This window comes from Mesorhizobium sp. M0954, from assembly GCF_040319155.1.
GTDB lineage: Bacteria > Pseudomonadota > Alphaproteobacteria > Rhizobiales > Rhizobiaceae > Mesorhizobium.
This window is the reverse complement of record NZ_JAMYNR010000002.1, coordinates 111,951-225,293: the sequence shown is the minus strand read 5'-3', so window position 1 is coordinate 225,293 and position 113,343 is coordinate 111,951. Positions and strand designations below refer to the sequence as shown.

General features: G+C 62.3%; 112 protein-coding genes, 3 pseudogenes and 1 riboswitch (2 of these 116 running past the window's edge). Of the genes and pseudogenes, 57 read left to right on the top strand and 58 right to left on the bottom strand.

All coding sequences use genetic code 11. The annotated features are described in order from the left end of the window. The 4 genes from NKH93_RS04250 to NKH93_RS04235 form a co-directional block, all read left to right on the top strand. Window positions 1-269, top strand: partial view of a CBS domain-containing protein gene (locus tag NKH93_RS04250; protein ID WP_352969280.1) — the 3' portion only. 169 nt of this gene lie to the left of the window's left edge; the window shows 269 of its 438 coding nt (coding positions 170-438); the start codon falls outside the window, past its left edge; the stop codon is at window positions 267-269. A 127-nt stretch (window positions 270-396) separates the two neighbouring features. Next, window positions 397-1,131, top strand: a complete 735-nt coding sequence (locus tag NKH93_RS04245) for a sensor histidine kinase (RefSeq protein ID WP_352684629.1) — start codon at window positions 397-399, stop codon at window positions 1,129-1,131. A gap of 54 nt (window positions 1,132-1,185) precedes the next feature. After that, window positions 1,186-1,467, top strand: a complete 282-nt coding sequence (locus tag NKH93_RS04240) for a GNAT family N-acetyltransferase (RefSeq protein WP_352969278.1) — start codon at window positions 1,186-1,188, stop codon at window positions 1,465-1,467. Window positions 1,468-1,509: 42 nt separating this feature from the next. Continuing rightward, window positions 1,510-1,941 carry a DUF1810 domain-containing protein gene (locus NKH93_RS04235; RefSeq protein ID WP_352771633.1) on the top strand — a complete coding sequence of 144 codons (432 nt, stop codon included), beginning with the start codon at window positions 1,510-1,512 and terminating at the stop codon, window positions 1,939-1,941. Window positions 1,942-2,008: 67 nt separating this feature from the next. On the opposite strand, the pseudogene NKH93_RS04230 reads toward NKH93_RS04235, so the two are convergent. From NKH93_RS04230 to petA, 4 genes and pseudogenes are all read right to left on the bottom strand, one after another. After that, window positions 2,009-2,921, bottom strand: a pseudogene (locus NKH93_RS04230) (pirin family protein). 26 nt (window positions 2,922-2,947) lie between these two features. Continuing rightward, complete coding sequence (locus NKH93_RS04225; protein ID WP_352969276.1) at window positions 2,948-4,465, bottom strand: mechanosensitive ion channel family protein; 1,518 nt, start codon at window positions 4,463-4,465, stop codon at window positions 2,948-2,950. Further along, the gene (locus tag NKH93_RS04220) at window positions 4,462-5,784 is read right to left on the bottom strand and encodes a cytochrome b (protein ID WP_352684636.1); all 1,323 of its coding nucleotides are present in this window, start codon (window positions 5,782-5,784) and stop codon (window positions 4,462-4,464) included. The genes NKH93_RS04225 and NKH93_RS04220 overlap by 4 nt, the downstream gene beginning before the upstream one ends. Window positions 5,785-5,800: 16 nt before the next feature. Beyond that, entirely contained in the window at window positions 5,801-6,382 is a 582-nt protein-coding gene (gene petA, locus NKH93_RS04215; RefSeq protein WP_502896428.1) for a ubiquinol-cytochrome c reductase iron-sulfur subunit, read from the bottom strand. A gap of 360 nt (window positions 6,383-6,742) precedes the next feature. Between petA and NKH93_RS04210 the strand changes: the two genes are divergently transcribed. Then, a complete protein-coding gene (locus NKH93_RS04210; protein WP_352502539.1) occupies window positions 6,743-7,327 on the top strand; it encodes a glutathione binding-like protein in 585 nt (194 codons plus the stop codon). 345 nt (window positions 7,328-7,672) lie between these two features. After that, window positions 7,673-8,728 (top strand): alpha/beta fold hydrolase, encoded by a 1,056-nt coding sequence (locus NKH93_RS04205; protein WP_352969273.1) that lies wholly within the window; start codon window positions 7,673-7,675, stop codon window positions 8,726-8,728. A 77-nt stretch (window positions 8,729-8,805) separates the two neighbouring features. Here the strand turns inward: NKH93_RS04205 and guaD are convergent, their stop codons facing one another. From guaD to add, 8 genes are all read right to left on the bottom strand, one after another. After that, complete coding sequence (gene guaD / locus NKH93_RS04200) at window positions 8,806-10,164, bottom strand: guanine deaminase (RefSeq protein WP_352969271.1); 1,359 nt, start codon at window positions 10,162-10,164, stop codon at window positions 8,806-8,808. A 100-nt stretch (window positions 10,165-10,264) separates the two neighbouring features. Further along, window positions 10,265-11,128, bottom strand: coding sequence for an aromatic ring-hydroxylating dioxygenase subunit alpha (locus NKH93_RS04195; RefSeq protein ID WP_352969269.1), 864 nt, complete (start codon window positions 11,126-11,128; stop codon window positions 10,265-10,267). Window positions 11,129-11,151: 23 nt separating this feature from the next. Further along, complete coding sequence (locus NKH93_RS04190; RefSeq protein ID WP_352449823.1) at window positions 11,152-12,552, bottom strand: 8-oxoguanine deaminase; 1,401 nt, start codon at window positions 12,550-12,552, stop codon at window positions 11,152-11,154. Window positions 12,553-12,559: 7 nt separating this feature from the next. After that, a complete protein-coding gene (locus NKH93_RS04185; RefSeq protein ID WP_023674225.1) occupies window positions 12,560-13,495 on the bottom strand; it encodes an ABC transporter permease in 936 nt (311 codons plus the stop codon). Between the two features lie 10 nt (window positions 13,496-13,505). Beyond that, window positions 13,506-14,558, bottom strand: coding sequence for an ABC transporter permease (locus tag NKH93_RS04180; RefSeq protein WP_502896425.1), 1,053 nt, complete (start codon window positions 14,556-14,558; stop codon window positions 13,506-13,508). A 2-nt stretch (window positions 14,559-14,560) separates the two neighbouring features. Further along, a complete protein-coding gene (locus tag NKH93_RS04175) occupies window positions 14,561-16,165 on the bottom strand; it encodes an ABC transporter ATP-binding protein (RefSeq protein ID WP_352969451.1) in 1,605 nt (534 codons plus the stop codon). Between the two features lie 115 nt (window positions 16,166-16,280). Further along, on the bottom strand, window positions 16,281-17,402 hold the full coding sequence (locus tag NKH93_RS04170; protein ID WP_352540084.1) for a BMP family ABC transporter substrate-binding protein: 1,122 nt from the start codon (window positions 17,400-17,402) through the stop codon (window positions 16,281-16,283). A gap of 27 nt (window positions 17,403-17,429) precedes the next feature. Next, the gene (gene add / locus NKH93_RS04165) at window positions 17,430-18,470 is read right to left on the bottom strand and encodes an adenosine deaminase (protein WP_352684648.1); all 1,041 of its coding nucleotides are present in this window, start codon (window positions 18,468-18,470) and stop codon (window positions 17,430-17,432) included. 299 nt (window positions 18,471-18,769) lie between these two features. Between add and NKH93_RS04160 the strand changes: the two genes are divergently transcribed. The 21 genes from NKH93_RS04160 (at window position 18,770) to NKH93_RS04060 (ending at window position 41,439) form a co-directional block, all read left to right on the top strand. Continuing rightward, entirely contained in the window at window positions 18,770-18,997 is a 228-nt protein-coding gene (locus NKH93_RS04160; protein ID WP_352502545.1) for a hypothetical protein, read from the top strand. 23 nt (window positions 18,998-19,020) lie between these two features. Continuing rightward, window positions 19,021-19,716: a Rieske 2Fe-2S domain-containing protein gene (locus tag NKH93_RS04155; protein ID WP_352969267.1), complete on the top strand. Its 696-nt coding sequence runs from the start codon at window positions 19,021-19,023 to the stop codon at window positions 19,714-19,716. Next, on the top strand, window positions 19,713-20,348 hold the full coding sequence (locus NKH93_RS04150) for a glutathione S-transferase family protein (protein ID WP_352502547.1): 636 nt from the start codon (window positions 19,713-19,715) through the stop codon (window positions 20,346-20,348). The genes NKH93_RS04155 and NKH93_RS04150 overlap by 4 nt, the downstream gene beginning before the upstream one ends. Window positions 20,349-20,384: 36 nt before the next feature. After that, a complete protein-coding gene (locus NKH93_RS04145) occupies window positions 20,385-22,187 on the top strand; it encodes an adenine deaminase (RefSeq protein WP_352969265.1) in 1,803 nt (600 codons plus the stop codon). Beyond that, complete coding sequence (locus tag NKH93_RS04140; RefSeq protein WP_352470590.1) at window positions 22,188-23,108, top strand: LysR family transcriptional regulator; 921 nt, start codon at window positions 22,188-22,190, stop codon at window positions 23,106-23,108. A gap of 90 nt (window positions 23,109-23,198) precedes the next feature. Next, window positions 23,199-23,699, top strand: coding sequence for a thiamine pyrophosphate-binding protein (locus tag NKH93_RS04135; protein WP_352612499.1), 501 nt, complete (start codon window positions 23,199-23,201; stop codon window positions 23,697-23,699). Further along, window positions 23,696-24,304, top strand: a complete 609-nt coding sequence (locus tag NKH93_RS04130; protein ID WP_352969263.1) for a thiamine pyrophosphate-dependent enzyme — start codon at window positions 23,696-23,698, stop codon at window positions 24,302-24,304. Before NKH93_RS04135 ends, NKH93_RS04130 begins: the two co-directional genes overlap by 4 nt. Window positions 24,305-24,311: 7 nt before the next feature. Then, a complete protein-coding gene (locus tag NKH93_RS04125; RefSeq protein WP_352969261.1) occupies window positions 24,312-25,880 on the top strand; it encodes a GMC family oxidoreductase in 1,569 nt (522 codons plus the stop codon). A 39-nt stretch (window positions 25,881-25,919) separates the two neighbouring features. Further along, the gene (locus tag NKH93_RS04120) at window positions 25,920-27,293 is read left to right on the top strand and encodes an amidohydrolase family protein (protein WP_352969259.1); all 1,374 of its coding nucleotides are present in this window, start codon (window positions 25,920-25,922) and stop codon (window positions 27,291-27,293) included. 13 nt (window positions 27,294-27,306) lie between these two features. After that, window positions 27,307-28,173 (top strand): aromatic ring-hydroxylating dioxygenase subunit alpha, encoded by an 867-nt coding sequence (locus NKH93_RS04115; protein ID WP_352470585.1) that lies wholly within the window; start codon window positions 27,307-27,309, stop codon window positions 28,171-28,173. Next, window positions 28,170-31,316 carry a molybdopterin cofactor-binding domain-containing protein gene (locus NKH93_RS04110; protein ID WP_352969256.1) on the top strand — a complete coding sequence of 1,049 codons (3,147 nt, stop codon included), beginning with the start codon at window positions 28,170-28,172 and terminating at the stop codon, window positions 31,314-31,316. The genes NKH93_RS04115 and NKH93_RS04110 overlap by 4 nt, the downstream gene beginning before the upstream one ends. Beyond that, window positions 31,313-31,801: a (2Fe-2S)-binding protein gene (locus NKH93_RS04105; RefSeq protein WP_352612510.1), complete on the top strand. Its 489-nt coding sequence runs from the start codon at window positions 31,313-31,315 to the stop codon at window positions 31,799-31,801. The genes NKH93_RS04110 and NKH93_RS04105 overlap by 4 nt, the downstream gene beginning before the upstream one ends. After that, a complete protein-coding gene (locus tag NKH93_RS04100) occupies window positions 31,798-33,303 on the top strand; it encodes an aldehyde dehydrogenase family protein (RefSeq protein WP_352969254.1) in 1,506 nt (501 codons plus the stop codon). Before NKH93_RS04105 ends, NKH93_RS04100 begins: the two co-directional genes overlap by 4 nt. Before the next feature lie 208 nt (window positions 33,304-33,511). Continuing rightward, window positions 33,512-34,684 carry a galactonate dehydratase gene (gene dgoD, locus NKH93_RS04095; protein WP_352470581.1) on the top strand — a complete coding sequence of 391 codons (1,173 nt, stop codon included), beginning with the start codon at window positions 33,512-33,514 and terminating at the stop codon, window positions 34,682-34,684. A gap of 5 nt (window positions 34,685-34,689) precedes the next feature. Continuing rightward, on the top strand, window positions 34,690-35,466 hold the full coding sequence (locus tag NKH93_RS04090; RefSeq protein ID WP_352470580.1) for an SDR family oxidoreductase: 777 nt from the start codon (window positions 34,690-34,692) through the stop codon (window positions 35,464-35,466). A gap of 30 nt (window positions 35,467-35,496) precedes the next feature. Further along, window positions 35,497-36,480, top strand: coding sequence for a substrate-binding domain-containing protein (locus tag NKH93_RS04085; RefSeq protein ID WP_352612514.1), 984 nt, complete (start codon window positions 35,497-35,499; stop codon window positions 36,478-36,480). Window positions 36,481-36,568: 88 nt separating this feature from the next. Then, a complete protein-coding gene (locus NKH93_RS04080; protein ID WP_352969251.1) occupies window positions 36,569-38,089 on the top strand; it encodes a sugar ABC transporter ATP-binding protein in 1,521 nt (506 codons plus the stop codon). Next, entirely contained in the window at window positions 38,086-39,087 is a 1,002-nt protein-coding gene (locus tag NKH93_RS04075) for an ABC transporter permease (RefSeq protein WP_352470577.1), read from the top strand. Before NKH93_RS04080 ends, NKH93_RS04075 begins: the two co-directional genes overlap by 4 nt. 2 nt (window positions 39,088-39,089) lie before the next feature. Beyond that, on the top strand, window positions 39,090-39,890 hold the full coding sequence (locus NKH93_RS04070) for a FadR/GntR family transcriptional regulator (protein WP_352684659.1): 801 nt from the start codon (window positions 39,090-39,092) through the stop codon (window positions 39,888-39,890). Between the two features lie 5 nt (window positions 39,891-39,895). Then, window positions 39,896-40,771, top strand: coding sequence for an aldose 1-epimerase (locus NKH93_RS04065; RefSeq protein WP_352969249.1), 876 nt, complete (start codon window positions 39,896-39,898; stop codon window positions 40,769-40,771). Window positions 40,772-40,974: 203 nt separating this feature from the next. Then, window positions 40,975-41,439 carry a cupin domain-containing protein gene (locus tag NKH93_RS04060; protein WP_352819856.1) on the top strand — a complete coding sequence of 155 codons (465 nt, stop codon included), beginning with the start codon at window positions 40,975-40,977 and terminating at the stop codon, window positions 41,437-41,439. A gap of 65 nt (window positions 41,440-41,504) precedes the next feature. On the opposite strand, the gene NKH93_RS04055 is transcribed toward NKH93_RS04060, so the two are convergent. From NKH93_RS04055 to NKH93_RS04030, 6 genes are all read right to left on the bottom strand, one after another. Then, a complete protein-coding gene (locus NKH93_RS04055; RefSeq protein ID WP_352470573.1) occupies window positions 41,505-42,008 on the bottom strand; it encodes a sarcosine oxidase subunit gamma in 504 nt (167 codons plus the stop codon). Continuing rightward, on the bottom strand, window positions 42,001-44,955 hold the full coding sequence (locus NKH93_RS04050) for a sarcosine oxidase subunit alpha family protein (protein ID WP_352969247.1): 2,955 nt from the start codon (window positions 44,953-44,955) through the stop codon (window positions 42,001-42,003). Before NKH93_RS04050 ends, NKH93_RS04055 begins: the two co-directional genes overlap by 8 nt. Beyond that, window positions 44,952-45,233 (bottom strand): sarcosine oxidase subunit delta, encoded by a 282-nt coding sequence (locus NKH93_RS04045; RefSeq protein ID WP_352470571.1) that lies wholly within the window; start codon window positions 45,231-45,233, stop codon window positions 44,952-44,954. Before NKH93_RS04045 ends, NKH93_RS04050 begins: the two co-directional genes overlap by 4 nt. A 13-nt stretch (window positions 45,234-45,246) precedes the next feature. After that, window positions 45,247-46,503 (bottom strand): sarcosine oxidase subunit beta family protein, encoded by a 1,257-nt coding sequence (locus NKH93_RS04040; protein ID WP_352470570.1) that lies wholly within the window; start codon window positions 46,501-46,503, stop codon window positions 45,247-45,249. A gap of 10 nt (window positions 46,504-46,513) precedes the next feature. Then, window positions 46,514-47,662: a M24 family metallopeptidase gene (locus NKH93_RS04035; RefSeq protein WP_352969244.1), complete on the bottom strand. Its 1,149-nt coding sequence runs from the start codon at window positions 47,660-47,662 to the stop codon at window positions 46,514-46,516. Window positions 47,663-47,736: 74 nt separating this feature from the next. Next, window positions 47,737-48,927 carry a M24 family metallopeptidase gene (locus tag NKH93_RS04030; protein ID WP_352969242.1) on the bottom strand — a complete coding sequence of 397 codons (1,191 nt, stop codon included), beginning with the start codon at window positions 48,925-48,927 and terminating at the stop codon, window positions 47,737-47,739. 242 nt (window positions 48,928-49,169) lie between these two features. Between NKH93_RS04030 and ehuB the strand changes: the two genes are divergently transcribed. From ehuB to NKH93_RS04005, 5 genes are read left to right on the top strand one after another with little or no spacing between them, the layout of a single operon-like run. Further along, window positions 49,170-50,039, top strand: coding sequence for an ectoine/hydroxyectoine ABC transporter substrate-binding protein EhuB (gene ehuB, locus NKH93_RS04025; protein WP_352470567.1), 870 nt, complete (start codon window positions 49,170-49,172; stop codon window positions 50,037-50,039). A 54-nt stretch (window positions 50,040-50,093) separates the two neighbouring features. Beyond that, entirely contained in the window at window positions 50,094-50,822 is a 729-nt protein-coding gene (ehuC, locus tag NKH93_RS04020; RefSeq protein ID WP_352819842.1) for an ectoine/hydroxyectoine ABC transporter permease subunit EhuC, read from the top strand. After that, on the top strand, window positions 50,819-51,478 hold the full coding sequence (ehuD, locus tag NKH93_RS04015) for an ectoine/hydroxyectoine ABC transporter permease subunit EhuD (protein ID WP_023674259.1): 660 nt from the start codon (window positions 50,819-50,821) through the stop codon (window positions 51,476-51,478). The genes ehuC and ehuD overlap by 4 nt, the downstream gene beginning before the upstream one ends. Continuing rightward, entirely contained in the window at window positions 51,475-52,254 is a 780-nt protein-coding gene (ehuA, locus tag NKH93_RS04010) for an ectoine/hydroxyectoine ABC transporter ATP-binding protein EhuA (protein WP_023717024.1), read from the top strand. The genes ehuD and ehuA overlap by 4 nt, the downstream gene beginning before the upstream one ends. Continuing rightward, entirely contained in the window at window positions 52,251-52,982 is a 732-nt protein-coding gene (locus NKH93_RS04005) for a GntR family transcriptional regulator (protein WP_352768591.1), read from the top strand. Before ehuA ends, NKH93_RS04005 begins: the two co-directional genes overlap by 4 nt. A 146-nt stretch (window positions 52,983-53,128) precedes the next feature. Here the strand turns inward: NKH93_RS04005 and NKH93_RS04000 are convergent, their stop codons facing one another. Further along, window positions 53,129-53,560, bottom strand: coding sequence for a VOC family protein (locus NKH93_RS04000; protein WP_352969240.1), 432 nt, complete (start codon window positions 53,558-53,560; stop codon window positions 53,129-53,131). Window positions 53,561-53,652: 92 nt separating this feature from the next. Beyond that, complete coding sequence (locus NKH93_RS03995; RefSeq protein WP_352969238.1) at window positions 53,653-54,324, bottom strand: helix-turn-helix domain-containing protein; 672 nt, start codon at window positions 54,322-54,324, stop codon at window positions 53,653-53,655. A 383-nt stretch (window positions 54,325-54,707) separates the two neighbouring features. On the opposite strand from NKH93_RS03995, the gene NKH93_RS03990 reads away from it, so the two are divergent. Both NKH93_RS03990 and NKH93_RS03985 read left to right on the top strand, forming a co-directional pair. Beyond that, window positions 54,708-55,073, top strand: coding sequence for a VOC family protein (locus NKH93_RS03990; RefSeq protein WP_352470699.1), 366 nt, complete (start codon window positions 54,708-54,710; stop codon window positions 55,071-55,073). Further along, window positions 55,070-55,435 carry a DoxX family protein gene (locus tag NKH93_RS03985; protein WP_352470562.1) on the top strand — a complete coding sequence of 122 codons (366 nt, stop codon included), beginning with the start codon at window positions 55,070-55,072 and terminating at the stop codon, window positions 55,433-55,435. Before NKH93_RS03990 ends, NKH93_RS03985 begins: the two co-directional genes overlap by 4 nt. Before the next feature lie 379 nt (window positions 55,436-55,814). Here NKH93_RS03985 and NKH93_RS03980 read toward each other — a convergent pair whose 3' ends face one another. Both NKH93_RS03980 and NKH93_RS03975 read right to left on the bottom strand, forming a co-directional pair. After that, entirely contained in the window at window positions 55,815-56,207 is a 393-nt protein-coding gene (locus NKH93_RS03980; protein WP_352684671.1) for a GFA family protein, read from the bottom strand. A 155-nt stretch (window positions 56,208-56,362) separates the two neighbouring features. Further along, complete coding sequence (locus tag NKH93_RS03975) at window positions 56,363-57,211, bottom strand: beta-keto acid cleavage family enzyme (protein WP_352969236.1); 849 nt, start codon at window positions 57,209-57,211, stop codon at window positions 56,363-56,365. Between the two features lie 96 nt (window positions 57,212-57,307). Between NKH93_RS03975 and NKH93_RS03970 the strand changes: the two genes are divergently transcribed. The 10 genes from NKH93_RS03970 (at window position 57,308) to NKH93_RS03925 (ending at window position 69,306) form a co-directional block, all read left to right on the top strand. Next, complete coding sequence (locus NKH93_RS03970; protein ID WP_352969235.1) at window positions 57,308-58,213, top strand: MurR/RpiR family transcriptional regulator; 906 nt, start codon at window positions 57,308-57,310, stop codon at window positions 58,211-58,213. Next, window positions 58,210-59,541, top strand: a complete 1,332-nt coding sequence (locus NKH93_RS03965; RefSeq protein ID WP_352969233.1) for an aspartate aminotransferase family protein — start codon at window positions 58,210-58,212, stop codon at window positions 59,539-59,541. Before NKH93_RS03970 ends, NKH93_RS03965 begins: the two co-directional genes overlap by 4 nt. A 94-nt stretch (window positions 59,542-59,635) precedes the next feature. Continuing rightward, on the top strand, window positions 59,636-60,589 hold the full coding sequence (locus NKH93_RS03960; RefSeq protein ID WP_023674270.1) for a TAXI family TRAP transporter solute-binding subunit: 954 nt from the start codon (window positions 59,636-59,638) through the stop codon (window positions 60,587-60,589). Between the two features lie 56 nt (window positions 60,590-60,645). Continuing rightward, on the top strand, window positions 60,646-63,246 hold the full coding sequence (locus NKH93_RS03955) for a TRAP transporter permease (RefSeq protein WP_352969231.1): 2,601 nt from the start codon (window positions 60,646-60,648) through the stop codon (window positions 63,244-63,246). An 88-nt stretch (window positions 63,247-63,334) separates the two neighbouring features. Next, window positions 63,335-64,240, top strand: coding sequence for a DMT family transporter (locus tag NKH93_RS03950; RefSeq protein WP_352969229.1), 906 nt, complete (start codon window positions 63,335-63,337; stop codon window positions 64,238-64,240). A 147-nt stretch (window positions 64,241-64,387) separates the two neighbouring features. After that, entirely contained in the window at window positions 64,388-65,107 is a 720-nt protein-coding gene (locus NKH93_RS03945; protein WP_352969227.1) for a FadR/GntR family transcriptional regulator, read from the top strand. Window positions 65,108-65,158: 51 nt separating this feature from the next. Next, window positions 65,159-66,133 carry a sialic acid TRAP transporter substrate-binding protein SiaP gene (locus NKH93_RS03940; RefSeq protein ID WP_502893778.1) on the top strand — a complete coding sequence of 325 codons (975 nt, stop codon included), beginning with the start codon at window positions 65,159-65,161 and terminating at the stop codon, window positions 66,131-66,133. Window positions 66,134-66,277: 144 nt separating this feature from the next. After that, a complete protein-coding gene (locus tag NKH93_RS03935) occupies window positions 66,278-66,850 on the top strand; it encodes a TRAP transporter small permease (RefSeq protein ID WP_352455843.1) in 573 nt (190 codons plus the stop codon). A 3-nt stretch (window positions 66,851-66,853) separates the two neighbouring features. Further along, on the top strand, window positions 66,854-68,260 hold the full coding sequence (locus NKH93_RS03930) for a TRAP transporter large permease (protein ID WP_352455844.1): 1,407 nt from the start codon (window positions 66,854-66,856) through the stop codon (window positions 68,258-68,260). Then, window positions 68,257-69,306: an L-idonate 5-dehydrogenase gene (locus NKH93_RS03925; RefSeq protein ID WP_352819824.1), complete on the top strand. Its 1,050-nt coding sequence runs from the start codon at window positions 68,257-68,259 to the stop codon at window positions 69,304-69,306. The genes NKH93_RS03930 and NKH93_RS03925 overlap by 4 nt, the downstream gene beginning before the upstream one ends. Window positions 69,307-69,494: 188 nt before the next feature. On the opposite strand, the gene NKH93_RS03920 is transcribed toward NKH93_RS03925, so the two are convergent. From NKH93_RS03920 to NKH93_RS03865, 12 genes are all read right to left on the bottom strand, one after another. After that, a complete protein-coding gene (locus NKH93_RS03920) occupies window positions 69,495-69,803 on the bottom strand; it encodes a type II toxin-antitoxin system RelE/ParE family toxin (RefSeq protein ID WP_352819822.1) in 309 nt (102 codons plus the stop codon). Beyond that, the gene (locus tag NKH93_RS03915; RefSeq protein WP_352452153.1) at window positions 69,800-70,060 is read right to left on the bottom strand and encodes a CopG family ribbon-helix-helix protein; all 261 of its coding nucleotides are present in this window, start codon (window positions 70,058-70,060) and stop codon (window positions 69,800-69,802) included. The genes NKH93_RS03920 and NKH93_RS03915 overlap by 4 nt, the downstream gene beginning before the upstream one ends. Window positions 70,061-70,513: 453 nt before the next feature. Next, on the bottom strand, window positions 70,514-72,256 hold the full coding sequence (locus tag NKH93_RS03910; protein WP_352819820.1) for a relaxase/mobilization nuclease domain-containing protein: 1,743 nt from the start codon (window positions 72,254-72,256) through the stop codon (window positions 70,514-70,516). Next, a complete protein-coding gene (locus NKH93_RS03905; RefSeq protein ID WP_352819818.1) occupies window positions 72,253-72,504 on the bottom strand; it encodes a hypothetical protein in 252 nt (83 codons plus the stop codon). The genes NKH93_RS03910 and NKH93_RS03905 overlap by 4 nt, the downstream gene beginning before the upstream one ends. Continuing rightward, on the bottom strand, window positions 72,501-73,523 hold the full coding sequence (locus NKH93_RS03900) for a lytic transglycosylase domain-containing protein (RefSeq protein WP_352819816.1): 1,023 nt from the start codon (window positions 73,521-73,523) through the stop codon (window positions 72,501-72,503). The genes NKH93_RS03905 and NKH93_RS03900 overlap by 4 nt, the downstream gene beginning before the upstream one ends. A gap of 4 nt (window positions 73,524-73,527) precedes the next feature. Next, window positions 73,528-73,854, bottom strand: coding sequence for a DUF736 domain-containing protein (locus NKH93_RS03895; protein WP_352768557.1), 327 nt, complete (start codon window positions 73,852-73,854; stop codon window positions 73,528-73,530). After that, the gene (locus NKH93_RS03890) at window positions 73,823-74,458 is read right to left on the bottom strand and encodes a S26 family signal peptidase (protein WP_352819814.1); all 636 of its coding nucleotides are present in this window, start codon (window positions 74,456-74,458) and stop codon (window positions 73,823-73,825) included. Before NKH93_RS03890 ends, NKH93_RS03895 begins: the two co-directional genes overlap by 32 nt. Continuing rightward, the gene (locus tag NKH93_RS03885; protein ID WP_352969224.1) at window positions 74,455-74,886 is read right to left on the bottom strand and encodes a replication initiator protein A; all 432 of its coding nucleotides are present in this window, start codon (window positions 74,884-74,886) and stop codon (window positions 74,455-74,457) included. The genes NKH93_RS03890 and NKH93_RS03885 overlap by 4 nt, the downstream gene beginning before the upstream one ends. A gap of 17 nt (window positions 74,887-74,903) precedes the next feature. Beyond that, window positions 74,904-75,194, bottom strand: a complete 291-nt coding sequence (locus NKH93_RS03880) for a helix-turn-helix transcriptional regulator (RefSeq protein ID WP_023674287.1) — start codon at window positions 75,192-75,194, stop codon at window positions 74,904-74,906. 125 nt (window positions 75,195-75,319) lie between these two features. Next, window positions 75,320-75,844: a DUF2285 domain-containing protein gene (locus tag NKH93_RS03875; RefSeq protein ID WP_352470697.1), complete on the bottom strand. Its 525-nt coding sequence runs from the start codon at window positions 75,842-75,844 to the stop codon at window positions 75,320-75,322. Between the two features lie 46 nt (window positions 75,845-75,890). Beyond that, a complete protein-coding gene (locus tag NKH93_RS03870; RefSeq protein ID WP_352452199.1) occupies window positions 75,891-76,076 on the bottom strand; it encodes a transcriptional regulator domain-containing protein in 186 nt (61 codons plus the stop codon). A gap of 168 nt (window positions 76,077-76,244) precedes the next feature. Continuing rightward, window positions 76,245-76,523, bottom strand: coding sequence for a DNA -binding domain-containing protein (locus tag NKH93_RS03865; protein ID WP_352612552.1), 279 nt, complete (start codon window positions 76,521-76,523; stop codon window positions 76,245-76,247). Between the two features lie 122 nt (window positions 76,524-76,645). Between NKH93_RS03865 and NKH93_RS03860 the strand changes: the two genes are divergently transcribed. Next, window positions 76,646-76,861, top strand: coding sequence for a helix-turn-helix domain-containing protein (locus tag NKH93_RS03860; RefSeq protein WP_023674290.1), 216 nt, complete (start codon window positions 76,646-76,648; stop codon window positions 76,859-76,861). A 193-nt stretch (window positions 76,862-77,054) separates the two neighbouring features. On the opposite strand, the gene NKH93_RS03855 is transcribed toward NKH93_RS03860, so the two are convergent. The 4 genes from NKH93_RS03855 to NKH93_RS03840 all read right to left on the bottom strand — a co-directional run bounded on the left by NKH93_RS03855 (window position 77,055) and on the right by NKH93_RS03840 (window position 80,838). Beyond that, window positions 77,055-77,384 carry a DUF736 domain-containing protein gene (locus NKH93_RS03855; protein ID WP_352502581.1) on the bottom strand — a complete coding sequence of 110 codons (330 nt, stop codon included), beginning with the start codon at window positions 77,382-77,384 and terminating at the stop codon, window positions 77,055-77,057. An 848-nt stretch (window positions 77,385-78,232) separates the two neighbouring features. Further along, complete coding sequence (locus NKH93_RS03850; protein ID WP_352502582.1) at window positions 78,233-79,168, bottom strand: SLOG family protein; 936 nt, start codon at window positions 79,166-79,168, stop codon at window positions 78,233-78,235. A 312-nt stretch (window positions 79,169-79,480) separates the two neighbouring features. Then, window positions 79,481-80,527, bottom strand: coding sequence for a DUF7146 domain-containing protein (locus NKH93_RS03845; protein WP_352969448.1), 1,047 nt, complete (start codon window positions 80,525-80,527; stop codon window positions 79,481-79,483). Beyond that, complete coding sequence (locus NKH93_RS03840; RefSeq protein WP_352470542.1) at window positions 80,527-80,838, bottom strand: hypothetical protein; 312 nt, start codon at window positions 80,836-80,838, stop codon at window positions 80,527-80,529. The genes NKH93_RS03845 and NKH93_RS03840 overlap by 1 nt, the downstream gene beginning before the upstream one ends. 763 nt (window positions 80,839-81,601) lie before the next feature. Between NKH93_RS03840 and NKH93_RS03835 the strand changes: the two genes are divergently transcribed. Further along, window positions 81,602-82,015, top strand: a complete 414-nt coding sequence (locus NKH93_RS03835; RefSeq protein WP_352470541.1) for an excisionase — start codon at window positions 81,602-81,604, stop codon at window positions 82,013-82,015. A gap of 8 nt (window positions 82,016-82,023) precedes the next feature. Further along, a complete protein-coding gene (locus NKH93_RS03830) occupies window positions 82,024-83,064 on the top strand; it encodes a tyrosine-type recombinase/integrase (RefSeq protein WP_352470540.1) in 1,041 nt (346 codons plus the stop codon). 548 nt (window positions 83,065-83,612) lie between these two features. Here the strand turns inward: NKH93_RS03830 and NKH93_RS03825 are convergent. From NKH93_RS03825 to NKH93_RS03760, 14 genes and pseudogenes are all read right to left on the bottom strand, one after another. Further along, window positions 83,613-84,680, bottom strand: a complete 1,068-nt coding sequence (locus tag NKH93_RS03825) for an ABC transporter ATP-binding protein (protein ID WP_352470539.1) — start codon at window positions 84,678-84,680, stop codon at window positions 83,613-83,615. Then, a complete protein-coding gene (locus tag NKH93_RS03820; RefSeq protein ID WP_352969220.1) occupies window positions 84,680-85,468 on the bottom strand; it encodes an ABC transporter permease in 789 nt (262 codons plus the stop codon). Before NKH93_RS03820 ends, NKH93_RS03825 begins: the two co-directional genes overlap by 1 nt. Next, a complete protein-coding gene (locus NKH93_RS03815) occupies window positions 85,468-86,337 on the bottom strand; it encodes an ABC transporter permease (RefSeq protein WP_352969218.1) in 870 nt (289 codons plus the stop codon). Before NKH93_RS03815 ends, NKH93_RS03820 begins: the two co-directional genes overlap by 1 nt. A 68-nt stretch (window positions 86,338-86,405) precedes the next feature. Next, window positions 86,406-87,467, bottom strand: coding sequence for an ABC transporter substrate-binding protein (locus tag NKH93_RS03810; protein ID WP_352635147.1), 1,062 nt, complete (start codon window positions 87,465-87,467; stop codon window positions 86,406-86,408). Between the two features lie 39 nt (window positions 87,468-87,506). Then, window positions 87,507-88,493 (bottom strand): PfkB family carbohydrate kinase, encoded by a 987-nt coding sequence (locus tag NKH93_RS03805; protein WP_352768533.1) that lies wholly within the window; start codon window positions 88,491-88,493, stop codon window positions 87,507-87,509. Then, window positions 88,490-89,524 (bottom strand): ADP-ribosylglycohydrolase family protein, encoded by a 1,035-nt coding sequence (locus NKH93_RS03800; RefSeq protein WP_352502587.1) that lies wholly within the window; start codon window positions 89,522-89,524, stop codon window positions 88,490-88,492. Before NKH93_RS03800 ends, NKH93_RS03805 begins: the two co-directional genes overlap by 4 nt. 27 nt (window positions 89,525-89,551) lie before the next feature. Further along, a complete protein-coding gene (locus tag NKH93_RS03795; RefSeq protein ID WP_352470533.1) occupies window positions 89,552-90,277 on the bottom strand; it encodes a GntR family transcriptional regulator in 726 nt (241 codons plus the stop codon). A gap of 412 nt (window positions 90,278-90,689) precedes the next feature. Next, complete coding sequence (locus NKH93_RS03790) at window positions 90,690-91,463, bottom strand: hydroxymethylpyrimidine/phosphomethylpyrimidine kinase (RefSeq protein ID WP_352768908.1); 774 nt, start codon at window positions 91,461-91,463, stop codon at window positions 90,690-90,692. After that, complete coding sequence (locus tag NKH93_RS03785; protein WP_352819794.1) at window positions 91,454-92,059, bottom strand: thiamine phosphate synthase; 606 nt, start codon at window positions 92,057-92,059, stop codon at window positions 91,454-91,456. The genes NKH93_RS03790 and NKH93_RS03785 overlap by 10 nt, the downstream gene beginning before the upstream one ends. Continuing rightward, window positions 92,056-92,828 (bottom strand): annotated as a pseudogene (locus NKH93_RS03780) (thiazole synthase). Before NKH93_RS03780 ends, NKH93_RS03785 begins: the two are co-directional and overlap by 4 nt. A 1-nt stretch (window position 92,829) precedes the next feature. Beyond that, window positions 92,830-93,027, bottom strand: a complete 198-nt coding sequence (gene thiS, locus NKH93_RS03775; RefSeq protein ID WP_023679205.1) for a sulfur carrier protein ThiS — start codon at window positions 93,025-93,027, stop codon at window positions 92,830-92,832. Next, entirely contained in the window at window positions 92,996-93,997 is a 1,002-nt protein-coding gene (thiO, locus tag NKH93_RS03770; RefSeq protein WP_352969216.1) for a glycine oxidase ThiO, read from the bottom strand. Before thiO ends, thiS begins: the two co-directional genes overlap by 32 nt. Continuing rightward, window positions 93,994-95,829 (bottom strand): phosphomethylpyrimidine synthase ThiC, encoded by a 1,836-nt coding sequence (gene thiC / locus NKH93_RS03765; RefSeq protein WP_352819789.1) that lies wholly within the window; start codon window positions 95,827-95,829, stop codon window positions 93,994-93,996. The genes thiO and thiC overlap by 4 nt, the downstream gene beginning before the upstream one ends. Window positions 95,830-95,933: 104 nt before the next feature. Next, window positions 95,934-96,050, bottom strand: a riboswitch (TPP riboswitch). 181 nt (window positions 96,051-96,231) lie between these two features. Beyond that, window positions 96,232-97,776 (bottom strand): Fic family protein, encoded by a 1,545-nt coding sequence (locus tag NKH93_RS03760; protein ID WP_352969214.1) that lies wholly within the window; start codon window positions 97,774-97,776, stop codon window positions 96,232-96,234. A gap of 1,132 nt (window positions 97,777-98,908) precedes the next feature. On the opposite strand from NKH93_RS03760, the gene NKH93_RS03755 reads away from it, so the two are divergent. From NKH93_RS03755 to NKH93_RS03740, 4 genes are all read left to right on the top strand, one after another. Beyond that, on the top strand, window positions 98,909-99,364 hold the full coding sequence (locus tag NKH93_RS03755; RefSeq protein ID WP_352470526.1) for a YybH family protein: 456 nt from the start codon (window positions 98,909-98,911) through the stop codon (window positions 99,362-99,364). 525 nt (window positions 99,365-99,889) lie between these two features. After that, window positions 99,890-101,887 (top strand): conjugal transfer protein TraG, encoded by a 1,998-nt coding sequence (locus NKH93_RS03750; RefSeq protein WP_352969211.1) that lies wholly within the window; start codon window positions 99,890-99,892, stop codon window positions 101,885-101,887. Next, entirely contained in the window at window positions 101,871-102,326 is a 456-nt protein-coding gene (locus tag NKH93_RS03745; RefSeq protein WP_352768515.1) for a CopG family transcriptional regulator, read from the top strand. Before NKH93_RS03750 ends, NKH93_RS03745 begins: the two co-directional genes overlap by 17 nt. A 383-nt stretch (window positions 102,327-102,709) precedes the next feature. Continuing rightward, window positions 102,710-102,880, top strand: coding sequence for a hypothetical protein (locus tag NKH93_RS03740; RefSeq protein ID WP_352969209.1), 171 nt, complete (start codon window positions 102,710-102,712; stop codon window positions 102,878-102,880). A 1,190-nt stretch (window positions 102,881-104,070) separates the two neighbouring features. Here the strand turns inward: NKH93_RS03740 and NKH93_RS03735 are convergent. After that, window positions 104,071-104,964 (bottom strand): hypothetical protein, encoded by an 894-nt coding sequence (locus tag NKH93_RS03735; RefSeq protein WP_352969207.1) that lies wholly within the window; start codon window positions 104,962-104,964, stop codon window positions 104,071-104,073. A gap of 656 nt (window positions 104,965-105,620) precedes the next feature. Here NKH93_RS03735 and NKH93_RS03730 point away from each other — a divergent pair. Beyond that, window positions 105,621-105,746: a hypothetical protein gene (locus NKH93_RS03730; RefSeq protein WP_352969205.1), complete on the top strand. Its 126-nt coding sequence runs from the start codon at window positions 105,621-105,623 to the stop codon at window positions 105,744-105,746. A gap of 235 nt (window positions 105,747-105,981) precedes the next feature. Here the strand turns inward: NKH93_RS03730 and NKH93_RS03725 are convergent, their stop codons facing one another. The 3 genes from NKH93_RS03725 to NKH93_RS03715 all read right to left on the bottom strand — a co-directional run bounded on the left by NKH93_RS03725 (window position 105,982) and on the right by NKH93_RS03715 (window position 107,234). Further along, the gene (locus NKH93_RS03725) at window positions 105,982-106,191 is read right to left on the bottom strand and encodes a DUF3072 domain-containing protein (RefSeq protein ID WP_352969203.1); all 210 of its coding nucleotides are present in this window, start codon (window positions 106,189-106,191) and stop codon (window positions 105,982-105,984) included. 425 nt (window positions 106,192-106,616) lie between these two features. Further along, window positions 106,617-106,865 carry a helix-turn-helix domain-containing protein gene (locus tag NKH93_RS03720; protein WP_352969201.1) on the bottom strand — a complete coding sequence of 83 codons (249 nt, stop codon included), beginning with the start codon at window positions 106,863-106,865 and terminating at the stop codon, window positions 106,617-106,619. A gap of 6 nt (window positions 106,866-106,871) precedes the next feature. Next, entirely contained in the window at window positions 106,872-107,234 is a 363-nt protein-coding gene (locus NKH93_RS03715; protein WP_352969199.1) for a cyclic nucleotide-binding domain-containing protein, read from the bottom strand. A 639-nt stretch (window positions 107,235-107,873) separates the two neighbouring features. Here NKH93_RS03715 and NKH93_RS03710 point away from each other — a divergent pair. Then, window positions 107,874-108,166: pseudogene (locus NKH93_RS03710) on the top strand (GSU2403 family nucleotidyltransferase fold protein). A gap of 227 nt (window positions 108,167-108,393) precedes the next feature. Here NKH93_RS03710 and NKH93_RS03705 read toward each other — a convergent pair. Further along, window positions 108,394-108,780: a type II toxin-antitoxin system VapC family toxin gene (locus tag NKH93_RS03705; RefSeq protein ID WP_352969197.1), complete on the bottom strand. Its 387-nt coding sequence runs from the start codon at window positions 108,778-108,780 to the stop codon at window positions 108,394-108,396. Further along, window positions 108,780-109,037, bottom strand: coding sequence for a type II toxin-antitoxin system VapB family antitoxin (locus NKH93_RS03700; protein ID WP_352871031.1), 258 nt, complete (start codon window positions 109,035-109,037; stop codon window positions 108,780-108,782). The genes NKH93_RS03705 and NKH93_RS03700 overlap by 1 nt, the downstream gene beginning before the upstream one ends. Window positions 109,038-109,554: 517 nt before the next feature. On the opposite strand from NKH93_RS03700, the gene trbB reads away from it, so the two are divergent. From trbB to trbE, 4 genes are all read left to right on the top strand, one after another. Next, the gene (trbB, locus tag NKH93_RS03695; protein WP_352969195.1) at window positions 109,555-110,565 is read left to right on the top strand and encodes a P-type conjugative transfer ATPase TrbB; all 1,011 of its coding nucleotides are present in this window, start codon (window positions 109,555-109,557) and stop codon (window positions 110,563-110,565) included. A 74-nt stretch (window positions 110,566-110,639) separates the two neighbouring features. Then, window positions 110,640-110,903, top strand: coding sequence for a TrbC/VirB2 family type IV secretion system protein (locus NKH93_RS03690; protein ID WP_352612738.1), 264 nt, complete (start codon window positions 110,640-110,642; stop codon window positions 110,901-110,903). Beyond that, window positions 110,903-111,166, top strand: coding sequence for a VirB3 family type IV secretion system protein (locus NKH93_RS03685; RefSeq protein ID WP_352772995.1), 264 nt, complete (start codon window positions 110,903-110,905; stop codon window positions 111,164-111,166). Before NKH93_RS03690 ends, NKH93_RS03685 begins: the two co-directional genes overlap by 1 nt. Window positions 111,167-111,177: 11 nt before the next feature. Then, on the top strand, window positions 111,178-113,343 hold the 5' portion of the coding sequence (gene trbE / locus NKH93_RS03680; RefSeq protein ID WP_352969193.1) for a conjugal transfer protein TrbE. The gene runs 342 nt beyond the window's last position; only the first 2,166 of its 2,508 coding nucleotides appear in the window; the start codon lies at window positions 111,178-111,180; the stop codon falls past the right edge of the window.

Sequence of the window (113,343 nt, the reverse complement as noted above, 5' to 3'; positions counted from 1 at the left end):
TCCGCCATCTGGCGAATTCAGGGCCAACAGAAGCGCCGATTGCGGCATTGATGAGCCGGTCCATCGTGTCCTGTGGTCCCGATGATGATCTTCATTCAGTCTGGCAGACCATGGCCGCGCAAGGCCTGCAGAATGTGCCGGTGCTCGGGGCCGACTCGAAACCGCTAGGCGTCCTCGATATCCGTGATGCGATGAAGGCGCTCTTCAAACAAGAGGAACTGCAGGAACGGCTGCTTGCCAACTACATCAGCGGGACCGGCTATCAATAGAGCATCGTCTCGCGATTGAATATACGGAAGTATGTATCGGCGTCTTCTTAGATATAATGGAAAATAAAAGCCATAAATTATAGCGTGTTGAAGCCAATAGGTGCCGACTTAGCCAGCGGGGAACGAAATGTTTCGTCCGGACATAAAAGAAGATGTCTTCGACGGCCCGCCCGATGGCCCTGGAAGTGGTATGTCCGTGCAAATGTCGACGGCCGGCATCGTCCATGACCTGGGCAATCTCATTCAGGTCGCCTCGTCGGCGTTGAACCACCTGGCCCGCGATCCGAGCATCCAAGCGGCTCCGGCGCTCGGGCCTGTAATAGCCGGCGCCAAAACGGCTTTGGAGCGGGCTGGTGGCCTTGTCCGGCAAACCATCAGCCTGGCCCGAGAGAGCCACGTGGAAATCGAATACACAAACGTAGGTGCTTGCCTGGCTGAGATCGAAACCCTCGTACGGAGCGCCTTGGATGCCAATTTCGGTCTTGAGCTTCGGGTTGGGTCCGACCTGCCTTTGGTGAGATGCGATCGCTTTGGATTGCAAAATGCGGTTCTGAATCTTCTGTTCAACGCGCGCGATGCAATGCCTGACGGCGGTTTCATCTCGATCGATGCCGGCTTGGCCTCTGAAAACTCTGCCGCCGGTCAGGTAGACATCCGCGTCGCGGACAACGGTATCGGGATGACCAGCGAGACGATGGTCTGCGCCTTCGATCCGTTCTTCACCACCAAAAGCGAAGGCCTCGGCGGCGTCGGTTTGCCGATGGTGAAGCACTTTGCGGAGCAATCAGGCGGAAGCATCGATATTCAGAGCACACTTGGGGCAGGCACGACCGTCACTCTGCGGTTGCCTGCGATGCGATAGCGGCCCGCCAATCTGCCTCCGGTGACAAACGTGACATACAATCGAGAGATAAAGATGGATGCACAAGTCGTCGAAAACGTCCAACAGCACCGTTTCGAGCTGCCGATCGCCGGCGATATGTTTGCGGCGGCCTATTATCGGCTCGAGGGCAGGAAGGTTGCGCTGATACACACCGAAGTCCCGTCGGAATTTTCCGGACAAGGGATCGCGTCGCAATTGGCCCAAGGAACCTTCGAACTGCTCCGCAAGACCGGCCGTAAAGCGATCTTGAAATGTCCCTTCATGAGCCGCTTTTTCGCCAAGCACCCGGACTATGCAGATGTCGTCGGCGGCTAGTCATGGGCACGAATGTCGAGGGTTTCCCAAGGATCTATCCAAATGCCTGACGAGTATGATTTGCAGAGATTCGTCAGCGCACAGGATCCGGTCTACGACGACGCGCTGGCCATTCTACGTCGAGGGATGATGTGCACTCCCTACATGGAGTTCATCTTCCCAAGGTTGGCCACAAGGCGAAGTGGTACAGCGCCTGAGCCATATGCAATCACATCGCTCGACGAAGCCAGCGCCTATCTCTCGTTTCCGATCCTCGGAGGCCGTTATCGGGAATGCGTTGGCACCCTGCACCGGCTCTCCGGCCTAAGCGCTCGCGCTGTCTTCGGTGACGTTGATGCGAAGAAGTTGCACGCGTCCCTCACGCTGTTTTCCGAAGCAAGCAACGACGAGTTCCTGCTCGAGACAATCTTCGACGTCTGGTTCGACGGTTTGCTCGATGAGGAAACGATGAACGATCTCTACTTGATATCGTAGTGGTCTGCCTGCGCCACCCGGCGTAAAGCTGTCGCGGCGCTGAGGTCACCATCCGCTGCCTTATCCCTCACACGCTGCCATCTGGCAGAGGCATGAGCTCGTGCTCTCCCGGCACGCCGGGGAAGCGGCGTTCGCGCCAATCCGCCTTTGCCTGCTCGATCCGTTCGGCTGAAGAGGAGACGAAGTTCCAAAAGATATGACGTGGCTCGGCCAGGGGCTCACCTCCTATCAGCATCAGTCTCGCCGCATGGAAGGCAGGCGCCTGGAGCACAATCTCAGCGCCGGGCGCCAGAGCTACTAATTCGGCCTCATGAAACGTACCGAGCTGGCCGACAATTCCAACCTCACCGGCGACGATGTAGATCGCACGCTCACCGTGTTCGGGTTTAACCTGGTAGCGCGCGCCGCTCGTGAGCACAATTTCGGCATAGACCATGTCGGAGAACGTCCTTACCGGCGAGACCAACCCGTCGGACGCGCCGGCGATCAACGCAAACTCGACGCCGTCGGCACAGATCCTCTGTATTTCGGGAGCGCCAAAATGTGCGACGTCGGCGGCAATTTCTTCATAGCGGGAGGGGAGGGCGATCCAAGCCTGAGCGCCGAAGAGATTGCTTGCCGACGCCCGGACTTCCGGTGGCGTGCGCTCGGAATGGACGATGCCCGACCCGGCCGTCATCCAGTTGACCTCGCCAGGACGGATGGTCTGCACTTTACCCAAATTGTCGCGATGGACGATCTCGCCATCGATCAGGTAGGTCACGGCCGCAACGCCGATATGCGGATGCGGTCCCATATCGAAACCGTGACCTGCGTCGAATATAGCGGGGCCGAAATGGTCGAACAGGATGAAGGGCCCGATCATCAGGCGATCCGAGGACCGGCAATACGCGCCTTATCTTCAGTCCGTCCGCAAAATCACGGATAGCTGGCTGGATGAGTGTATCGATGCCTGTGATACCGCTTTGGCGGACGGTCATGGATCTCTGTCCTTCTGCATGCCTTGTCAGCCAGGTGCTCGAACGCGCTTGAACGGAGCGGCTCGAAAGACTGTCTGAATGGCTTTGAGGAGCGCGAATTTGGAGCTCGCGTGGTGCTGTCCGGCGATGCCGCTTTCATTAAAAGCCGACACCCTCATCGACAGGATCGCGGCAAGATCTTCGGCCATTTCGGGCCTGTCGTGCAGCAGAGGCGCAAAGCTTTCCTGGTCTATGTCGTAAACCGTGACAGGGGTCATTGCCCGCAAACTCGACATCTCGCCAATACCGGCGAGCAAGCCGGTCTCGCCGAAGAAATCGCCAGGTGCAAGCCGGGAGATCTCCTGCAGTTGATCATCGTCCTCGCCAATTTGCCGGACGATGACGCCCGTCCGAACGATCATGAGCGACGGCAGCATCTCTCCCTGTCGTGCGATGATTTCGCCCTTATGGTAGGTGCGAACCGAGGCCGCTTTGGCGAGCGAACCCTGCTCGGTATCCGTTAGCGCCGAGAATACCGGTATGGAATTGATGAGTTCGATCGGGGTGAAGCCTTGGGAGGCCGCCGTCTCGTGGCCCGGCCGGTTGGTCATGGCAATCGAGCCCGAAAATGGCTCCGCCAGCAGCATGCCGGTCGACTTTGAATGGCGATAAATGAGATCGAAGATTTCGTTCCGAGCGGCACTTCGCTGGTCGATACTTGCGACGCGAAAAAACAACTCGATCTCGATAGCTGCGGCATCCAGGCTTCTGATGGTGACCGAAGGCGAAGGGTCCTGGAGGATCGAATTGCAGCTCAGCAAGACAGTGCGCATGAGGTCTACGATGATCGCTGGCGTCTTCGTTGGCGCCACCTTGACGGTTACGGCAAGTCCATGGCTCTCGTCCGGACCGCTTAGATTTGTTACCCCGATCTTGGCGAGAAGGCTGTTTGGCAGCGCCACGACATTGTGTGTCGGGGTCAGAAGTTGGGTCGACCGCCAATTGGTCTCGACAACGCGGCCTTCGGTTCCGTCGCCCAGAATGATCCAGTCTCCAAGCGCGTAAGGGCGGCCGAGGTTAAGCGCGATCGCCGAAAATACGTCACCAAGCGTATTCTGGAGCGCCAGTCCCAGGATGACGGCAAACACGCCCGACGTGGCAATGAGCGTTCCGACCGGCACTGCAAAGACAAACGCCAGGATCGACAGGAACATTCCAGCGTAGACGACACCGACCACGACGTCCTGCAGGAGACGTGCCTCGCGCGGCTGTCGCTCGAAGACGAGATAGATACGGACAAATCCGATCAGCGCCCAGGCAAGGTGAACCCACCAGAGCAGCTTGACCGAGCCGATGAGGATCGCTCCTCCGGTTGTCTCGTTGTCCCGTGCGGCTTCGTACGGCACGACGCGCAGGTGGAGAACCATGGCCGACATCACGACGAAAAAGGCGAGTTGGACGACCAGCTTCGCATTGGCGAAGCGTCTGGGGATGAGAGACCAAACGACGATCCCGGCGAGGCCGAGCAATACGATGTAGACCAGAGGAGAGTTCCACCAGTTCATGAACGATCACCGCGATGCCCGGTCCAACGTTTGGTCTCCGGCCCGGCGATCGGGCCTCTGGCGCTGGCCTTGTCTTTTTCGAGAACTGCTTCGGTGATCGAATTCGGCAGCCGTCGCGGCTTTTCGATCAGCCCGAGCACCGGCATGGCGATGATGAAGAACGCAAAATAGTAAAGCGTCGCCAGTTGGGACATGACGACGTATGCGCCTTCCGCCGGCCGGGAGCCGAGCCAGCCGAGAAAGAGGGCATTGGCAACGAACAGCCAGAAGAGCACCCTGTACCAGGGCCGATAGACCGCCGAGCGCACCTTCGAGGTGTCGAGCCACGGCACCAGGAACAGCACGGCGATCGAGCCGAACATCGCGAGCACGCCGCCGAGCTTGGAATCGATAGGCCCGATATTGAAGGTGATGGCCCGCAGGATCGCGTAAAACGGCAGGAAGTACCATTCCGGCACGATGTGGGCCGGCGTCTTCAGCGGATTGGCGATGCTGTTGTTGTCGGGATGGCCGAGGTAGTTCGGCAGGTAGAAGACGAAATAGGCGAAGAAGAACAGGAACACGAGGATGCCGAAGGCATCTTTGACGGTGGCATAGGGCGTGAAGTCCACGACATCGGTTTTCGATTTGACCTCGATGCCGGTCGGATTGTTCTGGCCGACGACGTGAAGCGCCCAGATATGCAAGGTCACCACGCCCACAAGCACAAATGGCAGCAGGTAATGCAGCGCAAAGAAGCGGTTCAGCGTCGGATTGTCGACCGCGAAGCCGCCGAGCAAAAGCTGCTGGATCCAGTCGCCGACCAACGGGATGGCGGTGAAGAAGCCGGTGATGACAGTAGCGCCCCAGAAGCTCATCTGGCCCCAGGGCAGCACGTAGCCCATGAAGGCCGTCGCCATCATCAGCAGGAGGTTGGTGCAACCGAGCACCCACAGCAGCTCACGCGGCGCCTTGTACGAACCATAGTAGAGCCCGCGGCAGATGTGGAGGTAGACGGCAATGAAGAAGAACGACGCGCCGTTGGAATGGAGATAGCGCAGCAGCCAGCCCGAATTCACGTCGCGCATAATCTGCTCGACCGAGTTGAAGGCCAACCCCGTATCAGGGGCGTAATGCATCGCCAGCACGATGCCGGTCAGGATCTGTGAAACCAGCATGATCGTGAGAATGCCGCCGAACGTATAGGCATAGTTCAGGTTGCGCGGGACGGGATAGACGATGAAGCTGTCATAGACCAGCCGCGGCAGCGGCAGGCGGGCGTCGAACCAACGTTCGATTCTGGTTTTGGGCGTATAGGTCGAGTGTTTGCCGCCGCTCATCGAAATGCCCCCTGCCTCAGCCGATACGGATCTTGGTGTCGGAAACGAATTGGAACACCGGCACCGCCATGTTCTCGGGTGCCGGCCCCTTCCGGACGCGGCCGGCGGTGTCGTATTGCGAACCATGGCAGGGGCAGAACCAGCCGTCGAAATCGCCTTCCTGGCCATGCGGGATGCAGCCGAGATGGGTGCAGACCTGGATCATCACCACCCAGGCTTCCTTGCCCGGCATAGTTCGATTGGCGGCGGTTGCCGGCGCATCGGCCGGCAGGTTGGCGTTGCGGGCAATTGGATCTTTGAGTTCGGCGAGACTGACTGCCTGGCCGTCCTTCCTCTCTTTTTCGGTGCGGTTGCGCACGACAACCGGCTTGCCGTGCCAGTCGACGATCAGCGACGTTCCCGGCGTCAGCGAGGAGACGTCGACCTCGATCGCGGCGGGCGCCTCGACGCGCAATGTGTGCTCGGCTGTGGAGGTTTCGGAAAGGTCGGCCATGATGGCGACTCCTATTGTCGGAAGCTGCGTCATCGCGTTGGTGGCAATCGAGCAAAAGTCAGACCACGGCTTTCGCGTTTCCAGTCTGCTCGTGCCGCGCGGAATATGCCGGCCGTGGCCGGGTGTGAGCCATCGTGCCAACGGCACGTGCGTCCAATACTTTCGTTTAGGATTTCCTGAGCGAAGGACTGGCCGGGCTGGCGATGATGCCATCATGGAAGGTTCTGGATTCCTCCAGATAACCGTTGGCCGCTGAGCTGGCATACGTCCCGGCATTGCGCACGGCGATCCCGAACTTCAGTCCGACCATACCTCGGCATAGGCACGTCTAGCTGTCGGTGTCGTAGTCGTCGTCTCCGCCAAGTGCGAGTTTCTGGAGCGGTTGTCTCGCGTGGCGCGGGGCAGGTTTTCCGCTCGGCGACGACCAATTGCGGGATTCAATCGGGTTCAGAAAAGGGAAAAGCGGTGAAACTCTACTACAGCCCTCTCGCCTGCAGCCTGGCGGACCACATCGCTCTGGAAGAGGCCGGTGTTTCCTTCGAGCGCGAAAGTGTGAACCTCAAGACCAAACGGACAGGCTCCGGGGATGATTTCACTACCGTCACGCGCAAGGGCTATGTTCCAGCCCTCGTGCTGGATAGCGGCGAAACGCTGACGGAAAATATCGCCGTCCTCGACTGGATTGCGTCGCAATACCCGCCACTGGCAGTGGCGGGGCCGTTGGGCCGTACCCGCCTTCTCGAAGCGCTGACCTACGTCTCAACTGAAATACACCGAAGCTTCAAGCCGATGTGGCACCAAAGCAGCGATGCCGAAAAGGCCAGGGCGAGCGCGACGATTACGAGCCAACTCGAGTTCTTCGCTGACGGGCTCGAGACCGACTATCTGTTCGGCGACAAACCCAGCGTCGCGGATTTTTATCTTTTCGTGATGCTGCTTTGGGCGGCCCGCTTCCACGTCCCTGTTCCCGCGCCTTTGCAAGCCCTTCGCGTCCGAATGGCTGCCCGACCGGCCGTGCGCATCGCAATGGATCGTGAGGGCCTCGTCTGAAGCCGAGGGCGACTTCGAGCATAAGACCAGATGCAACATGTCCTCTCGCCCAAACAGAAGATCAGGAGTCATTCTCATGCTGCCGTTCCTGCGGATGCTACATCTACATCCAGCCGCTTCCAAGCGCGGGGACGGCCTAAGTCTCGAATTTCTGAGGAGGGAAATCGAGGAAACGCTTGACCTGACCGGCATTCAATCAGAGTTCGCCGCACTGCCTCCTGGCCGAGTGTTACAGTGGTTGGTCCGCCGCCCGCAGTCACCATCGAAATAGGCAACATTTCCTGTCGGCCGATGCGGCGGCCGGTCTAGTTGTTCCCGCTTGTTGGTCATCATAGAGGCTTCATCATGAATGCGAGTAAGGCTCCCGACACGGTCGATCATCGCCGCCGGCGCATTGTCGGTGCGACAGCAATGACGTTCGCCGCCACCGAACTCGGCTTGAGCGCGCCGGCAGCCACTTGGATGGTCGAGGCGAGGGCGTCCGCGACGCAAGCCAGGCCGGAATCATTCGGCTCGCTCAGACAGGTCAATGCCGGAAAACTGAGCGTCGGATATGCGGAGCTGGGGCCTGCCGAAGGTGCTCCAGTGATCCTGCTTCATGGCTGGCCCTATGACATTCACACCTACACCGACGCCGCTCCTCTGCTTGCCGCAAAGGGGTACCGCATGATTGTGCCCTACCTGCGCGGCTACGGCACCACACGATTCTTGTCGGACGAGACGATGCGCAATGGCCAGCAGTCGGCGCTCGCCGCGGATACGATCGCCCTGATGGATGCGCTGGGGATCGAAAAGGCCACGATCGCCGGCTGCGACTGGGGCGCCCGAACGGCCAATGTCGTTGCCGCGCTCTGGCCTGAGCGTTGCAAGGCGATCGTCTCGGTGAGCGGCTATCTCATCGGAAATCAGCGCGTCGGCATGGTGCCGCTGGCACCGGAGGCGGAGCTTCAATGGTGGTATCAGTATTACTTCGCCACGGATCGCGGCCGCGCCGGCTACGAGAAATACACGGGCGATTTCGCCAAACTCATCTGGCAACTCGCTTCGCCGCGGTGGAATTTCGACGATGACATCTTCCAGCGCAGCGCCGCAGCACTGGACAACCCGGATCACGTCAGCATCGTCATTCACAATTACCGCTGGAGGCTCGGCCTGGCACAGGGCGAGCCGGAATATGACCTTCTGGAAAACCGGCTGGCCGAAGCTCCCGTGATCACAGTGCCGACCATTACCCTTGAGGGTGATGCCAATGGCGCACCCCATCCCGACAGCAGTTCCTACGCCAAGAAATTCTCGGGCAGATACACGCACCGGATCATCACCGGCGGTATCGGCCACAACTTGCCTCAAGAAGCCCCGCAAGCCTTTGCCCAGGCTGTCATCGACGTCGGCGAATACTGATCAAAATCCATGACGTGCCCCGACCGTAAGGAATAAAACGGGAAGAGTCCTGGTTCTCGGCACAGCCTCCGGTCCGCTTAGGCGAGAACAGCTCTCCCGCCGACCCAGACTGACGCGATGTTGGCCCTGGAAGCGGAGTAGACGATCTTCTGAAGGATGCCGTCGCCGTCGTCGAGTTCGTCCCACAGGTGAATTGTGCCTCTGGGCGCGGCGGTGTCGACCAGGATCGCATCGAAATGGTAGCCAGGCGAGAATCGCAAGCCGAGTGCCGCGCCACCGCCTGCCGTCGCCAGGTGGAAGGACTCGCGAAAGTCGACGCGTGCTGTTCCGGCCGTGCCGCGCGTCTCGGCCGCTAGCGCCGGGTCGGTGCCGGTTTCCAGCATGCGCGACGACATGACCGTCGCGCGCATCGCATCGAACATCGAGGCGCTCGGTCCCCCGGAAATGTCGGTGCCGAGCCCGACCTTGACACCCTTCTCGAGGGCCGCCCTCAACGGGAACACGGCGCCTGCGAAGTAGGCGTTGGAGACGGCGCAGTGCGCCACGGCCGCCTTGCGCACGCGGATCGTCTCCATGTCGGCAAGCGTAATGAAATTGGCGTGCGCGAGCACGCTGCCGGCGCGCAGCAGGCCAAAGCGATCAAGGCTAGACGTGTCGCTGATCCCGTGGCGCTGCAGCACGTAGCCATGCGCCCAGTCGCTCTCCGAGCAATGCGTCTGCACATGGCAGCCGCATTCCTGCGCAAGCGTGCCGAGCCCTTTGAGGGCGGCGTCGGTACAGGAGGGGATGAAGCGCGGCGTAATGACCGGCTTTACCCGTCCCGTGGCATTGTCCGGATGCCCATGCACGTAGTCGATCAGAGCGCGCGTGCCATCGATGGCCGCGTCCGCCGAGGTATCGCGATAGTAGGCCGGGCACTCGTCGGGATTGTCCATCGCCACTTTGCCGACCAGCGCACGTTGCCCCCGTTCGAGGCAAATGTCGACGAGCAGCCTTGTCGCGTCGTGGTGGATGGTTGCGAAGTAGAGCGCTGTGGTCGTGCCATTAGCGATCAGGTCGTCGACCAGCAGGCCGTAGCTGCGCCGCGCGAAGGCGAGATCGGCGTAGCGCGCCTCCAGGGGAAACGTGTGTTTGTGGAGCCAGGCCTCGAGCGGCACGTCCAGCGCCCTGCCGAGCTGCGGATATTGCGGCGCGTGCACGTGAAGATCGACGAAGCCGGGCAGCAGATAACTCTGCGCCGGCAAGGTCGCCAGCGAACCGGTCCGGCGCGCGGCCTCCAGCGCCTCGTCATAGCCGGCATCATGCGGATGCAGCACCGAGGCGATGATGCCTGATTGATCGACTGCGATCAGGGCATGGCGCAACTCTTCCACGAGCCCGCGCTCCGGCGCGTGAAAGCCGCTGGCCAGAAGCGTCTTGCCGCTCAGGTCGCTCACCTGTCCTCCGCCGAAGAACCGCTACGCACTGCCGTCGCGAAGCGCCAGAGCGCGATTGCCCGTCCGTCGATGCCGATGACAATATCGGAAGGGCTGCCGCTCATGCGGCTTGCGCCGTCGTGCCGTAGGTGATGCCCTTCTCCTTCAGCCAGCGGCGATAGGCGATCGACGAGCCGTCGGCCCGCGTCGGGATTTCCGCGCGCGGCTCGAGCGGCAACAGAAGTGGCCGCTGGTTCTCCAGGATGATGCGGTCCTGCAGGAAGATGAGCTGCTGGAACTGCACAAGTTCGGTCGTGGTCGATACGTCGTCGATCAGGAACATGACGGGGTGCGCGCGGCAGCGGTCCGGATCGAGGGGCTGCACGAACAAACAGATCACGTCCCACCGGGTAGCCGAGTTGGGGCAGGTCTTGTAGAGCATCACCGCGAAAGGATTGGCGACCCGGTACATGTATTGGGTCATGATGCCACCGGTCGCCGAGAGTGCTGCCTGCGGCTGGAAGAATTCGCAGTTGGTCGCCCACACCTCATCCACGTCGCGGCGGATTTCGGTTGTGTAATGCCGCACTTCCGTGTGCGGCTCGGCGCCCAATATGCCGGTATGGACGAAGGGGAAATGCGCCATGTCGAGGAAATTCTCGACGATGCGCAGGGCGGACGCCTTTACCGCGATCGCTCCGCAAACGACAGGCCGGCGGTCGTCCTCATAGGCCTCCGGGATCGACAGCACATCGCCGGCCGGCATGCCGAGCGTGATCCATAGATAGCCGTAGCGTTCCCTGGCCGGGACTTGGCTGCCGTCGCCGGCACGCGACACATTGACCGCGCCTGCCGTATCGCGGGCTACCAACAGATCGATGCCCAGAAGCCGGTTCGGCATCGTGCCGACCGGAATCTCGTTCAGCGCGTCAATGCAATACCATTGGTCGAGGGCCGCCTGCTCCGCAGCTCGCCTAATGGTCATTGTTGCGTCCTTCCTGTGCTATCTCACTGCCGATAGATGCGGTCCATCACGGCCCGGTGGTCGGCCATCGCCGCCTCGACATCGAAAGAGGCGAAGTCGCCTCTCGCGACAATCTGCCGGCCGTTGATGTAGGAATAGTCGACCTTGAAGGGTCCGCAAAGCACCAGCGCGGCGAGCGGGTCGCGCTCGGTGCCGGAAAGGCCGAGTTGGCTGCGTTTGACCGCGATGAAGTCGGCGCACATGCCGGGCGCGAGATGGCCGATGTCATTGCGGCCGAGCAGGGCAGCGCCGCCGCGCGTCGCCATTTCGAGGGCCTCGCGCGCGGACAGCGCCGTCGGCGTGCCGCCGAAACCGCCGCGGCCGCCGGGCTTTTCGGAGAGGTAGTGGTGCGGCGCGACACGCTGAAGCATCAGCGCCAGCCGCGCTTCCATGAACAGGTTCGACGTGTCGTTCGAGGCCGAGCCGTCGACGCCAAGGCCGACCTTCACGCCCTTGTCGAGCATCTCTCGGATCTTCGCGATGCCCTGGCCGCAGCGCATGTTAGCCGACGGGCAATGGGCGACCCCGGTGCCGGTTTCGGCGAAGCGGTCGATCTCGTCGCTGGTCATGAAAATCGAGTGGGCGAACCAGACGTCGTCACCGAGCCAGCCGACGGATTCGGCGAACTCGACCGGCCGTTTGCCATAGATTTCGAGGCAGTACTTCTCCTCGAAAAGCTCTTCGGCAAGGTGCGAATGCAGGTTCACGCCCTTGTGGCTGCGCGCCAGTGATGCCGCATCGCGCATCAACTCCGGAGTCACCGAGAACGGCGAGCAAGGAGCCAGGATGATTCGGCTCATTGAATGCCGCGACGCGTCGTGATAGCCGCCGATCAGCCGTTCGGCATCCTTCAGGATATCCTCTTCCTTTTCGACGCAGCGATCCGGCGGCAAGCCGCCCTGGCTTTCGCCGCGCGACATGGCTCCACGCGCAGCGTGGAAACGCAGACCGATATCGCGGGCCGCACCGATCGTCGCGTCGAGCGTGCAGTTGTTGGGCAAGATGTAGAGGTGATCGGAGCTGGTCGTGCAGCCCGAATGGATAAGCTCGGCCATCGCTACGCGCGCCGAGACACCTATCGCATCGTCGTCGAGCTCGGCCCAGATCGGATAGAGCGTCTTCAGCCAGACAAGCAGCTCGTCGTTCTGAGCCATCACGCGGGTGAGGTTCTGGTACATATGATGATGCGTGTTCACCATGCCCGGCATGACGACATGGCCCGATAGGTCGAGCACCTCGTCGGCACTGGAGGCACTGAGTTCCGCGGTGGTGCCGACCGCTTCGATGACGTTGTCGTCGATCAACAAGGCGCCGTCGGAAATCTCGCGGCGCGTACCATCGAAGGTGGCGAGCAGATCGATGTTCTTGACAAGCAGGCGGGGCATGACGGTCTCAACGCATGTCGCGGAAATAGGGTTCGCCGAGAGCAGCCGGCGCGGCCATTACCCGGCGCATGCGCTGCCAGGCAAGCACCGGCACGATGATCAGGGCGATCGTGCCGAGATAGGGCAGCATCGACAGGATCGGCGCCGCGATCGGCCAGTTGCGTGCTTGGCCGACGAAGCCGAGCGAGGTGATGAGACCGAACAGCAGAGCGGCCAGCACGGCGTTGAGGGGCCGGTAGCCTGCGAAGATGACGAGAGAGACGGCAATCCAGCCGCGGCCGGCCACGACGCCTTCCGACCAGGAGGGAACGAAGGCAAGCGTGAGGTAAGCGCCGGCGCCGGCCGCCAGCGCCGAGCCCGCGGCGACATACCAGAAGCGGATGCTTTGCACCGAAATACCGGCGGCGTCGGCTGCCGCGGGGTTTTCGCCCACCGCGCGCATGTTCAGCCCGTGGCGCGTGCGGAACATGATGTAGTGCAGCACAACCGGCAGGACGATGTAGATCAGGTAGACAAGGATGTTCTGCGTGAAGATCGCGCGACCGAGCAGCGGGATGTCGCTAAGATAGGGAATAGCGATCGGCGCGAAGGTCGCCGGCGCCGGCATGCCGGAATAGGCGCGACCGATCGTTGCGGCCATGCCGGTGCCCATCAGCGTCAGCGCCAGGCCGCACAACACCTGGTTCGCTTTAACGACGACGGTGCCAAGAGCGAAGACGCAGCCAACGAGGAAACCGACGGCAAGCGCAAGGACGAAGCCGAGCATAGGGTGCGGCGTGGCGACGACGACCGCGATGCCAGTGATTGCACCGAGCGCCATAAGCCCTTCGACCCCGAGATTGACGACGCCGGCGCGCTCGGAGAGCGTCTCGCCCAGCGCCGCCAGCGCCAGCACGCCGCCGGCGAGAATGGAGGTCTGTATCAGTCCAGCGATCATGTCCATGGGTGTTTCCTCAGCTCGCGACCGGTTCGGTCCGCGTGATGCGGTAGTGAGCGAGTTCGTTGCCGATCGCCGTGAAGAACAGGATCAGTCCGGTGATGGCGAGCACGGCCGATACGGTGATGCCTTGCGTCTGCAGGATGATGCCCGAATTCAGGATGACGCCCATCAAAGCCGCGCCTGCGAGCACGCCAAGTGAGGAACCGCGCGCCAGCACCGCGACCATGATGCCGAGATAGCCGAAATTGTTGGAGATGCCGCCCTGCAGGCGATGCACCGTGCCAGCTACTTCCAGCATACCGGCGATGCCGGCGATCGCTCCCGACATCAGCAGGACGACGATCAGGCGGCGGCGGAACGGCATGCCCGCATAAAGCGCTGCGCTTGGATTCGACCCAGCGATCCTTACCTCGTAGCCCCAGCGCGTGTAGTTGAGCAGTCCTGCGATGACAAAGGTGAGCAGGATCGCCAGCGGGAAACCGTAGTGTACGATACCCCAGAATTCAGGCACATCATGCGGCAGACGTGCGGTGGTCGCGAGCGCATGGCCGCTCGGGTCGAGCCATGGGCCGGTGGCGACGTAATAAACCATCAGCGTCGCCACGAAATTCAGAAGCAGGGTGGTGATGAGTTCGCTGACATCGGCGTAGGCGCGCGCCAGCGTCGGCACCAGTATCCAGAGCAGCCCGCCGAGCGCGCCAGCGGTGAACATAACAGGCAGGATCAGCCAGGTCGGGCCGGGAATGAACAGCGCGACCGCCGTGGCGCTGAAGGCGCCGGCATAGAATTGGCCCTCCGCGCCGATGTTCCAGGCGCCGATTCTCAGCGCTACCCAGACCGACAGGCCGGTCAGGATCAGGGGAGTGACCAGAAGTCCGACGTCTTCCAGCCCGAAGCTCGAGCCAAAAGTCGAGCTGAGCACCTCCCAGGCGAGTTCGACGGGAGCATTGCCGCGAGCGGCCAGAACCAGGCCGGCGACCCCCAGCGCCAGCACGATCGCCAGGGCACGTGCCGCAAAGGCAACGGAGGGCTGCGCGGATGGAACGCGCTGGAGCTTGATCGCCAAGGTCAGTGCTTCCCGGCAGCGGCCTGGGCGCCAGCACTGGACCGCATCTGCCCGCCCATCATCAGGCCGATTTCCTCGATGTCGGTGGAGGCAGTCTCCACCGCGCCCATGATCCTGCCATGGAACATCACGGCGATGCGATCCGACAGGTTGAACAGCTCTTCCAGCTCCTCGGAAATGAAGAGCACACCGACGCCGGCATCGCGCAATTCGACGAGATAGTGCATCATCGTGTTGATCGCTCCGACATCGAGGCCACGGCTCGGATAGGCGGCGATCAGAACCCTGCTTGCGATGCGCATCTCGCGGCGTGCGACGAGGCGCTGCTGATTACCGCCGGAAAGGTTGCGCATGGGCATGCCGAAATTGGGCACCGCAACGGATGCCGCTTCGGCGATCGTGCGCGCAAGAGCAGCCGCTAGGCGCGGTCGGAACGCGAAGCCCTTTGAAACAGGCGCCGACGCATATTCGCGGATTATGGCGTTGTCGGTGATTGAAAGCGCCGGCGCCAGGCCGCTGTGCAGCCGGTCTTCGGGAATGTGGCCGACGCCGAACTTCGCGTAATCGACCGCGCCGGCGGTCGTGACGCCCTTTCCGCCGAGCAGTATCTGGCCCGAGTGGATCGGCCGCAAGCCGGTGACGACCTGGGTCAGCTCCTTCTGGCCGTTGCCGGCCACACCGGCGATGCCGAGAATCTCGCCGGCATGGATGTCGAGCGAAACCTCGTCGAGAAGGATGCCGCCCACGTCGTCACGCGCGACGACGGATTTGAGGCTGAGCACCGGCTCGGCGGAGATGCCGGCCGCGCCTGGCTGCCTGGCACGCAGATTGCTGAGCACGATCTCACGGCCAACCATCAGGCGCGCCAGCATCTTCTCGCCGCAGTCCGCGGTATTTTCGGTGGCCACCTTGCGGCCGCCGCGCAGCACGGTGATGCGGTCTGATATTTCCAGGACCTCGTCGAGCTTGTGGCTGATGAAGATCACCGCATTGCCCCGGGACACGAACTGCTTGAGCGCCTTGAAGAGCTCGCGCGCTTCCGCCGGAGTAAGCACTGCAGTCGGCTCGTCGAGGATCAGAACACGGGCATTGCGCGCGAGCACGCGTAGGATTTCCACGCGCTGCTGCTCGCCGGTCGAAAGATCGGCGACGCGCGCGGATGGCCGTACCGCGAGGTTCAGCTTCTCGGCCAGTGCGGCAGTCCGCGCCTCGAGCACCGACGAGCCAATACGCTTGGGCGTTTCGGACCAGCCGAGATGAATATTCTCGGCGACCGTGAAGGCGGTCACCAGCTTGAAATGCTGGTGGACCATGCCAATACCGGCGGAGATTGCATCGACGGGAGATGCGAAACGCTTGGCATAGCCGTCGACGACGATCTCACCGGCATCCGGCTGATAGATGCCGGTGAGGATGTTCATCAAGGTCGATTTGCCGGCGCCATTCTCGCCGAGCAAGGCGTGGATCTCCCCCGGCATCACGTCCAGGTCGACGTCCTGGTTGGCAACGACGCCGGGGAAATATTTGCTGATGCCCTTGAGCAGCACGAGCGGCGGCGCGCCGGAGCCAGGCTCGTAACGTCCCGGGGAGGTGGACGGCACCTCCATGCCGCCGTAGCGGTGCTCGCTCGAAGCATGATGAACTGGAACAAAATCATTCATCCCGCTTAGCTCTTTGCCTTCTGCCGCATAGTCTATCCGAAAACTCTGCAATCTTTCAGGATTACGCTTGGAGGCCGCTGACGCCTTCGATCGACCAATCCCAGTTGTAGAGTTCCTCTTCGGTCATGCGATGGCCGGCAGCCACCTTGACGTTGCCCTTGGTGTCCTTGATCTCGCCCTCGAACGGGCTCCAGCCGCCGAGAATCTTGTCGCGCACGGCATCGGCCTGCTTTGCGACTTCGGTGGGCACCGTCTCGCCCCAGGCATCGCGGTCGATACCGCCGCCCATCGGCAGGATGGTCTGCGATGGCGTCCACTTGCCTTCGAGGCGCAGGCGCACCTGGTCGACATAGAATTTCTTGAAGTCGATTGCGATCGAGGAGACGTAGGCCTTCGGCCCGTAGCGGCGGATGTCGGTATTCCACATCACGGCCTTCGCGCCGCGCTGCTCGGCCACCTGCAGATAGCCTGCTTCGTCCATGATGCCGAACAGAAGGTCGGCGCCGTTGTCGATGAGCGCGGTGCCGGCCTGGGTGGCAGCCTGCGGATCGAACCACGAGTTGATGACGATGGTCTGCATCGTGGCGTTGGGATTGACCGAACGGGCGCCCATCAGGAAGGCATTGGTGCCGGAAAAGACCGACGGAACAGGGAAGGAGGCGACGTAGCCGAGCTTGCCGCTCTTGCTCATCAGGCCCGCGGCGACACCGGTGACGTAGGTCGGGTACCAGTGGGCGAGATAGTAGGTCGAGAGATTTTCGAGCGGGTTGCGGCCATCGCATTCATAGAAGGCGACGTCCGGCGAACGCTTGGCCACGTCGTAGAGGAAGTCGCCATAGTTGGAGGTGGCAAACACCATGTTGGCACCTTCCGAGACGAACTGGCGGAAGGTGCGGGTCGCGTCGGCCGAATAGGGGATGCTTTCGACGAACAGCGTCTTCAGCTTCGGGAACGCTTCCTGCACGGCCTTCATGCCCTGGTCGTGGCTCCAGGTCCAGCCTTCATCGGTCACCGGACCGGTGTGGCCGAAGGCGATGACCGCGTTTTCCTCGGCGACGGCGGCGAGCGGCGTCTGTGCATTGGCGGGCGTGATAAGGCCGGATTTCGGCAGGAGCAGCGAGGCGCCGGCCGCGGCGCCCATGTTGAGGAAGCCTCGGCGGGAGAGATTGCGCAGGTCGATCATGCTTCGGTCCTTTGTTCCGTGTCGTGTTCAGTTCGGGAGAGACAGTTCGGTTTCCATGAGGCGGTCGATTTCTGCCGACCAGTCGGCCGACCATGCCTGCTTGATGTCGTCATCGAGCCATGCTGCGGACAGGCCAGCCAGCGCGATCCGCTTCAGTGCCGACGGCCCGAGCGCAAAATTTTCGGCGATCAGCGCGTATTCGCGGTCGAGCGTCGTGGCGAACATGGGCGGATCGTCGGAGTGGATCGTCACGGTAAGCCCGGCCTCGATCATGCGGCGGATCGCGTGGTCGGGCGCGGCGAGGTCACGCCAGACGGTGGTGGCCAGCGTCGTGCTCGGACAGCAGGTGAAGACGATGCCCATCTCCTTGCACTGCTCCATCAGCGCCGGATCGTCGACGACATGGTAGCCGTGGTCGACCCGTCTCAGGCCGAGGACGTCGACGGTATCGCGGACATAGTCCGCCGGGCCATCCTCGCCCGCATGGTTGGTGACATTGAGCCCGGCAGCCCGCGCTCGCTCGACGATGCGCGCAAACATCGGCGGCGGGTTCGGGCGTTCGTCGTAATCGAAGCCGATGCCGATCACCTCAGCCGGGCGCTCGGCCAGAACCATGTCCAGGAAGCGCTCGCCACCTGCCGCGCCGAGCGGCTTCGCATGCGCCGGTATCAGCTTTGCCATAAGCCCATAGCGCTCCTTTGCGCGGTGAAAGCCGTCGAGGATGCCTTCGAGCATAGTCGAATAGGCCACGCCATGAGCCAGATGCGCATGCGGGCTGAAGAACAGTTCGACGTAGCGCGCACCGGCTTTAGCGCAGCGCTCCAGTGCCTCGAAGGTGATGCGAGAGAAATCGTCCGCAGTCCGGATCGAGGCGCAAACCAGATCGTAAATCTTCAGGAAATCCAGCAGGTTGCCGTAGCTGTAGAGCTCCGATGTCAGTCTGCCGTCCGGCAGCGGCACCGCGTTCAGCGCCGCCAGCTCGGCGAATGTCTCCGCGGATACGGCGCCCTCGAGGTGCAAGTGCAACTCGACCTTCGGCATGAGCTGAATGAAACTTGACAACGACATCGACGCTCACTCGCCCGGATCGGCAACCCCAAAGCCGTACCTGGTTTTCTTGGGCGACGGACGGCTGCCGAGTTGTTCGATAATCGCGGCTTTTTCCAACTGTCCGATCACCTGATACGCAACAGATGTCAGGGAAACGGGGCTTGCACAAGCCAAAAAATGATGCCTAACTAGACACATTCTAAAACTGCTTAAAAAATGTGCAGGCCGGGAGAAATATAGGCATGAAGCACCTACGGGAAGCGCAGAACCCTGCGCCTCCGCCTCAAACAACGCGCCTGCGCTTCATCGGCCGACTGGTGTCGTCGAGCTTTGGCGAGTTCGCCGACAGGCGTGCCGCTCGGCTCAATCTCGATCTGCTGGTGCACGAAGCCGCGGACGATTTTTTTGTCGTCCAGGTTTCGGGCCAGCCCGATCTCATCGATGCCTTCGAGATGGCATGTAGCTTGGGGCCAATCGACTGTCTGGTGATGGACTGCGAACGGGCCGAAATTTGGGAATATTCCAGAGGGAAAGACGCAGAATGACGATACGGGCTGGATGGCACCCAGTGGCGCTGTCGGGATCGATCGAGCCGGGCAGTTCGGCCGGAATCCGCCTTGGCGGAAACGAGCTGGTGGTGTGGCGCGACAACAGTGGCGCAGCGCATGTGTGGGAGGATCGCTGCCCGCATCGCGGTATGAAGCTGAGCTTCGGTTTTGTCCGCGGCGATCATATTGCCTGTCTTTATCACGGCTGGCAGTACGATGCGGCCGGCCAATGCCGATACATTCCGGCCCACCCCGATCTCAGGGTGCCGGCGTCCATTACCGTGTCTGCCCACAGATCGGCCGAGGCGGCTGGGATAGTCTGGACGGCACTGGATCCGGCAGCAGCATTACCCGAACTGCCTGCCTTGCCAGAGGAGGTGGTGCCGGTCCGCAGCCTGTATCTCGACAGTCCCGCCGCAATGGTGATCGATGTCGTGGGGGCCATGCCGCCCAGGCCCTTCTCCCGCGGATCCGGGCTCGCTGATCTGAAGGCGCTGAGCGGGATGCTGTTCAGCCTGACGGTCGGCGAAGACACGTTGCTTCTTGGCCTGCAGGAACTGACCGACAAACGATCGGCCCTGCACGTCGTGATTGACGGACCGGCAGCCAAGTATGCCGGCAAGGGGCAGAAGCATTTCTTCGCTTGGACGAGCGAGCTGCGTCATCATCTCGAGACCGGGCGTACCGGCGCGACCTCGACGACGCGGGCTGCATGATGGCGAGGATCACGCTCTACAACTACGAGCTGGACGAAAACTGCTACAAGGTGCGGCTGGCGCTTTCCATGCTCGGCCTGGAATGGCAGACCGTTGCAGTCGATGCATTTCCGGGGGCGGAGCAGAAGACGCCGCCATTCCTGGCCATGAACCCGGCGGGCAGCCTGCCCATTCTCCGCGACGACGAGGTGACGATGTTCGGCGCCGAGTCCATCATCGTCCATCTGGCGCGCAGCCACGATTCAACGGGTGCATGGCTGCCGGCGGATGGTTCGGATTTCGCCAAGGTGATGCAGTGGCTTTTCTTCGCGGCCGGCGATCTCGGCGTTGCCAGCGCCGCGCGCCGCCATGCCATGTTCGGCGCCGGCGGCGACGAGGCTGCGCTGCGGGCCGGTGCCGCGCACGCACTCCGCGCCATGGACGACCATATGACCGCGCGGGGTTTCGAGAAGAAAGAATGGTTCGCTGCGGACCGCCCGACCATCGCCGACATCGCGCTTTTTCCGGCGTTTGCGCTGAGCCGCGATTTCGGCGTCGATCATGACGAGTATCCGGCGCTGCGCCGCTGGGTGCGTCGCTTCCGCGCGGTTCCCGGCTTCACGACCATGCCGGGCATCCCCGATTACCATTGACGCCCAACATTCGACGAGAACGAGGCAAGCAACAGAATGACCTCTCTCACGCGCTTTTCCGTCCAGCCGCTCTCGTCCATGACCCGGCGGCTGGCCGGCGTCGCTTCCGGGCGAGCCGATCCCGATCTGGTCATTGCCGGCGCACGCGTGTTGTCGACCTATTCGGAGCGCGTGCTTCCAGGCCGCGAGATCTGGTTGTCGGGAGGGCGGATCGCCGCTGTGAAGCCGGCCGGCACTTATGAGGGTGGCAGCGCCAGGATATATGACGCCAGGGGCGGCATCGTCGCCCCCGGCCTGGTCGATCCGCACATCCACATCGAATCCTCGATGGTGACGGCCTGCGCCTATGCCGAGGCGGCGCTGCTCAACGGCACCACGACCCTCTTCTGCGACAGCCACGAGATCGGCAACGTCATGGACGTTGCTGGCATCGAGGCGATGCTGGAGGACGCGCGCCTGGCGCCGTTGTCCATTTTCCTGACGGTTCCGAGCACCGTCCCGGCAACTTCGCCGTTGCTGGAAACGGCCGGTGGCGACCTGACAACCGAGAAGATCGGCGCATTGTTCGACAAATGGCCGGAAGCCGTGGCGCTAGGCGAGAAGATGGATTTCGTGCCAGTGGCTATGGGCGATGAACGCAGCCATGCCATCCTCGCTGCGGCGCTGAGACGCGGCCGCCCGGTGTCGGGACACGTCTATGGACGCGAATTCGTGTCGGCCTATGCGGCCTCCGGCGTCACCGATACCCATGAGGCGATCGACCGCGAGATCGCCGACGACATGCTCGAAGCCGGCATCTGGCTGTTCCTGCGTGGCGGCCCGCCGACGACACCGTGGCACAGCCTGCCCGCAGCGATCAAGACGATTACGGAACTCGGAGCCTCGCATAAGCGCATCGCGGTCTGCACCGACGACCGCGATGCTGACGACCTGATGCTCTTCGGCCTGGACTGGGTGACGCGCGAGGCGATGAAGGCCGGCATGACGCCGGAGCAGGCCTGGTCGATGGGCTCGCTGCATGGCGCGACGCGCTTTGCAATGGAAGGCGAAATCGGAGGCCTCGGTGGTGGCCGCCGTGCCGACCTGGTGCTGCTCGACGACGGCTTCGATCCGGTCAGCACGTGGTATGGCGGCGAACTCGTCGTCGATGACGGCAGGATCACGCCGCTGCTCGACCAGGCCCTCTCGACCCGCTACCGCTATCCGGACACGGCCTACCACACAGTGAAGCTGCCGAAGCAGATCAAGCTGACGCCGGACCTGCCAACCGCCAAGGTGGTGGCGCATACCATCCGCACCGAACTGCCGGGGATCACGCTCGGCCACCAGAAGATCACGCTCGATCCGTCCAACGACTGGCAGAACCATTTCGACCGCCACGGCCTGTGCTTCGTCACTGTGGTCGAGCGCCATGGCAAGTCGGACGGCAACGTCGCCTACGGGCTGCTCAGCAATTTCACGCTGCGACGCGGCGCCGTCGCATCGTCTGTCGGTCACGACAGCCACAACATCATCATCGCCGGCCTCAACGAGGCCGACATGCAGGTGGCGCTGCGGGCGATCGAGGAAACGCAAGGCGGCGTCTGTGTCGTCGTCGACGGCAAAGTGACTGCCATGGTTGAACTGCCGATCGCCGGCCTTTTGTCCGACAAGCGCGTCACTGAGGTCGCGGAGGAGGTGAAGATCCTCAAACGGGAATGGGAGGCGGCCGGCTGCTGCATTCCCTATATGGGCTTCAACCTCATCCCGCTCTCGGTCATCCCCGAAATCCGTATCACCGACAAAGGTCTCGTGCTGGTGCCGGAAATGGAGATCGTCCCCGCCTTTGAGGCCGCCTGAGTGGATCCCTTCCGACTTGGGCTGGTCTCACCGCGCATCCATTATTTCCAAATGGTCGCGCGGCTGGGCTCGGTTCGCCAGACCGCGCAGGCGCTCAACGTGGCGCCATCCTCCATCAGTCGCGTCATCAAGGGCCTGGAGGACGAACTGGGCACGCCGCTCTTCGAGCGTGTGCGCCAGCGACTGAAACTGACCAGCGCAGGCGAGCTTCTGCTCTACCACGCGCGTCAGAGCATCACCGAGTTGGCGCGCGCCTCGTCCGAGATCAATGATCTCAGTGGCCTCAACCGCGGCTCGTTGTCCGTGGCGATCGTGGAGAGCGCGGCGCGCGGGCTGGTGCCGAACGCGCTGAAGGAATTCTGGAAGCGCCACCCGCAGATATCGGTCGATGTGCATGTCGCCGGGTCGCAGCGCGCCTGCGATGCGGTTGCCGACGGCGAATGCGATCTGGCGCTTGCTTTCGACGTGCGCGTGCCGCGCAACGTGCGCAAGATCGCGAGCACGCCTCTGCCGCTGGGCGTCGTCGCTCATCCGGGCAGCCGCCTTGCCGGCCGCAAGGAAGTGAAGCTGTTCGATCTTGCCGGCGAACAGGTCATCGTCTCGGACAACAGCCTTGCTTTGGGCATTTCGATCGACGATGCGATCGGGCGCTCCATGATCGATATCACGCGACGGTCACGGACCAACTCGATCGGACTGATGACCGAGATGGTGCGCCTCAACCTCGGCGTGGTGCTTCGCACCAAGCTCGGCATCGAGCCGGAAGTGGCTGACGGATCGCTCGTTTTCGTGCCGTTGCGCGATTCTCGCATGAACCCGCACCGACTGATGCTGCTCGCCCGACTTGAACGCGAAATGTCGGATGCGGCCTCCGCATTCGCGGCGCTGCTGGCCCGCATGGTCGAGGCGTTGCATGATTAGTTGTTGCATTTTGCGCATCGATAAAGAGAGTAATTTGTCCCTATCTCGAACAACTGAGCTTTGCGAGACTTCCCGGCCGAAGGGGATGTCATGAAGCAGAGTGCGGTCGACGCGGTCATTCGGGGGCTTAAGCGGGCGGGAGTGAGCATCGTCTGCTATCTGCCCGATTCGTTGTTCAAGGAGCTCTACCCGGCCCTTGATGCCGATCCGGATATCCGCACGATCCGCGTCACCAACGAGGGTGAGGGCGCGGCGATATGTGGCGGGGTCTTCCTGTCGGGCAAGCGCGCGGCGCTGGTCATGGAAAATTCCGGCTTGCGCGCCTCGGTCGAGCCGCTGGCCCGCATGGGCCTTGGAGCCGGCATCCCGGTCGTGATGCTGATGAGCTATCGCGGCGAGCTCGGCGAGAACAACTGGTGGGCAGTCCCGCATGGCATCACCATGGAGCCGGTGCTGAACGCGCTGCGCGTGCCATACCGGATAGTCACAGAGGAGGCGAAGATCGAGCGCGCCATCCTTGACGCCTATTCCTGGTCCTATGCGTCCTATTACCATTCGGCTGTGGCGCTCGGCGGCGAGGTGGTGCGGTGAAACGCTTCGACTGCATGAAGGCGCTCGCCGCGCGGCTGAAGGATGAGCTGGTGATCCTTTCGCTCGGCGGCAGCGTCGACGAGTGGTACAACGCCGCGCCGCATATGCGCGAGGCGAGCCTGTTCCAGCAGCAACTCGGCTGCGTCACGCCGCAGGCCTTCGGGCTCGCCGCCGGCCTGCCGCACCGCCGCGTCATTTCGCTTGATACGGATGGCGGCCTGCTCTTCAACCTGGGCATTCTGGCCACGCTCGGAAACGAGCAGCCGAAGAACCTCTTCGTCGTGGTCTGGGACAATGAGTGCTACCAGTCGATCGGCGGCCCGCCGACCCATACGGCGCTGGGCCGCGTCGACCTTGCCGCGATCGCGCGCGGCGCCGGCGTCGAGAACGCCCATACGGCGCGCACGGTGGAGGAGTTCGACGCACATTGTGTAAGGGGGCTCGCCATGGATGCGCCCTATATCGTGGTCGCCAAGGTCTCGGGAACGGTCCAGCCGGACATCAAGCGCAAACACAGCGACGGCCGCGAGGACAAGTATATCTTCGTCCGCCATGTCGAGGCGAGCGAAGGCATCGTCATCATGGGCCCGAGCGAGCACAACTGACGAGATCATGGGCACCCTCGGACCTGTCGTCCCCCGACGCGCACTGAAACGCAGCTACGATTACGTGGTGGTCGGCTCGGGTTCCGGTGGCTGTGCGGTGACGCGGCGACTGGTCGATGCCGGCGCCGACGTCCTCCTGATCGAGGCCGGTCCGACGGGTCTTGGGTTCGAAGAGATCGAGGACCCCGGCAAGTGGGTGCCGCTTGGCCGCAGCACCTATGACTGGGGCTATGATTATGCTCCGACACCGAGGGTGAACGGGCGTACCATCGGCATCCCGCGCGGGCGCCTGCTTGGCGGCTCAAGCGCCATCAACGCGTTGATGTGGTATCGCGGCCATCCGCAAGATTACGATGCCTGGGAGGCTGGCGGCGCCAAGGGCTGGAGCTTCGCCGACGTGCTGCCCTATTTCCGGCGCTGCGAGGACTGGCGCGACGGTGCAAGCGAGTTTCGCGGAGCGGGCGGTCCGCTCCACATCGAGCGGCCGGCGGCACTGCACCCGGTCGCGCATGCGCTGATCGATGGGGCGGCCGAGATCGGCATCCCCGTAATCGACGATCCGAACGGCCCCAGCAACGAGGGGGCGGCGGCCGCGAATTTCAACATCTGCGACGGCAAGCGCTGGAGTTCGGCGACGGGCTATCTCGTGCCGATCCTGGATCACCCGATGCTGACGGTGCTGACCGGAACCGCGGCCATCGGCCTGACGGTCGAAGGCAGCCGATGCGTCGCGGTCAAGCACCTCGTCGGCGGCGAAATCTGCGAAACGCGCGCGCAAGAGAGCATCGTGCTCGCGGCCGGGGCCATCGACACGCCGCGCCTGCTGATGCTGTCGGGCATCGGCGATCCGATCGAACTGCAGCGCCTTGGCATTGCCGTCGTTCGCGCCCTGCCGGGTGTCGGCAGGAATCTTCAGGACCATCCGCTGGCGCAGGCCTGCGTCTTCCGCGCGAAACGACCGATCGGACCGATAGTGGGCAATGGCGGTGGCTCGATGGTCAACTGGAAGTCGCGGCCGGACCTGCCGCAGCCCGACCTGCATGCCTTCCCCGTCCAGGGCAACAGCGCCGAACCGGCGATCCGCGCGCGCTACGATCTATCCGGCGATGTCTTTTCCTTCGGTGCGGGCCTGATGCGCTCGAAGAGCGTCGGGCACTTGAAGTTGCTCGACGGCAAGCCCGGCGGGCCGCTCGAAATCCAACCGAACTTTCTGGCGGAACCGGAAGACCTCGACGCCATGGTCACTGCGGTCGAGATGGTGATGGAGATGGCGGCTGCAAAGGCGAACGCCGGTGTCTTCCGCAACTTTGCCGCACCTGATCGCCCACTGACCCGCACCGAGACAATCGCCTTCATCCGCGAGGCGTGCACGACGTTCTTCCACACCTGCGGAACAGCCAAGATGGGCGAGGACGCGATGGCCGTCGTCGACAGCCGTCTCGCCGTGCACGGGCTGGACGGCCTGCATGTTGCCGATGCCTCGGTGATCCCAACGATCCCGACCTGCAACACCCACGCGCCCGCCACGATGATCGGCGAGCGCGCCGCCGATTTCCTGCTCGCGGCGGCAGCTTGAGGATGTCATGACCGACGGACCGCACACGGAGTACCCGCGATGACCCAAGGCCTCATCCTCGCTGCCGACACGCTGCTCACCATGGATGAAGATAACCACGTGTTGCCTGATGGCGCCGTGCTGATCGAGGATGGTCGTATCGCTGCGGTCAGCGCACTCGCAGCATTGCGCGCTGCGTATCCGGCCGCCGCCGTCAAGAAGCTCGACAATGCGGTGCTTTTGCCCGGGCTGGTCAATGCCCATGCGCATTCCGGTTTTCTGCGCGGCACGGCGGAGCACCTGCCGGTTTGGGACTGGCTGACGCTCCATATCAATCCGATGCATCGCGTGCTGCAGCCGCACGAGGCCGAGGCGGCATCGTGGCTCTGCTACGCGGAATCCGTGCTCGGCGGCACGACCACGGTCGTCGACATGTGGCGGTTCATGGAAGGCAGCGCCAGGGCGGCCGAGGCGATCGGCAACCGCCTGGTCGCCGTGCCTTACGTCGGCGAGCATCCCGACTACAACTACTTCGACACGCTCGCCATGAACGAGGCGATGATCGAGGGCTGGCATCGCAAGGCGGGCGGCCGCATCAATGTGTGGGTCGGGCTGGAGCATCTGTTTTATGCCGACGAAACCGGCCAACGCCGGGCGATCGAACTCGCAAGGAAACACGAGACCGGCTTCCACACGCATTGCAGCGAGGCCGAGATCGAGATCGCGGAATTTAAGCGGCGCTACGGCAAACGCCCGATGTTCGCGCTGGACGACCTTGGCTTCTTCGAAACGCCGCGCGCCATGATCGCCCACGCCGTCTGGCTCGATCGGGAAGAGATCGACCTTATTTCCAAGCGCCGCGTTTCGGTGGCCCACAATCCTGTTTCCAACATGAAGCTGGCAAGCGGCATCGCGTTGGTGGCCGAGATGCTGAAGGCCGGCGTGCCTGTCGGGATCGGCACCGACGGCGAGAAGGAGAACAACAATTTCGATATGTTCGAAGAGATGAAGGTGACTTCGCTGCTGGGCAAGCTGAAGGACTTCGACGCCGCCGCCATGGATAGCTGGCAGGTGCTGCGGATGGCCACCATTCTCGGCGCCAGGGCGATCGGCCTCGACCACGAGATCGGCTCGATTGAAGTCGGCAAGCGCGCCGACATCATCGCGGTCCGCACCGATACGCCGCGCATGACGCCGGTCTTCCGCGACGGACCTTATTTCAACTTCCATCACAATCTTGTCCATGCCGTGCGCGGCAGCGACGTGTCTTTGACGATGGTCGATGGCGAGATCCTGGCCGAGGACGGCGCGCTGCGCACCGGCGACCTGCGCGAGATCATCGCCGAAATCCATCGCGTCGCGCCTGGCCTGTTCGCCCGGCGCGCCGCTTTCCTTGCCCAGAATTCCGGCGGCAGCCTGCAATGGACTCAATAGGACGGGCCTCGGTATGAAGACGACGGACAGGGCGGCACTGGACGATTGGTACGCGGTGGAGACGGTCGCCGACCTGGATGGCGCGCCGAGCCATACGCGGCTGCTCGGCCAGGACATCGAACTGGTCCGTGACATCACGGGCGAAATCACGGTTCGGGAGGTCCTGGACGACGGCAACCGCGGCCCCGCGCTGCCCGTCCGGCAGCGCTACGGCTGCGTCTGGACGACGCTGGGCCTGCCCGGGAAGGAAATCTTCGAGATCGCCGAGGCATCGGAACCCGACCGCCGCTACGTGCCCTGCGGCTGGGTGACGATGCGGGCGTCGGGTTTGCGTGTCGTAGAGAACTTCCTCGACATGGCGCATTTCCCCTTCGTGCATACCGACATTCTCGGCTCGGAGCCGCACACGGAAGTACCGGCCTATCTGAGCGAGATACGTCGCGAAGTAGACGAGGTCTGGGCGACCAACTGCACGTTTTTCCAGCCGCGCATTGCCGCCACGGAAAGCTCCGGCGCGTTCGTGCATCTGACCTATCGCGTGCCGAGCCCATTCGTGGTGATGCTCTATCGCGTGTGCCCCGTGGCGCCGGACCGGCTCGACGCAATCGCGCTGTTCATCCAGCCCATCGAGGAAGACCGCTGCCGCGCCCAGCCGGTCATGTATCTCGTCGACTCGGCTTCGACGCAGACGGCGTTGCTCAACTTCGAACAGGTCATCTTCCTGCAAGACCGGATCATCGTGGAGAACCAGCGGCCGCTGCGCCTTCCACTCGAGCCGCGGATGGAAATCCCGACCCGCGCCGACGGGTCCTCCATCGCCTACCGCCGCTGGCTGAAGGAAAAAGGCATCCGTTTCGGCACGACCGCGAGAGCCACATGACCGAGTCGGGTCTCCAGGTGCTTCGCCCGACCTCCGTTGCCGAGGCGCTGTCATTGGCAGGCGAGGGCGCGTCGCAACTGGTCGCCGGGGGCACGGCGCTGCAGCTCGGCTGGGCGAAGGGCCTGCCAAAGCCGCGGCGCCTCATCGACATCGGCCGTATCGCCTGCCTGAAGGGCATCCAACTGGCCGGCGACGGGTTTCGGATCGGCGCACTGACGACCCTGGGTGCCTTGGAGCGTGACCGGGCGATAGGCGAGACTTTGCCTCTGCTCGCAGCCGCAGTCCGCGCCACGGCGGGACCCGCCGTCCGCAATCTCGCAACGCTGGGCGGCAACGTCGCGGGGGGCACGGGTTGCCTTCTGCCGGCCCTGCTCGCGATCGATGCGAAGCTGGAGATCGTCTCACCGGCTGGGCGCGCCGTCGTGCCGCTCGCGCAATGGTTGGCCGACGCACCGTCAGCGGGCCTCATTGAGACGGTCATCGTTCCACCGCAGCCTGCCGCTCGCTGGACCCATCGCAAAGTCGGCCTGCGCGCCGCCTTCACCCCAAGCGTGGCCGGTGTCGCCGGGTTGATCGAAACGGCGGACGATCGTGTCACGATCGCGCGGCTCGCGGCCAGCGGCGGCGGGGAAGCAGCCCGTCTCGGTCACGCCGAAGCGCTGCTCATCGGCCGGCGCCTCCAAGAGATCGATTGGGCCGAGCTGCACGCCGCAATTCTCGAAGAGGCGCCGGCGATCGATGATGCATGGCGGTCCGACCGCTATCGGCGCAGTGTCGTGGCGAATGCGCTGGTCTTCGGGCTCGGCGGAAAGTTGTCCCAAGGAGCACATTCGCCGCGCCGGCGGACCGTGCCGTCCGGAAATCCACCTGCCGAAATTCTCGTGTCGCGATCGGAGATCGGCGCACGCTGGCACCAGCGGCCGGACGTTGCACCGAAAATCGCAGGCAGGCTCGAATACCTGACCGACCGTCGCGAGCCCGCCATGCTGGTCGGGCGCATTCGGCGTGCCGGCATTCCCCATGCAAGGATCGTTTCCATCGATACGAGCGCGGCCGAGGCGCTGCCAGGAGTCGCGGCGGTTGTAACGCACCGCGACATTGCCGGCAGCAATGCCTTCGGCATTGTCGTGCAGGATCAGCCTGCACTGTGCTTCGACAAGGTCCGCTATTTCGGCGACGCTGTTGCTGCCGTTGCCGCTGTTGACACACGGACGGCCGAACGCGCGCTTGCTCTCGTCAGCGTCGAATACGAGCCGCTGCCAATTGTGAGCGATCCCCAACAGGCACTCGCCGCTGGGGCCGAGCCGGTCCACGCCTCAGGCAATCTGCAGTGCAGCTTCGAGTTCACGCGTGGCGATGCCGCCGCGGCTTTTGCCAAGGCAGCTCATATCGTCGAGGCTGTCTACGAAACGCCGAGCCAGATGCACGGCTTTATGGAGACGGAGGGCGGCTACGCTTTCGTCGGCACGGATGGTACCCTGAACGTCTTTGCCGGTGGGCAGCATGGCCGCCGCGACCGCATGCAGCTCTCGCGCATCCTCGGTATGCCGCAAGAGCGGATACGGGTGGTCACCAGCCCGACTGGCGGCGCTTTCGGCGGCAAGGACGAGCTGACCGTGCAGCCGGCCCTGGCCCTGCTGGCGCTGAAGACCGGACGCGCCGTGCGGCTGCATCTCGACCGGGCGGAATCCGTCATCGCGGGTACCAAGCGCAATGCCATGCACATCCATATGCGCACCGCCTGCGACGCCGAGGGTCGTCTGCTCGCCCAACAGGTGGATGTGATCGCGGATGCCGGCGCCTACGCGTCGCTCGGTCCGGGCGTGCTTGAGACGGCGCTCGAACACGCCTGCGGGCCATATGTCGTTCCCAACGTCCTCAGCTCGGGCAGGCTCGCCTATACCAATAACGGCGTCTGCGGCGCGTTTCGTGGCTTCGGTGCCAACCAGATGGCCTTCGCGGTAGAGTGCCAGCTGGACCGGCTGGCCGAAGCCGCCGACATCGACATTATCGAGATACGGCGCCGCAATTTGCGCGAGCCTGGCACGCGAGGCCATCTCGGCCAGCAGGTCGCGCCGTCCGAACGTCTGGCCGAGATGCTGCAAGCCGCCGCTGCTGACCCGATCTGGGCCAAGCCGCGTGGTCCGTCGTTCGACGGCTCTGAGACGATCGGCGTCGGGATGGCGATGAACTATCAAGGCAATGGACTAGGCACGCTGCCGCCGGACCCGGCCGGAGGCGCGTTGCGCTTGGCTCCGGATGGCATGATCGAAGCGCTCTATGGCCTGGACGAGATGGGACAAGGCCTGCTCACCTCGGTGAAGGCCGCGGTCGCCGGAGCGCTCGGCTGCGGCCGCGACGATGTCCGGCCGGTCACCGGTGATACGGCGGCGACGCCCGAATCCGGCTCCTCCACCGCCTCGCGCGGCACTCACGTGGTTTGGCGGGTCGCGGCAGTCGCCGCACCACCTTTTACGCGCGACCTGCTGGCAGCAGCGGGCCAGCTGCTTTGCCGCGAAGCCGGGACGCTGGCGCTGGCAACCGGCGGTATCGTCGAGCGACATTCCAACAGCGGGTCACTGCTCATGAGTTTCGCCGAGCTTGCTGCGGCGTTGCCTCCCGACCGGCTGCCAGCTGCTGCCGTCAGCTTCGAGTTTCCGAAATCGGACTATCTGGAAGGCAATGCACGCCTGATCTTCGCCTTCGGCGCGACACTGGCGCGCGTTGCCGTGAGCCGCATCACTGGGCAGGTACGCGTGCTCGAGCTCCATCAGCATACCGCGGCCGGACCGATGCTCGATGCTGCCGCCTATCTTGGCCAGATCGAAGGCGGCGGCGTCCAGGGGCTGGGCTTCACCCTCACTGAGGACGCGGCGATGCGGGATGGCCGGGATCTTGCCGGCAACCTCGATTTCTACATGCTGCCAGGCATTGCCGACACGCCGGAAAGCTTCGCGACCTTCGCGTTGGAGGATCTGGACGAGGACGACCCGTTCGGCCCGCGCGGAGTTGGTGAGCTTGGCATTGGTGCCGTGACGCCAGCCGTCGTCAACGCGATTGCGGACGCCACAGGGGCTTGGCCCGAGCGCCTCCCGGTCGATCCTGAATGGGTACTCGACGCCCTGCAGAGGAGTGCAGCGTGAGTGCCGAGATCGCGATTACCTTTAACCTAAACGGCTGCCGCCAGGCGCTGGCCGTGCCCGCCGAGTTGCGCCTGATCGACCTGCTGCGCGATCATTTCGGCATGACTGCCGCCAAGATGGCTTGCGGCATCGGCCGCTGCGGCGCTTGTTCCGTGCTGATGGACGATCGCGCGGTCAATGGCTGTCTGCTCATGTCGTGGCAACTCGACGGGGCCACCATCATCACGCCGGAGGGTTTCGACGACCTTCCCGAAGCCATTGTCCTGCGCCAGGCTCTGGCGGCCGAAAACGCTTTCCAGTGCGGCTACTGCGCACCCGGCATCACTGTTGCGCTGACCGCTCTGCTGCTGGAGAATCCGGCTCCAGACGAGTCTCAGATCCGCACTGCGCTCGAAGGCAATATCTGCCGCTGTACCGGCTATCATTCCATCATCCGCGGTGCCCTCGCGGCGGTCGAGGCGTTCGCTTGCGGGGTACGGACATGACGGTCATCATTCGAAACGGTGCAGCCAGGCACGCAGGCGTCGAGGCGTTCCTGGCCAAACCCAGAATGCGGCACCTGATCGGCGGCGGCTGGTGCGACGCCAGCGATGGCGCAACCTTGCCCGCGACCGATCCTGCGAATGGCGACACGCTCGCGCTGCTGGCGCAAGGCACAGCCGATGACGCCGGGCGCGCCGCTGCTGCGGCGCGTGCTGCTTTCGAAGGCGAGAGCTGGCGCGACATGACACCGTCGGCACGCGGCAAGCTGCTATGGCGCATCGCCGACCTGATTGAACGCCATGCCGATGAGCTTGCAGAACTCGAGACGCTTGACCAAGGAAAGTCGCTGAAGACCTCGCGCTTCGCCGAGATTCCCGCCTCGGCCGAGCAGTTCCGCTATTTTGCCGGTTTTGCCACGAAAATCCTCGGCACGACCATCCCCACCTCCATCAGCTACCAACCGGTGGGCAGCAAGATTTTCGCCTACACGGTGCGAGAGCCGATCGGTGTCGTGGCTGCCATAACGCCATGGAATTCGCCGCTGCTTATGGCCTCGATGAAGCTCGCCCCGGCGCTTGCCGCCGGCTGTACGATCGTGCTCAAGCCAGCTGAGGAAACGTCGCTCACCGCGCTCAGGCTCGGCGAACTGATGATCGAAGCCGGCTTGCCGGACGGCGTCGTCAATATCGTGACCGGTCTCGGTGAAACCGTGGGCGCAGCATTGGCTGCAGATCCCGATGTCGATAAGGTCGCCTTCACCGGCTCGACGGAAGTCGGAAAGATGATCGTCTCCGCAGCGCGCGGCAATCTGAAGAAGCTGACGCTCGAGCTGGGCGGCAAGTCGCCGGCCATCATCATGCCCGATGCGGACATGGGGCTCGCAATCCCCGGAGTGGCTCGGGGGATCTTCGCCAATGCCGGCCAGGTCTGCGTCGCCGGCTCGCGTGTCTATGCGCATCGCTCGATCTACGACCGTCTGGCGGAGGGGCTGGCGGAAGAGGCGCGAAAGCTGCGTCTCGGACACGGGCTTGACCCGGATACCGACCTTGGTCCGCTGGTCAACGGAACCCAGGCTGCGCGCGTCGCCTTCTACGTCGGCGATGGTGCTTCCAGCGGCGCCGAGATCATCGCCGGCGGCCGGCGCTTCGACAACTTCTTCGAGCCGACCGTGGTTACCGGCGTGCGCCCGGACATGCGCATGATGCGCGAGGAAATCTTCGGCCCGGTCGTTGCCGTGACACCGTTCGACGATGTCGCGGAGGCGATAAGCCTTGCGAACGACTCGCCCTACGGCCTCGCCGCAAGCGTCTGGACCCGCGACCTATCCACTGCGCATCGCCTTGCCGCACGTATCCGGTCGGGCACCGTCTGGATCAATTGCCATTCCTACTTCTCGCCGGAACTGCCGAAGGGCGGCCACAAGCAATCCGGTTGGGGCTATGAGAACGGCGCACCGGGTCTGGAGAACTATCTCGAGACGAAAACGGTCTGCGCGGTGATTTAGCCGCGCCTTTTCCGCGATGTTCGCGGATCGGAGGCTGACAGCCCTTCCATCGGCGGACAAGGATTGATCGAAAATTGCTCGGATCCTCCTGAGGACCAGTTCCTTGGCGGCCTTGGTCCACATCGACGTTGCACTTGACTCGTCCATATTATCCGTAATAAATCATACATATTGCCATCGAAAAAAGGCGGCAGGTCTGGGAGGACCGATGAAAATCACGGCCATCAAGGCGCGCGTCTGCAATGCGGAAATGCGCAACTGGGTCTTCGTCCGGGTCGAAACCGACGAGCCCGGGCTGTTTGGCTGGGGTGAGGCAACGCTGGAATGGAAGACCCGAGCCGTCGTTGGGGCGCTTCAGGACCTTGAGGCCCTGCTCATCGGGCAGGATCCGCGCAACGTGGAGCAGTGCTACCAGATACTTACGCGCCACGGATTTTGGCGTCTTGGCGTCGAGGGAATGTCTGCCGTCAGCGGCATCGAGATCGCGCTCTGGGACATCCTGGGCAAGTCATTGGGCGTCCCCGTCTGGCGCCTTCTGGGCGGACAGGTTCGCGACTATCTGCGCACCTATACGCATCTCGGCCTCGGAGACATGAAGGCGGTCTATGAGACCGGATCCGCGGACGCGATCGTGGAACGCGGACGCATCGTGACGCAGGCAGGCTACGATGCGGTCAAGGTCGTCTGCATTCCCTACACCCACTACGCATCGCCTGCGAAAGCCGTTGATTCTGTCGCCAACATGGTTGGCTCACTTCGCGAGGCCATAGGTCCGGACATCGACATCATGGTCGATTTCCATGGACGCCCTGCATCCGTTAACGCTGCGATGGACTACCTCAGAGCAATCGAGCCGGCCCGCATCATGTTCGCGGAAGAACCCGTGCCGCCCGAAGATGTTGCCGGACTGGCGCATATCACGGCGCGATCGGCCGTGCCGATCGCTTCCGGCGAGCGGCTGATCGGGCGTCGCGAATTCACGCACTCGATCGCAGCCCGTGCCTTCAACATTGCCCAGCCTGATATTTGCCACACTGGCGGTCTGCTCGAGACAAAGAAGATCGCGGCCATGGCGGAAACGGCAGGCATCGGCCTTGCGCCGCACAACCCGCTCGGTCCGATCGCTGGCGTCGCTGCTCTTCACTTCGGCATATCGACGCCAAACGTCGTCATTCAGGAGGAGATGTCCGGTGCCGTCGCCTGGTACGACGACGTCGTTACCTGGCCAATTCGGCGTAAACCAGGCCGCTGGGACCTGCCCGATCTGCCGGGCCTTGGCGTCACCGTCAATGAGGACGTCATCGCGCGTCACCCCTTCAAGCAGGAAGTGCTGCATGCCCGCAATGCCGTCATGCCGGACGGCACCGTGGTCGACTGGTGAATGCAATGGCAGGCCGGCTGCAAGGAAAGATCGCAATCATCACGGGCGCCGGCCAAGGCATAGGTGCCGCCACCGCCCGGGCTTTTGCAACACATAGGGCAAAGACCGTCATTGCCGAACTGAATGCGGCAAGCGGCAAAGCGGTCGCCGACGAATTGCGTGCCGGAGGCGCCGACGTATTGTTCGTCGAGACGGATGTCACGGACACATCCGCGGTCGCGGACATGGTCGCCGGCACGATCACGGCCTATGGCGGCGTCGACATTCTGGTCAACAATGCCGGTGCCAACGTGTTCTACGAACCATTGCTGATGCCGGATGAGGAATGGGAGCGCTGCCTCAAGCTCGACCTCCAGGCCGCGTGGTTCTGCGCCAAGGCGGTTTTGCCGACGATGCTGGCGAAGGGCTCGGGGTCCATCGTCAACATAGCGAGCTGTCACGCCTTCCAGATCATTCCCCATACGTTCCCGTATCCGGTCGCCAAGCATGCACTTTTGGGCCTGACCCGTTCGCTGGCCATCGAATATGCCGCACGCGGTATCCGGGTGAACGCGATAGCACCCGGCTATATCGAGACGCCGATCGCGGAAGCCTACTGGAACACATTCCCGAACCCCGCCGAGGAGAAGCGGCGAGCCTACGACCTCCATCCGCCCAAGCGAATTGGCCGGCCGGACGAGGTTGCAATGACGGCGGTTTTCCTCGCTTCGGACGAAGCGCCGTTCATAAATGCCGAGACGATCACCATCGATGGTGGGCGCTCGGTTCTCTACCACGACTAGCAACCACCATTGAGCTCAGGGAGGATCTTCATGAAAACCACAACAAAGGCTTTGGCGACATTTGCGGTACTGGCTGCCGGACTGATGAGTGGCACAGCAAGCGCAGACGACATCAAGATCGGCTACATCAACAAGATGGGAGACCACCCATGGTTCGTCGCCGAAGTCGGCGGCGCCAAGAAAGCGGCTGAGGCGGCAGGGGCCGCGTTCGTGTCGCAGGACGTTCAGTTCGACGCCAATTTGACGATCACGACCTTCGATACGATGGTCGGCGATGGCGTGAAAGGCATCGCCATCGTTGTCCCCGACAAGGCACTGGGACCGGTCATCGCGGAGAAAGCAAAGGCCGCAAAAATTCCCTTGGTGGCGGTGGACGACGATATCTACTACCAGGATGGCACCCAGGTCCCCTATGTCGGCATGAATGCTTACAATATCGGTGCGCGGGTGGGCGAAGAGCTTGCCAAGCTCTACAAGGCTGAAGGCTGGGCGGGCAAAGAAGTGCGCATCGCCTCGATCGAGGACCGCAAGGCCGATACCTGCATGCAGCGCAACAAGGGCGCGGAAGAAGCGTTCCTGAAGGCGGTGCCCGATTTCAAGCCGGGCAACATCGTTCGCGTCCCCTACGACAACACGATGGTCAACGCCATCGACGTGATGACCACCACACTGACGGCCAATCCCAGCGTCACGAACTGGATATTCTATTCATGCAACGATGACGGCGTGCTGGGTGGTGCGCGAGCACTGGAGAATGCTGGCTATTCCGCAGACCAGGGCATGGGGATCGGCATCGACGGGAGCCGCGCCTGCGATGCCTTCGGATCCGGAAAGCCCTCGGCGTTCCGTGGTACGATGTGGCTCAATTCGGAAAATCATGGCGCGCTGGCGGTGAAGATTCTCTTGGCCTCCATCAAGGACGGAACCAAGCTTCCCGTTCAATCCTTCACTGACCCGGAATACATCACCGCCGACAATTTTGCGTCGGACTACAAAGCCAAGCTCTGCCACTGAACCAGATATGCGTCATGCGCCGCAGTGCGCATGACGCTCTTTGGTTCGTCGGCGGGCACACGGATCGGTCCTCGGGAGTGAGCTTTTGATGCAATCGGATTTCTTCTCGCTCGACAGGATATCGAAGCGCTTCGGCGTCGTGCAGGCGCTCGACAATGTCTCGATTGCCTTTCGGCCAGGAGAGGTGCTTGCCCTGGTTGGCGAGAATGGCGCCGGCAAGTCGACAATGATGCGAATTCTTGAGGGCGTGTTCGCACCGGACACCGGCACCGTGCTGCATGGCTCCACGCCGATCGTTTTCAGCGAACCGCGCGACAGCCACAGAGCCGGAATACGCGTCATCCATCAGGAGCCGGAGATCGTTCCGAACCTGACCGTGGCCGAGAACATTTTCGTCGGCGAACTGCCGCGGCTGGCAGGCGTCCTGCTCGACTGGCACAGGCTCGAGGACCAGACCGATAAGGTGCTTGCGACTTTCGGCATGCAGCAGGATATGCTGCCGCGTCAACTCTGCAGCACACTCGGTCCGGCACAGCGCCAGATGATCGAAATCATGCGCGCCATACGTGCCGGCGGCCGGCTGATCGCATTCGATGAGCCGACCTCGTCACTGACCGACGACGAAGCGCGCCGTCTGTTTTCAGTAATTCGCCGGCTGCGCGGCGCGGGCACTTCGATCGTCTACATCTCTCACAGGCTGAACGAGGTCATCGACCTTGCGGATCGCATTGTCGTGTTGCGGGACGGCCGGCTGGTCGATGATTCCCCCGCTGCCGGTGCCAGCGAGCAGACCATAGCCAAGCTCATGGTGGGCCGCGACATAGCCGATCTGTTTACGCGCGAGACGTGGCAATCGGGGCAACCGTTGCTGGAGGTGACGGGCCTGATCACCGACCACGTCACCGATGTGAGCCTCAAGGTCCGCCGCGGCGAGGTGCTCGGCATTGCCGGCCTTATGGGTGCGGGTCGATCCGAACTGGCAAAGGCGATTGTCGGCTATGATCGGCGCCTCGACGGAACCATAACGATGAATGGTGTGCCGGTTGGCCCCAACAGTCCGCATGCAGCGATCGTGGCGGGCATCGGCTTTGCCCCGGAAGACCGCAAGCACGAGGCGCTGCTGTTGTTCCGAAGCATTCTTGATAACGCCTCGCTTTGCGTGCCCGACAGAACGTCGACCTTCGGCTTCTTCAACCGGCGCAAGGCACTGGAGATCGTCTCACCGCTTGCAGCAAAGATGTCGATCAAGGCGCCCAACCTCGACGAACAGGTTTCGAAATTATCGGGTGGCAACCAACAGAAGGTCGTTCTTGCGCGCTGGCTTGCGCGGCAGCCGATGCTTCTCATCCTCGACGAGCCGACCCGCGGCATCGACATCGGCGCCAAGGCGGAAATCTATCGCCTGATCGACGAACTCGCCGCCAGCGGCATCGGCATAATCCTGATTTCCTCGGAAATGCCGGAACTGATCGGGCTGGCCGACAGGGTGCTTGTTATGGCTGGAGGCCGGATCACGGCCGAACTTTCCCGCCCTGACATCGACGAGGCCACGATCCTGAGACATGCCATGCCTCAATCTGCAGCATCGCTTGGAGGACAAATTCAGTGAACAGCCTTGAGCTCAGGACAGCAACAACGCAAACCGGCAAAAGGCGCGCTTCCTTGCGCATCGCAGAGCGCATCGGCATTCACAACATAAGCCTTCTTGTTGCTCTCGCCATTCTCGTGCTCATTTTCGGCACCCTGAGAGGCGACGTGTTCTTCTCCAGCCGAAACCTGCTGAACATCGGTCTAGGCATTACCATCCTGGGCGTTCTGGCGATGAGCCAGACCGTGGTTATTGTCGCCGGAGGGCTCGATATTGCCGTCGGCGCAATTGTCGGTCTGACCACAGTATCGACGGCAATGGCCATCCAGGCCACCGGATCACCCGCCGCGGGCATTCTTGCCGGCCTGGTCCTGGGCGGTCTTGCCGGCCTCGTGAACGGCATCATCATCACCTATGGGCGGGTCAACGCTGTCATCGCGACTCTCGGTACGATGGCGATCTTCCGCGGCATCGCGTTCATCATGTCCGACGGGCAATCGATCGCGATTTTCAGCGAGACTTTCCGCTTCATCGGGATCGGACGAATCCTCGGCCTGCCTCTGCTGATCTGGATTCTCTTGCTGACCGCGATCGTGTTCCATCTCTTCCTTGCCCGCTCGATCGTTGGCCGCAACATCTATGCCCTGGGCGGCAATCCCGTTGTCGCACGCTTCTCCGGCATCGACATCAACCGCTACCGCGTCGGCATCTACATCATGAGTGGAGTGGCGGCCGGATTGGCCGGGATTCTGTTGGCTGCCCGTACCGGCTCCGGGCAGCCCGTATCCGGATCCCAAGGCCTGGAACTCGAGGCCATCACAGCGGCCGTTCTTGGTGGCTGCGCCTTGCAGGGCGGCAAGGGCACGATCGTCGGCGCACTGCTGGGCGTCGCCATCATTGGCGTCCTCAACAACGGAATGATACTGACGTCCGTGCCAACCTTCTATCAGTTGCTTGCCAAGGGCTCGCTGCTGATACTTGCTGTGGTAATTGCCGAGTACCACTTGAACAGGACATGACGATGGACGCGGCGATCGCTTCGACTGGCCAAGGCAAGCAGGACATTCCTGCCGCAGATGGCACCACGTCATCGCTCAAGGATCGCATCGCACGCGATCTCGGACAGCGCATCCTCGCCGGTTCCTACGCCCAGCACTCCGTCCTGCCGACGGAAGCCGAGCTTTGCGTTATCTACGGGGCGAGCCGCACCGCGCTTCGCGATGCTCTTCTGACGCTTTCGGCGAAAGGATTGATCGAGGCGCGCAAGCGGGCCGGGACGCGTGTGCGCGTGTCGAGCGAATGGAACAGGCTGGATGCACAGGTTCTGGAATGGATGCGCGATATCGAGCCCGATCTCGATTTCGTCCGAGGATTGATCGAGGCGCGGCTGGTCATTGAACCCGCTGCCGCCCAACTTGCGGCCAAGATGGCGACGTCAGGCGATCTCGCGGTCATCGAAGCGGCCTATGAAGCCATGCGCATTGCTCCGCAGGATGATCTCGCTGCGTGTCTCGATGCCGACGTCAGGTTTCATACGGCCATCCTGCGTGCCAGCCGCAACCCGGTGTTCGCCAATCTCGGCAATATGCTTGCGGCCGCCCTCAGCTTCTCCTTCCGCTTGACCACATCGGCCACCGCTAATTACCAGCAGACGCTGAGCGCGCATGGCGACGTGCTGGAGGCAATCAGGATGCGGAGGGCCGACGATGCACACGATCAGATGAAGGCGCTCATCGGGATCGCGTCGAACGACCTTCTTGCAGTGGCTCGCAAAGGCCGCCATCAACAGCCGATCGCCGCTGCCAAGGCCAGTACCGTCTGAAGCGGATGGTCGGGACGATCAAGATCAGAAGCGGAGACCTGTCTGCTGAAATCGTCCCATCGCTTGGGGCAGGTCTTGCGAGACTGGACCATGGACGCGTGCCGCTCTTCAGGCCTTGGCCGAACGGCGGGAGCAGCAACCCGTTCGACCTTGCCTGCAACCTGCTTTTGCCATGGTCAAATCGCATCTCGGGCGGCGGGTTCACATTCGACTGCAAATTCCACGAACTGCCTGCCAATGTTGCACGCGAGCCCTTTCCCATTCACGGCAATGGATTTTCGAGCGAGTGGGACGTCGACAGCGTAACGCAGGACAACGCAAAGCTGTCGCTCATCAGCAACGGGCCCGGCCCATACCGATATCGCGCCGAGGTGAGCTACGCGCTGGCCGGACAGGGGCTCGAGCTGAAACTTCGCATCGTCAATCGGGCCTCGATCAGATTGCCGTTCGGGCTTGGCATCCATCCATGGTTCCCGAGAACAGCGTTGACCACGCTTCACGCCGCGGCATCACAGGTTTGCCTCGAACGGCCCAACCATCTCCCTGAACGATTTGTGGATGTCAAAACCCGTCCCGACTGGGATTTCGGCGCCCCGGCCGCCTTGCCGAGCGGATGGATAAACAATCTGTTTGCCGGTTGGAACGGCGTCGCTACCATATCGTGGCCGGAGCACAGTTGCAGCCTGCGGATTGAAGCTTCATCGCCCTTGAATTTCTACCTGGTCTATTCGCCATCGGACGAGAGCGACTTCTTCTGTTTTGAACCGGTCAGTCATGTTGTCGATGCTCATAATCGGGGTTCGATCGACAAATGGAATGGACTGTCGGTGCTTGGGCCCGGCGAGAGCCTGGCAGCCCGTTGCAGCTTTGCCGTCAGTTAGGCGGATCTCTGCGGCGCCCTCGAATTGGCGGATGTCGGCCTGCATGTCCGGTGACAACGAAGCCGTCTTTTCGTCCAAACGGAGCTTGGGAAGAGGGAACTCCGGCGACCGGGAACCCGCGAGCCAGTTCGACGTTTGCCGGATGTCGCTGCGCAGCTCGTCTGCTTGACGGCCCACCAAATGTGCCTGGCAGGATTGGATCAATGACGGATGTTGAACCAAAAGAATTCGTGCTCGCGGGCATCGTCATGAAGCGACTGGTCTCCGGCGAACAGACGGGAGGCTTGTTGAGTCTGTTCGAAAACAGAAGCGACGGGCACACCAAAACGCCAATCCATGTTCATGCGAATGACGACGAGACGGTCTACGTCATCGAAGGGCACTTGACCGCAATTGTGGACGGTGTGGTCCGAACGCTCTCGCCCGGCGAGAGCATGTTTTTGAAGCGGGGCATCCCGCACCAGCTTATGAATCCCGGCAACCAGCTCGTTCGCTATATCCTGATAGACACGCCAAGTGTGTTCGAGCAGTTTCTCGCCGAAGGTGGCCATGAACGCAGCAAGGGAGAGGTGGTCGGGCCGCCGACGCCTGCCGATATCGAGCGGCTCAAATTAGCCGCGCCGAAGTTTGGGATTACGCTCCTGCAGGACTGGCCGGCAAGAGAGTAGATGGCTTCGTGATGGCGGCTTGGATCGCCGCTAAAGCCGGCCCTTGCCCGAGGAACCGGTATTGGCTAGCCGTCGGCAATCCAATCCGAGAGGCTTCGCGAAAAACTTCGCGGCACGATGAGTTCGCACGCGGTCTCGCCGGTGCGCAGGAAGAGCACGGGCACGTGATGGAAGGATGTTTGCACGGCGCGGCCCGGAGCGGCGGTCGGCGCGTGCCAGTTGACGGCAATGCAGCCGGACAGAAGCCTTGCGATACCAGGGCCGGCCATTTTCAAACGAACACGACCTTCCCCGAGGGGCACGGAACAGCCGAGATCGGGGTCGACGACAAGGGCTGGCGCCTCTGTGCCTTCGTCGAGAGCCAGCCAAAGGCGGCGAGGTGCAACGCGGATGGTCAAAAGGCCCTTGTGGCGAACCGTCTCTCCCACCGAAGCGGGAAGTTTCGTGTTGAGCGACGCCGAGACGCTCTTTTCGAATTGTCTCAGTGTCGCGTCCCAGCCCTCGATCTGGATAAGCGGACAATCCGCCACGGACAGACTGAAATCCCGAGAAGAGGTCAAGCTAGCCATGCAGCCGTTCTCCCTGCGGATCGATGAATACCGGCGAGACAACGCGGGCGCGAACCGTTTCGGCCTTCATCGGATAGACCGCCACGACCTCGCTTCCTTCTGCCGCGACATCACCGGCAAGCAGGGCCAATCCGACATAGCGGTCGAGTTCTGGGCTAAAGGTGATCGAGGTCACCCGGCCGCGGCCATGGCCCTCGATCTTGTCGTCCGGCAGGAACAGGATCGCCCCGCCGCGGAGGCGCTTGCCGTCTTCGGCGCATTCCAGTCCGACCAGCCGCTGGCGCTCAGGCGCCTGATAGGCCTGGCGGCGGCGCAGTACATCGCCGACGAAGCCGCTGCGCTTGCCGGCCATGCGGCCGAGGCCGAGATCGTCGAGCGTCGTGCGCCCATCGATCTCCGGTCCGGCGACATGGCCCTTTTCGACCCGCAGCGCGCCGAGCGCCTCGACACCGTAAGGCTTCAGGTCGAAGGGTGTGCCGGCTTCGAGCAAGAGGCTCCAGAGCTGTTCACCGGCAGTGGCGCCGACATAGACTTCGTAAGCGCGCTCGCCGGAATAACTGAGGCGCAGGATGCGGAGCCCACGGCCCTGCCACTCGCTTTCGAGTAGCCCCATATGCGGAAGCGCCGCGTCGGAAACGTCGAGACCAGGAAAAGCAGCACCGAGGATTGCGCGGCTGTTAGGCCCGGCAACCGACATCGCCGCCCATTCATCGCTGACCGAGGTAACGGCCACGCGCAAATCCGGCCAGGCCGTGTCGAGCAGGAATTCGAGACGCGACAGCACATCGGCGGCCTTGGCGGTCGACGTGGTCATGAAGAACCGGTTTTCCGCTAGCCGCGTCGTGGTGCCGTCGTCGAAGACGATGCCGTCGTCGCGCAGCATGACGCCGTAGCGGGCGCGGCCTATCGCCAGTTTGGCAAAGCCGTTGGCATAGACGCGGTCGAGGAAGATTGCCGCATCCGGGCCCTGGACATCGATCTTGCCGAGCGTGGAGATGTCCATCAGCCCCGCGGCCTGACGCACGGTACGCATTTCGGCAACATAGGCCTCGTTCACGTCGCGGCCCGACTGCCGGTATAAATAGGGCCGCATCCAGAGCCCGACCTCGAGCATCTCGGCGCTATTCGCCATGTGCCAGTCGTGCATCGGCGTGCGGCGGATCGGCTTGAAATGATGGCCGACGGCGCGTCCGGCAAGCGCGCCGATCGCCACCGGCGTATAGGGCGGGCGGAAGGTCGTGGTGCCGGTCTCGGGAATCGTTGCGCCGCGCAGCGCTGCCATGGCGGCAAGTGCGGGAAAATTGCTGGTCTTGCCCTGATCGGTGCCCATGCCGAGCGTGGTGTAGCGCTTCAGGTGCTCGACCGATTCATAGCCCTCACGATGGGCGAGCTCGATATCCCCGGTCGTCACGTCCATCTGGAAATCGACGAAGGCCTTTCCGCGTCCAGCGGGCAGGGTTTCGCGAAGCACGGTCGAGGCGGTCTCACCGAGATCGAGTTTTGATGGAGCGGGCACCGGCGCCGACTTGCCGCAGGAGGCTGCCGCTTCGATGCCGGCGCGATGGCCGTGCTCGACGGCAGCGGCGGTCGCATAAGCTCCTATCATTGCGCCGGCGCCGAACTGGCTGGCTGAAAAGACGCCCGGCACGAAGCCGTCAATGTCGTCGCGATAGACAGGTTTGACACCGAGGTGGGAGGTGAGATGCACGGTTGGCGACCAGCCGCCGGAGATGCAGACCACGTCACAGGCGGCCGAGGATTGTCCCTTCGGTCCATTGAGCGTTACGCGCCTGACGGTATGGCCGCCGTGCAGGTCGACGATGCGCGTTGCGGCCCGCACCACCACGCCGAGCCGTGCGGCTTCAGCGGCAAGTGCTGCGGGCGGGACGGCGCGCAGATCGGCAACCGTCACCTCCGCGCCGGCTGCGGCGTAATCGAAGGCGGTGCGCCAGGCACCGTCATTGCTGGTGGCGACGATGATTTTCCTGCCCGGCAGGACGGCGAAACGGTTGAGGTAGGTCCGCGCGGCCGAGGCGAGCATGACGCCGGGCCGGTCGTTGTTCGAGAACACCATTGGTCGCTCGATGGCGCCGGTGGCGAAAACGATGGCGCGGGCGCGCAGCATGGTGACCGTTTGGCGTGTCTCGCCATTCGGCTGCGGATCGGTTGGATCGCGCTGTTCGACCAGTCCAAGCACATTGCCGTCATAGTTGCCGAAAGCGGTCGTCCGCTTCATCAGCGCGACGGTTTCGAAGCCCTCCAACTCGGCCTCGGCCTGCCTCAGCCATGCGGCCGCTGCGCTGTCGGACGGTTCCGCCAGAAGCTGGCCGCCAAGCAGGAAATCCTGCTCGATCAGCGCGACCCGCGCGCCGGCCGCGGCGGCCGCCCGCGCCGCCGACAATCCCGCCGGGCCGCCGCCGACGATGGCGACATCGGCGAAGGCATGATGAACCTCGTAGCGGTCGGGATCGGGGCCGGTGCCGGCTCTGCCCAGGCCGGCCGCCTTGCGGATGAAATGCTCGTAGAACATCCAGGCGCGGCGCGTCGGGCCCATGAAGGTCTTGTAGTAGAAGCCGGCGGACAGAAACGGCGCGAAAAGGCCGTTGACGCTTTGCACGTCGAAGGCAAGCGACGGCCAGCGGTTCTGACTCTCCACGACCATGCCGTCGGCGAGTTCCAGCGTCGTCGCCGGCAGGTTCGGCTCGCGCCTGCCGGCGCTCCCGAGCGTAACCAGCGCATTCGGCTCTTCGGGCCCGGCGGAAAAAATGCCGCGCGGGCGATGATATTTGAAGCTGCGCCCGACCAGGGTGACGCCATTGGCGAGCAGCGCGGAGGCGAGCGTGTCGCCGCGATACCCAATCAGCTTGCGGCCATCGAAGGTGAAATCTACCGGCACCTCGCGACTGATGCGGCCACCCGCTGGCAGGCGTTTGCGGTTCGAACTCATGCCGGTTGTTTCCTGACAGTCGATTTCCTGGCGAAGTCGACGGATGCGATCGCGTGGTTGCGGGTGTCGCGTTCGACCACCAGCCATTGCCGGCAGCCGGTCACGTGCTGCCAGAATTCACGGTGCGGGCCGGCCGGGTTTGTCCTGATATAGACGTAGCGGTACCAGGCCTCCGGATCGGCATCGTCATGGGTTGGACGCGTGACCGAGGCATCGCCGCCATAGCGGAACTCGTCATGGTCGCGCGGGCCGCAGCAGGGGCATTCGATGCGCAGCATTTTGTCCCGCCTCCTATTGCAGCCAGGCGGAAGGGCCGACACCGGCCTCATCGAGCGTGTGGCCGGTGCGGAAACGATCGAGTCCGTAGGCCGCGATCAGGGGATGCGGCTTGCCGGTGGCGATCGTGTGGGCGAAGCACCAGCCGGAAGCCGGCGTCGCCTTGAAGCCGCCATAGCACCAGCCGCCATTGAGATAGAGGCCGTCGATCGGCGTCGGGCAGATGATCGGGCTGGCATCGGGAGTCATGTCCATGACGCCGCCCCAGTGGCGCAGCAGACGGACGCGCGAAATGCACGGCATCAAAGCAATCGCCGCCTCCGCCACCTCGCGCACGACGCCGAGATTGCCGCGCTGGGCGTATGAATTGTAGCCGTCGAGATTGCCGCCGAAGACCAGTCCGCCCTTGTCGGACTGGCTGACGTAGAAATGGTCGGCGCCGTAAGCGACGACGTGATCTACCAGCGGCTTCAGCGGTTCGGTGACAAAGGCTTGCAGGACGTGGCTTTCGATCGGCAGGTCAAGGCCGGCCTTGGCACCGAGCACGGATGTATGACCGGCAACAGCGAGGCCGACCTTGCCGGCGCCGATCCGGCCTTTCGTCGTTTCGACGCCGACGATACTGTCGCGGTCGCGGAGGAAGCCTGTCACTTCGCAGTTCTGGATTATGTCGACGCCATGGCTGTCGGCGGCGCGCGCATAGCCCCAGGCGACGGCGTCGTGGCGCGCCGTGCCCGCCCGGCCCTGGAAGATGGCACCATGGATCGGAAAGCGGGCGGTGTCGGAAAAATCGAGATAGGGCACGAGACGGCGCACCTCGTCGCGGTCGAGGATATCGGCATCAATGCCATTCAGCCGCATGACATTGGCGCGGTGGCTGAAGCCGTCGAGCTGATCGGCCGAATGCGCCGTGACGAGCTGGCCGCGCTGCGAGAACATGACGTTGAAGTTCAGCGCCCGCGACATGCCCTCCCAGAGCTTCATCGAGAATTCGTAGAACTGGGTGTTGCCGTCGAGCAGGTAGTTGGAGCGGATGACGGTGGTGTTGCGGCCGACATTGCCGCCGCCGACATAGCCCTTTTCGAGTACGGCGACGTTACGGATGCCGTGGTTCTCGGCGAGGTAAAAGGCGGTGGCGAGGCCGTGTCCGCCGCCGCCGATGACGATCACATCATAGGACGGTTTTGGCTCCGCCGCACGCCAGGCGCGCTGCCAATTCTTCTGGCCGGCGAGCGCGTTGCGGAAAATCGAGAGTGCCGAGTAGCGCGCCATGCGTGCGGGCCTATCGAACGATCGGGCCGGCCGGCGTGCGGGTGAGCACTTCGGCGCCCGCGTCGGTCAAAAGCACCGTGTTGGAGACGAAGTCATTGCCGCGACCCGTTCCCATCAGCCATGACAGGATGTGGAAGCTCATCCCCGTTTCGATCTCGAGGTCGGAATCGTGTCGCAAGCCGGTCACCGAATTGCCGCCGGTCCATGACGGCGGCTGGCCGGCGCCGACAAGGTAGCCGCAGTGATGGCGGCGATAGTGGGAAAGGCCGGCCTCGTCGGCGACGGCCTGCCAGGCGGCGTAAACATCGCGCGCCTTGGCGCCCGGCCGCAGCGCCTCGACGACCGCGTTGAAGGCCTTGGCGGTCACCTCCGCCATTGCGGCGTCTTCATCGCTGATGTGGCCGATGCGAACGAGCCGGCCGAGCGGGGCATGGTAGCGCGAGATGCACCCGGACAGTTCGACAAAGACCGGCTCGCCCTTGCGGTAGATTCCGTCGCCCCAGGTCGTGTGCTCTTCACCCAGGCGCGCGGCCGGGCGGATGAACGGTCCGAAGCCCGGCGCATGACCGCCGGCGCGGATCATTGCCGAAACACATTGGGCGGCGACCTCCTGTTCGGAAGCGCCATCGGAGATCGCGGCGATCGCGGCACCGGCGGCGGCGTCCGTCACCTTTGCGGCACGCCGCATCAGCGCCTGTTCTTCGGCGCTCTTCACCCGCCGCATCTCGTCGATCAGACCGGAGACATCGCTCCACGTTGCATCGGCTTGCGTCTGGAGCGCCACGGCAAGTCCATGGCTAAGGCCGGCCGTCCAGTATTCGAGGCCGATCCGCTTGCCCGACAGGCCGAGCTCCGCAAGCACCCGCGCGGCAAGGTCGGCCGCCGTTTCGCTGTCGGAGTGGCCGCGGAATTCCGCTGCCTTCACCTGCTTCTCGATCGTCACCTTCTCCATCGAGCGGGTGACCAGGACGGGGTTTCCCTGGAGTGGAACGATCAGCAGGTGAGGGGCAAAATACCCCCAGTGATCGAGCCCGGTGAGATAGAAGACGTTCTCCGGTGAGGCGAAGACCGCCGCGTCGAGCTCGCGCTCGGCCAGTGCAGTACGGACCTTGGCAAGGCGGCCGGCGATTTCGGCTTCGGAAAACGGATTGCGGTCCATCGGGTGTCCTCGTGCTTGTTGCCGGCGTGGTGGCGGGCATGGTCTTTTCGGCAGCCGGTTTCCCGGCCGCCATGTCAGTCGATGACGATGAGTTCGCGCGCCACGTCGCAGAGGCGTTCGCCGCCGCGTTCCGTGACGACGAACGATTCCGAGATGGCGATGCCGAAATCGTCGAGCCAGACGCCGGCCATGAAATGGAAGCACATCCCGGACTGCATCTCGGTAGTATCGCCGGGACGAAGGCTTGCGGTGCGTTCACCCCAATCGGGCGGGTATGCGAGCCCGACCGGATAGCCAACCCGGCTTTCCTTCTTCAGCCCGTTCCGTCGCAGGACTGCCTGCCAGGCGGCTTCCACCTGTTCGGCGGTGTAGCCGGGGCGCGCCTTCTCGAGGCCGGCATCGACACCCTCGACGATTGCCTTGGCCATGTCGAGGATGGCTAGCGGCGGCTTGCCGAAATGTATGGTCCGCGTCAGCGCCGCGTGATAGCGGCGCCTCACGCCGGCAATCTCCAGAATGGCGGGGCCGCTGTCCGGCAGCGGCGCGTCGGACCACGTCAGATGCGGCGTGCTGGTGCCCTCGCCAACGGGCATCAGCGGACAGATCGCGGCATAGTCGCCGCCCGCTCCGGGCACCCCCATGATCTGCGCGTGATAGATTTCCGCAATGACATGGTTCTGAGGCACACCGGGCCGCATTTTCCCGATGGCGCGGTTCATGGCATGCGTGCAGATCGCACCCGCCTCGCGGATCAGCACCAGCTCGGCTTCGGATTTGACCAGCCGCGCCCAGTTAACGAGATCGTGGTTGTTGGCGAAATGCGCGTCGGGCAGCCCCTCGACAAGATGGGCGTGGCAGCGCGCAGTGTAATAATGCGCGTCCATCTCGACGCCGATACGGGCCTTTCCCCAGCCGCGCGACCGGATCAGTTGGGCGAGTTCGTCATAAGGGTGTTCGACGGGCTGCTGCACCAGCCGTTCCGAGAACGGCACGATGTTTGTCTCGGGCAGGCCGGTGGTCAGGCGTGCGCTCTTGGCATCCTGCGCTCTGCCGAACCAGATCGGCCGGTCCTCCTCCAGATGGACGAGCACGCACTGCGGAACGTAGAACGACCATCCGTCATAGCCGGTCAGCCAGCACATGTTGGCTGGATCCTGACAGACGATGAGATCGAAGCCGGCTTGTTGCATGCGTGTCTTCACGCCGGCGAGGCGCTGCCCATACTCCGCTTGCGTGAATGTCCCGAAGCCCTTCGCGGTCGCCACCGAAATCCTGCCTTCCAGTACGCCGCTTGCCCTTTGATAAAATATGGGCAAGCAGGCCCAAATTGTGCACAACTCGACGTCAATTTGTTGGCTAACTGCGAATTATCGCCGAATTTCCATGGTTTCTATATCTCTGCTTGCGAAATGTCTAGGGCAGTTGTATACGTCTGATCAAGCAGGCGCCGACCTCGAAGAAGGCCGCGCCCTGGGAACCATCCACAGTTGTCCAATGGGAGAAAAGCATGTTCAATTCATCGATATCGCGCCGCATGGTCGTGAAAGCGGCTGCCTGCATCGCGCTCGCCGCGACGTCATTGACCTCGCTGTCCGCTCACGCGGAAACCACCCTCGAACGGGCCAAGAAGGACGGCTACATCCGCGTCGGTTTCGCCAACGAGGCGCCGTTCGGTTACGCCACGCCAGACGGCAAGCTGACCGGCGAGGCGCCGGAAGTCGCCAAGGCGGTGCTCGCCAAGATGGGCATACCGCAGGTCGACGGTGTTTTGACCGAATTCGGCTCGCTCATTCCAGGTCTCAAGGCCGGCCGCTTCGATATCATCGCCGCCGGCATGTTCATCACCCCGAAGCGCTGCGCCGAGATCAACTACTCCGAGCCGTCCTACGGCATCGGCGAGGCTATGCTGGTGGCAAAAGGCAATCCGAAAGGCATCAAGGATTTTTCCAGCATCAAGGATAATCCGGATCTCAAGCTTGCCGTGATGGCCGGCGCCGTCGAAGGCGGCTTCGCCAAAGAAGCGGGCGTTGCCGATGGGCAGATCGTCTCCTTGCCCGACCAGTCCAGCCTGGTCGCCGCCGTCCAGTCGGGCCGCGCCGATGCTGCCGCGCTTACCGCCCTTTCGATCGCCGACATGGCCAAGAAGGCCGACGGTGTCGAGTCGACCAAGCCCTTCGGCGAGGTCGCCGGCAAGTCGGTGAAAGGCCATGGCGGCTTCGGCTTCCGCAAGGAAGACACCGACCTGCAGCAGGCTTTCAACGCCGAGCTGAAGAAGTTCATCGGTTCGCCGGAGCATATCGCGCTGGTCGAGCCACTCGGCTTCGGCAAGGATTATCTGCCCAACAAGACCACCGCAGAGCTCTGCGCTGGCAAATAGGTTCCCAACTGCTGGCGGCGCGAAAGCGCCGCCCTTTTTTCCCGGGGGAATCGCATGGGAATCCGTACGCTCATTGCCATGCTGGTCATCGCGCTGGTCGTGATCGGCGCGTTGGCAACGCAGGACAGCTATAGAGTGTTCATGCCCGGCCTGCTGCAAGGCGCGGTCCTGACGGTCGAGATCGCCGTCCTCGGCAGCCTGCTGGCAATTATCATGGGCGTGCTTGCAGCACTTGCAAGGATGTACGGCCCGACGCCGCTCAGATGGCTGGCCACGGTTTACGTCGAGATCTTCCGCGGAACGTCGGCACTGGTGCAATTGTTCTGGCTGTTTTTCGTGCTCCCGCAATTCGGCGTCACGATCAACGCATTCGTTGTGGCAGTGCTGGCGCTCGGCCTGAATGTCGGCGCCTACGGATCGGAGTGCGTGCGCGGCGCAATCCTGTCCGTCGCCCGCGGGCAGTGGGAAGCGTGTACGGCATTGAACATGAGCCGCCCACAGATGTTGCGCCGGATCATCCTGCCGCAGGCCTTTGTCGCGATGATCCCGCCCTGGGGCAATCTGTTCATCGAGCTTCTGAAATCGACGGCGCTGGTCTCGCTGATCACGCTTTCGGATCTCGCCTTCAAGGCGCAGCAAATGAACCAGAACACGTTCAAGACCATTCCGATCTTCACCCTCGTTCTTTTGATGTACCTGGCAATGTCGCTGGTTGTGACCATCGGCATGCGGCTTCTCGAAAGGCGGGCGTCGCTCGGACTGGCGCGGGGGAAGGCGGCATGATCTGGGATTGGGGATTTGCCCTGGAAATCCTGCCGGTGCTTGCCCGCGCCGCTGTCATTTCCATCGAAGCGACGCTGATCGGCTTTGCGCTTGCCGCCTCGCTCGGCCTGGTGCTGGCCGTTGTCCGCATCGCCGTGCCATGGACCAGCTGGACGATTTCGGTGCTGGTTGAGCTGATCCGCTCGACCCCGCTGCTCATCCAGATATTCTTTCTCTATTTCGTCTTTCCGAAATTCGGTGTCGTGCTCGACGCTTTCACCGCCGGGGTGCTGGCCATCGGCATTCACTACGCCGCCTATTGCTCCGAGGTCTATCGCGCCGGTTTCGACAACATCCATCGCGGCCAGTGGGAAGCTTCGATCGCGCTCAATCTCTCGTCCTGGACGACGTTCCGCGACATCATCATTCCGCAGGCGATCCCGCCGATCGTTCCGGCGCTCGGCAATTATCTGGTGGCCTTGTTCAAGGAAACGCCGTTGCTTTCCGCAATCGCCGTGATGGAACTGATGCAGACCGCCAAGATCATCGGCTCCGAAACGTTCCGCTACACCGAGCCGATCACGCTGGTCGGCCTGTTTTTCCTTGCCATGAGCCTGGTTTCGGCGGCGCTCATCCGCTCCCTCGAAGGGCTGCTCAACAGGAGGACCACGCGATGACTGAACAACCGATGGTCCGCTTCGACAATGTATCGAAACGCTACGGCACGTTAACCGTTCTCGACGGGCTCAATCTCGAAATAGCGCGCGGCGAAAAAGTCTCCGTCATCGGTCCGTCGGGTTCGGGCAAGACGACGGTGCTGCGCATGCTGATGACGCTGGAGACGATCAATGACGGCGTCATCTGGGTCGAAGGCGAGCCGCTGACCCATATGGAGAGGAACGGCAAGCTTGTTCCCGCCGATCTCGCCCACATCCGCAAGATCCGCGCCAAGATCGGCATGGTGTTCCAGTCGTTCAACCTGTTTCCGCATATGACGGCGATGCAGAACTGCATCGAGGCGCCGATAACGGTGCTCGGCATGAAGCGGGCGGACGCCGAGGCACGAGCGGCCGAGCTGCTGGAGCTGGTCGGTCTGGCCCAGAAGAAGGACCACTATCCGTCACAGCTTTCCGGCGGCCAGCAGCAGCGCGTCGCCATCGCCAGGGCGCTGGCAATGCGGCCCAAGATCATGCTGTTCGACGAGGTGACGTCGGCGCTCGACCCGGAGCTTGTCGGCGAAGTGCTGCAGGTGATAAGGCAAATCGGGCGCGAGCATGATCTCACCATGCTGATGGTCACCCATCAGATGGGCTTCGCCAAGGAGTTTTCCGACCGCGTTTGTTTCTTCTATCAAGGCAAGATCTGCGAGCAGGGACCGCCAAGCGAACTGTTTGGTGCTCCCAAGAACGAGCGGACACGGCAATTCCTGCACGCTGTCCTGGAGGCTGGGTGACGATCGAGACAGAGGCCAAGCCGCCCACGACGGTGACCGCCGCGCCGCCGCGCCCGCTCTCCGCGCGGGAGCGGTTCGAGCGCATCTACCGGATATTGCGCGACCGCATCTGCCTGCTCGATTATGCGCCGGGAAGCCACCTGTCCGAGGAAGAACTTGCCCAGGAATTCGAGATCAGCCGCACGCCGGTCCGGCGCGTCCTGGCGCGCCTTGAATCCGAGGGTCTGGTTCAATCCGTCCACGGCGTCGGCACGATCGTCACCGACGTCGACATCGAGGAATTGCAGCAGGTCTATCATCTGCGCCTGGAACTGGCGCTCCTCGTCGGCAAGCTTTCGCCGATTCCGCGCACGGCGGACGATCTTGACCGGATACGGGCGCTCATCGCGCGCTGCGATGCCGATATACTCAATCCCGACCAGCGCGCTTTCCTGCGCCTCAACATGGATTTTTTCTACGAGCTCACGGCGATGACCGGCAACCAGCCACTGCGCGAGATCAGCGAGCGCCTGTATTTTCAGGTCGCGCGCGTCGTCCTGAAGCTGATGCCGCAATTGGGCCTCGTCGAGGAATTCACCGCATTCCGCCGCGAAATGGAAGAGGTCCTTGCCGCCGCCGAAATCGGCGACTGGGAGTCCATCGGGCACATAAGGCGGGCGCATATCTCAATGAGCTTCCGCCGCATGATGCGCCATGCAGGCGTGGCGAATCTGGATAGAGCTACATAATCAGCCCCCGTAAGATTGTGCTGGTGGACTGCCGTCGAACTGGCTTCGTTTGCCAGGGAAAGCAGGCCGCCCGGCCCGATGCCGATAGAATTTGCCAGCACCGGGAATGACCGGAACGGCCCGATCCTACAGGGCCATACCTGCCCTCAGAGAGCGTCCTCATTCGGTATGTTGGCGGGGTTCCAGACGACCTCCCACAGGTGTCCGTTCGGATCGCGGAAGTATCCGGCATATCCGCCAAAGAACGTGTCCCGGGCAGGCTTGATGATCTCGGCTCCGGCGCGAGCGGCCTCATCCATCACTTGATCGACTTCTTCGCGGCGCACAACGTTGTGTCCGACTGTGAACGAGGTCGAGCTGATCGGCGCCTTGGGCAGGCCAGTGTCGTAGGCGAGGTCGGCCTGCGCCCAGATCGCGAGCTTCAACCCGCCGGACAGCGTGAAGAACGCGACGGCGCCATGCTCGAACTCGCGGCCGATGATCCCTTCCGTCGGCAAGCCGAGACCGTCGCGGTAGAACGCGAGAGAACTCTCGAGGTTGGCGACAGCGATAGTCAAAACCGAAATGCGCGGTTTCATGGCGATCTCCTCTGGTTGTCGGAGACACCAGGATAAAGTCGGGCGACAGTGACGACTTGAACAAAACGGCCAATGAAGAGCGCGACGTGGTTTCACCCGCTCTGCAGCAGGTGATGAATCTGTCGCGGGGTGCTTCCTGTCAGGCGTCGGCTCTCGCGGACAAGATGCGCCTGATCGGAATAGCCCGCCTCGGCTGCCAGGATGGCCGTGGCGCTGTTTGATTGGCTCGAAAGCCGCAGAAAGCGCTGGTAGCGGAGGATACGGTCAAGCGTCTTGGGGCCATAGCCGAAGCTCTCGTCGAAGCGCCGGCGCAACGTCCTTTCGCTCATCTCGAGTGCGCGCATCAACCAAGGGACGAGCGGCGCGTCGGGTGGCGGCCCGCGCTCGATCAGGCGATATGCCGCCTGCATGGGAACGTCTGGCGCGCGGGAGGCCGCCTCCTCGGCGACGACCTGTTCGAGCGAACAGGCCAGATCCTCGAGATTGTCGCCTGCGCGCACGCGGCTGGCGAGGCGCCGGGCTCGCGCGCCCCATAAATCGTCGAGCAACAGCCTCTGGCCGACAAGCTCGATTTGTGGCACGCCGAGCCATGCCGCCGCCGTGGCAGGATGAAAGCGCAAGCCGATCACGATCTCGCCTGCCGCCAGGACCTCGGTCTGCGGCTCCTTGTCGGGGCCGGCAATTCGGAAGCTGCCTCCGATCCATTGCAGGTCGATCGTTGCATCGGGCATGACGACGATTGGCGGTGCGCCCGCCGGGTCCATTCGATGCGCCCACACCGAAGCAAAGCTCCCGTGAAGCCGCGCCGACGCTGGACGTTGCTGAAATGAGCCCGTTGCCTGCGCTGGGACGGGATCGCTCATCTCGCTCCTCTTCGGATTACCGGCGGTGAACCTACGACGCAGTGGCTGCGCCCGCCGTCGCTCGAGACAACAATCTGCACGACCGACAACGTCTGCCAATCGAAAACGATTGCAAGAATCGGTTGTTTCTTCCGGCCGGAAGGAAGAGGGCAGGTGAATAATCATGTCAGATGCATCGCCTCGGCGGCGCCGTGTGAAGCCATACGTCGATGGCCGTTTTGTTCAATCCGGCAGGCGAGATGCGTGCTTATCTTTCGCCGTCGTACATCACACGAGAGGTATGCATCATGAGCAACAACAACGATCAACGGATCGACTACGTCGAATTCAACGTGAAAGACATTCAGCGGTCACGCGACTTCTACGGAAAGGCCTTCGGCTGGACCTTCACTGACTACGGCACGCAATATTGCGAGTTCAACGACGGGCGCTTGTCAGGTGGCTTCGCCGCTGGCCCAGCGAGGTCCGGAGGAGGCCCGCTCGTCATTCTCTATGCCGATGATTTGCCGGCAACGGTCAAGCGGGTCGAGGAAGCGGGAGGCACGATCGTCAGGCCGATTTATGGGTTCCCCGGCGGCCGGCGCTTTCATTTCGCGGATCCGGACGGTTACGAGCTAGCGGTTTACACCGAGGACGGCAGCAAGGAATGATCGCGTTCCTCCACCACCTTGGATTGGTTTTGCTCGGCGGCGTCTTTATCTGGGCGGGCGCCGAGCATTTCCTCAGGTTCCGGGCAGTTACAGCGTCCCTGGCCGAGCGGGGCTTTCCTGCTCCCAGGCCTCTTCTCGCGGCCGGATCGGTGCTGGAGATCGCAGGCGGCTTTTGCCTAGCAGCGGGCCTTGGTGGACCCTTTCCCGCCGCGACCTTGGCCGTATTCACCATTGCGGCGTCGTTCATGGCGCTCAACTTCTGGCGCTACAGCGGCGATGAACGCGAAGCGCTTCGTACCGGCTTCACCATCAATGTCGCCGTCTTGGGCGGGTTGATTGTCGCCGCGACCACTAGCCTGTGATCATCGTTTCGAGGCGGCGGGCCACTGGACCACGACAGAGCCATTCCACGACGCTGCGCTGCTTGGGCATTTCGTTGATGGCTTCCGCAAGGCCGATCTTCCGGCGTGACCTCCTAAACGGCCAGCTTTGAACGCGGCGCTCTGTACAAAGCCTGCGTCAGGATCGCGACGATGAATCCCATCCCCTGCGATCCTCCTCTAAGGTCCGGCGCCTTGGCTGTCACGGGTCGCCTTAGGCGCTCACGAATGCCCATGGGGCAATGTGGATGAAGGCAGCGCACCTTGTAAGCATGCAAGTTCACATTTTAGCGGCGTGAGCAGGCGGCCTGTGAAAATCCATGTTCTGGTGTCGTTGCCTCCTCGGCACCGTTCCTGCGACCTATTCCTCAAAGCGACCCGTGGCGTCACGATCGCGCTCGTACCGTCTGGTGAGCGGAAACGGCGGCAACCAGGACTCGCGTCGGATGATCCAGCTTTCGTAGGTTGGCATCAGCTGGTCAGGCGCATCCAGGGACCCCAGGTTTACTTCGATTTCGTCTGCGGTGCGTCCGAAAACGGAGGAGCCGCAGCGGGGACAGAAAAACCGCCCGGCGTAGTCGCGTGTTTCGCCGTCGATCGTCACCGCATCCTCAGGAAAAATCGCGGAAGCGTGAAAAAGGGCGCCATGATGCTTGCGGCAGTCAAGACAGTGACAAAGGCCGACCCGGTATGGGCGCCCCGACGCGATAATTCGGACGTTGCCGCACAGGCAACCGCCGGTGAATCGGTCCATGCTGCGTCTCCTCCAAAATCAAGCGGCCGGAATGGTTACAACGACCGGCACTGTTGTTGCAATCGCCGCGCCGCGGGCGGGGACTTCCGTGGCGACATTGAAGCCGCCTCTCTATGCCTTGCGCGAGCTTGCCGCCGAAAATAGGCTTTGGTTTGTCATACGGAACGAAACGGCGCGTTCCATTGAGCCGCCAACTCGGCGGCCGAGGCGATCTTGACGCCGCAGTCGGCGAGTATGCGTGCGACGGTCGCTACCAGTTCGGCGTTGGACGAGGCTATGCTGCCGTCCGGAAGGAAAAGATTGTTTTCGAAGCCGACCCGGACATGGCCGCCAAGCAACGCGGCGGCGGTCACGCACGCCGCTTCGTTGCGGCCGAAGGCGCAGACGCTCCAATGGTCGAAGCGCGGCATGTTCGCCGCGAGGAATGGCAGGAGATCGGCAGGAACGGACGCCTGTCCCGGCGTGTATCGGCCCAGCACGTAGAGAACCGGTATGCTTGCCCAGGGGATCAGTCCGCGCTGCTGCATGTCCGAAAGCCTGACGGCCTCCTCGGGCGAATAGAGGATGATCTGCGGCGCAACCCCCTCGGTGTGCAGCCAGGCCATGAAGCGCACACAGGCGAGTTCCGATCCGGCATCAGGAACGATTTCGCGAAGCGCCAGCGAGACAGCTTGCGGCTTCACATCTTGTACAACGGCCATCTGTTGGGCCGGCGAATAGACACCGAGCGCTTCGGAGGTGATCTGAATTATCAAGCGGTCGCCGGCAGCACCGCGGATGGCGGCGATCGTCTGGCGGTAGGCGTCGGGGTCGAGCAGATGATTGCCGCTTCTGTCGCGGACATGGACGTGGATCATAGCCGCACCGGCATCGGCGCATTCCGCGGCCGTCCTCGCAAGTTCGGCTGGTGTCAGCGGAATCGCCGGATGGTCGGCCTTGCTGCGACGTCCCCCGTTCGGGGCGACGGCTATGGCGATGCGGTCGAGACCATGGGCCGGCTTCATGGGGACGTTCTGTGAGCGACAAGATTCATATGAATCAATCTTTGATCACACTGAAACAGACGTTGCAATCGCTGGGCTGGCGAGCTAGCAATATCCATGGACCAGGGAGAGCTTGCTGGACAGATCGTCACTGCCTTCGACGGCATGTCGGCGCAGCTTCGGTCCGCTGCGCGCTATGTCCTTGACAAGCCGTATGATGTCGCGCTGTTGTCCATGCGCGAGCAGGCTCGGCACGCAGGAGTGCAGCCGGCGACGATGACGCGGCTGGCCCAGCATCTCGGCCTTGATGGCTACGAGGCGGTACGCGATATCTACGCCGCCGCGATCCGGGACGGCGAAATCGGTTTCGCTGGCAAGGCGGGCCTTCAGGTGGCCAGCCAAAAGCTCAAGGGCGACCACGCGCTGGCGGCCGATATTCTGGATTCGATTTCCAACCAGCTTTCCCATCTGGCCGAAAGCAGGTCGATCGACCGTCTGGTCGACACGGCCAGGGCGCTGAGTGCGGCAAGGCGCGTCTATTGCCTCGGCCTGCGCTCGAGCCATGCGGTGGCCTGGCATCTGCATTACATCCTGTCGCTGATCGGCGAGAAGTCGGTGCTGTTGCACGGCATCGGCGGAACTGATGGCGACGCTCTGACCCATGCGACCAAGGACGACGTGCTGATCGCCGCCAGCGTCCTGCCCTACACGCGCTTCACAATCCAGCTTGTCGAGTACGCTGCCGGCCGCGGCGTACCGGTCATTGCGATCACCGACAGCGGGGTAGCGCCCTTGGCGCTGCTTGCCGATCACCTAGTCGTCGTGCCGACCGGCAGCCCGTCCTTTTTCCACACCATGACGCCAGCTTTCATCGTTGCTGAGATCCTCGGTGCTCTTGTCGCAGGACAGGCAGGCGAGGGCGCCGTCGAATCGCTGCGACGCTTCGATGAGCAGGGCGCCGCCCTCAAGACCCACCTGAACCAGCGTGCGCCGAAGAAAATGCCCCTGAGGGACCGTCGATGACACACATTCTTCATCGAACCATCCACTCGACGCTGCCGGTCGCCGCTCGCGGCCAAGGCATCGAACTGTTCGATGCCAAGGGCAAGTCCTATATCGATGCGTCGGGCGGCGCCGCGGTGTCCTGTCTCGGCCACGGTCATCCCGACGTGATTGCCGCGCTGCACACCCAGCTTGACCGCATCGCCTACGCCCACACCAGCTTCTTCACCACCGAGGTGGCGGAGCGCTTGGCGGATCGGCTGGTCGAGGACGCGCCGAAAGGCTTGGACCACGTCTATCTGGTCAGCGGCGGCTCGGAGGCGGTCGAGGCCGCGCTCAAGATGGCCAGGCAATATTTTGTCGAGAAAGGCGAGCCGCAACGGCGCCATCTCATCGCACGCCGGCAGAGCTATCACGGCAATACGCTCGGCGCTCTCGCCACCGGCGGCAACGAATGGCGGCGCGCCCAGTTCAGGCCGTTGCTGATCGAGACCCACCATATCGACCCCTGTTACGCCTATCGCTATCAAAAGCATGGCGAAAGCGACGAAGCCTACGCGGCGCGCGCCGCCCAGCAGCTCGAAGACAAGATCCTCGAACTCGGCCCGGACGAGGTCATCGCCTTTGTCGCCGAGCCGGTGGTGGGTGCGACGCTCGGCGCGGTGCCGCCGGTCGCCGATTACTTCAAGCACATTCGCGCGATTTGCGACCGCTACGGCGTGCTGCTCATTCTCGACGAGGTGATGTGCGGCATGGGCCGTACCGGCACGCTGCATGCGTGCGAACAGGACGGCATCGCCCCCGACCTGCTGACCATCGCCAAGGGACTCGGCGGTGGCTACCAGCCGATTGGCGCGGTGCTGCTCGGCCGGCATATCTTCGATGCCTTTGCCCAAGGCTCGGGCTTCTTCCAGCATGGGCATACCTATATGGGCCATCCAATGGCAGCGGCGGCCGGCCTTGCTGTGCAGGAGGTCATCCGACGTGACGGTCTACTCGACAACGTCAGCGCAATGGGCGCGCAGCTGGACGAACGCCTGCACCAACGCTTCGATAACCACCATCACGTCGGCGACATTCGCGGGCGGGGTCTGTTCAGGGGAATCGAGCTGGTGGTTGATCGCGCCAGCAAGGAGCCGTTCGATCAGAGGCTTGAACTCAACGCCCGCATCAAGCGCGAAGCAATGGCCCGCGGCCTGATGATTTATCCGATGGCCGGGACGATTGATGGTGTGCGGGGCGTTCATGTGCTTGTGGCGCCGCCATTCATCATTTCCAAACAGGATATCGATCGGATCGTCGAACGGCTCGGTGAGGCAATCGACGCTGCGATTGCTTCAGCGGCCTGACCCGCACGACGCGGACCGCCTCAAACCAGTTCCAACGCGTCATCGGCGACGGGCCGGGACACCCACCAGAGAGGTAGCAACCATGTACAGTTCGATGAAAACCCTGATCGGCGCGGCGGCCTGCATGCTGCTGGCGCTGCCATCCGTCGGAGCCGAGCAGCGCTTCGTCACGGTCGGCACCGGCGGGGTCACCGGCGTCTACTATGCCGTCGGCGGCGCCATTTGCCGACTGATGAACAAGGACCGGCAGAAAACCGGCATCCGATGCTCGACGGAGTCGACCGGCGGTTCGGTCTTCAACGTCAACTCCATCCAGACCGGCGACCTCGATTTCGGCTTGACCCAATCGGACGTCCAGTACCAGGCCTATGAGGGGACCGGAAATTTCGACGGCAAGCCGTTCAAGGATCTGCGGGCCGTGTTCTCTGTCCATCCCGAGCCGTTTACCGTGCTGGCGCGGCCAGACGCCGGCGTCACCAAATTCGAGGACTTCAAAGGCAAACGCTTCAACGTCGGCAATCCCGGGTCAGGCACCCGCTCGTCCATGGAGGAGTTGCTCAAGCAGATGGGCTGGACGCTCGGCGATTTCTCGCTTGCCGCGGAGCTGAAGGCGGACGAGCAGGGCAGCGCGCTGTGCGACAACAAGATCGACGGTTTCTTCTATGGCGTTGGTCATCCTTCCGCGGCGATCCAGGATCCGACCACGGCCTGTGGCGCCAAACTCATCCCGCTGACCGGTCCGGCAGTGGACGCGCTGCTGGCAGCTCATCCGTACTATTCAGTCGCCACCATCAAGGGCGGCATGTACGCCAACAATCCGGACGACGTGACGACATTCGGCGTCCGCGCGACAGTGGTGACGAATGCCAGCACGCCCGATGAGGTGGTCTACGAACTGGTGAAGTCGGTCTTCGAAAATTTCGACGACTTCAAGAAACTGCATCCGGCTTTCGCCAATCTCGATCCCAAGGAGATGATCAAGACCGGTCTGTCGGCGCCAATGCATCCGGGCGCGGAGCGCTATTACAAGGAGAAGGGCTGGCTCTGAGGCCTTCAATGCGAGGCGCCACAGGCGCCTCGCATCGCAAATAATTGTGGGGAACGATGACAGATCAAAGCCAGCGGGCGGCAGGGCCTGACCAACCCGTTATCGACATTGACAAGCTTAGCGAGATCGTCGCCGAAGCCGACACCGGTGGGCGCAGGCCGACCGGCCGCACCGCGAAGCTGATCCTCGGCGTATCGCTGGCATGGTCGCTGTTCCAGCTCTGGTATGCCTCGCCCCTTCCGTTCATGCTCAATTTTGGTGTCATCAGCGATGGCATCGCCCGCTCCATCCATCTGGCCTTCGCCCTGTTTCTGGCGATGCTGACGTTTCCGGCCTTCAAGACCTCGTCGCGCAGCCAGGTGCCGCTGCCCGACTGGGTGCTAGGCATCGCCGGGGCGGCGTCCGCCCTCTATCTGTTGGTCTTTTACAGCGATATCGCCCATCGGCCGGGCCTTCCTACTACGGCTGACCTGGTCGTCTCGATCGCCGGCGTCCTCATCCTGCTCGAGGCCGCCCGTCGCGCCGTCGGGCCTGCCATCACCGTCATCGCGGCGATCATGCTGATCTATATCTTCGCCGGGCCTCACCTACCTGGCCTGCTCGGCCACAAGGGCGCGACGTTATCGCGCGCAGCCTCGCAGATGTGGCTGACGTCGGAGGGGGTCTTCGGTGTTGCCCTCGGTGTGTCCACCAACGTCGTCTTCATGTTCGTTCTGTTCGGAACATTGCTGGAGCGCGCCGGCGCCGGCGGCTTTTTCATCCAGCTTGCCTTCTCGCTGCTCGGCAAATACCGCGGCGGTCCGGCCAAGGCCGGTGTCGTGGCTTCCGGCCTGACCGGCATGATTTCCGGGTCGTCGATCGCTAATGTCGTGACCACCGGAACCTTCACCATCCCGCTGATGCGCCGGGTCGGATATTCTGCGGTGAAGGCGGGCGCCATCGAATGCGCGGCCGGCGTCAATGGTCAGCTGATGCCTCCGGTGATGGGCGCCGCCGCGTTCTTGATCGCGGAATATGTCGGCATTTCCTATGCCGAGGTGGTCAAGCACGCCTTCTATCCGGCGCTGCTGACCTACGGCTCGTTGTTCTACATCGTCGATATCGAGGCGATGAAGACGGGGATGAAGGGCCTGCCGTCACGCAGCACGCACTCCGCATTTCAGGGCGCGCTGCGCGGGCTGATGGGCGTATGCGGTTTCATCATCCTCGCAGGGCTTGTCTATTACGGCATTGGCTGGACGAAGATCGTTTTCGGCACGGCCGCGACCTGGATGATCACTGCCGCGCTGATCGCCGTTTACATCGGCCTTGTCGCCTACCGGGCGCGTTATCCCGACCTGCCGCTGGAGGATCTGGAGGGCGAGATCGTCAGGATTCCCCACTTCGGCGAGACGGCACGCACCGGCCTGCATTTTCTGCTGCCTGTGATCCTGCTGATCTGGTGCCTGATGGTGGAGGAGTTGTCGCCCGGCCTGTCGGCATTCTGGGGCGCTGTCGCCCTTATGGCGCTGATCGTCACGCAGCGGCCGCTCACCGCCTTTTTCCGCAAGGACCGCGCGCTGGCGCAGCATTGGCTTCACGGTTTCGACGATCTGGTCGGTGGTCTGTCCGCTGCCGCAGGCAACATGACGACGGTCGGCATCGCCACTGCGACGGCCGGCATCATCGTCGGCACGGTTCTGCTCACCGGCATCGGGCTGGTGATGACCGAACTGGTCGAATTCATCTCGGGCGGCAGCTTCCTCGTCATGCTTTTGTTCACCGCGGTGATCTGCATCATTCTCGGCATGGGCATGCCGACCACTGCAAGCTATGTCGTCGTCGCCACCTTGATGGCGCCGGTCATCGTCGATTTGGCGGCGCAGAACGATCTTGCCGTGCCGCTGGTCGCCGTCCACATGTTCGTTTTCTATTTCGGGCTGATGGCGGATGTGACGCCGCCAGTGGGCCTGGCGGCTTATGCTGCTGCGGCAATTTCCGGCGCCGATCCGGTGAAGACCGGCATTCAGGGCTTCAAGTACGAGATCCGTACCGGCCTGCTGCCGTTCATCTTCATCTTCAACACCGGACTGCTGATGATCGATCTCGAAGGTCCGTTCGATTTCGTCGCGATGGTGGTGACATCGACGCTGGCCATGGTCTCGTTTGTAGCAGCGACGCAGAATTGGATGCTCGTGCGCAACCGCTGGTACGAGACGATTGCGTTGCTTGTGGCCTGTTTCATCTTGTTCAGGCCGGGATTGTTGCTCGATCAGGTGAGTGAACCGTATCGGGCAGTACCCGCCACCGAACTCAGCCGTATCGTCGACGAGACGGCCGAGGGAGGCGCGGTTCGCCTGCGCCTGACGACACTGAACCTCAACGGCGATGAGATATCGAAGCTGGTTCGGCTGCAGCTCGGGCCTGCAAATTCATCGGCCGAACGCCTGAAGGCTGCGGGCCTGGACGTCAGTGCGCTTGGCGATAGCGTGACAGTCGGCGTCGTGCGACTGGGCAGCCAGGCGGCCAAATTCGGCCTGCAGCCCGGCGACGAAATCAACCAGGTGCTAGTCCCTGCGGAACGGCCATCGCGCTATTGGTTTACCATCCCGGCCCTGTTGTTGGTCGGTCTCGTCTTCTGGGTTCAGAAGCGGCGAAGGAGGACAATCGGTCTGTAAGCGTCTTGTGAGCGGAAGAGTCTTGGCCAGCATGTCAGTAACAAGAGAACCAAACGGCGCCGCGGAACCGACTAATGCGGAAATGCGCATGACGACGCGCGACCGCCCCTTCGAACCCGTCGACTACGGGCTTTACGCGCTGACGGTCATTGCCTGGAGCGCATCGTGGTTCGCGATCGAACTTCAGGTCGGCAGCGGCGTGTCGAACGAGGTCAATCTGGTCTGGCGCTTCGCCATCGCCACGCTGCTGATGTTTGCCTGGGCGGGTTTTTCCGGTCGGCGGCTCCGCTTTCCGATCACCGATCATTTGCGCTTTGCTGTGCTCGGCATCCTCATCTTCTCGTCGAACTTCCTGTTTTTCTATTATGGCGCCGGCTATCTCGTCAGCGGCTTGCTCTCAGTCGTCTTCTCGCTCGCTTCGGTCATCAACATGCTGCTCGCTGCCTTGGTCATCGGCGAGCGCCCGGCGCCGCGCATTCTCGCCGGCGGCATCATCGGCTTCGCCGGAATAGCGCTGATGTTCTTTCCCGAAATCGCTGCCAACGGGCTTTCCGGCGGCACGTTGGTGGGCCTTCTTCTGTGCCTCTGCGGCACGCTGAGCTTCTGCGCCGGCAATCTCGTCTCCGTCGCCAACCAGCGCCGCGGACTGCCGCTCGTTTCAACGAGCGCCTGGGGCATGCTTTATGGCACTTTGTGGTCGGCGTTGTTGGCCTTCCTGCTTGGTGAGCCGTTCGTGTTCGCGACGACCGCCTCTTATATCGGCTCGCTGGTCTTCCTCGCCGTCATATCGACCGTCGTGGCTTTCGCCGCCTACCTGACGCTGCTCGGACGCATTGGCGGCGCCCGCGCCGGCTATGCGACCGTCATATTTCCCGTCTTTGCGCTTTTGATCTCCACGGCGCTGGAAGGCTATGCCTGGACCGCTTACGCGGTCGCCGGGCTCGCCCTCGTCGCCGCCGGGAACGTCCTGGTCATTCGCGGGGGACGGCGCTGACGCATGGAATGCTTGCGCAATGCCGCCGCGTTCCGGTTGTGCGGGTCGCGGTTCTATCGAGCTTGACTCTCCGCATCCTCTGTCTAAGCTGCGGTCAATGGGTCAGACCAATGTACCAGGGTTGGCCCGGGAGGGAACTAAACGCGCATGCCGATCCAGGCCGTTGAACCACGCCGGCTTTACCGACAGGTCGCCGATCAGCTCAGGCAGCTGATCGATGCCGGCGAGTTTTCCGTCGGCGACCGTCTGCCGACCGAGCGGGATCTGGCCGACCAGCTCGGAATTTCCCGCCCGACGGTCCGTGAAGCGCTGATAGCCCTGGAGGTTGAAGGCCGCATACGCATCCGCGTCGGCTCGGGTATCTACGTCACCGATCCGCCGAGCGCCGCCGCCTCCGAACCCGAAATAGAGGAAGGCCCGTTCGAGCTGTTGCGCGCGCGCGAATTCGTCGAAGGCGCGATCGCCGCCGAAGCGGCCCTCCATGTCCGGCCTGCAGATATCGAACGGCTCGACGACGTGCTGCGCCGGATGGAGGCCATGCGTCACCCCAACAAGATGACCATTGCGCTCGACCGGGAATTCCACACCGCCGTCGCCGGCATTCTCGAGAACGCGGTGCTGGTGCGCTTCATCGGAGAGCTTTTCGACCAGCGCATGAACCCGTACTTCGAACGCCTGTCGATCTATTTCGAGACCAGCGATTCCTGGCAGGTCGCGGCAAAGGAACATCTTGCCGTGCGTGATGCAATTGCCGCGCGCGACCCCGAGCGGGCCAAGGCCGCCATGCAGCAGCATCTGCGCCAGTCGCAAATCAGATTCTCACGCAATTTCGATGAGAGAGCCGCAGCCAAGGAGGTTGCGGAATAGCAGTTGGCCGGGGGGAGATCCGGCCGTCAAGTTCAACCAGGGAGGAATTAGATGCTGAGAAAATACGCAGTTCTGCTCGGTGCGATCGCCGCAATTGCCATACCCATGGCGTCGGCCTCGGCGGAAACGGTCCTGAAATGGGCGCATGTCTACGAGACGACGGAGCCCTTCCACACCGAATCCGTGTGGGCGGCCGACGAAATCAAGAAGCGCACCCAGGGCCGCTACGCCATCGACGTCTATCCGGCCTCGCAGCTTGGCAAGGAAGCAGACATCAACCAGGGCCTGATGCTCGGTACCGTCGATATCATCATTTCCGGATCGAGCTTCGCGGCGCGCGAATATCCACCGATCGGCGTCACCTATTTCCCATACACTTTCCGCGATGCCGACCATTTGCTGAAATACACCAAGAGCGACGTCTACAAGGCCCTGACCAAGGGCTATGAGGACAAGACCGGCAATCACATCGCCGCCACCACCTATTACGGGACGCGGCAGACCACCTCGAACCGTCCGATCGCCAAGTGCTCCGACATGCAGGGCCTGAAGATGCGGGTTCCCGACGTGCCGGCCTATCTGGCCATGCCGCGTGCCTGCGGCGCCAACACCGCGCCGATTGCCTTCGCCGAGGTGTATCTGGCCCTGCAGAACGGCACGGTCGAGGCCCAGGAGAATCCGCTGACCACCATCGAGGCGAAGAAATTCTACGAGGTGCAGAAGAACATCGTGCTCACTGGCCATATCGTCGATCATCTCAACACCATCATATCGGCGTCGCGCTGGGCCTCGCTTTCCGACGAGGACAAGAAGATCTTCACCGAGGTGATGCAGGAGGCTGCCGCCCGCGCCACGGCAAAGATCGTCGCCCGCGAAAAGGAACTGGTGCAGGTATTCAAGGACCGCGGCATCAGCGTAACCGATGTCGACCGTGCCGACTTCGAGAAGAATGTGCTGGAGAAGGTCACCTTCGAGGAGTTCGGCTACAACAAGTCCGATTGGGAAGCGATCCGCGCCATCAAGTAGGGCACCGGGAAATCAGATGCTTGATCAAGAAGACAGAGCGGCAATCGGATTTGCTGCTTTAACCTGCCCTTCCGTCCGGCTCCAAATTGCGCCGGACGGCCTTTTCAATCCTTGACGACCCACCAGCTTCGGGAGCCCGCGCCGATGGCCGAGGAACACCACACCGAGATCACCGTCGAAGAGATCGCGCACGCCTTCGAGGAGGTGCCGGTACACGTCGACCTGTCGGACCACGGCATCGAGGACTGGATTACGCTTGCCGTTTTCTGGGGCATGGTCGTGTGTGTCTTCCTGCAGTTCTTCACCCGCTATGCGCTGAACAACAGCCTTGCGTGGACCGAAGAGATCGCCATCAACGCGCTCGTCGTCGTCGTTTTTCTCGGCGCCGCCATGTGCGTGCGCCTTTCGCGCCATATCCATGTCGACGTGCTTTACCACTATCTGCCGGAGCGCGTCGGCCGCTGGCTGGCGCTCGCCGTCGATGTTATCCGCATCGCATTCTTCGCCTACGGATCCTGGCTGATGTGGCGCTACGTCACGATCGTGGCGCATGAGCGCATGGTCACCGTCAACCTGCCGCGGCGCTGGTTTTTCTACGCCGTACTGGCCGGGTTCGTGCTGATGCTACTGCGCTCGATCCAGGTCTTCATCGGCAATTACAGGCGCGGCTATTCGGTGCTCGAGCGTCCTGGCGCGTTCGAGACGGCGGGGGTCTGAGCGATGCTGCTTCTGGTCGGGGGCTTTCTTGTCCTGATGCTCATCGGCGTGCCGGTCGCCGTTTCGATGGCGGCCGCGTCGATCCTTTACCTCGTCATCTACGGCGTCGCGCCCGATATCATCGCGGCCCAGCGCATGATCGCCGGGGTGGAGAGCTTTCCGCTGCTCGCCGTTCCGTTCTTCATCCTGGCCGGCAACCTCATGAACATCGCCGGCGTGACCGGGCGCATCTATTCCTTCGCCCTTGCCCTGGTCGGCTGGATGAAAGGCGGCCTGGCGCAGGTCAACATCATCGGATCGGTGATCTTTTCCGGCATGTCGGGCACCGCGCTCGCCGACGCCGCCGGCATCGGCACCATCGAGATCAAGGCGATGAAGGACCACGGCTATCCGATCGACGCCGCGGTCGGGGTTACCGCCGCTTCAGCCACGCTCGGGCCGATCTTCCCGCCTTCGCTGCCCTTCGTCATCTACGGCATGATGGCCAATGTCTCTATTGGCGCGCTGTTCATGGCCGGCATCCTGCCCGGCGTGGTCATGACCGTGCTGATGATGATCACGGTCGCCATCTTCGCCTACAGGCGCGGCTGGGGCTCCGACACATCCTTCGAGCTTCGGCGGCTGGCCGAAGCGGCGGGCGAGGTGCTGGTGGTGGCTGCCTTTCCGATTGGCTGCTATGTGCTGGTGCAGCTTGGCCTGTCGATCAATATCGCGGTCGGCATAGCGCTGCTGGTGCTGATCGTGGCGGACTGGTATTTCGATTTCTCCGCGGTCATGGCCCTGATGACGCCGGTCATCCTGATCGGTGGCATGACGATGGGCTGGTTCACGCCGACCGAAGCGGCGATGGCGGCTGTGATCTGGTCGCTTTTCCTCGGGCTGGTGCGCTACCGCACGATGACGCTGCGTTTGCTTGCCAAGGCCAGCTTCGACACGATCGAAACGACCGCCTCGGTGCTCTTCATCGTTACCGCCGCATCGATCTTCGCCTGGCTGCTCACCGTCAGCCAGGCAGCACAGCTGTTTTCGAACTTCATCTTCGCGCTCACCGAAAACAAGTGGGTCTTCCTGATCCTGGTCAACATCCTGATGCTGGTGGTCGGCTGCTTCCTCGATACGATCGCCGCGATCACGATTCTGGTGCCGATCCTGCTGCCGGTCGCTGCCGTCTACGGCATCAACCCTGTGCATTTCGGGCTGATCATGACGCTCAACCTGATGATCGGGCTTTTGCACCCGCCGCTCGGCATGGTGCTGTTCGTGCTGTCGCGCGTCGCCAAGCTCTCGGTTGAGCGCACCACCATGGCGATCCTGCCGTGGCTGGTGCCGCTTATCGTGGCGCTGCTTCTGATCACCTTCATACCCGCCATCACGCTTTGGCTGCCGACCGAGATGGGCTTGATCCGGTGAGTGGCCAGGTGATTGCCGCGACGCTGTTCGGCCCGCAGGACCTGCGCGTCGTGGAGCGTCCGCTTGAACCGCTGGCACCAGGCATGGTGCGGGTGCGCTTTGGGGCAGGGGGCATCTGCGGCTCCGACCTGCATTATTTCCGCCATGCCCGGACCGGCGACTTCGTTGTGACCTCGCCGCTTGTCCTCGGCCACGAGATCTCGGGCGAAATCGTCGAGATCAACGGCGCGGCACCCGGCCTGGGTGTCGGCGACCATGTCGCGGTCAATCCGTCGCGCTGGTGCGGGCATTGCGCGCGATGCCTGGAAGGCCGCGCCAATCTCTGCGAGAACATCTATTTCATGGGCTCGGCATCGAAGACGCCGCATATGCAGGGCGGCTTCGCCAGCCTGTTCGACGCCACGCCCGCGCAATGTTTCAAGGTTCCATCTGACGTGGCCTACCAGGCGGCCGCACTTGCCGAGCCGCTGGCGGTCAGCCTGCACGCTGCCACGCGGGCGGGCGACATCAGGGGCCGCAATGTCATCCTGTTCGGTGCCGGCCCCATCGGTCTCTTGACCATGCTCGCGGCCAGGCTTGCGGGCTGCGCTGAACTGACCGTCGCCGACATCGCCGCCGCGCCGCTCGCCTTCGCCCGCAGTTTGGGCGCCGACAGGACGATCGACCTTTCCGGCGGCGACGCCGAACTCCAGGCGCTTGCTGCCGGCGGTTCGCTTGATGTGGCGTTCGAGATTTCAGGCACTGCCGCCGGCCTTGCCGCGGCGATCGCTAGTGTCCGGCGCGGCGGCACGGTGGTCCAGGTCGGCAATCTTCCCGGTGGCCAGATCCCGCTGCCTGCCAATGCAGTGATGGCCAAGGAGATCGACCTCAAAGGCACATTCCGCTTCGGCACGGAGTTCGGCCGGGCGGTCGATCTCATCGTGTCGGGGGAGGTGGACGTCCTGAAGCTGATGACAGCGGAGCGCACGCTTTCTTGCGCCCCCGATGCCTTCCGACTTGCCGCCGACCGTTCACAGAGTGTCAAGGTCGTGCTGACCGCGGACTGAATCGTGGTTTTTGCCAGATCGTTGGCGGCTATAACTCATTGCGAACGGACGAAACTCAGAACGTGCTCGACGTATATGCTCCCACCCAGGTCTCCGGTTAAACTCGGGAGCAATACCCGGCAGCTTGCTGTCAAAATTGTTGGCAGCAAATCCGCTCGCGCTTAAAGCCCTTCGTCGCGAGATTTCGTTCAGTTCGGCCATGCCTCGTCCTGCCAATCGCGCGCTGCGTGGATCACCCGCAAAATTGAAATGCTTTGTCGGGCGCCCTTGGCGGTCACGGCATAAGCGATGATGTAGGGCAGGCGACTCAAAGGCTTTTTATAGGTGCCGGATACACGGCCGGGTCGCCCGGTTGCCATTTCCCCAAGCGCGGCCCCTGCGTCCAGAATCCGGTCTGCTGCCAGGCGCGCAGCGCGCGGATTATCCTGCGAGATATAGGCGATCTGTTCCTTGATGTCGTCCAGCTTACCGCGAGACCACTGAACGGCTCGCGTCACACCTTGCGGCCCGTGCCGGCATCAATCGCGGCATAAATTTCTGCCATAGCCTTATCATGAGACACGATGCGCCCAGCTTCGACATCAGCAAGGCCGCGCTTGATACCTTCAATGATTTCAAGCTCGCGATCGACATACGCTGCGACGGCTTCACCTGCGAGGAACGACTTGCTACGCCGGGTGTCGGTTGCGATCCGGTCGAGCTTTTCCTTTACATCGGGACTGACGCGAATTGTCATAGTGGTGCTAGCGGCCATAGCGGTGTCCTGTGTTGATCGGTGTACACCTTAGCACAGAGCGCCGCGCTGGTTCATTATCCCCTGACCGCCGAGCCGACGATCGAATCCACAAAGAAGCGCTGCAGCAAGACGAAGAGCACCAGTGGCGGGAGCACGGCAAGCGTGGCGCCAGCCATCACCAGTCCCGTGTTTAGAGCGCCTCTGTTGTAGCTGAGCAGGCGACTAAGGCCGATGACGATCGGATATTCGTGTGCATTGCCCTGTAGAACGGTCAGCGGCCAGAGATAGCTATTCCAGTGATAGACGAAGGCAAACAGCGCCAGTGCCGCGATTGCCGGCGCCAGACTGAATCGAGGATGCGCAAAGTCCCTGTTTTTTGCGAGGCAATCGGCGCTTCACTGTGCAGGTACAAATAGAATGTGCGACCGTGCTGGCTTCCCAGCATCAGGATAGAGCATACGCCTGGAACCTTCATAGCCCGATGCCGCGCTTCTTTCCCAGGTTCCAATCCACGCCCCCCATATCCGAGCACACGACCCCGATGACTTGATTACCCAATCGCTTTTCGAGCGACGGCGACCAGGGCACGAGCTTGAATTCGAGTCCATTGTCGATCATCGCGAGCCGGCCTGAAGCCAGCGAGAAACGCCGCCGGTAAATCCCAGCCACATGATCGCCGTTGGCAGCCTTCGTGAACGAGAGGCCCGTCTGGGCGGCGAGGCGGGCACCGAGCGATTCCACCTCATGATCGTGTAAAGTATCGATCAGATTGCGCACAAGAATGACGCGCTGTCCCTCGCGCTTGGCCAGATCGCGGCTGACAAGGTGGTCGACCCGATCTTGCAGTGCCTGTCTTACGTCCCTACCAAAGCCGCCGTCACCGAATTCGGCAGGCTCGCGTGCAACGAGTTGGCGATCGAGCCAAGTCGCGCCGGAAGCATGGACCTGCTGTTCGATTGACAGGTCGGAGCGGACCGCGAGCGTGACCCGGCCACCGCCATTTGCACTCGCATCGCGGCACAACTCCACGACCGAGCCCGGGTCGGAGTCTCCGGCCGCATCAGGGTCATGGAAGCGAATGTGGTGCGTGCGTCCATCAATGCCATCGACGATGGCATAGGCCGCGCCGCGCCGTTCGTCATAAAGGCCGCGTTCGAGCAGTCGGCCGATCACGGGCGCATCAATCCTTTCGGCGGCTAGCACATAGTCGGCCGTCCCTTTTTCTAGCCCATGCACAGTGAGGCTGCGGTGCATGCGCTTGATGATGTCGCCGCGTTCACCGAGGGCGCGCAAAGTGGGCTCGGCCTGTTCGACCACTATCCACTGGCCGGGACGGATCTCGTTCGCGAGGCCCAGGCTTTCCAGTTGCCGCAGCCGGCCGACTTTGAGCCCCAGGAACTCGTCGGGCCGGCGATCAGGATGTGGCGCGAGATCAATGATACCATGACGGTCGGCGTCACGAACAAGCTGGCGATCGAGCTGCGTCCAGCGCTCAGTGTCGACCTGGCGCTCGATGGCCCGGCGGATGTCGAGGTCCATGCGGAGCCCAAGCGTCTGGGTGAGAATGTCGCTCGCCCGATCGCGCATGCCCTGGCGGATGTAGTCCCGCGAGATGACAAGGCTCTCGCCATCGTCGGCAACGCCGCGAACGAGGATGTGAACGTGCGGATGTTCGGTGTTCCAGTGATCGACGGCTATCCAGTCGAGCCTCGTGCCGAGGTCGCGCGCCATGTCGGCCATCAGGTCACAAGCGAAGTTCTTGAGGTCGCCGAGCTCCATTGCATCGTCTGGCGAAACGATGAAACGGAAGTGATGCCGATCATCCTTGCAGCGGTCGCAGAAGGCGTCATGATCTGCATCTTTGGTGTCGGGACCGAACATCCTCGCCTTCTCACCATCACGTGTAACACCTTCGCGGCGAAGATATTTGAGATGGGTGGCGAGTGGCCCAGACCCTCTGAACTGCCGTACCACACGGGTCTTGACGACGGCGCCGCGTGACCGGTCAGAGATGAGGCGACTGGCGCGGATGCTCGCTGACCTGCCGCGGCCAAACGTTGAAGCTCGCGGGGAGGTGATCCGACCCTCGCGTGTAAGGTGACCGCCGGCGCGCTGTGTGGCCGCAAGAGCCTGGAAGATGAAGGGTCGTGCGCGCTGGCCGGCGCGGGAGCGGATGCGACCAGGGCGGACGCGAAAGCTATCGTCACGCTTCATGCTAGACGGCCACGAGGTGCGGTTTCCATTGAAACACTGAAAAATTGGGAATAGCGCACATCGCTGATTGTGCCAGCACATTGCGAAATGAGACGAAAATTGTAAGGAAAACAATCGGCCGAACCGAGCCGCACCTCGCGGCCCTTTATCCTGCCAATCTCTCTGTTCTCATCCACAGCCAACTCTTCCGCCGCAATTTCCGCGACGGAACAGGCCGGAATGCAATTGAGGACGAACGTGGCGATCATCGCGATATGGCTAAAGAGTGCTGAGCGAATAGGCCGGAAACAGCGTGGTTCGATTGGAAATCGGTTTCACCCGGCTGTGGCTCGATCGCGGTCAGGTCCGCAGCAGGATCGCCCATTGGCGACCGCATTGCGGACGAATAAATCGCCGCAAAGATCGTCTCGGCATAACCATTGCCATCCGATGCAGCGGCGTTCCGAATGTCATGGGGATGCGGAAAGATCGTTGCACCTTGCCGCGCGCGCCGCGGAGTGAGAACTGCACCATCGAGCAGCGGCGCAAGTTTCCTGACGTAGTCGACCGTCTCGCGTGGCAGCGGACGGCCGGTTAAGAGATGTTCCGTGTACCGACCAGGACCGGCATTGTAAGCGGCAAGAAAGCCGCTGCGCCCGAAGCTGTCGAGCATTTCGCGAAGATATGCTGCACCTGCAAGAATGTTGTCACGCGGTTGATAGGGATCGTCACCAAGACGGTATTTGATGCGCAGTTCCTGCCACGTCGCCGGCATGATCTGCATCAAGCCCATTGCGCCCTTGCTTGAAAGCGCACGAACATCGCCGACGCTCTCAACATGCATAACGCCGCGCAGCAACTGCTCTGGAATGGCGAAGCGTTTTGACGCTTCCCGGATATGCCGCGACCACGGGCCAGCCGACAAGATCGTCGACTCGGAGTGCGCCGGCCGTTCACCAGCACAGGAAGCCGCTGCACCAGTTTCGGGCGCCACGAAGCCGAGCATGACACATGCGGCAAACGTCGTCATGCCTCTGTGGGCTGCGTCCCGCAGACCGCAGAACCGATGCGCTGCCAGGCTGCGACGGTGTTCGCTTCCGTTAAGGGCAGGGGCTCGCCAATCGAACCGGCTTTGCCAAAACGGTGATGAAATCGGTGTCCGCAGCCACAAGCAAGTGTCCGGCCCCCTCTTGGCTGCCTCGCGGGCGGTCGGGTCGAAGGTTTTCACCGGCGCGCAATGGATCAAAAGGGTTGGCGAGAAAGATTCGTCGAAGGGCTCCAGAAGCATCTGTTCAGCCTCGCCCGTCGCGCTTCGAAGATCGCTTCCAGTGCAGGCTCCAGACGCTGTTCTCTGCATCGGACCGGAACAGCTTGGCGCGGATCGGCTGCGTAAAGGACGGGTCGTCTATTGAGACGGAGAGGTAATCCCCAGCCTTGTCTCCGGCGCGGTCCCAAGCCGCACCGACCGCCATCCCTTCGCAATAGATCAGATGGTCGGGCGCGTTTTCGGTTTTGGATTTCTCGGCAGGCAGGATGGCAATCTTCGCCTCGATTGTTAGCGTGGAGAGATTGCCGAAGAAGCCGTCATCATTGCGCGTGAAGGTTCCGATCTGGGTCATTGCAGTGCTCCTTTCTGAGTGTTGGTGCGCGTCGAGCCGAGCCCTCACGGCTCGCTAGCGAGGGATCGTTGGTGATATCCAGTACCGGAGTGGTGCGCTCCGTGGTCCAGACGGGAACCGCGCGGCCAACTATCGATGAGAGCGGGAGCGGGCCGAAATAGCGGCTGTCAAAACTGTCGGCTGCACCCGGGTTCATAAGGAAGACGTCGGCCTCGGCAATGTCGCGGCAGCCCTGCCAGATGGGCAGGGATCGACCACGACTGTCACGCTCGCGCGCATGTCCATACGTCTTGCCGTTGACGATGATCATTGTGCCTTGGCGACAGACGGTTGCGCCCCCGAGTGCCAAAACACGCTTCAGGAGCGGCACTTTTTTCGGCAGATAGCCGCGTCTTGCCATGAAGGCCGCCAATGGCTCGGGCGGTATGATGACGGCGATATTGGCAATACCGATTTTGTCGGCCGGCTGGACGCGATAGAGCCCGACGGGGATGCTCGCCGATGCGTTCCAGATGGACAGCGGCGGATGGCTAATCCATGCCGGCGCCGCGGCGAGCACTGCGCCGCCAACCATGGTGGCGATGATCTTTGTGCGTCTGCTCATGACTCGATCCCGGGGCGCAGCAGGAAAGCTTTACGACGCTTGCCGGCGTATGGACTCGGCTGCTCGCGTGCGGCTATCCGGCTGTGGACGTGCCGCCGTTGACGCGGCGACATGAAGGTCAGGATTTGCTGCTGTTTCGCCGCTACCAAGCGGCGCGGTTGCAATCTCCTGGCTTGCGCGTGGATGGTTTGCGACGCAGCCCAGACCAGGATGGCAGCGTTCCAAATCGTTGCCATGCCGTGCACACTTGCCGCCTCAACGCAGGTCGGTTCTTCGCCCGCATGAGGGTGGATCGGTGTCAGGTGGCGGGATTTCACCAATAAGACGAGCTGCCGCGCCACGACGTCCCGCGTGCCGCGTGGAGGGAAGCCGGTTGAGGGGACATAAGACAGCGCAAATTGCTGCTGAACGGTCTCGCGATACTGCATTTTCGGTGCGCCACAGATCAGGAGCTGCGGTCGCGCCGGCCGACATAGGCGGGCGCGCGGGCTGCATGGGGTTTTGCCGGCGGAACATAGGTCGCATTGGCATCGCTGGTGGAGGTGCGTGCGCCCAGCTCTATCCAGGCGTGCAGGTCGTTGATGTCGTAGAGAACGCGCCCGCCGACCTTCCGGTATTTTGGGCCGGTGCCGTAGGTCCGGTGCTTTTCGAGTGTGCGGGCGCAGAGCCCGACGATGGGTGCTGCCTCCTTCGTGCGCAAATACTTTTGGGGCGCGTCCGCGGGACCCTTCGACATCGCTCGATCTCCATTCGGTTCTGCTGTCGTCCTGGCCTGCCGGGACGCGCGAAGTGGACCATGATCGAAATGAGGAAAGGCGAGGGAGGGCAAAGATTGGGGGGCGCGTTTTTGCTACCCCTTTGCTATCCCGAAGAAGGACTTCGGCGGCCGGACTTTTCGCTGCGGTTGTGGGGATAGAAGAGAAGATCGCGATAGCCGCCGGCGACTAAAAAAGCTGCACGGCGTAAGATAGCTCGGACCTTGTGGCGGAGATGATGATCACGCCAATCTCGCGGCACAATCGGCTCTTGCGAAAACAGCACCTCCGCGAGCTGACGATAGGTTGCACCCATGCGGTGACCATCATGTGCGCGCAAATTGAGGATATGCCTGGTCTTGGTCTGTTGCGGCAGCGCGCCGTAAGATGAACTTCCTGCCCGGCCGTTCAGTGCGCGCCAGAACCGGCGCGCTGCATCGAGCCGCGTCTCGAATGCAGCGTCGAGGGGCAGAAGGGTAGCGTTGAATTCACCGGCGCGGTCATCAGCGACGAGATGACTTTTCCCAATTAAGGTAGACCAAATAATGTGAAGGCCTTCGTCCTGCGGCCAAACGCTGGCTCCGGCAAGGCTGGAAGGTCGAACTGTTTGATGGGATGTAGATACCCGCATGACCCGGAGCACGCGCGGCGAGGCCTGTTCCGTCCAGATGATATTGTCAGCTTTCGGAAGTCCGGCACCGGCAGTTTTGAAATCGCGCGCCCCAACGGGCGGCGAGATCGGGCTGACCGGCAGGTTCTCCAGAACCAGCGAGTTGCGATGCAAGCTGGCTGCACTCTGCCACGAATTCGTCATTCCGGATCAGATACTCGGCAGCGAATTCCGTAGCCTGGTAGCTGCACATGTGTGCATACGCCGCCGGATCGGTCCAATCGCCTTGCACTGTTCCTGTCCTCTCCGCGTACCCGGATGTGAGGCGTCGGCGTCAACATTCCCGGCGGATAAGGAAGTTGAATAGTTGGAGAGTCGGCAAACCATTATGCCGACTCAGCAAAGTGGAGCGCCGGCCGCGTCAGTGCGGAGCGCCGCCAGCGAGAAGATATCGGTAGCCGCTGGTCGTCATCCATCGCGCGCGGGCAAGATGGGTTTCCCAGGACCGGTACGCTCGTTCCGGCTCCTGCTCCGGGTCTATATGCAAGACGATCCTGGCCACCTCTCGCCAATCGGCATCTTCCGCCGCCGCGTCAAGCAGGCGAATGTAGGTGAGCAGACGCTCCTCGTCATAGCCGGTCAGGACCGAGGCATCCGGCGCAATGTCGGCGACGTCAGGATCGAGCAGCGGTTTAAGCATGGTATTTGACCATATTTCGATCGCGATCTCGAAGGAGCCGTCCTTTGGATCGAGCACCAATCATAGCGAATAGGAACGATCATTCCTAGAACGATAGTTCCCTTTCTGGTCCCTAATCCGCCATGAATCTCAAGGAGATCATGGCGGCCAACATGCGTCGCCTGCGCCATGACCAGAACGTGACGCAGGAGGAACTGGCCGCCCGCTCTGGACTGAGCATGCGTTACGTCGGATCGATCGAGCGCGCTCGGGTCTCGGCCAGCATCAGTGTTCTTGGGAGGATCGCAACTGCGCTGAATGTGGACCCATGCGAGTTGATCAGAAAATCGGCACCGTGAGTTGACGCGGGAAACACCTCGAATTTTCGATGATCGGCGAGGCGACATGCAGGAATGAAGTCTCCAGTCGCGAACACGACAGGTAGTCGCCCCAAAGTCCGACGGAGCTCGTTGGGCAGCGACTGCGCTCATCTTGCCGTGAAAAGGAGGACGGCCCCGCCCTGTTCGTCCGGGCGGAGCCTTGGTCGGGGCCTTACTCCGCGTTGCGGCGGCCGTTGGGGCGGGACCAGATAAGGCTGTAGTCTTCGCCTTGCTCATCGTTGAAGAGGTTGGCGTAGATCGGAGCCGTGAAGCTCGGATCGTCCACCTTCAGGCCGAGAAAGTCGCGGCCCTCATTGGAGCGCTTGGACCAGGCGGCGCCGATCTCGACCCGCCCGACGAAGACACGGTGACTGGGGGCGTTGTCGCCAGAGCGGTTGGCCTCGGGGACGATGCGGACGTTCTTGGCCTGGAGCGAGAGGGTGACGATTTCGCCGGTGAACTCGTTGTTGCCGGTCCTCTTGAAGCTTCCGATTATCGCCATGAGTTTTCTCCTTGAACTCTGTTTCGAGCCCGCACCATTGCGGCCTCAATGGCGATCGGCGGGCCGCAGGCGATCGACGCCGCATCGCTTGCGACCGCAGCGCCAGCGGAGGATGGCAGCCAAGCGACTTTGTTGTTTGGCGAGGAATGACGGCGCAGCTGGCAGGGGAAGAAAGTCGATTGGCGCCATTGCGGCTTAGGCGATCGAGGCGCAGCCGACCTTCGGCCAGATCAGCCCATTAGAGAGGCGGTTTGGAGCGGCCCACCAGATAGAGACATCAACGGAGAACCTGGCGATACCGTCGCTGGCGAAATCCTGGCTACGATGGTCACCGGCGTCGATGCTCCTCTGTACAGGCATCGCGAAGTCGCAAGCTGTTGTCAGCAACGCGCATAAGACACGCACGTGATGGTTCAAGTCACGGCTGACGTGCACCACCGGATATGCGCTATCTTTAGAACGGGTCGGAACCCCGTGGTGGATTCGAACTGTGCGTCGCGCGATGCCGTGTCAGCGACGACGCTAACAATGCGACGGGCAAAAAAAGCATCCTGCCCACGCCGGTTGTTCGGTGAGTTCGCCCAGATCCAGGCCCTGTTCGGTTGAACGGGCGTCGTTATTCGCAGCTGTGATGCCAGCTGCGACGCAGCTGAACGTTGACGGCAAGCGTGACGGCGTCGCGCGCCTTTGCTAGGGCGCGGACTTGAGTATCGCAAAAAGACGGGCGGCGCAGGAAGCCGGAGATCGGGCATCCCGGGCCAAGCACTCCAGCGAGCTGCAAATACAGTACCCGCTGCCGGATCGCGGCCGTATCGTACAATCGAAAAAAGGGTAGCGGCGGGCAGCGCTTACGCGCCGCCTCCCTTGGGGCGGAAGTCGAGGACTGGGATGCCGAGCTTCTTTGCCTTGTCTGCAAGATTGTCCTGAATTCCGGTCCCGGGAAAGACGATGACGCCTATCGGCAGCGCCTCCAGCATTGCATCATTGCGCTTGAACGGGGCGGCTTTGGCATGCTTTGTCCATTCAGGGGCAAAGCCGATTTGGGGTACCTTGCGATGGTCTGCCCAACAGGAGGCGATCTTTTCGCCACCCTTCGGCGATTTCCCGTGCATCAATACCATGTCGGGATGCCTGGCGTGGACCTGGTCGAGCTTGGCCCAGATCAGCTGGTGGTCATTGAAGTCGAGCCCAGCGGTGAAGGCGATTTTCGGGCCAGGTGGCAGAAGGACTTCCTGCGAGGCGCGTTTCTTGGCGCTGAGAAAATCGCGGCTGTCGATCAGCGCAGAGGTCATGTTGCGATGGTTGACTATCGATCCGCTGCGCGGTCGCCAACTCGATCCGGTGTGGCGCTCGTAGTGCTCCGCGGCCTGATCACGCATCAGTTCGAAGGCGCTTTGGCGTTCGATCAGCGTCTGCCCTTCGGCCGTCAGGCGTTCCAGCTCGACGGATTTCACTTCGCTGCCGTCCTGCTCACGCTGGCTGCGGCGCTGCGCCTGCTCGTTGTGATCGAGTTCGCGCTCGATCCGATCTGCGGCGCGGTGAAAGATGTTGACGGTCGACCACAGAAGATCGTCGAGATCGGGCTCGAGGCGAGTGTCTTGCAGTGCCACGATGAGGGCGTCGAAGATGTCGGCGATCGCGCCGGCGACGCAGTGGCCCTCTGGAAGCGGTCGAGGATCAGGCTCATCCACGAAGGGACGGTAGCCATAGAGCTGGAGTTCGGTGAGGACGTGGTCGATGGGTGAAGACGAGTGCTGTGGTTCGTAGTCGTCATGCTCGCTCATTGGATGCTCCGCCGGTTGGACCGCGACCCTCGCGGCCTTCATGGCGACGGAAGCCGGCGGACGGGACGGACCTGCACCCGCAGCGAAGCGAAGGGCCGGAGTGTCAGCGGAGGAGGGTGAAGGCCGGCTATTTTGCTTCGCGATGGAAAGCGCTCCCTTGAGGAGCGCGCCGGAAAATAGTCGGCCGGAGACATTGCGGGTCCGGGTCGTTTGCTGGCCGATCGCCCTCTCGAAGGCCCGCAGGCGTGGTTCTCTCCGACTTCAGGAGCATCCAGTGATGCAAGCGACAGCGGACAGGCTGTTCGTTCCGAGTTATCCCGCCACTGCCATGAAACGGGCGATGTCCTGCGGGGCGAGCTGAACACGGACTGCTGCTCGAATGGCATCCACGCCTAGCGTACAGAGATCTTCGTTGAGGTCCCCAAGTGCCGGCGAGAGCACGACCGGCTCGATCCCGGCAGCATTCGCTCTTTCGATCAAGGTGTCACGCGCGCCGTTACCGGCTGGATCGGCGTCACGCACGATGTAGAGCCGTCTCAGCGTGAGGGGAAACAGCATGGCAGCAAGATGAGCGGCCGAGAGTGCCGCTGCCATGGCCATATCGGGCAGGATGCACCGAAGCGACAAGACGGTCTCGATGCCTTCGCCGCCCGCCATGACGTCGCCCGGCAGGCCAAAACGAACCGCGTGACCGAGAAGATCGCCCATCGCGCGCCTCGGCGTATCGACCGGTGCCTTGCCCCTGCCGGAAGGATCAAGCCATGTGCGATGTGCGCCAGTCAAATGGCCGTCGAGATCGGTGACGGAAGTGATCATCGCCGGCCAGGTCTCAGTCGGCGCTTGTTCGTCGGGCCGGTAGTAGCAGCGCGGGTGAAAACGCAGGCTTCCGGTCCCGTGCAAAGCGGTAATACTGCGGTTGTGCAGATACGCCTCTACGACCGTACCCGCAATCGGCTGCGACATCGCAAACAGCCGACGCGCTTTCTCCGACATTTCCGACGGCGCGGCCAGCAACTTCGACCGCATTGATGTCTGCTCTGGTCCGGGATGCGGTAGGCCGAGAAACGTTATTGCCTCATGGGCAACGTCCCTGAAGTCGCTCAAACCGCGGCTTTCGCGGATGATATCGAGAAGATCGCCATGCTCCCCGGTCGCCGCGTCAGTCCATTTGCCGGCTGCGCCCTTTCCGCACTGCGAGCCGACGAGCCGCACGAACATAGAGCGACCCGGCGTGTTTCGGACATCGCCAACAAGCCAGTAGCGTCCCTCGCGATGTCCGTTCGAAAGATAGTGGCGACAAACCGCTTCGGCCTGTCGGCCCAGGCGGTGGGCCAGTTCGGACGCGTCGTGTCGGGGCATCATGCATCCTCCCGCGAGTCGATGCGCTGATAGCGCTCCAGCAGCTTGCCCAGAATTGCGGGTTCGGGCGCCTGTGGCTCAGTGGGACTGGCCGACCCTGCGCGAATCTCGACGGCAAGGCGCTCGATGCAACCACTGGTCGTCTTGCGCACGAGGAGGTGCGAGTGGGTCGTCACTTCAGCTACGAGGTCGGGTAGGTCCTCGATCCAGATGTCAGCCTTGACGCGGACCTGGGACATGGAGAACTCCACGTTCTTGAAGGCAATGTCTCGCGAGGACAGAAGGGTAATTTTCTGAGGGGTAGTCGCCATCGGGATGTACTCCGAGACGGGCAGTCGAGAGCCTCTCTCTCGACCTTCAAACTCGTCATGGAGATCCCGGCACTCCTCATCCTCTTGTGCTTGGCAGCCAACCGAGGTTGTTGCGGGGTAGCAACTCAGTGACGGTGTTCCTGTTTCCAAACGCGGCTGCATACAAACGTGCAGCAGTAGCGATTAAGGACCACAGCGCGGCGATGAACGACGAGCGGGGCCGGTCGCCCCATTGGAAGTATCTGGGTTCTTCATCACGCCTTCGGCGCTGTGGCGTGCGACACCGAGGGCATGCGGCTGAGTTCGAGAGCGAACAGAGCGCTTTTTGCGACGGGAAATCGATTTGGACGTGGTTGGTCATCACGGGCGGCCTGCCGCTAATCGTCGCCAGCAATGACGCTGCCAGCCAAGAAGCGAAGGAGGTACTCCGCTGCCCTGCTCGCCTGAACGCGGCGCGGCGCGCGCGGGCGTTGCGACGCAATAGGCCCTTCGGCCGCATCGATACTGAAACGATGGTCGGATCCCTTTAGGAGTGTGTCTGGCCGGACTGGAAGCAGAGGCCAGCCATAGATTTGTTGCGCAACCACTCCGATTGACAGGTCGAAGGCGCCTCTTCGCCGCAGCACCTCCGGCGGGCGGTTTTCGCAGCCGGTTTTTTGGAGAAGAGTTCTCCGGCAGGACCGTGTCCAGAACGGCGAGACAGGACGGAGTGCTCAACGAGGTCGGCGAACAGCTCAGACCTAAGAACTGCTGAGGACTTCTTATGAAAATCCCCGACCAATTCGACGAGACCACACCACTGCGCGTCGAAATCGCTGCGCGAATTGCCTTTCCCGACGGCTCGATGAGCGCAGCAGGCCTACGCAAGGAACGTGACGCCGGTCGACTTGAAACGGAGCTAATCGCCGGAAAGGAATACGTCAGCTTGATGGCAATCGCGAGGATGAGGGAACTATGCCGCGGACTTCGAAAGGGCCACGCCTGGTATGGCGTGACGAAAGCTGGAAAAAAGATGGAACGCGCCGAAACAAAGCTGGATGGTTTATCCGCGATGGAACCAGCTTCATCAGCGCTGGCGGCGGCGAAAAAGGCCGTCCAGGAACTGAAGCTGAAAAGGCGCTCGCCGCCTACATTGGAAGCAAATACCACCGAGCGCGGGGAGCCGAGGACGTCTTAATTGCCGATGTGGTCAACCTTTACCTTAAAGAGGTTGCACCGAAGCACGCGACACCAGAAGAGACGGCGGCTCGGCTGGATAAGGTCCTTGATTACTTCGGGGAAAAAACTCTCGCCGCCATCAATGGCAAACTCTGCCGCGAGTACGTTGCGTCGCGCCCCACCGAAGCCGCGGCGCGCCGCCAACTCGAGGATCTTCGTGCCGCCATCAACTACTACCGCAAGGAGGGTTATACAACCGCCGCACCGGTCATCACCCTGCCAGACAGGGCCGCCGCCCGCGAACGCTGGTTGACCCGCAGTGAGGCGGCCGCACTGATCTGGGCAGCTTGGCGAATGAAGCAGACATGGAAGGGCCAAGAGAGTGGCCGGCGCACTGGGCGACATCTCGCGCGCTTCATCCTCGTCGCACTTTATACAGGAACGCGCTCGGCCGCAATCTGCGGTGCCGCCATACGCCCAACGAAAGGGCGCGGTCATGTGGACCTAGACCGCGGTATCTTCTATCGCGGTGCCACCGGCGCAAGGAAGACCAAGAAGCGCCAACCCCCTGTACCGTTGCCCGAGCGGCTGCTGGCGCACCTCCGGCGCTGGGCGCGCACTGATCTTCACATCGAGACCAAATCGCGCGGCAAAAGTGCGAACATCGGTCGCAAGATATCGCAGGATTTTGTCGTGGAATGGAATGGAAAGCCGGTGCGGTCGATAGACAAGAGCTTCAAGACGGCGCGCGAAATCGCCGGCCTAGGGCCCGACGTTACTCCGCACGTGTTCCGCCACACCGCGGCGACTTGGATGATGCAGGCCGGCACCGATATGTGGCAGGCTGCGGGCTTTCTTGGCATTACAGTGGATGTCCTGATCGAAACTTACGGCCATCATCATCCTAATTTCTTGGCAGACGCCGCCGAGAAGATCACGAAGAAGCCAGTTTTCTCCAAGTCGCCGCAAACCGTTCCGAGTATAACTCAAATCGCAAGACACGAACGCGGTGTGCTCATCCCACAGGTTTCCCACAGAAACGGCGAAAGGAAACGCGACCAGTCGTGAGCGAACGTGGCGAAGGAGCCCAGGAACAATAACGACTTGCTGGTAAACCCACATCGTTCGGGACGATGGGATCGCACGTTCAAAACTGCCATCCGCACCCCGCTCAAAGGTCTACTCCGGCTCCCCAGGGCGCGTGCTCGCAGCCGTGCCTTGGATCGGTTTGCCGGGTCCCGAAAGCGACATTGAATGTGGGAGGATTAGAGGCAAAGATCGTGATGCCTGGCTTGACGGAGGCTTGTCTTCGAGGCCAATGAATACGCGCCTGGCCAAATCTCAAAACAGCAGCAAACGGCGCACTAGCCGCAAGCCCGGCGCACCGCTTCTGAGTGAAACTGTCAATCGGCAAGACCTTGGCCATGCCAACCATGTCGTTGTCCATCATCATTGCCGGGATCGGTTGCTCCGGGCCGCAAGACCACCAAAAAACTGGCATGGTCTCGTAGGCGGGACGTATCGGCGTTTCTGGCGCGGACCTCAACCAGGAGGTCGCAATCTTTTGCCATCACAAAAGCCCCATCTGAGTCGGTCAGTGGTCCATCTCTGGCCTGCTACCCCGCGACGATCAAGACTGTGCTTTCCGGCGACCAATGCAGCACGACATCCTGACCTTCCGCCAGCCTGACAGCGCCGGTATTCTGCACAATCACCTTGAGCGTCTGGCCAGCACGCTCGACAAAGTAGGTGCTGCTATTTCCGGCGAAGATGCGCTTCGATACCTGGCCTCGCAGCAGATTCGCGTTGGCCGCATCCGGAGCCTCGGCATCGGTGAAGATGCGGATGCGTTCGGGCCGCACGGCGCAGCTTGCCTTGGCCCCAGCGGCAAGCTTGGTACCCGAGCCGACGGCAATCGCTGTGCCGTCCGGCAGCCGGATGCCGTTGCCCGTGCTGTCGCCGCGAAGGATGTTGGCGTCGCCCAGGAAGGTGGCGGCAAACTCACTCGTCGGCCGATCGTAGATCTCCTCGGGCGAGCCTTCCTGCACCAGCTTGCCATCGCGCAGAATGCCGATGCGGTCGCTCATCGTCAGCGCTTCTTCCTGGTCGTGGGTGACGAAGATGGTGGTGATGCCGATCTCGCGCTGGATGCGCTTGAGCTCGATCTGCATGTCGACGCGCAGCGCCTTGTCCAGCGCGCCGAGTGGCTCGTCAAGCAATAGCACGCGCGGCCGGATGACGATCGCGCGAGCGAGCGCAACCCGTTGGCGCTGGCCGCCGGACAGCTGATGCGGCCGGCGGCCGCCGAGCCTGCCGAGTTGCACAAGGTCGAGTGCGCGCTGTACCTCGCTGGCAATCACCGCCTTGGGCTCGCCGCGCACCGACAGGCCAAAGGCGACATTGCCAGCAACGCTCATGTTGGGAAATAGGGCGTAGTTCTGGAACACCATGCCGATGCGCCGTTTTTCGACTGGCACCCGTTCGACGCTCTCACCACCTATGGTGATGCGGCCGGAATCGGGAAAGTCGAAGCCCGCGATTTGTCGCAGCAGCGTGGTCTTGCCGCTGCCTGACGGCCCGAGCAGGGCATAGAAGCCGCCATCGGCGAAATCGATAGACACATCGTCCAGCGCCTTGTGCGTGCCAAAACTGCGCGATACATTCGATACCTGCACGCCCGCCATTATTTCTCTCCGCCGAATTTGAAGAAGCGCGCTGTCAGCAGCATCAGCGCCATCGACACGACAATGATGATCGTCGAGACAGCATTGATCTCGGGCGTGAAACCTTTGCGGATCGCGGCGTAGATTTCGACCGGCAGCGTCGTCTGGCCGGGCGTCGACAAGAAGTAGGATACGACGAACTGGTCGAAGGACACGGCGAAGGCGAACAGCCCACCGGCAATGACGCCCGGCATGATCCAGGGCAGCGTGACGCGGTTCGTCAACTGCCATTGATTGGCGCCGAGCGAGCGCGCCGCCTCTTCCAGCTCGTGCGCGAAGGTCTGCAGTCGGGCCGACACGACGACAATGACGTAGGGAAGCGCAAGCGCGACGTGGCCAAGCAGGATGGCGAACAGGCCGCGCCCAATGCCGACGCCGAAGAAGAAGATCAACATCGCCGTGCCGGTTATCAGCCACGGAATGGCGATTGGCGGAAACAGCAGCGCCTGCAGGAATTTCTTGCCGCGAAACTCATAGCGGTAGAGCGCAAGTGACGCTGCCGAGCCAAGCACGACGCAGATGATGGTGGTGATGACTGCGATTTCGACACTGTTCCAGGTGGCTGAGATAAGCTGGTCGTTCTGCCACAGCGAAGCATACCATTCCGCCGTCCATTCGAACGGCAGCTGGTAGAAGGGCGAAACGTTGAAAGACATTAGCGCCATGATGATGATGGGCACATAGAGGAAGGCGAGCAATAGCCAGATGTAAAGGCGGCCGAGCCATTCGAGAACACGTGTCGTCGCCATCACGTAGCCCTCCGCAGCACCGGCGAGGCAACCGCCAGGATGACCAGCACGACGGCCAACAGGATAAAGGAGAGCGCAGCACCAAGCGGCCAGTTGAACACGGCGACGAACTGGTCCTCGATGACAGTGCCGTAAAAGGTGCCGGTACGGCCGCCGAGGATGCGCGGTTCCATGAACGAACCAACAACCGGGACGAAGACGAGCGCTGCGCCCGCCACCAGCCCCGGCATCGACTGCGGAATGATGACTCGATTCAGCACCTGCAGCCGCGAGGCGCCGAGCGAGCGCCCGGCCTCGATTAGCGAGTCATCGATGGCCTGCAGGGTCAGATAGCAGGTCAGCACCATGTAAGGCACGTAGGAGTGCACCAGCCCGATGATTACGGCCGGATAGGAATACATGAGGTCGATGTTGATCTTGAACGGCAGGACGGCGTTGAGCGCAGTGTCGAGAATGCCGCCTTCACGCAGCACCATCGCCCAGGAGAAGATACGCACCAGCCCGTTCGACCAGAACGGCAGGATGACGAGCAGGAAAATCGCCTCTCGGCTGCGGCCTTTCAGCACCTTGGCCAGCACATAAGCGGCGGGATAACCGATGACGATGCACCACAGCGTCACCTCGAGGCCGAGGCGCAGCGAGGCCAAAAGCAATGTCAGATAAAGGCTTTGTGAAAAGAAGGCGGCATAGTTTTCGAGTGTGAACGCCCACGGCTTTCCCGACAGCGGCAGGTCGGTCATGAAGGAGAAGAAGACCATGGCTGAGAGCGGCAGGAAGATCGCAACCGTCAGCCAGAGATAGGCAGGCGCCAGCAGTAGCAAGGCCGATCTCAATCCGCTGCGCGACGCGGCCGCAACCTGTGCTGCCATGACATCCTCCTCCCAGGATGGGGAAGCATCAGCCGACATGGATGGTCGGCTGATCCCGGCTTCTGCTGTTACTTCACGTCGACCTTGAGCTGCTGCCAGAGCGACAGATAGGTTTCGCGCTGGGCGTCTGTGATCGGCGCCTGGAACTGAATGCGCTTTGCGACTGCCGGGTCACCCATCACCTTGCGGTTGAACGCATCCCCGGGAAGTGCTTCTACAGCCTTGGTGTTGGCGGATACCGGGGCTCCGACCTTGGTGACCCATTCGACATAGAACTTCGGGTCGATCATGTAGTTGATGAAGGCCTCGGCGCCGGCGACATTCTTGGAACCGACCGGAATGGAGAAGGCGTCGAGCCAGGCGACAGCGCCCTCCTGCGGGATCACGAGCGAGACCGGCAGCTTGAAATGGGTCTTGGCGCGATCGGCCGAGCCGCTCCAATAGGTGCCGATGTCGATCTGGTTAGAGGCAGCCATCTGGTTCCAGTCGTTCTCCGAGCTCCAGAACGTCTTGATCTGCGGCATCAGCGAGGTGAGCTTCGCCTTGACCGCCTCGATATCCTTGATGTCGTTGATGTTCTGGCCGGTGGCAATGGCGCCGAACTGAACCGCCTCGACGGCATCATCACGGATGGTGACGCGGCCCTTGTGAGCGGGATCCCACATTTCGGCGATGCTCGTCGGCGGCTTATCGAAAGATTTCTCATTGATGGCGAGCGCCGTCAGCCCCCAGACCCACGGCACGCCATAGACCTTGCCGTCATGGACGAGCATCGGCGATCCGGCCTTGTCCTTGCTGATGTCGGGAAAGTTCGGCAGCTTGGACGTGTCGATCGGCTGAATCAGCTTTTCCGCCATCGCCTGGTCGTTGAAGGCGGCGTTGATCATGACGACATCGTAAAGGCCGGGATTGGTCCTGAGCTTGGTCAGCATCTCCTGTTCGGAATTGAAAAAATCGTTGACGACCTTGTTGCCGGTCGCCTTCTCGAAGGCTTCGATGGCCCACGGCTCGTCGGCGCCGTAGCCCTTCCAGTTGAGTACGTGCACCTCGTCGGCCTTGGCGGCAAATGCGAGTGCGGAGGTGAAGACGGCGGTCGCCGTCAGCAGGGCAGTCAAGTCGGGCATGCGCATGTTCGTTCCTCTCTGTGTTTGCCCGCTTCCCGGGCTTTGTCAGGCTGTCGGGCGTTTGGCCACTTGCTTCCGGCCATGGAGGCCGATCGGCGGACCGCCGGCATGGCTTAGGAATGTCTGGATCTCGTGGTCGGTCGGCGCTGATGAACCACCGTGGCGGGTGACGGAAATGGCCGCCGCCGCATTGGCGTAGCGCGCTGCTTCAAAAGGCGGCGCGCCGCGCGCCAGCGCGCTGACGAAAGCGCCGATATGGGTGTCGCCGGCGCCATTGGTGTCGATGGCGTCGACCTCGAAGCCGGCACTCGTTTGCGCCGAGCCATCGGCCAGCCGTATGTGGCAGCCTTTCGCTCCGGCGCGAATAACGACGCCGACGGCCTTCGGGGAGTGGTCGCTAAGAAGCCGTGACGCGAGTGTCTCGACGTCGCCCGGACCGGCAATCGCGGCCGCTTCCATCCTGTTGCAGCTCAACCAGGTGGTGCGGGCGAGTATCCGAGGCAGGATAGGGCGGGGAATGTCGACGACGACAGGTGTCGGGTCGAGGACAAGCGGTGTGTCGGCCGGAAGTGCCTCGATCCAGTCGACAAGCGCGTCTCGGCTTCCCGGATAGCTAAGCGTATAGCCGGAGGTGAACACCCAATCCCCCGGCGCGACCGAGACGGGCGCCATCATGTCAAGGCTGAGCAAGCTCTCCGCACCAGGCCACGAGACGAAGGTGCGCTCGGCATCGCTGCTGATCATGGCGACGCAATTGCCGCTGTCCATGACGGGCGATGGCGTCGTCAGTGTCTCGATCCCCTCACTGGCTAAGGCCGTGCGCAGGAAGTCGCCATTGGGTCCGCTGCCGAGCTGGCCGCCGAACACCACCTTCATGCCGGTGCGGCTGGCCGCGACCATCATGTTGAAGCCGCCGCCGGCGACTTGCGTGTAGCTCGACGCCGTCTTCTCCGTACCCGGCGCCGGCAAGGCGTCGATGCGGTAGACATAGTCGACCACCGCGCTGCCGACATGGACGAGACGCCCACTCATGCCGCCGCATCCTTGCCGGGACCCGTCCTGTCGGCACGGCGCTTGGATATACGGGCCGCAACAAGGTCGGCGGTGAGCGCGCCAACCGCCGCAATGTCGATGCCCTTGAGGTCTGCAATGCGGTTCTGAGGCAGTCGGGAAAAGCCGGTGCAGGCGCCGGCCATGCCGGTCGCGATGGCGCCGATCGTATCGGTGTCGCCACCGAGATTGGCGCTGATGACCGCCGCTTGCCAGGGATCACCGCCGGCGACTTCCAGCACGGCGAATGCAGCCGGAACGGACTCCTGACTGGCGACGCCGGTGCCGACCAGATCGGTGATCAGCCGGATCGCGTCCTTCGTCGCCTTGCCGCGCACAAGCTCCTGCGCCCACCCAATGCGCGCGGCAATGTCACCGCCGGTCACCCAATGGCCGAGCGTTGCTCCGCACCTCGCCGCGGCGATGGCGCTGTCGGAAGCGGCGCGCCAGTCGCCGCCGGCGACGCCGCGGCTGACGGCCGCCGCAACGGCGGCTGCGGCCGCAATGGCAACCGAGGTGTTGTGCGTGGCCCGGCAGGTCTCGGCAACTTTGGCGACCAGCGCGTCCAGCGGCTCTGGCGGCATCATGATGCCGACCGGCGCAATGCGCATGGCCGCACCATTTGTGTCGCCGCTGCGCCCCGCTTCCTCGGCCGGCACGCCATTGTTGATGGCGTCGATGGCGCGTTTGGTCGATGGTCCCAGCAGATCGTAGCTGCCGCGCGCTTTGACGTCGCGCTCCCAGTCGAGCAGCGCGTTGACCCACCGCGCATGATCGAAGCGGTTACCGGATTCGACCAGGATACGGCCAAGCAGAAGCGCCTGTTCGGTGTCGTCGGTGATCGTTCCAGCGGGAAGCCCCTTCGACACCGGATGGTCGGCGAAAGGAGCAATGAAGCCCTCTACATGGGCGTAGAGTTCGGCAATCCGGGCCGGCGACAAAAGCTGCGTCGGCATGCCCAGCGCATCCCCCAGTGCCCCGCCGACAAGCGCCCCCATGGCCCGATCAGTCATATTCCCGGTGTTGTCGTCCGGCATCACTCAGAACCTCATATGCAGCGCAAAATGCGCCGGGTTGAGCAGGCTGGTCACATATTCGATCGGCCGGTCATCGGCGGCGCGGGTCAACCGGCGACCGCGAAGGAACGGCGTGCCTTGCGGGCAACCGAGGATTGCAGAGTCCTCGGCGTTGAGCATTTCGATGCCGACCCATTCCTCGCCATGGTCGGGAATGAGGCCCGCGCCGCGCAGCGTCTGGTGCAGCGAGCCTTCGCGCAGGCCGCGCAACGGCACGTCCTCCAGTTCCGGCGACAATGGCAGGCGGCTGCGCTCGATGGAGATGGCGTGGCCGTCGCTGGCATTGGTGCGCACCCGGTCGACAGCGATGAAAAACGGGTTTTCTATACCAAGCAGTGCGGCAAGACCGGGGTCCTCGATCACCTCGAGCCGCAGCGTCCGCGTCTCGGCGTTGGCGCCGGCGTTGGCGAGCGCCCGCGACCAACCGATGGAGTCATCAACGGGCTTGCCATCGAAGGTGACGAAAGAGCCGATGCCGACTTTGGTCGTGATCAGCCCGCGGTTGGACAGTTCCTCGAGGCCTTTGCGGACGGTGTTGCGGCTGACGGAGAAACGCTGGACGAGCTTGTTCTCGCTTTGCAGCCGGTCGCCGAAGCCGAGAACACCGGAGCGGATTTCATGTTCGAGAACGGTGGCGATCTGTTCGGGCTTGCCCGTGCCGGGAGACAGTTGAACCAAGCGCCGCTTCATATGGGTACCTGTTCAGTGATCCTGTATAATCCTGTTCATATCACGGCAGGCTTGTCAACGAGTGCCGCATGGAGCAGTTCGTGATCCCGAGTCCGGTTCAACAGGACGGCATAAGGAGCGTCAGCCTAGCGCCGCCGCAGCCGAGACGCGGGATCGACCGCTCCCGTCGAGGGGCATCGTTTAGCAGGAGCTCGCGACCAAGGTGAATTCCAGGATCGCAGTCGGATGGGGGGAAAGGATGCCACACAACGCACTAGATACGGCGCACGACGGCCGCCTCGCCATCGTTGATCTCGCGGTCGCCGCCTGGCGAGGCCGTCAAACTACTCCTGTCGAGTGAGGTGAATTACGAGGGTAAATTACCAGCCCGGACCCGCGAGAGGCAAGCGTGTCTTTCGAGAGTTGGAAAATCTTACAAATTTCGTCGGTCTGCTGCATTCTTCTTAAACATGGCCAAGACAAGCCGCTTGCCTTCGCGCACACTGTCTTCGAGCGGCTTCGCCTTCGCCAGATGCGCCGCAATCGCGCTAGCCAGCATGCAACCCGTCCCGCGCATTGATGCGACAAGACGAGGTGCGTCGAAGCGGATTGGTTCTTGATCGGAACGCAACAGAATATCGGTTGATCGAGGTCCTGATGCGTGGCCCCCTTTGATCAGCAGGCCCGGCACGCCGGCTGCCAGCAATTTCCGTCCCAGTCTCACCGCGTCGCTCTCGTCGGCTGGCGGTTCCGCACCAACAAGGAGCGCCAGCTCCAGGAGATTGGGGGTCACAAGGCAGCAAAGCGGCATCAGGTCGCGCCTCATGGCAGCGATGGCACCTGCTTCCAGAAGCCCCCGGCCGGAGCTCGAGGCCAGCACCGGATCGAGCACTGCCGGCACCTGCGGATTTTCGCGCAGCACGCCGGCAATGGCAACGACGATCTCAGCCGTTGCGAGCATGCCGATCTTAATTGCCGCCACCTTGTTGGCCTGTAGCGCGGCGCACATCTGATCGGCCACAAGATCGGGCTGCGAAGGATGGATTTCCATTACGGCTTCGTGCGTCTGCACCGTCAGCGCTGTGACAGCCAGGCAGGTGCGCACGCCAATGGAAGAGATCGTCTCGATATCACGTGCAATTCCAGCCCCACCGCTGGGGTCTGATCCGCCGACCACGAGCACATGCGGTTCTCGCCTCAGCGCCATGGCTTTGTCTTTTCGATCCATTCTCGCGTGCGCGCTTCGGGATCGGCATTCAACGTGATGTCGGTGACCACCGCCGCGCTGTCCGCACCAGCCTCGAAGACACCGTCGAGCCGGTCGGGGTTGAGGCCGCCGATGGAGACCAATGGGATCGGCGCCACTCGATGCTTCCACTCGCTGATCCGCTCGAGCCCTTGCGGCGCCCATTTCATCTGCTTCAGGATGGTGGGATAGATGGGGCCGAGCGCGATATAGTCGGGCTCGGCAGCGATGGCCGTTTCCAGTTCGAGATGATCGTGCGTGCTGAGCCCGAGCTTCAATCCGGCGTACTTAATCGCCAGCAGGTCGGCCGCAGCCAAATCCTCTTGGCCGAGATGGACGAAGTCGCAGCCTTCCTCAATGGCGAGCCGCCAATAATCGTTGACGATCAGTTGGCAACCATGGACCGCGCAGACGCCGTTCGCGCGGCGGATTTCTGTCCGCAGCGTGGCCTCGTCCCTATCCTTGATGCGCAACTGAACCAGCTTGACGCCAAGTGGCACCAGCCGTTCGATCCAGGCGGCGCTGTCGACGATCAGGTAGAAGGGATCGAACTTCATGAGAAAACCGCCCTGCCGAATGTTGGTGTCGACGGCACCGCGACGTCGCGGGGTTCGAGCATCCCCGAGCTGAAAGCTTCTCGACCGGCGTCGACCGCCTTGCCGAACGCACGCGCCATGCCGACCGGATCGGCCGCCTTGGCGACCGCTGTGTTCAGGAGCACGGCATCAAAGCCGAACTCCATGACTGTTGCCGCGTGCGATGGCCGTCCGAGACCAGCATCACGATCAGCGGGACATCAGGGAAATGTCCGCGCATCGAGCGCAGCGCCATGATGTTGACCGGCCCGAGGGCGGAACCGATCGGTGCGCACCAGGGCATCAAGACCTTGCAGCCCGCCGCAAGCAGCCGCTCGGCGACGACAAGGTCGTCGGTAGTATACGGGAACACCGCAAAACCGTCCTCGCACAGGATGCGGGCGGCTTCGAGCAGACCGAACACGTCCGGCTGCAGCGTGTCGTGATTGCCGATCACTTCGAGCTTGATCCAGGGCGTGCCGAAGACTTCGCGCGCCATTTGTGCGGTCGTGACCGCTTCCTTGACGGAGTGGCAGCCAGCAGTGTTGGGCAGGATTCTGACCCCAAGCGACCGGATCAACGACCAGAATTTTTCGCCAGCCCTGCCGCCTGCCATTTCACGGCGCAACGAGACGGTCACCACCGAGGTGCCCGATGCCCTGACTGCATCGGCAAGGATGGCCGGCGAAGGATATTGAGCGGTGCCGAGAAGCAGGCGGGAGGGAAGCGTCGTCCCGAGAAGATCGAACATGCTAGCCTCCCTGCATGGGCGAGAGGATTTCGATCCGGTCGCCGTCGTTCAATTGGAATTCCGCCCGGCTGGCTTTGTGCACGAGGTCGTTGTTGACGGCGGTCGCAAGCCAATCGCCCTCATAGTCAAGCGCGGCAAGCAGCTCGGCCAGCGTGGTGGCGGCAACCTCATGCACTTTGCCGTTGACCATCAGTTTCATGAGCAAGCTCCACGGGTTTGTCGTGATTGAAGACAATTTCGCCCGCCAGGCGCGCCATGGCGGGGGCGAGAAGAAAGCCATGGCGATAGAGCCCGTTGATCGCGACGGTGTCTCCGCTCATTTCGACGCGCGGCAGATTGTCGGGAAAGGCTGGACGGACGCCGACACCGGTTTCAACGATCTCGGCCTCGCCAAAGGCAGGATGGAAAGCATAGGCGGTACCCAGAAGCTCCATCATGGAGCGCGCCGTGACCGGTCTGGCGGACCGGCTTTCAATCATCGTCGCACCGATCATGAACTGGGCGTCGGCACGCGGTACCGCATAGAGCGGAAAGCGCGGATGCAGCAACCGGACCGGGCGCGACAGCGAGAAGTCTGGCGTGTTTAGGATCAGCATTTCGCCGCGAACGCCGCGAAGCCTGTCATCGGCGGCTGCCATTCCCGTGCAATCGATCTGACGATCGAAATCGGAAACATGCCGGGCGTCGGTGCCGAAGTGGAATTTGACACCCATGGCTGCGAGCTTGTCATGAAGTGCTGCCATCGCCTGGCGCGGATCGAGATGGCCCTCATCGGGAAAGAGCAACCCGCGGCGAAAGCGGCCGGCTAAGTCGGGCTCCAGGAGCGCAATTTCGTCTTCGTCGACACGCCGATGGCCCGACGTGCGGCTGGCGAGGCGGTCGAGCTCGCCGGCATCACGCGGGGCGGCCACGACAAGTGTTCCGCCCCGTGTCACCTGACCCGGCAGCACCGCATCCCACCAGTCGGCAGCGTCACGTCCAAGGTCCAGCACCGGCTGCTCGGCGCTTTCACGCTCGCACCATGGCGCCAGCATGCCGCCGGCGAACCACGACGCATTGCCTCCAAGGCCATGCCGGATCTCGGCGACCGTGACCGTCGCGCCGCGGGCGGCGAGTTCGAAGGCGGCGGTGAGGCCGGCGACGCCGGCCCCCTTTATCAGCACCTTCATGACGGGTTACCTGGCTGAGGCGTGAGCGGTGCGACGGTCTCGTCCGCTGGCACGTAGAGATCGCCGCCCTCGCGGTATTTCGCCGCCATCGCCGCCATGCCCTCTTTCTGTGCCTCGGCGCGGATGTCGTGAGAGATACGCATCGAGCAGAATTTCGGTCCGCACATCGAGCAGAAATGTGCCAGCTTGTGCGCCTCCTTGGGCAAGGTCTGGTCGTGGAAGGACCGTGCGGTTTCGGGGTCGAGCGACAGGTTGAACTGGTCCTCCCAGCGGAACTCGAAGCGCGCGCGGGAAAGGGCGTCATCCCTGACTTTCGCCGCCGGGTGGCCCTTCGCCAGGTCGGCCGCGTGCGCTGCGATCTTGTAGGTGATCACGCCGGTCTTGACGTCATCGCGGTCGGGAAGGCCGAGATGCTCCTTGGGCGTGACGTAGCAGAGCATGGCCGTTCCGAACCAGCCGATCATCGCCGCGCCGATGCCGGAAGTGATGTGGTCGTAGCCCGGCGCGATGTCGGTCGTCAGCGGTCCAAGCGTATAGAACGGCGCCTCGCCACAGACGGCGAGCTGCTTGTCCATGTTCGCCTTGATCTTGTGCATCGGCACGTGGCCGGGCCCCTCGATCATCACCTGGCAATCTTTCGCCCAGGCGATCTGCGTCAGCTCGCCGAGCGTTTCCAGCTCGGCGAATTGCGCCGCGTCGTTGGCATCGGCGATCGAGCCGGGACGAAGGCCGTCGCCGAGCGAGAAGGAGACGTCATAAGCGCGGCAGATGTCGCAGATCTCCGCAAAGTGCTCGTAGAGGAAGCTTTCCCGGTGATGGTGCAGGCACCATTTTGCCATGATCGAGCCACCGCGCGAGACGATACCCGTGACCCGGTCAACGGTCAGCGGGATGTAATGCAGCCGCACGCCGGCGTGGATGGTGAAATAGTCAACGCCTTGCTCGGCCTGCTCGATCAACGTGTCGCGGTAGACCTCCCAGGTCAGGTCCTCGGCGATGCCACCAACCTTTTCGAGCGCCTGGTAGAGCGGCACCGTGCCGATCGGCACCGGCGAGTTGCGCACGATCCATTCGCGGATGTTGTGGATGTTGCGGCCGGTCGACAGGTCCATCACCGTATCGGCGCCCCAGCGGATCGCCCACACCATCTTTTCGACCTCTTCAGCCATCGACGATGTGACGGCGGAGTTACCGATATTGGCGTTGATCTTGACCAGGAAATTGCGGCCGATGATCATCGGTTCGCTCTCGGGATGATTGATGTTGGCGGGAATGATCGCGCGTCCGCGCGCCACCTCGTGGCGGACGAATTCAGGCGTGACGAAGTCGGGGATCGCCGCGCCAAAGGCCTCGCCGTCGCGCTCAAGCTTGCCGTGCAGGATCTCGCGACCAAGGTTCTCGCGGATGGCGACGAACTCCATTTCGGGCGTGATGATGCCAGCGCGCGCATAGGCAAGCTGTGTCACCGCCTTGCCGGTCTGGGCCCGGAGTGGCCGGTTGCGGACTGGAAATTCCGGTGTTAGGCGCTCGCCTGCCGCAAACCCATTGTCTTCTGGCCGGACGTGGCGGCCGTCATAGGCTTCGACATCGCCGCGCGCGGTGACCCATTCATGGCGAAGCCGTGCAAGGCCGTTTTCGATGCTGGTTTCGACAGTCGGGTCGGTATAGGGGCCGGACGGATCGTAAGCGGTCACCGGCGGCTCGCCTGCCGTCGGATGGACGGAGATTTCGCGCATCGGCACCCTGAGCTGCGGGTGGATGGTACCGGATTTGTGGATTTTGCGTGAGGCAGGCAGCGGTCCCGTCGAGACGGCGGGGGTGAGGGCATTCATCTTGAGGCTCCTTTGCTCGTTGCATTGGAGACCCAGTTCTGTGCCGGAAGGATGAAAAGACGCTTCTGTCGACCTGCCGAAACAGGACCTCGGGCGTAAACTCCCGCAAAGCGCTTGCACCGTCCCTACGCCAGTATGAACTGGATCAGGTTCAACGGGTCACTGCGCCGCGAAAGCCAGCAGTATCTCAGCCCCTTGCCGGGACTCCCCTGGTGAATGCGTGAGGTTGGACGGGACCGCTCCGGTTTGTCAAGCGCGTTCTGGCCGCGGCTGATCGGCGGCCGGTCAGACCGTGCGGAAAAAATCGTGCATGTCTCGGCGACAAGTCAAGCGTCGGAGATGAAGGCAGGGACAAGGGAATCGCAAACCGTCGGACTAAAATCGATCCTGATGATCACACCTTCAATGGGCACCAAAGGTTTGCGCGTAGATCGCCTCGATTCTTCCTGCCTCGTCACTGGTCAGCGCGGCGAATTCCTTCTCGCGCGCGCGGTTCGATAGATGGCCATCATTCTGGTGAAGAAAACGGAAGAGCAGATCGGTCAACCGCTCGGGCATGTCGATAAAGGCGTCCACCTGCTGCCGGAACTGATCGTAGCGCTGCAGAAATGCGGTTTCCTCGGGAAGGTCCCGTTCGATCGTCCGCTGAACGCAAGCATAGAGGAATTCGGCGTGCGGGGTTGCATCGAAGAACCGGTAGAAATCACCGGTGTCATTCAGCACCCGGACGTTGAATTGCGGCGTCGGTTCCCATTCCACCAACGGCAGAAGGCGCTGCGAATAGCTCTCGAGCACGCCCCTGTACTCGTTGATCTGGTCCAGGATCGCGGCCGAGACGGGAAAGACCACTCCCGGCGGATTGAAGCCGCGCATGGCAAGGACGTGGTGGATTAGGTAGCGGTGAATGCGGCCGTTTCCGTCCTCGAACGGGTGAATATAGACAAAGCCGAAGGCGAGGATTGCGGCGGCTACGACTGCATCAAGCTTTTGCGCGGGGCCCTGATCGAACGCCGCCATTCCATCGATTAGCCGCGGCAGGTCCTCGGGCCGAGCGCTGATGTGATCGGGCAAGGGCGTACCGTTGTCTCGATCATGCTCACCGACGAAACCTCCTTCTTTTCGGAAGCCAAGTCTTACGAAACGAGCGTCACCAAGTACAATTCTTTGCAGACGCAGCAGCTCATCGCGATCGATCGGCCAGCGGCCGGCTTCGCCGATGGTGCGGCCCCAGCGCTGGATGCGATCTTGCGGCGGGTGCTCGCCCTCGATCGCATAGCTTGATCGCGAGTCTTTGAGCAAAAGAAAGGCGGCGGTCCGAGCAAGGAGGTCGCGCGGCACGTCCGCTACGATTGCCTCCGCGCGCCGCGGTAGTTCAAGGCCGATGAATTTTTCGAGAATCTTGGTGCGGAACACCAGAGGGCAGAACTCACGCGTGCCGGGGAGATTGTCCCTTACGCGATAGCGCGAAGCGGTCTTGTCGGGTCCGGGCCACTGCAGCTCGGGATCGACAACCGGAATGTATCGTCCGGCCTCCGCGTCCGGCAGATCGATACGCGCGTCCCTCAGCCATTCATATAAAAACCAGATGCGGCGGGCATAACTGCCGGTCGGGCTTTCACGGACCAGCGCCTCGATCGGCGCGGGACCGGTCACTTGGAACAGCCGCTTGAGGACGGCAAGGTCCAGTCCCTCGTACTTGAGCGCAAAGGTCAGGTGGCCTTCGAGGGTAGGATTTGGGGCATGGCGGGGGGTCATGATCCGCCAGCCATCCCGTTCGGTAATGCGATGATGCTCGCCAGTGGCGAACAACCTACGGGGCAAGGGCGCGGCGAGCCTGTAGGCTCCGATCAGGGCGCTGTACCCGGCCGGGGTCGCCGTTTCAGGAAGGCGGATTTCCTGAAAAACGGTAACAGGACCTGAAAATTGGTGCTGTTGCACCGCAGGCATGAAACGCGAATCCTTCCATTGAATTTTGGTTTAGTCGGCAAAACCTATGAAAAATGATCCTATCCCATGAAAATTGATGCCACAAGACAAATTTTCCGAAAACCGATTCTAAAACAGTGCTGAGGTCGATCAAGCAAGAACTCTGCCACCGGCTCAAGGAAGCGACTTCAGACCAAAAAGGTGAGTCCAGGAACCGCCATTCGCCCGTCTTAGTCACGAGGCCGGCACGGATGGCCCGCCTTACGTCGAGCCGGATTGCTCGAGCGCGCCGTTCGGGGCTCACTCATAGAGCGCTCCGGTGCGCGATCCCGATTTGATAGCCGCGATCACGCTCGCGACTGATCTTGGTGACGTGGCGGCGTCGGAGTAGAAAAGTGATGCAGGATCTCGGTGGCGTCGTGTGTGTGTGACCTGAAGTGAGTTCTCTGCGGTATGGGGGGCGGCACGCAGCGCGCGTCTTCTCGGCAAACAGATCGACGAAGCGGCACCGAAGGGAAGTTCCTGGCATTCATTCTCGCCATCGCTGCCCCAATTTGCCGATCGGACTGCCGATCGATCTCGCCCAATACTTTGCGCGCGCAAGGGCCGAAGCTGAACTGGGCGGCACCTGCTCATTCGGGAGCTGACTCATGCTTGGTGCCCGAGAGAGCTGTGCCTGATCGAATGCGTGAAATCGTAGCTCGGAGTGGAGAGGCTGACGCGGTCATCTGTCACCCGCCTTCGGGCTGTAACGGAAAGCGCGACATCGTCTCCAATGCTCGTTCCCCACGTCGAGGGGCCCAGCGGCTTGGCTACGGGGGGGACTGTCAGCTAGTGGCCGCTGGGCCTTGACGACCAGCGACCGTAAGAGGAGGCCCTGTGCTGGCTGACGAAAACTTGCGAGCAAAGCCACGGAAAAGCATCATTCGAACGAACTCTTTCGTCGAGACGAGGAGGGCAGTGAGGCGGTAGCCGCCGCTTTGAAGTTCTCCGGCAGCTGCTACGCTGGTCATTCCGAGGGTCGCAGTTGCGCTTGCGCCGTCATATCAGATAAGTCTAATAAAATACGCGCCTGGCCATCGAACGCGCCGCGGCGCCCTTGGGTCGGCGCTATTCATCGGGTGGGCATGTCGGGCACGCAAGGGAGGACGAAATGAGACTGGTTCAGTCATTTGCATTTGCTGCTGTGCTGCTTCTTTCGTCTGCATTGTCTGCGGCCGCCCACTCGGCTCGTGAGGACATCGAAGCGGCGTTGGTAAAATTCATGGACGCCTTCAACAGCGGAAACGCAGCAGCGGTAGGTCAAATGTATACCGACGATGCCGCCCTGCTGCCACCCGACGGCAAACGCGTCGATGACCGCAAGGGCGTGGAAGAATTCTGGCAGGGCGCAATCAAGGCCGGGATGAAGAATCTCACCCTGAAGGCGCTGGAAGTGGAAGAGAGCGGGAATCTCGCCTACGAAGTTGGCGCATTTACGCTCGGTGTGCCGAGCAAAGGCGGTGCCCCTTCCACCGTTGCGGGCAAGTACATTGTCGTTTGGAAAAAAGGGGACGACGGGACGTGGCGCCTGCATCGGGACATCTGGAACTTTGGTGCGGCCCAATAGATTCCGCGACCCGTGAGGCCGGCGCGCGCAACAGTTCCAACGAAAGTCCATGGCAATAGTTGATGTGACTGAATTGATTAACAAAATTGAACAGACTTGATGGGTCTGCTCATCGAGTCGGCTCTGGATCTATCGCGCTACCGATCAGGGAGGCGGTAAGATTCGAGCTCAGCAGAACGGCAATTCCGGCTGACCACCACTTGCCGGGACTAGAGCGTTCTCCGGCTCGGCGCGCCGCTGAGGGCTCTTGTTCATTTGGTCGTGGGCAATCCGCGGTTCTCCAAGAACCCGTCCATCTCGTCAAATGCCATCTGAGCCGAGACAACTAATTATCATTGGGCAAAGTAGCGGCTCAACGGCTCCAGAAGAAAGCAGCCCCCCGATGCTCGTTCAACATTCGAGCCCGCATCGGGCAAGTCTTTCCACGTCCGGGTACGCCATGCTGCTTCGACCGCCCCTTTCTTCTTGCGGATTTAGGAATTCGAGCTTTTCGGTTGTTCCGATCATCCATTTGGGAAACGATCGATGCCGGCAAGCAAGGTTTTATGGGGCCAGATACTCACCGCCTTTCTGATCGTCGTCGCGACGACATGGGGAGCAACACAGTGGACGGCAGGGCGGCTCGGCTTTCAAAGCCAACTCGGTCCGCCGTGGTTCGAATTGGCTGGACAGCCCGTTTATCCGCCGCCAGCCTTTTTCTGGTGGTGGTTTTTCTACGACGCCTACGCGCCGAAGGTCTTCCTGGAGGGCGCGGCGATTGCGGCGAGCGGAAGCCTCATGGCTATCGTCGCAGCGATCGGGATGTCGCTGTGGCGGGGGCGCGAGGCAAAGGACACCACGACTTACGGCTCGGCGCGCTGGGCGACGCGAGACGAAATCAAGGCCGCTGGGATGATCGGTCAGGATGGGGTGATCCTGGGTATGTTGGGCCGACACTATCTGCGCCACGACGGTCCGGAACACGTCCTATGTTTCGCACCGACCCGAAGCGGCAAAGGCGTCGGCCTGGTCGTGCCGTCACTACTGACCTGGCCGGGTTCGGCAATCGTCCACGACATCAAAGGCGAAAACTGGGAACTGACGGCCGGATGGCGGGCCCGTTTCGGCCAGGTGCTTCTGTTCGACCCGACCAATGCTGGATCAGCAGCCTACAATCCTCTGCTGGAGGTGCGACGGGGCGAGTGGGAAGTTCGAGATGTGCAGAACGTGGCGGATGTCCTGGTCGACCCAGAAGGCACATTGGAACGCCGCAACCACTGGGAGAAGACCAGCCATGCGTTGCTGGTCGGCGCAATACTGCACGTGCTCTATGCGGAGAAAGACAAGACCCTCGCAAGCGTGGCGAACTTCCTTTCCGATCCAGAGCGGCCAATCGAGGCAACGCTGCGCGCCATGATGCTGACGCGGCATTTGGGTGATGCAGGCCCGCATCCCGTCGTTGCGTCGGCTGCTCGGGAACTGCTTAACAAGTCCGAGAACGAGCGTTCCGGCGTGCTCTCGACGGCCATGAGTTTTCTGGGCCTCTACCGCGATCCAGTTGTGGCCAAGGTGACGTCATGCTGTGACTGGCGGATCGCAGACCTTGTCGAGGAGGCACGGCCGACGACGCTTTATCTGGTCGTGCCGCCATCGGACATCAGTCGCACAAAGCCGCTGATGCGACTCGTGCTTAACCAGATCGGCCGCAGGCTCGCCGAAGATCTTCACGCGAAGGATCACCGGCAGCGTCTTTTGATGCTGCTGGACGAGTTTCCCGCGCTCGGCAGGCTCGATTTCTTCGAAAGCGCGCTGGCCTTCATGGCCGGGTATGGCATCAAGTCGTTCCTGATTGCACAATCGCTCAATCAGATCGAGAAGGCCTACGGACCGAACAATTCCATCCTCGACAATTGTCATGTGCGGGTGAGCTTCGCCACGAATGACGAAAGGACGGCCAAGCGCGTCTCAGACTCTCTGGGGACCGCGACCGAGTTGCGCGCCATGAAGAACTATGCGGGGCACAGATTGTCGCCCTGGCTCGGGCATCTGATGGTGTCGCGGCAGGAAACGGCGCGTGCACTGATGACGCCGGGCGAGATCATGCAACTGCCGCCGACCGAGGCGATCATTATGATCTCGGGCCAGTTCCCAATCCGTGCGAAGAAGGCACGCTACTTTGCCGACCCGCGTCTTGCCGAGCGTGTCTTGCCGCCACCAAGGACCGGAGGGACAACGCAGAACGCTCGCCCTGACGACTGGACCGACACGACACTTCTTGCTGGGCCGGAAGGCAAATCTCGCAAGCTGAGGCTTGCCAGGGATCAGCAGGACGAGGATCCGGCCAACGGCGGCATTCGCCGCCAGCCTGAGCTTCCCGAACACGAAGACATCGCGCCGGAACGAACGCCACGCTGCGACGATGAGTTCGACCTCGACAAGGACGAGCCCGATGATGACGCCGTTCGTCGCCGCAGTGTCGATCAAGCCATGAGACGCGCAGCTCGTCAGGCCGCCCTTGACCCCAATGATGGCATTGAGCTTTGAGCGCATGAAGAACGCCAAGAAAAGACGTCTGTCTGCCTATCTCGACCCTGACGTAATGAGGGCACTGGCAGATTACGCCGGGCGGCGCGAGGTCTCGCTGTCACTGGTCGCGGAGGCTGCGCTAGCGTCGTTCCTGTCGCCGGACGCCGAAGAACGAAAGCAAGCGGCGATCACTCGACGCCTCGACCAGATCGATCGACGTGTGCAGCGTGTTGAACGCGATATCGGAATATCCATTGAGACACTCGCATTGTTCGTCCGCTTTTGGCTCAACTCGACTCCAGCCTTGCCGGAATCGGCGCAAGCGGAGGCACGCGCCAAGGGCTTGCAGCGCTACGACAATTTCGTCGATGCGCTCGGTCGCCGGCTCAGCAAAGGACCAAGGCTCAGGCAGGAGATAGCCGACGATGTCCCGCCAGCGCCGCCAGCAACTGGATGAGCTTGCGGCAAGACCGGCGCTTCAACAGCCCAACCCCGGTGCCCGATTGCAGAGCTATTTTGCGCAGCTGATGGCCATCAGATCACCTTTCATCGGAGCGGCGGGCCTGGGCATTCGTCTCCACAGTCGATCTCGGCCAGTGTGCGTTGCAGAATCGGAGTTCTTTCGACCGCGCATGCTTGGTTGAATTCGAGCCTTGCCGCCGGAGGAACAGGTTCTTGCCCGTGCCGTAACCAAAGGTTGCAGATGATAATCACTTTGAACAGCCCGGTGGGACGGCATCGCTCGAACCGGACATCGGACCCTTCCTTAGGCGCAATAACTTTGAAACAAATCCTGCCGGCAAGCGTTCCAGCATAGCGGGCGGGTTGCCGGAGGACCCAATGCCCGACGATGACATCGTCATTCCCCAAGACCACGACGCTTCGCCACTTCGGGAGGACGAGTATTATGTCGTCTGCCCGGCGTGCGGCCAGGCGTTCGATATCAGGTGTATGGCAGAGGCGCTTCATCACAACGAGCTGGGCCACGAGCCCTACGACCTCGACTCATAGTCGGCAATTGCCGACGGTCGTCGACGAACGTCGACCCTGATCGAGACCAACACCGAGGTAAGTTGTCGCTCATCTGGCCGGCGTTGCCGTCCGGTCGGCCTACAACGAATCCCCGTCGCCAGGGCGGAGCTTCGCCGGCACGCTATGTCGTGACAGACACCTTGCGGGCTTTCAGCGACGACTTGATCGCCGTTGCGGGCGTTGTCGATGCGGTCGTGGCCGTCACTGACCGCCATGGCCGTCACTGACCGGGTTGTTAACCCAGGGGGCGCTTACTCCACCGCAATACGTCGCCCAGTTCCCTCGCGACGCTCCGAAGCAGACCTATGCCGGCATCGGAGCCGGGACGAACATGTGATCTCCATAATGCGTACGAACCGGAGCCTGTCGCGATTGAAATTGCTGATCGGCGAACAGGCGCTCATTGCAGTGAAAGGTTACAATCGATCGCGATGCCCGGGTGCCTTCACGCGACGGCACATGCTACGCGTCTTGGACGGGCGGGCCGCGGCAGGTGAAGCACGCTTGCGATGGCCCGAATCTGGCTTGCTTCTCCAGTAACCGGAAGACGCCAGGGACGCGCTGCGCTGGACGCGTGCCCTAGCCGTCGAGCTCCCATCTATCGGTTCGTCCGCTCCATATCCGGCCGGACAGGGCCGCACCCTTGGGCTGTTCAAAGGCGCTTGCATCTTCCCTGCGCCGACACCGGGGGCGCCCGCCACACGGTAGCGGAGCGGCGGACTTCATCGCAGTCCGGCGATGGCAATAAACGCTGAGCGTGAAGCGGAAATGAATCTTTCGCGTTCAGGTACATCGTTCTGGCAAATTCGAGGAACGCCACGCCGGAAGCAGGAATCGTGTGCTGTCCCCAAGCTCCCTCGGAAGGCAAGTTGACCACCCGCCCACCGTTAGTCTAGGTCCGGCCGGTGCGTTCCAAACGTCATAGAAGCCGGTCGATGGCTTTACTGCCACGCGGGTTATTGGAGCCGGATCATCGATGCTGGTGTCGTGCGCCTACGCGCACGTCAAGTCGGTTTCATGCATGGGAACTTCAAGGCCAGCGACCTCATCATCGAGCAATGTTCAGCCAAGCCGTATGTTGTTCGCAATCGTTGCACATGGAAGGCTCCGATCGGGGTGACATCTCAACACTAGGGCAACCGGACAGACGGTGGAAAACGGCCCCAGCTTCAAAAGCTAGAACAATGCCATAAGCCTTGTGCCCTTCTTCGCGCCAGGCTTCGAGCTATTTGGCGAGCTATCCTGAGTTCGGCCAGCGTTGGTTGCCACCAGCCTCGCTGCCGTTCTGGTAATCCGGCAGCACGCGGAGCGGGCCATGTTCTAATCAATTCAGCCAACGTCGCCGGACGCCATCGGCCCCAGACGTGGTCGACGTTCGCCTCGATCAAATGCGGATAGAACGCTGCTATCTGCGAGGCGTCGACGAGTTCACCCGAAATCTCGGTGAAGACCACGATACCGTATTGCTCCGTTGCCACGGCACGGCCAAGCCGGGGTAAATCGTCTGGGGGCAGTGGATAGCGACGTCGCCTGCGTTCGGCATACCGCAATCTGGCGGCTTTATATTCCTCGGAGTCTTTGGACGCTTCTCGTCGCCGTTTCCTCTCCTCCGGTTCTGCGCGGCCTGCGGCCCTTTCGATGCTTGGCCAATGGCGCTTCAACTCCTCGTACGAGCGGAAAGGCACTCTCCAGGCCCGCAGTTCGTCGTCCCAGCTCGCCCATGGAACGGCTCGCAGTTCCTCAAGAACCGTCCGCGAATAAGGCGTGCGAATGCGCAGGTCGTCCGCGACTTCCAGATACCGGCTCGACAGGGGATCGAAGGCGAAGGCATCCCGTCCCTTGCTGTCATCATGTGCTGCTCGCAAATCCGCCTCTTGCGCAAGCCAGCGCTGGATCCGCCGCTCTGCAGTCTTTCCTGGCACGAACCAGGTTCTGCGCTCGTCACTCCACCTGGCGCGCGGGAATGTCTGTCGAAACCGCTCAACCGCCGCACGATCGTACGGAAAGCGCGCTTCGGCACCAGGAGCTGTCTGCGGTGCAGCAGGGGCGTCGGATTTTTCCATCAGATTGCGAAGCACAGCATGCGCGCAAACAACGCGGTGCAGCTCATTTGGGTCCAAGAACATCAGAAGGCATAGTTAGACCTGCAAGAGGAAGCCGACGAGGCGATCGGTGAAGGCGTCCCGCCTCACATATGCCGCTACGGTTGACCAGGATCCGCGCAACCTCCAACGTGAGAACTTCACGTTTGTGCTCCGATTGGCACCGGGTCCTGACAGCATCGTGCTTTCGGTTGTTCTGTGGTCCTCGACCGATAGCAGGACGGCGAGCCCGCGTCGCCGGAGGATAAGAACGACGCGGGCCGATCGGAGATATCCGATCTGGCAGCAAAGATATGAGGGAAAGAGTTTGCTGCGTGGGCAGAACTTTTCCTGCGCGCCGGTGTTCCATCGCGTGAGGAAAAAGGCCCGCCGCACAGGTTGATGCGGCGGGTCGATCAAACGCTGTTGCACCGAGCGGGGGCTCGGGGTCGGACATGCCCGGTGCGCGCGGACCACGCGAACTTTAGATGCACCAGCTGCGATGCGTCCACCAACCGACGGTTGGAGTTTCATTCCGAGAACGGTCTCACAGTGCGAAGCGGGCAAGTAGTTTATCGGGAACCCAGCCTTGGCACAGCACGTTGCTCAGTCGCTGACCTTCGCAAAGGATGCATACAATGGCGAAAGACATATCTCGCGAGGAAGAGCAACGCGGCACCGAAAAAGTTTTCTTCTGGGGCGCTGCAATGGCCCTTGTCCTGTTTGTGTCTTTGGTGACCATCGCCCTCGTCGGAAGGGCCTGATCTGTTTCGACAGCAGGATTGGATCGGCGGGTGCGAGGTCTCGGTGGGTTTTGGGGCGAATGCCGGGCTGTTGTACCCTATGAGCCGCTCCCATCCGCCGTTTGTCGTCTCGATCGCCGGTCGAGCCACAATGCACTGAATTCAGAAGATTCATTGCGGGTCACCTGCAGCAAAACTGTCCCAATCCAATCCGATCGGCTGTCCTTTGCTAGAGACGAAAAGCCACGGGCGGACGCTACAGGCCTAACTTTTCCCGGAGTGCACCAATGCGTTTGGAAGCTTCCGCCTTGCTAAGGCCGTCGGCATAGCCGTCAGGGTCGTCGGCCTGTTCGGCCAGAGTTTTCAGATATGAGGCTTGTGCGGGAGTCATTGGGTCATCTCCGCTGACCCAATCTTCCGGGTCTCTTGCCGATGCCTCGATTTTTGGGTTGTGCCGGTCGCCCATAGTCAATCTCCCTTGACTGATCAGCACAATGAGAAACGATCATGATTTGTTCCGCCACATTTGGTAGGCTTTCTCAGATCGTTTGCAGGGCTGCTCGTCACCGACCTGGTCAGTGTGTGGGATCGGTCGGAGTAACGTCGACGCTGGCCGGGACCCGGACAACAAGTCGACTGCGGCTGGATGGTGGTTCCCGCGCCGGACTGGCAGCCATATCCTGCTCTGGTCGCCAACGGCGCTGACAGAGCCTTCGGTCTCAACATATCAATTCTTTGCGGGAAGGGAGAGACTTGGCGTGCCTCACTCAACTGTCGCAACCAGCAGGGGTTGCCCTTCGCGGATCGAGACCCCCCGCCCAGCATTAGCGATGGCCTGCCGCTTTAGGTAGTTTGTCTCATCCCATCGGCGGACTTCCACATTGGCGCGGATTATGGAGATGCCTGCTCGCCGATCAGGCGGGCATATTCCGCCTCCGGCTGGCCATATGAGCTGTTTGCCAAGGTGATGAGACCAGTTCGATCACGGACGATGACCTCGCCACGATTTGACCTGATCAGACCGCGGCCTTCCAGCATTTGAAGTGCCACGGTGACGCCCGGCCGTCGTACACCCAACATGACCGACAGGAATTCATGGGTAATCGGCAGCCGGTCGCCTTCTATGCGGTCGTTGCACATGACCAGCTATCTTGCCAGCCGTTCTTCCAGTTTCAAACGCGCATTGGCGAGGGCGGTATAGCTTGCCTGGATCCACGCGTAGTGCACGTACCGCAGCAGAAAAAGCCGCAGCGTCGGGCTGTCGGAAAGCGCCTTTGTGAATGGCTCGGCGTCCATGCTGGCAACCTCGGCATCCGCTTGAATGTAGCAGTCGTGCGGCGATCGATCGCCGCCCATGATCAGCGCCGAGCCGGTCATGCCCTCGAAACCAATGACTATAACTTCGGCGTCGACCTCCGGCCGGAGTTTCGCCACCATCGAGCCGATCCCCGTCTCAAAGAAGTAGACGGCCTCGATAGCGGCGTTTGCGGTTTCGAGCTGCGTCCTCAATGGCAGAAAGCTGCTGTGAAGGTGAGGGCTGAGCAATTGATGGTGGCCGGAGACATGCGCCGCAGCAGTTCGTTTCTGTATACAGGCTCTGGGCTAGGAATTGGCTGCGGCGCCCGATCGCGGCCTTCTGAAAATGCGAGGCCAATTTTGGAAGTGTTGGGGCTGCTCATGGCTCCCTCCCGAATTGGGGCGGAAGCACGATGCTCGCTCACAGCCGGCGATGCCCTTAATGTTTATCACCGATCAAAGCAGAGTACGCCTTTCAAACCGGCGAGTCCCGAGAATTATCCGTCGGTCGATGCGGCATGTCCACCTCTCCAGGCCTCTGCGCCCCTGTCTCATAGCAGAGGAACAACCGCACTCGCATCCGTTCGGCACCGCCAGAACCCTCGGGCTGAATGTCTCTTCGGTGCCGCAAATGGAGATGTTGCATGGCTCGATCCGTAGAGCACGTTTTCAAAGACCATCTGAGGCTGCGTGCCGCCGGCGATCTCGAGCAGAATCTCAGGCGCAATTATGCCGACGTCGTCCTCTTGGCCGCGAATCCGAATCTGGTGGGCCATGATGCCGCGCGCGTGTCGTCCAAACACCTGCGCGGCCAATTGGGGTCCCACACACTGCTGATCTGGTCTGGCATGGTTGGAAAATGCCCCTGCTTTCGAAACAATCGCCATCGATGAAAAAGGCGGACCGTTACGGCTCGTGGTTCCCGATCCGCGTATTTTTGCGGCTCACAATTCTGGGTCTCAAAACGAGCTGATCGCGAGCCAGTCAAGCGCGGTCGTGACTTGGCCCAAGCGCAAGTGGTTGTCCCGCTGTCGAAGCAGTATCTCGAGCATCTCACCTACGAAGCAAGCGAGCTTCGGGCCCTCCCAACGGCTGTTTTCGACGAGGCCCATCATTTATTCGTGCAGCCAGCGTCGCGGCCGTGAATGTCTGAGTTACAAGTTGGCCGGCTGGATTGGCCCTCAACTTCCAATCCATCCAAGACGCGGCCCAGCAGCGCCAGATCGGAAGGACGAAAGACGCCAGCTTGCTCTGCTTTTGCACCAAGTTGGCATGACGCCCCTTGATGCAGGCCCAGCCGACAGGGCCGAAACTAATTGGGTGCTATTACAGGTTCAAGCTGGAGACAGCCGATCATCTTACAATCTCGTGCTCATGCCGGTTCGATATCCGTTTGGCAGAAGTCTTTGCCGATGAAAAGCAGCGGTTCGTCTGCACGCTTTGCCAAAGCATAGGAGAGGCAATCGGCAAAATTCAGCGCCGCCGGGTGGTGGCCCTTGCCGTAGATCAGCCAACCCTGGGTTGCAAGATCAACCAATTCGGAGTCGACAGGAATGATGTCGGCCTCAATTTTGCGCAGCCAAAGATCGATCTCAGCCAACGCGTGTTCGCCGCGCCTGCTGACCAGCACCATGCGTGCCTCGAGCACGCAGGTTGCCGGGATCAGACGGATTGGGTCGGAGACCAGCGCTCGTTCCAGCCTTGCTGCCTCAGGCTCGCTCCGAAGGATCGCTACAACAGCTGAGGTATCGATCACCATCAGTTAGGGATTCCATGCTCGTCATACCCGATGATCTCCTCGTCGCTGCGACTATCCAGTTCAGGCAATCGTGCCACTCTTTCTCGGATGGCGTGCAATTCTGCCAGCAAACGCTCCTGAGCGGTCTCTCCAAAGCCCAAGCGGTGCAAGCGCTCGCTAAGGGCCTGATGAATGGCTGCTGTCTTACTGATACCCTGGCGGCGTGCGAGTTCATCGGCGAGAGCAACGGTGGCTGGATTTTTGATGTTCAGGGACACGAGAAGCTCCAAAAATCTACCTTTCTGGCAATTTCTACCACAGTTCTCTAGGCTCTTCAACATACCTGCTAGCCTCGCCTACCCGCGCCGGATTGACCACGACAATCGCCAGGCCGACGTCTGCCAAGCGGCGACCGCAGTCTCCCGAAGCTGCCTGTCGACTCCAATCCGACGACGGCCGGCGAGGAACTCTACCGGGGCCGCGGTAAAGAGCGCTCCGGCAGCGGTCCATAGAGGGTGAAAGCAGTCCCTTCATCCTGTCAGACGCACCTAACGAGCCGCTGATCCTCCGTCGCGATGCCACCTCTCGAATATAGCCGCCTGTTCTGCTGGAGCGGCGATGGCCAGTCGGGCACCGGGTTGCTGAGCTGTCGCGGTCGCGGCACCGCATTTCGCAAGTCTCTGCACGTCATGCCACGATCGCCGGTTTTGCTTGTTGCAAGGCCGGCGCTCCTGCCTTTTCTAATGATCCCCGACCGCGGCAAGAACCAGTTCGTGGCGAGAAACGGGGACCCGCATGGCGACCAACTATCATGCCAGTAAGGGAGCGGTATCGCGCGGCGCGCGCATGCTGCGCACCGCCCTCGGCCCGGCGGTCGCAGGCTTTCTTGACGATCCAGCCATTGTCGAGGTGATGCTCAATCCCGACGGTCGCCTGTGGGTTGACCGTCTCAGCGAAGGACTCGCTGCAAGCAATGAAACACTGATCGCGGCAGACGGCGAACGGATCGTCAGGCTGGTCGCGCACCATGTCGGTGCGGAGGTGCATTCGGGCTCGCCGCGCGTTTCGGCTGAACTGCCCGGGACCGGTGAACGGTTCGAGGGCCTTTTGCCGCCTGTCGTCACGGCACCAACATTCGCCATCCGCAAGCCGGCAGTCGCGGTGTTTACGCTTCAAGACTATGTCGCTGCCGGCATCATGACCGAAGGCCAGGCTGACGTCCTGCAGCTTGCCGTGGAGACACGCAAGAACGTGCTGGTGGCCGGCGGTACATCGACGGGCAAGACCACGCTCGTCAACGCGCTTTTGGCGGAGGTGGCTAAAACCGCCGAGCGCGTCGTGCTGATCGAGGACACGCGTGAGTTGCAGTGTGCTGCGCCCAATCTTGTAGCGCTGCGCACAAAGGATGGTGTCGCCTCGCTGTCCGATCTGGTGAAGTCGTCGTTGCGGCTTCGGCCCGACCGCATCCCGATAGGCGAGGTACGGGGCGCCGAAGCGCTCGATTTGCTGAAGGCCTGGGGCACCGGCCATCCCGGCGGCATCGGCACCATTCACGCCAATTCTGCCATTGGCGCACTGCAGCGACTGGAACAGCTCGTGCAGGAGGCCGTCGTCACGGTCCCGCGCGCACTGATTGCGGAAACCATAGACATCATCGCGGTTCTCGCTGGTCGTGGCTCAGCGCGCCGGCTCGTCGAGATCGCCTTGGTCGACGGGCTCGATGCGGCCACCGGCGACTACCGCACCCTCGAATGTCGAGACCACTCCGATCGTGAATCCCCACTCTGCCATGGAGCTTCAGAATGAACCCGATCCGCTTCACTCCACCGGCTATCCGCAAGCTTGCCGTGGAGCTGTCGTATGCGACGACCGCCGCGATCATGACGATTGAGCCAGCCCACGCTGCCGGTTCCTCCATGCCCTGGGAGGAGCCCCTTCAGCAGATTCTCGAATCGATCGAGGGGCCAGTCGCCAAGATCGTGGCGGTGATCATCATTATCGTCACCGGCTTGTCGCTCGCTTTCGGTGACACATCGGGCGGATTTCGCCGGCTGATTCAGATCGTCTTCGGGCTGTCGATCGCTTTCGCGGCAAGTTCGTTCTTCCTGTCCTTTTTCTCCTTCGGCGGCGGGGCGCTGATCTGATGGAGGAGGAAGTCCGTGGCTTTTTCGCGCCGGTGCATCGCGCGCTTACTGAACCGATCCTGCTCGGCGGCGCGCCGCGCGCGGTCGCTATCGCCAACGGCACGCTGGCAGGCGCGGTCGGGTTGGGTCTTCGTCTGTGGATCGCGGGGCTCGTCATCTGGGCGGTCGGGCATCTCGCCGCCGTCTGGGCGGCAAAGCGCGATGCGCAGTTCGTCGACGTGGTTCGCCGGCACCTGCGCTATCCCTCGCATTTCGGCTATTGAGGTTTTTCGCCGTGATGAACCTCGCGGAATATCGAAACAAGAGCGCCAGCCTCGTCGACTATCTGCCTTGGGCCGCCCTGGTGGCGCCGGGCGTGGTGCTCAACAAGGACGGCAGTTTTCAAAGAACGGCGCGTTTTCGCGGGCCGGACCTGGACTCCGCCACGCCGGCGGAGCTGGTCGGCACGACCGCGCGGCTCAATGGCGCGCTGCGCCGGCTCGGCTCCGGCTGGGCGATCTTTGTCGAAGCGCAGCGCAATCCTGCCAGCGGCTATCCCGACAGCCGCTTCCCGGATTGCGCATCCACACTTCTCGACATCGAGCGGCGCGAACAGTTCGAAGGGTCCGGCGTGCTGTTTGAAAGCAGCTACTTTCTCACCTTCGTGTGGCTGCCTCCGGCCGAGGAAGCGTCGCGAATGGAGAGCTTGCTGTACGAAGGCCGGCAAAAGACCGGCGTCGATCCTTGGGAGCTCCTGAAGAGTTATGTCGATCGCACGGACCGCGTGCTCAACCTCATCGAAGGTTTCGTTCCCGAAGCTGACTGGCTCGATGATGCCGAGACGCTGAGTTACCTGCACTCAGCCGTTTCGACCAAGCGGCATCGCGTTCGCGTGCCGGAAACGCCGATGCATCTCGATGGCTTGCTTGTCGATCAGCCGTTAGCCGGCGGGTTAGAGCCGAGGCTTGGCGATGCGCATCTGCGCACACTCACCATCACCGGGTTTCCGAACATGACCTTCCCGGGGATTCTCGACGACCTTAATCGCCTTGCTTTCCCCTACCGCTGGTCCACGCGGGCGATCATGCTCGACAAGACCGACGCGACGAAGCTGGTGACGAAGATTCGTCGCCAGTGGTTCGCCAAACGCAAATCGATTGCCGCAATCTTGAAGGAGGTGATGACCAACGAGGCGTCAGTCCTCGTTGATACGGACGCCGCCAACAAGGCGGCCGATGCGGACGCGGCCCTGCAGGATCTCGGTTCAGATCAGATCGGCGAAGCCTATGTCACCGCCTCCGTGACGGTCTGGGATGCCGATCCGTCGATCGCCGACGAAAAGCTGCGCCTGGTCGAAAAGGTCATTCAGGGCAGGGATTTCACTTGCATCGCCGAAAGCGTCAACGCGGTCGAGGCTTGGCTCGGCAGCATCCCCGGCCACGTCTACGCCAATGTCCGCCAGCCGCCGATCTCGACTCTGAACCTCGCCCACATGATTCCACTTTCGGCGGTCTGGGCTGGACCGACTGAGGACGAGCATTTTGGCGCCCCGCCGCTGTTCTTCGCCAGAACGGAAGGCGCCACACCGTTCCGGTTCAGCCTTCACGTCGGCGATGTCGGCCACACCCTCGTCATCGGCCCGACCGGTGCCGGCAAGTCGGTCCTGTTGGCGATGATCGCGCTGCAGTTCCGACGTTACGAGCACAGCCAGGTTTTTGCCTTCGACTTCGGCGGCTCAATCCGCGCGGCCATGCTCGCCATGCATGGCGATTGGCATGATCTCGGAAGAAATGCCGGAACTGGGCAGGGGGCTGACGATCCGTTGCCCTTGCTCACTTTAGCCGATCTGTCGGACGACGTTCATACCGTTTCGCTACAGCCGCTCGCCCATATTCATCATACGCCAGAGCGAGCCTGGGCGGCCGACTGGCTTGTCGACATCCTTCTGCGCGAAGGCGTGTCCATCACGCCGCAGGTAAAGGAACATCTGTGGTCGGCGTTGACGTCGCTGGCCTCTGCGCCCGTCCACGAACGGACGCTGACTGGCCTGTCCGTATTGCTGCAATCTTCGCCGCTGAAGCAGGCGCTCCTTCCCTACTGCATCGGTGGCCGTTATGGCGGCCTGCTAGATGCCGAGCACGAGCGGCTGGGCGAGGCTTCGGTCCAGGCGTTCGAAACCGAAGGCCTGATCGGCACAGGTGCAGCGCCCGCCGTGCTCGCCTATCTGTTCCACCGCATCGAGCAGAGGATGGACGGACGGCCGACACTGCTGCTCATCGACGAGGGCTGGCTCGCGCTCGACGACGGCGGTTTCGCTGACCAGTTGCGCGAATGGCTGAAGACGCTGAGGAAGAAGAACGCCAGCGTGGTCTTCGCCACCCAGTCGCTTTCGGACATCGACGGATCGCCGATCGCACCGGCAATCGTCGAAAGCTGCCCGACGCGGCTGTTCTTGCCGAAC

Bases quoted from the DNA above. Each gene is read 5' to 3' on its own strand.
- NKH93_RS04245 (WP_352684629.1), top strand. From the start codon at position 397: ATGTTTCGTCCGGACATAAAAGAAGATGTCTTCGACGGCCCGCCCGAT.
- NKH93_RS04240 (WP_352969278.1), top strand. From the start codon at position 1,186: ATGGATGCACAAGTCGTCGAAAACGTCCAACAGCACCGTTTCGAGCTG.
- NKH93_RS04235 (WP_352771633.1), top strand. From the start codon at position 1,510: ATGCCTGACGAGTATGATTTGCAGAGATTCGTCAGCGCACAGGATCCG.
- NKH93_RS04225 (WP_352969276.1), bottom strand. From the start codon at position 4,465: ATGAACTGGTGGAACTCTCCTCTGGTCTACATCGTATTGCTCGGCCTC.
- NKH93_RS04220 (WP_352684636.1), bottom strand. From the start codon at position 5,784: ATGAGCGGCGGCAAACACTCGACCTATACGCCCAAAACCAGAATCGAA.
- NKH93_RS04205 (WP_352969273.1), top strand. From the start codon at position 7,673: ATGAATGCGAGTAAGGCTCCCGACACGGTCGATCATCGCCGCCGGCGC.
- NKH93_RS04195 (WP_352969269.1), bottom strand. From the start codon at position 11,128: ATGACCATTAGGCGAGCTGCGGAGCAGGCGGCCCTCGACCAATGGTAT.
- NKH93_RS04190 (WP_352449823.1), bottom strand. From the start codon at position 12,552: ATGCCCCGCCTGCTTGTCAAGAACATCGATCTGCTCGCCACCTTCGAT.
- NKH93_RS04185 (WP_023674225.1), bottom strand. From the start codon at position 13,495: ATGGACATGATCGCTGGACTGATACAGACCTCCATTCTCGCCGGCGGC.
- NKH93_RS04175 (WP_352969451.1), bottom strand. From the start codon at position 16,165: ATGGAGGTGCCGTCCACCTCCCCGGGACGTTACGAGCCTGGCTCCGGC.
- NKH93_RS04170 (WP_352540084.1), bottom strand. From the start codon at position 17,402: ATGATCGACCTGCGCAATCTCTCCCGCCGAGGCTTCCTCAACATGGGC.
- add (WP_352684648.1), bottom strand. From the start codon at position 18,470: ATGTCGTTGTCAAGTTTCATTCAGCTCATGCCGAAGGTCGAGTTGCAC.
- NKH93_RS04150 (WP_352502547.1), top strand. From the start codon at position 19,713: ATGATGGCGAGGATCACGCTCTACAACTACGAGCTGGACGAAAACTGC.
- NKH93_RS04145 (WP_352969265.1), top strand. From the start codon at position 20,385: ATGACCTCTCTCACGCGCTTTTCCGTCCAGCCGCTCTCGTCCATGACC.
- NKH93_RS04135 (WP_352612499.1), top strand. From the start codon at position 23,199: ATGAAGCAGAGTGCGGTCGACGCGGTCATTCGGGGGCTTAAGCGGGCG.
- NKH93_RS04125 (WP_352969261.1), top strand. From the start codon at position 24,312: ATGGGCACCCTCGGACCTGTCGTCCCCCGACGCGCACTGAAACGCAGC.
- NKH93_RS04120 (WP_352969259.1), top strand. From the start codon at position 25,920: ATGACCCAAGGCCTCATCCTCGCTGCCGACACGCTGCTCACCATGGAT.
- NKH93_RS04115 (WP_352470585.1), top strand. From the start codon at position 27,307: ATGAAGACGACGGACAGGGCGGCACTGGACGATTGGTACGCGGTGGAG.
- NKH93_RS04110 (WP_352969256.1), top strand. From the start codon at position 28,170: ATGACCGAGTCGGGTCTCCAGGTGCTTCGCCCGACCTCCGTTGCCGAG.
- NKH93_RS04100 (WP_352969254.1), top strand. From the start codon at position 31,798: ATGACGGTCATCATTCGAAACGGTGCAGCCAGGCACGCAGGCGTCGAG.
- dgoD (WP_352470581.1), top strand. From the start codon at position 33,512: ATGAAAATCACGGCCATCAAGGCGCGCGTCTGCAATGCGGAAATGCGC.
- NKH93_RS04090 (WP_352470580.1), top strand. From the start codon at position 34,690: ATGGCAGGCCGGCTGCAAGGAAAGATCGCAATCATCACGGGCGCCGGC.
- NKH93_RS04085 (WP_352612514.1), top strand. From the start codon at position 35,497: ATGAAAACCACAACAAAGGCTTTGGCGACATTTGCGGTACTGGCTGCC.
- NKH93_RS04080 (WP_352969251.1), top strand. From the start codon at position 36,569: ATGCAATCGGATTTCTTCTCGCTCGACAGGATATCGAAGCGCTTCGGC.
- NKH93_RS04070 (WP_352684659.1), top strand. From the start codon at position 39,090: ATGGACGCGGCGATCGCTTCGACTGGCCAAGGCAAGCAGGACATTCCT.
- NKH93_RS04065 (WP_352969249.1), top strand. From the start codon at position 39,896: ATGGTCGGGACGATCAAGATCAGAAGCGGAGACCTGTCTGCTGAAATC.
- NKH93_RS04060 (WP_352819856.1), top strand. From the start codon at position 40,975: ATGACGGATGTTGAACCAAAAGAATTCGTGCTCGCGGGCATCGTCATG.
- NKH93_RS04055 (WP_352470573.1), bottom strand. From the start codon at position 42,008: ATGGCTAGCTTGACCTCTTCTCGGGATTTCAGTCTGTCCGTGGCGGAT.
- NKH93_RS04050 (WP_352969247.1), bottom strand. From the start codon at position 44,955: ATGAGTTCGAACCGCAAACGCCTGCCAGCGGGTGGCCGCATCAGTCGC.
- NKH93_RS04045 (WP_352470571.1), bottom strand. From the start codon at position 45,233: ATGCTGCGCATCGAATGCCCCTGCTGCGGCCCGCGCGACCATGACGAG.
- NKH93_RS04040 (WP_352470570.1), bottom strand. From the start codon at position 46,503: ATGGCGCGCTACTCGGCACTCTCGATTTTCCGCAACGCGCTCGCCGGC.
- NKH93_RS04035 (WP_352969244.1), bottom strand. From the start codon at position 47,662: ATGGACCGCAATCCGTTTTCCGAAGCCGAAATCGCCGGCCGCCTTGCC.
- ehuB (WP_352470567.1), top strand. From the start codon at position 49,170: ATGTTCAATTCATCGATATCGCGCCGCATGGTCGTGAAAGCGGCTGCC.
- ehuC (WP_352819842.1), top strand. From the start codon at position 50,094: ATGGGAATCCGTACGCTCATTGCCATGCTGGTCATCGCGCTGGTCGTG.
- ehuD (WP_023674259.1), top strand. From the start codon at position 50,819: ATGATCTGGGATTGGGGATTTGCCCTGGAAATCCTGCCGGTGCTTGCC.
- ehuA (WP_023717024.1), top strand. From the start codon at position 51,475: ATGACTGAACAACCGATGGTCCGCTTCGACAATGTATCGAAACGCTAC.
- NKH93_RS04000 (WP_352969240.1), bottom strand. From the start codon at position 53,560: ATGAAACCGCGCATTTCGGTTTTGACTATCGCTGTCGCCAACCTCGAG.
- NKH93_RS03995 (WP_352969238.1), bottom strand. From the start codon at position 54,324: ATGGACCCGGCGGGCGCACCGCCAATCGTCGTCATGCCCGATGCAACG.
- NKH93_RS03985 (WP_352470562.1), top strand. From the start codon at position 55,070: ATGATCGCGTTCCTCCACCACCTTGGATTGGTTTTGCTCGGCGGCGTC.
- NKH93_RS03980 (WP_352684671.1), bottom strand. From the start codon at position 56,207: ATGGACCGATTCACCGGCGGTTGCCTGTGCGGCAACGTCCGAATTATC.
- NKH93_RS03975 (WP_352969236.1), bottom strand. From the start codon at position 57,211: ATGAAGCCGGCCCATGGTCTCGACCGCATCGCCATAGCCGTCGCCCCG.
- NKH93_RS03970 (WP_352969235.1), top strand. From the start codon at position 57,308: ATGGACCAGGGAGAGCTTGCTGGACAGATCGTCACTGCCTTCGACGGC.
- NKH93_RS03965 (WP_352969233.1), top strand. From the start codon at position 58,210: ATGACACACATTCTTCATCGAACCATCCACTCGACGCTGCCGGTCGCC.
- NKH93_RS03960 (WP_023674270.1), top strand. From the start codon at position 59,636: ATGAAAACCCTGATCGGCGCGGCGGCCTGCATGCTGCTGGCGCTGCCA.
- NKH93_RS03955 (WP_352969231.1), top strand. From the start codon at position 60,646: ATGACAGATCAAAGCCAGCGGGCGGCAGGGCCTGACCAACCCGTTATC.
- NKH93_RS03950 (WP_352969229.1), top strand. From the start codon at position 63,335: ATGACGACGCGCGACCGCCCCTTCGAACCCGTCGACTACGGGCTTTAC.
- NKH93_RS03945 (WP_352969227.1), top strand. From the start codon at position 64,388: ATGCCGATCCAGGCCGTTGAACCACGCCGGCTTTACCGACAGGTCGCC.
- NKH93_RS03940 (WP_502893778.1), top strand. From the start codon at position 65,159: ATGCTGAGAAAATACGCAGTTCTGCTCGGTGCGATCGCCGCAATTGCC.
- NKH93_RS03935 (WP_352455843.1), top strand. From the start codon at position 66,278: ATGGCCGAGGAACACCACACCGAGATCACCGTCGAAGAGATCGCGCAC.
- NKH93_RS03930 (WP_352455844.1), top strand. From the start codon at position 66,854: ATGCTGCTTCTGGTCGGGGGCTTTCTTGTCCTGATGCTCATCGGCGTG.
- NKH93_RS03915 (WP_352452153.1), bottom strand. From the start codon at position 70,060: ATGGCCGCTAGCACCACTATGACAATTCGCGTCAGTCCCGATGTAAAG.
- NKH93_RS03910 (WP_352819820.1), bottom strand. From the start codon at position 72,256: ATGAAGCGTGACGATAGCTTTCGCGTCCGCCCTGGTCGCATCCGCTCC.
- NKH93_RS03905 (WP_352819818.1), bottom strand. From the start codon at position 72,504: ATGATCGCCACGTTCGTCCTCAATTGCATTCCGGCCTGTTCCGTCGCG.
- NKH93_RS03900 (WP_352819816.1), bottom strand. From the start codon at position 73,523: ATGCTTCTGGAGCCCTTCGACGAATCTTTCTCGCCAACCCTTTTGATC.
- NKH93_RS03895 (WP_352768557.1), bottom strand. From the start codon at position 73,854: ATGACCCAGATCGGAACCTTCACGCGCAATGATGACGGCTTCTTCGGC.
- NKH93_RS03890 (WP_352819814.1), bottom strand. From the start codon at position 74,458: ATGAGCAGACGCACAAAGATCATCGCCACCATGGTTGGCGGCGCAGTG.
- NKH93_RS03885 (WP_352969224.1), bottom strand. From the start codon at position 74,886: ATGCAGTATCGCGAGACCGTTCAGCAGCAATTTGCGCTGTCTTATGTC.
- NKH93_RS03880 (WP_023674287.1), bottom strand. From the start codon at position 75,194: ATGTCGAAGGGTCCCGCGGACGCGCCCCAAAAGTATTTGCGCACGAAG.
- NKH93_RS03875 (WP_352470697.1), bottom strand. From the start codon at position 75,844: ATGCGGGTATCTACATCCCATCAAACAGTTCGACCTTCCAGCCTTGCC.
- NKH93_RS03870 (WP_352452199.1), bottom strand. From the start codon at position 76,076: ATGTGCAGCTACCAGGCTACGGAATTCGCTGCCGAGTATCTGATCCGG.
- NKH93_RS03865 (WP_352612552.1), bottom strand. From the start codon at position 76,523: ATGCTTAAACCGCTGCTCGATCCTGACGTCGCCGACATTGCGCCGGAT.
- NKH93_RS03860 (WP_023674290.1), top strand. From the start codon at position 76,646: ATGAATCTCAAGGAGATCATGGCGGCCAACATGCGTCGCCTGCGCCAT.
- NKH93_RS03855 (WP_352502581.1), bottom strand. From the start codon at position 77,384: ATGGCGATAATCGGAAGCTTCAAGAGGACCGGCAACAACGAGTTCACC.
- NKH93_RS03850 (WP_352502582.1), bottom strand. From the start codon at position 79,168: ATGAGCGAGCATGACGACTACGAACCACAGCACTCGTCTTCACCCATC.
- NKH93_RS03845 (WP_352969448.1), bottom strand. From the start codon at position 80,527: ATGCCCCGACACGACGCGTCCGAACTGGCCCACCGCCTGGGCCGACAG.
- NKH93_RS03840 (WP_352470542.1), bottom strand. From the start codon at position 80,838: ATGGCGACTACCCCTCAGAAAATTACCCTTCTGTCCTCGCGAGACATT.
- NKH93_RS03835 (WP_352470541.1), top strand. From the start codon at position 81,602: ATGAAAATCCCCGACCAATTCGACGAGACCACACCACTGCGCGTCGAA.
- NKH93_RS03825 (WP_352470539.1), bottom strand. From the start codon at position 84,680: ATGGCGGGCGTGCAGGTATCGAATGTATCGCGCAGTTTTGGCACGCAC.
- NKH93_RS03820 (WP_352969220.1), bottom strand. From the start codon at position 85,468: ATGGCGACGACACGTGTTCTCGAATGGCTCGGCCGCCTTTACATCTGG.
- NKH93_RS03815 (WP_352969218.1), bottom strand. From the start codon at position 86,337: ATGGCAGCACAGGTTGCGGCCGCGTCGCGCAGCGGATTGAGATCGGCC.
- NKH93_RS03810 (WP_352635147.1), bottom strand. From the start codon at position 87,467: ATGCGCATGCCCGACTTGACTGCCCTGCTGACGGCGACCGCCGTCTTC.
- NKH93_RS03805 (WP_352768533.1), bottom strand. From the start codon at position 88,493: ATGAGTGGGCGTCTCGTCCATGTCGGCAGCGCGGTGGTCGACTATGTC.
- NKH93_RS03800 (WP_352502587.1), bottom strand. From the start codon at position 89,524: ATGACTGATCGGGCCATGGGGGCGCTTGTCGGCGGGGCACTGGGGGAT.
- NKH93_RS03795 (WP_352470533.1), bottom strand. From the start codon at position 90,277: ATGAAGCGGCGCTTGGTTCAACTGTCTCCCGGCACGGGCAAGCCCGAA.
- NKH93_RS03790 (WP_352768908.1), bottom strand. From the start codon at position 91,463: ATGGCGCTGAGGCGAGAACCGCATGTGCTCGTGGTCGGCGGATCAGAC.
- NKH93_RS03785 (WP_352819794.1), bottom strand. From the start codon at position 92,059: ATGAAGTTCGATCCCTTCTACCTGATCGTCGACAGCGCCGCCTGGATC.
- thiS (WP_023679205.1), bottom strand. From the start codon at position 93,027: ATGAAACTGATGGTCAACGGCAAAGTGCATGAGGTTGCCGCCACCACG.
- thiO (WP_352969216.1), bottom strand. From the start codon at position 93,997: ATGAAGGTGCTGATAAAGGGGGCCGGCGTCGCCGGCCTCACCGCCGCC.
- thiC (WP_352819789.1), bottom strand. From the start codon at position 95,829: ATGAATGCCCTCACCCCCGCCGTCTCGACGGGACCGCTGCCTGCCTCA.
- NKH93_RS03760 (WP_352969214.1), bottom strand. From the start codon at position 97,776: ATGCCTGCGGTGCAACAGCACCAATTTTCAGGTCCTGTTACCGTTTTT.
- NKH93_RS03755 (WP_352470526.1), top strand. From the start codon at position 98,909: ATGAGACTGGTTCAGTCATTTGCATTTGCTGCTGTGCTGCTTCTTTCG.
- NKH93_RS03750 (WP_352969211.1), top strand. From the start codon at position 99,890: ATGCCGGCAAGCAAGGTTTTATGGGGCCAGATACTCACCGCCTTTCTG.
- NKH93_RS03745 (WP_352768515.1), top strand. From the start codon at position 101,871: ATGGCATTGAGCTTTGAGCGCATGAAGAACGCCAAGAAAAGACGTCTG.
- NKH93_RS03740 (WP_352969209.1), top strand. From the start codon at position 102,710: ATGCCCGACGATGACATCGTCATTCCCCAAGACCACGACGCTTCGCCA.
- NKH93_RS03735 (WP_352969207.1), bottom strand. From the start codon at position 104,964: ATGGAAAAATCCGACGCCCCTGCTGCACCGCAGACAGCTCCTGGTGCC.
- NKH93_RS03730 (WP_352969205.1), top strand. From the start codon at position 105,621: ATGGCGAAAGACATATCTCGCGAGGAAGAGCAACGCGGCACCGAAAAA.
- NKH93_RS03725 (WP_352969203.1), bottom strand. From the start codon at position 106,191: ATGGGCGACCGGCACAACCCAAAAATCGAGGCATCGGCAAGAGACCCG.
- NKH93_RS03720 (WP_352969201.1), bottom strand. From the start codon at position 106,865: ATGTGCAACGACCGCATAGAAGGCGACCGGCTGCCGATTACCCATGAA.
- NKH93_RS03705 (WP_352969197.1), bottom strand. From the start codon at position 108,780: ATGGTGATCGATACCTCAGCTGTTGTAGCGATCCTTCGGAGCGAGCCT.
- trbB (WP_352969195.1), top strand. From the start codon at position 109,555: ATGGCGACCAACTATCATGCCAGTAAGGGAGCGGTATCGCGCGGCGCG.
- NKH93_RS03690 (WP_352612738.1), top strand. From the start codon at position 110,640: ATGACGATTGAGCCAGCCCACGCTGCCGGTTCCTCCATGCCCTGGGAG.
- NKH93_RS03685 (WP_352772995.1), top strand. From the start codon at position 110,903: ATGGAGGAGGAAGTCCGTGGCTTTTTCGCGCCGGTGCATCGCGCGCTT.